The sequence below is a fragment of the Marinobacterium marinum genome (assembly GCF_013868415.1).
In the GTDB taxonomy this organism is placed as follows: Bacteria; Pseudomonadota; Gammaproteobacteria; order Pseudomonadales; family Balneatricaceae; genus Marinobacterium; species Marinobacterium marinum.
Genome location: NZ_JACEMT010000052.1, coordinates 115,344 through 227,404, shown reverse-complemented (window position 1 = coordinate 227,404; position 112,061 = coordinate 115,344). Strand labels below are relative to the sequence as shown.

112 protein-coding genes and 4 tRNA genes (2 of these 116 cut by a window edge) are annotated in these 112,061 nt (G+C 57.6%); 58 read left to right on the top strand and 58 right to left on the bottom strand.

What is annotated here, in order from left to right; all coding sequences use genetic code 11:
- Positions 1-301, top strand: partial view of a molybdopterin-synthase adenylyltransferase MoeB gene (moeB, locus tag H1S06_RS12600; RefSeq protein WP_181740733.1) — the final stretch only. 467 nt of this gene lie to the left of the window's left edge; only the last 301 of its 768 coding nucleotides appear in the window; its start codon lies beyond the left edge, outside the window; the stop codon is at positions 299-301.
- On the top strand, positions 291-710 hold the full coding sequence (locus tag H1S06_RS12595) for a CoA-binding protein (protein ID WP_181740731.1): 420 nt from the start codon (positions 291-293) through the stop codon (positions 708-710). The genes moeB and H1S06_RS12595 overlap by 11 nt, the downstream gene beginning before the upstream one ends.
- Here H1S06_RS12595 and H1S06_RS12590 read toward each other — a convergent pair whose 3' ends face one another.
- From H1S06_RS12590 to H1S06_RS12575, 4 genes are read right to left on the bottom strand one after another with little or no spacing between them, the layout of a single operon-like run.
- Positions 711-1,331, bottom strand: coding sequence for an ankyrin repeat domain-containing protein (locus tag H1S06_RS12590; RefSeq protein WP_181740729.1), 621 nt, complete (start codon positions 1,329-1,331; stop codon positions 711-713).
- A gap of 24 nt (positions 1,332-1,355) precedes the next feature.
- Complete coding sequence (locus tag H1S06_RS12585; RefSeq protein ID WP_181740727.1) at positions 1,356-2,312, bottom strand: AEC family transporter; 957 nt, start codon at positions 2,310-2,312, stop codon at positions 1,356-1,358.
- 21 nt (positions 2,313-2,333) lie between these two features.
- Positions 2,334-2,864 carry a SixA phosphatase family protein gene (locus H1S06_RS12580; RefSeq protein ID WP_181740725.1) on the bottom strand — a complete coding sequence of 177 codons (531 nt, stop codon included), beginning with the start codon at positions 2,862-2,864 and terminating at the stop codon, positions 2,334-2,336.
- A complete protein-coding gene (locus H1S06_RS12575; RefSeq protein WP_181740723.1) occupies positions 2,861-3,757 on the bottom strand; it encodes a DMT family transporter in 897 nt (298 codons plus the stop codon). Before H1S06_RS12575 ends, H1S06_RS12580 begins: the two co-directional genes overlap by 4 nt.
- Before the next feature lie 327 nt (positions 3,758-4,084).
- On the opposite strand from H1S06_RS12575, the gene H1S06_RS12570 reads away from it, so the two are divergent.
- A complete protein-coding gene (locus H1S06_RS12570) occupies positions 4,085-5,038 on the top strand; it encodes an AEC family transporter (protein WP_181740721.1) in 954 nt (317 codons plus the stop codon).
- 85 nt (positions 5,039-5,123) lie between these two features.
- Here H1S06_RS12570 and H1S06_RS12565 read toward each other — a convergent pair whose 3' ends face one another.
- The 7 genes from H1S06_RS12565 to H1S06_RS12535 all read right to left on the bottom strand — a co-directional run bounded on the left by H1S06_RS12565 (position 5,124) and on the right by H1S06_RS12535 (position 12,381).
- Positions 5,124-5,930, bottom strand: a complete 807-nt coding sequence (locus H1S06_RS12565) for an META domain-containing protein (protein ID WP_181740719.1) — start codon at positions 5,928-5,930, stop codon at positions 5,124-5,126.
- Positions 5,931-6,039: 109 nt separating this feature from the next.
- Positions 6,040-7,533, bottom strand: coding sequence for an MFS transporter (locus H1S06_RS12560; protein WP_181740717.1), 1,494 nt, complete (start codon positions 7,531-7,533; stop codon positions 6,040-6,042).
- A 12-nt stretch (positions 7,534-7,545) separates the two neighbouring features.
- On the bottom strand, positions 7,546-8,247 hold the full coding sequence (locus tag H1S06_RS12555; protein WP_181740715.1) for an ABC transporter ATP-binding protein: 702 nt from the start codon (positions 8,245-8,247) through the stop codon (positions 7,546-7,548).
- Complete coding sequence (gene livG, locus H1S06_RS12550; protein WP_181740713.1) at positions 8,247-9,014, bottom strand: high-affinity branched-chain amino acid ABC transporter ATP-binding protein LivG; 768 nt, start codon at positions 9,012-9,014, stop codon at positions 8,247-8,249. Before livG ends, H1S06_RS12555 begins: the two co-directional genes overlap by 1 nt.
- Positions 9,011-10,267, bottom strand: coding sequence for a high-affinity branched-chain amino acid ABC transporter permease LivM (locus H1S06_RS12545; protein WP_181740711.1), 1,257 nt, complete (start codon positions 10,265-10,267; stop codon positions 9,011-9,013). The genes livG and H1S06_RS12545 overlap by 4 nt, the downstream gene beginning before the upstream one ends.
- 12 nt (positions 10,268-10,279) lie before the next feature.
- Positions 10,280-11,206 (bottom strand): high-affinity branched-chain amino acid ABC transporter permease LivH, encoded by a 927-nt coding sequence (gene livH, locus H1S06_RS12540; RefSeq protein ID WP_181740709.1) that lies wholly within the window; start codon positions 11,204-11,206, stop codon positions 10,280-10,282.
- 53 nt (positions 11,207-11,259) lie between these two features.
- Complete coding sequence (locus tag H1S06_RS12535) at positions 11,260-12,381, bottom strand: high-affinity branched-chain amino acid ABC transporter substrate-binding protein (protein WP_181740707.1); 1,122 nt, start codon at positions 12,379-12,381, stop codon at positions 11,260-11,262.
- A gap of 179 nt (positions 12,382-12,560) precedes the next feature.
- Between H1S06_RS12535 and H1S06_RS12530 the strand changes: the two genes are divergently transcribed.
- The 5 genes from H1S06_RS12530 to H1S06_RS12510 all read left to right on the top strand — a co-directional run bounded on the left by H1S06_RS12530 (position 12,561) and on the right by H1S06_RS12510 (position 19,371).
- Entirely contained in the window at positions 12,561-13,130 is a 570-nt protein-coding gene (locus H1S06_RS12530; protein ID WP_181740706.1) for a hypothetical protein, read from the top strand.
- A gap of 21 nt (positions 13,131-13,151) precedes the next feature.
- On the top strand, positions 13,152-13,502 hold the full coding sequence (locus tag H1S06_RS12525) for a putative quinol monooxygenase (RefSeq protein ID WP_181740704.1): 351 nt from the start codon (positions 13,152-13,154) through the stop codon (positions 13,500-13,502).
- Positions 13,503-14,067: 565 nt separating this feature from the next.
- Complete coding sequence (locus H1S06_RS12520; protein WP_181740702.1) at positions 14,068-14,658, top strand: CBS domain-containing protein; 591 nt, start codon at positions 14,068-14,070, stop codon at positions 14,656-14,658.
- A 104-nt stretch (positions 14,659-14,762) separates the two neighbouring features.
- Positions 14,763-18,377 carry a pyruvate:ferredoxin (flavodoxin) oxidoreductase gene (gene nifJ / locus H1S06_RS12515; protein WP_255483068.1) on the top strand — a complete coding sequence of 1,205 codons (3,615 nt, stop codon included), beginning with the start codon at positions 14,763-14,765 and terminating at the stop codon, positions 18,375-18,377.
- The gene (locus H1S06_RS12510; RefSeq protein WP_181740700.1) at positions 18,370-19,371 is read left to right on the top strand and encodes a dihydroorotate dehydrogenase-like protein; all 1,002 of its coding nucleotides are present in this window, start codon (positions 18,370-18,372) and stop codon (positions 19,369-19,371) included. Before nifJ ends, H1S06_RS12510 begins: the two co-directional genes overlap by 8 nt.
- Positions 19,372-19,392: 21 nt before the next feature.
- On the opposite strand, the gene H1S06_RS12505 is transcribed toward H1S06_RS12510, so the two are convergent.
- Positions 19,393-20,304, bottom strand: coding sequence for a MurR/RpiR family transcriptional regulator (locus H1S06_RS12505; RefSeq protein WP_181740698.1), 912 nt, complete (start codon positions 20,302-20,304; stop codon positions 19,393-19,395).
- A 179-nt stretch (positions 20,305-20,483) separates the two neighbouring features.
- Here H1S06_RS12505 and H1S06_RS12500 point away from each other — a divergent pair, with 179 nt between their 5' ends.
- Positions 20,484-21,749 (top strand): pyridoxal phosphate-dependent aminotransferase, encoded by a 1,266-nt coding sequence (locus H1S06_RS12500; protein WP_181740696.1) that lies wholly within the window; start codon positions 20,484-20,486, stop codon positions 21,747-21,749.
- A gap of 12 nt (positions 21,750-21,761) precedes the next feature.
- Here H1S06_RS12500 and H1S06_RS12495 read toward each other — a convergent pair whose 3' ends face one another.
- Both H1S06_RS12495 and H1S06_RS12490 read right to left on the bottom strand, forming a co-directional pair.
- On the bottom strand, positions 21,762-24,152 hold the full coding sequence (locus tag H1S06_RS12495; protein WP_181740694.1) for a Lon protease family protein: 2,391 nt from the start codon (positions 24,150-24,152) through the stop codon (positions 21,762-21,764).
- Between the two features lie 24 nt (positions 24,153-24,176).
- Entirely contained in the window at positions 24,177-25,427 is a 1,251-nt protein-coding gene (locus H1S06_RS12490) for an MgtC/SapB family protein (protein ID WP_181740692.1), read from the bottom strand.
- A 341-nt stretch (positions 25,428-25,768) separates the two neighbouring features.
- Between H1S06_RS12490 and H1S06_RS12485 the strand changes: the two genes are divergently transcribed.
- From H1S06_RS12485 to H1S06_RS12475, 3 genes are all read left to right on the top strand, one after another.
- Entirely contained in the window at positions 25,769-26,914 is a 1,146-nt protein-coding gene (locus H1S06_RS12485; RefSeq protein ID WP_181740690.1) for a hypothetical protein, read from the top strand.
- A gap of 41 nt (positions 26,915-26,955) precedes the next feature.
- Positions 26,956-27,366 carry a hypothetical protein gene (locus H1S06_RS12480; RefSeq protein WP_181740688.1) on the top strand — a complete coding sequence of 137 codons (411 nt, stop codon included), beginning with the start codon at positions 26,956-26,958 and terminating at the stop codon, positions 27,364-27,366.
- Between the two features lie 70 nt (positions 27,367-27,436).
- Positions 27,437-29,101 carry a metallophosphoesterase family protein gene (locus H1S06_RS12475; RefSeq protein WP_181740686.1) on the top strand — a complete coding sequence of 555 codons (1,665 nt, stop codon included), beginning with the start codon at positions 27,437-27,439 and terminating at the stop codon, positions 29,099-29,101.
- 60 nt (positions 29,102-29,161) lie between these two features.
- Here the strand turns inward: H1S06_RS12475 and H1S06_RS12470 are convergent, their stop codons facing one another.
- Positions 29,162-30,676: an acetyl-CoA hydrolase/transferase family protein gene (locus H1S06_RS12470; protein ID WP_181740684.1), complete on the bottom strand. Its 1,515-nt coding sequence runs from the start codon at positions 30,674-30,676 to the stop codon at positions 29,162-29,164.
- Positions 30,677-31,011: 335 nt separating this feature from the next.
- Positions 31,012-32,397 (bottom strand): DEAD/DEAH box helicase, encoded by a 1,386-nt coding sequence (locus H1S06_RS12465; RefSeq protein WP_181740682.1) that lies wholly within the window; start codon positions 32,395-32,397, stop codon positions 31,012-31,014.
- Between the two features lie 247 nt (positions 32,398-32,644).
- Here H1S06_RS12465 and H1S06_RS12460 point away from each other — a divergent pair, with 247 nt between their 5' ends.
- From H1S06_RS12460 to H1S06_RS12430, 7 genes are all read left to right on the top strand, one after another.
- A complete protein-coding gene (locus H1S06_RS12460; protein ID WP_328515346.1) occupies positions 32,645-33,130 on the top strand; it encodes an NlpC/P60 family protein in 486 nt (161 codons plus the stop codon).
- A gap of 458 nt (positions 33,131-33,588) precedes the next feature.
- Positions 33,589-34,560, top strand: coding sequence for an ABC transporter substrate-binding protein (locus H1S06_RS12455; RefSeq protein WP_220183867.1), 972 nt, complete (start codon positions 33,589-33,591; stop codon positions 34,558-34,560).
- A complete protein-coding gene (locus H1S06_RS12450; protein WP_181740678.1) occupies positions 34,557-37,331 on the top strand; it encodes a bifunctional diguanylate cyclase/phosphodiesterase in 2,775 nt (924 codons plus the stop codon). The genes H1S06_RS12455 and H1S06_RS12450 overlap by 4 nt, the downstream gene beginning before the upstream one ends.
- Before the next feature lie 100 nt (positions 37,332-37,431).
- Positions 37,432-37,519: transfer RNA gene (locus H1S06_RS12445), tRNA-Ser, on the top strand.
- Positions 37,520-37,543: 24 nt separating this feature from the next.
- Positions 37,544-37,619 (top strand) — tRNA-Asn (locus tag H1S06_RS12440).
- 44 nt (positions 37,620-37,663) lie between these two features.
- A tRNA-Lys gene (locus H1S06_RS12435) sits at positions 37,664-37,739 on the top strand.
- A 15-nt stretch (positions 37,740-37,754) separates the two neighbouring features.
- Positions 37,755-37,830, top strand: a tRNA-Lys gene (locus H1S06_RS12430).
- Positions 37,831-37,962: 132 nt separating this feature from the next.
- Here H1S06_RS12430 and greB read toward each other — a convergent pair.
- On the bottom strand, positions 37,963-38,460 hold the full coding sequence (gene greB, locus H1S06_RS12425; protein WP_181740675.1) for a transcription elongation factor GreB: 498 nt from the start codon (positions 38,458-38,460) through the stop codon (positions 37,963-37,965).
- A 276-nt stretch (positions 38,461-38,736) separates the two neighbouring features.
- On the opposite strand from greB, the gene H1S06_RS12420 reads away from it, so the two are divergent.
- On the top strand, positions 38,737-39,162 hold the full coding sequence (locus tag H1S06_RS12420) for a hypothetical protein (protein WP_181740673.1): 426 nt from the start codon (positions 38,737-38,739) through the stop codon (positions 39,160-39,162).
- Positions 39,163-39,218: 56 nt separating this feature from the next.
- Positions 39,219-40,136 carry a DMT family transporter gene (locus H1S06_RS12415; protein WP_181740671.1) on the top strand — a complete coding sequence of 306 codons (918 nt, stop codon included), beginning with the start codon at positions 39,219-39,221 and terminating at the stop codon, positions 40,134-40,136.
- On the opposite strand, the gene H1S06_RS12410 is transcribed toward H1S06_RS12415, so the two are convergent.
- From H1S06_RS12410 to H1S06_RS12370, 9 genes are all read right to left on the bottom strand, one after another.
- Positions 40,101-41,075 (bottom strand): zinc transporter ZntB, encoded by a 975-nt coding sequence (locus H1S06_RS12410; protein ID WP_181740669.1) that lies wholly within the window; start codon positions 41,073-41,075, stop codon positions 40,101-40,103. The genes H1S06_RS12415 and H1S06_RS12410 overlap by 36 nt on opposite strands.
- Positions 41,076-41,085: 10 nt before the next feature.
- Positions 41,086-41,475: a hypothetical protein gene (locus H1S06_RS12405; RefSeq protein ID WP_181740667.1), complete on the bottom strand. Its 390-nt coding sequence runs from the start codon at positions 41,473-41,475 to the stop codon at positions 41,086-41,088.
- Complete coding sequence (locus H1S06_RS12400) at positions 41,444-41,740, bottom strand: hypothetical protein (RefSeq protein ID WP_181740665.1); 297 nt, start codon at positions 41,738-41,740, stop codon at positions 41,444-41,446. Before H1S06_RS12400 ends, H1S06_RS12405 begins: the two co-directional genes overlap by 32 nt.
- Positions 41,731-42,576, bottom strand: a complete 846-nt coding sequence (locus H1S06_RS12395) for a putative RNA methyltransferase (RefSeq protein ID WP_181740663.1) — start codon at positions 42,574-42,576, stop codon at positions 41,731-41,733. The genes H1S06_RS12400 and H1S06_RS12395 overlap by 10 nt, the downstream gene beginning before the upstream one ends.
- On the bottom strand, positions 42,573-43,715 hold the full coding sequence (gene dapE / locus H1S06_RS12390) for a succinyl-diaminopimelate desuccinylase (protein WP_181740661.1): 1,143 nt from the start codon (positions 43,713-43,715) through the stop codon (positions 42,573-42,575). The genes H1S06_RS12395 and dapE overlap by 4 nt, the downstream gene beginning before the upstream one ends.
- An 81-nt stretch (positions 43,716-43,796) precedes the next feature.
- Positions 43,797-44,828: a 2,3,4,5-tetrahydropyridine-2,6-dicarboxylate N-succinyltransferase gene (gene dapD, locus H1S06_RS12385; protein WP_181740659.1), complete on the bottom strand. Its 1,032-nt coding sequence runs from the start codon at positions 44,826-44,828 to the stop codon at positions 43,797-43,799.
- A gap of 53 nt (positions 44,829-44,881) precedes the next feature.
- Complete coding sequence (locus H1S06_RS12380) at positions 44,882-45,232, bottom strand: ArsC family reductase (RefSeq protein WP_328515345.1); 351 nt, start codon at positions 45,230-45,232, stop codon at positions 44,882-44,884.
- A 10-nt stretch (positions 45,233-45,242) separates the two neighbouring features.
- Complete coding sequence (dapC, locus tag H1S06_RS12375) at positions 45,243-46,439, bottom strand: succinyldiaminopimelate transaminase (RefSeq protein WP_181740655.1); 1,197 nt, start codon at positions 46,437-46,439, stop codon at positions 45,243-45,245.
- A gap of 75 nt (positions 46,440-46,514) precedes the next feature.
- On the bottom strand, positions 46,515-47,891 hold the full coding sequence (locus H1S06_RS12370; RefSeq protein WP_181740653.1) for a class II fumarate hydratase: 1,377 nt from the start codon (positions 47,889-47,891) through the stop codon (positions 46,515-46,517).
- A gap of 196 nt (positions 47,892-48,087) precedes the next feature.
- Here H1S06_RS12370 and H1S06_RS12365 point away from each other — a divergent pair, with 196 nt between their 5' ends.
- Complete coding sequence (locus tag H1S06_RS12365; RefSeq protein WP_181740651.1) at positions 48,088-49,089, top strand: hypothetical protein; 1,002 nt, start codon at positions 48,088-48,090, stop codon at positions 49,087-49,089.
- A 45-nt stretch (positions 49,090-49,134) separates the two neighbouring features.
- Here H1S06_RS12365 and H1S06_RS12360 read toward each other — a convergent pair whose 3' ends face one another.
- Complete coding sequence (locus H1S06_RS12360; protein ID WP_181740649.1) at positions 49,135-49,827, bottom strand: hypothetical protein; 693 nt, start codon at positions 49,825-49,827, stop codon at positions 49,135-49,137.
- 116 nt (positions 49,828-49,943) lie between these two features.
- On the opposite strand from H1S06_RS12360, the gene pdxH reads away from it, so the two are divergent.
- A complete protein-coding gene (gene pdxH, locus H1S06_RS12355) occupies positions 49,944-50,591 on the top strand; it encodes a pyridoxamine 5'-phosphate oxidase (RefSeq protein ID WP_181740647.1) in 648 nt (215 codons plus the stop codon).
- Between the two features lie 49 nt (positions 50,592-50,640).
- Here the strand turns inward: pdxH and H1S06_RS12350 are convergent, their stop codons facing one another.
- The 3 genes from H1S06_RS12350 to H1S06_RS12340 are packed head-to-tail and all read right to left on the bottom strand — an operon-like array spanning position 50,641 to position 52,621.
- Positions 50,641-51,012, bottom strand: a complete 372-nt coding sequence (locus H1S06_RS12350) for a hypothetical protein (RefSeq protein ID WP_181740645.1) — start codon at positions 51,010-51,012, stop codon at positions 50,641-50,643.
- Positions 51,012-51,818, bottom strand: coding sequence for a flagellar motor protein MotB (locus H1S06_RS12345; RefSeq protein WP_181740643.1), 807 nt, complete (start codon positions 51,816-51,818; stop codon positions 51,012-51,014). Before H1S06_RS12345 ends, H1S06_RS12350 begins: the two co-directional genes overlap by 1 nt.
- Positions 51,815-52,621: a motility protein A gene (locus H1S06_RS12340; protein ID WP_181740641.1), complete on the bottom strand. Its 807-nt coding sequence runs from the start codon at positions 52,619-52,621 to the stop codon at positions 51,815-51,817. Before H1S06_RS12340 ends, H1S06_RS12345 begins: the two co-directional genes overlap by 4 nt.
- 73 nt (positions 52,622-52,694) lie before the next feature.
- Here H1S06_RS12340 and H1S06_RS12335 point away from each other — a divergent pair, with 73 nt between their 5' ends.
- Positions 52,695-53,561 carry a DUF72 domain-containing protein gene (locus tag H1S06_RS12335; protein ID WP_181740638.1) on the top strand — a complete coding sequence of 289 codons (867 nt, stop codon included), beginning with the start codon at positions 52,695-52,697 and terminating at the stop codon, positions 53,559-53,561.
- Between the two features lies 1 nt (position 53,562).
- Here H1S06_RS12335 and apaG read toward each other — a convergent pair whose 3' ends face one another.
- The 5 genes from apaG to lptD are packed head-to-tail and all read right to left on the bottom strand — an operon-like array spanning position 53,563 to position 59,978.
- Entirely contained in the window at positions 53,563-53,949 is a 387-nt protein-coding gene (gene apaG, locus H1S06_RS12330; protein ID WP_181740636.1) for a Co2+/Mg2+ efflux protein ApaG, read from the bottom strand.
- Between the two features lie 22 nt (positions 53,950-53,971).
- Positions 53,972-54,799, bottom strand: coding sequence for a 16S rRNA (adenine(1518)-N(6)/adenine(1519)-N(6))-dimethyltransferase RsmA (gene rsmA, locus H1S06_RS12325; RefSeq protein WP_181740634.1), 828 nt, complete (start codon positions 54,797-54,799; stop codon positions 53,972-53,974).
- A gap of 4 nt (positions 54,800-54,803) precedes the next feature.
- Entirely contained in the window at positions 54,804-55,796 is a 993-nt protein-coding gene (pdxA, locus tag H1S06_RS12320) for a 4-hydroxythreonine-4-phosphate dehydrogenase PdxA (RefSeq protein ID WP_181740632.1), read from the bottom strand.
- Between the two features lie 2 nt (positions 55,797-55,798).
- Positions 55,799-57,088 (bottom strand): peptidylprolyl isomerase, encoded by a 1,290-nt coding sequence (locus tag H1S06_RS12315; protein ID WP_181740630.1) that lies wholly within the window; start codon positions 57,086-57,088, stop codon positions 55,799-55,801.
- The gene (gene lptD, locus H1S06_RS12310; RefSeq protein ID WP_181740628.1) at positions 57,075-59,978 is read right to left on the bottom strand and encodes an LPS-assembly protein LptD; all 2,904 of its coding nucleotides are present in this window, start codon (positions 59,976-59,978) and stop codon (positions 57,075-57,077) included. Before lptD ends, H1S06_RS12315 begins: the two co-directional genes overlap by 14 nt.
- A gap of 118 nt (positions 59,979-60,096) precedes the next feature.
- Between lptD and H1S06_RS12305 the strand changes: the two genes are divergently transcribed.
- Genes H1S06_RS12305 through djlA form a run of 3 tightly spaced genes read left to right on the top strand, consistent with a single transcriptional unit; the run spans position 60,097 to position 62,639 of the window.
- On the top strand, positions 60,097-61,128 hold the full coding sequence (locus tag H1S06_RS12305; RefSeq protein WP_181740626.1) for an aminoglycoside phosphotransferase family protein: 1,032 nt from the start codon (positions 60,097-60,099) through the stop codon (positions 61,126-61,128).
- A complete protein-coding gene (gene murU, locus H1S06_RS12300; RefSeq protein WP_181740624.1) occupies positions 61,128-61,814 on the top strand; it encodes an N-acetylmuramate alpha-1-phosphate uridylyltransferase MurU in 687 nt (228 codons plus the stop codon). The genes H1S06_RS12305 and murU overlap by 1 nt, the downstream gene beginning before the upstream one ends.
- Positions 61,815-61,823: 9 nt before the next feature.
- Positions 61,824-62,639: a co-chaperone DjlA gene (gene djlA, locus H1S06_RS12295; protein ID WP_181740623.1), complete on the top strand. Its 816-nt coding sequence runs from the start codon at positions 61,824-61,826 to the stop codon at positions 62,637-62,639.
- A gap of 6 nt (positions 62,640-62,645) precedes the next feature.
- Here djlA and H1S06_RS12290 read toward each other — a convergent pair whose 3' ends face one another.
- On the bottom strand, positions 62,646-63,638 hold the full coding sequence (locus H1S06_RS12290) for a DUF3530 family protein (protein WP_181740621.1): 993 nt from the start codon (positions 63,636-63,638) through the stop codon (positions 62,646-62,648).
- Between the two features lie 110 nt (positions 63,639-63,748).
- Here H1S06_RS12290 and rpe point away from each other — a divergent pair, with 110 nt between their 5' ends.
- Both rpe and H1S06_RS12280 read left to right on the top strand, forming a co-directional pair.
- The gene (gene rpe / locus H1S06_RS12285; protein WP_181740619.1) at positions 63,749-64,423 is read left to right on the top strand and encodes a ribulose-phosphate 3-epimerase; all 675 of its coding nucleotides are present in this window, start codon (positions 63,749-63,751) and stop codon (positions 64,421-64,423) included.
- Positions 64,423-65,118, top strand: coding sequence for a phosphoglycolate phosphatase (locus H1S06_RS12280; RefSeq protein ID WP_181740617.1), 696 nt, complete (start codon positions 64,423-64,425; stop codon positions 65,116-65,118). The genes rpe and H1S06_RS12280 overlap by 1 nt, the downstream gene beginning before the upstream one ends.
- Positions 65,119-65,379: 261 nt before the next feature.
- On the opposite strand, the gene gatB is transcribed toward H1S06_RS12280, so the two are convergent.
- Genes gatB through gatC form a run of 3 tightly spaced genes read right to left on the bottom strand, consistent with a single transcriptional unit; the run spans position 65,380 to position 68,609 of the window.
- A complete protein-coding gene (gene gatB / locus H1S06_RS12275) occupies positions 65,380-66,834 on the bottom strand; it encodes an Asp-tRNA(Asn)/Glu-tRNA(Gln) amidotransferase subunit GatB (protein ID WP_181740615.1) in 1,455 nt (484 codons plus the stop codon).
- A 2-nt stretch (positions 66,835-66,836) separates the two neighbouring features.
- Positions 66,837-68,294, bottom strand: a complete 1,458-nt coding sequence (gatA, locus tag H1S06_RS12270; RefSeq protein ID WP_181740612.1) for an Asp-tRNA(Asn)/Glu-tRNA(Gln) amidotransferase subunit GatA — start codon at positions 68,292-68,294, stop codon at positions 66,837-66,839.
- Positions 68,295-68,321: 27 nt separating this feature from the next.
- Positions 68,322-68,609: an Asp-tRNA(Asn)/Glu-tRNA(Gln) amidotransferase subunit GatC gene (gene gatC / locus H1S06_RS12265; RefSeq protein ID WP_181740609.1), complete on the bottom strand. Its 288-nt coding sequence runs from the start codon at positions 68,607-68,609 to the stop codon at positions 68,322-68,324.
- A gap of 198 nt (positions 68,610-68,807) precedes the next feature.
- On the opposite strand from gatC, the gene H1S06_RS12260 reads away from it, so the two are divergent.
- The 6 genes from H1S06_RS12260 (at position 68,808) to H1S06_RS12235 (ending at position 76,970) form a co-directional block, all read left to right on the top strand.
- The gene (locus H1S06_RS12260) at positions 68,808-69,845 is read left to right on the top strand and encodes a rod shape-determining protein (RefSeq protein ID WP_181740607.1); all 1,038 of its coding nucleotides are present in this window, start codon (positions 68,808-68,810) and stop codon (positions 69,843-69,845) included.
- Between the two features lie 87 nt (positions 69,846-69,932).
- Complete coding sequence (mreC, locus tag H1S06_RS12255; protein WP_255483062.1) at positions 69,933-70,751, top strand: rod shape-determining protein MreC; 819 nt, start codon at positions 69,933-69,935, stop codon at positions 70,749-70,751.
- Entirely contained in the window at positions 70,744-71,232 is a 489-nt protein-coding gene (gene mreD / locus H1S06_RS12250) for a rod shape-determining protein MreD (RefSeq protein WP_181740605.1), read from the top strand. Before mreC ends, mreD begins: the two co-directional genes overlap by 8 nt.
- A gap of 5 nt (positions 71,233-71,237) precedes the next feature.
- The gene (locus H1S06_RS12245; RefSeq protein ID WP_181740603.1) at positions 71,238-71,816 is read left to right on the top strand and encodes a Maf family protein; all 579 of its coding nucleotides are present in this window, start codon (positions 71,238-71,240) and stop codon (positions 71,814-71,816) included.
- Between the two features lie 33 nt (positions 71,817-71,849).
- Positions 71,850-73,319, top strand: a complete 1,470-nt coding sequence (gene rng, locus H1S06_RS12240; RefSeq protein ID WP_181740601.1) for a ribonuclease G — start codon at positions 71,850-71,852, stop codon at positions 73,317-73,319.
- 12 nt (positions 73,320-73,331) lie between these two features.
- Positions 73,332-76,970 (top strand): YhdP family phospholipid transporter, encoded by a 3,639-nt coding sequence (locus H1S06_RS12235; RefSeq protein ID WP_181740599.1) that lies wholly within the window; start codon positions 73,332-73,334, stop codon positions 76,968-76,970.
- On the opposite strand, the gene yjgA is transcribed toward H1S06_RS12235, so the two are convergent.
- From yjgA to H1S06_RS12175, 12 genes are all read right to left on the bottom strand, one after another.
- Positions 76,962-77,480, bottom strand: coding sequence for a ribosome biogenesis factor YjgA (gene yjgA, locus H1S06_RS12230; protein ID WP_181740597.1), 519 nt, complete (start codon positions 77,478-77,480; stop codon positions 76,962-76,964). The two genes, H1S06_RS12235 and yjgA, sit on opposite strands and share 9 nt — an antisense overlap.
- 12 nt (positions 77,481-77,492) lie before the next feature.
- Positions 77,493-78,842: a magnesium transporter gene (mgtE, locus tag H1S06_RS12225; RefSeq protein ID WP_181740595.1), complete on the bottom strand. Its 1,350-nt coding sequence runs from the start codon at positions 78,840-78,842 to the stop codon at positions 77,493-77,495.
- Between the two features lie 67 nt (positions 78,843-78,909).
- Positions 78,910-79,179: an HPr family phosphocarrier protein gene (locus H1S06_RS12220; RefSeq protein ID WP_181740593.1), complete on the bottom strand. Its 270-nt coding sequence runs from the start codon at positions 79,177-79,179 to the stop codon at positions 78,910-78,912.
- Entirely contained in the window at positions 79,172-80,056 is an 885-nt protein-coding gene (gene rapZ / locus H1S06_RS12215) for an RNase adapter RapZ (RefSeq protein ID WP_181740591.1), read from the bottom strand. The genes H1S06_RS12220 and rapZ overlap by 8 nt, the downstream gene beginning before the upstream one ends.
- 1 nt (position 80,057) lies before the next feature.
- Complete coding sequence (locus H1S06_RS12210; RefSeq protein ID WP_181740589.1) at positions 80,058-80,519, bottom strand: PTS sugar transporter subunit IIA; 462 nt, start codon at positions 80,517-80,519, stop codon at positions 80,058-80,060.
- A gap of 21 nt (positions 80,520-80,540) precedes the next feature.
- A complete protein-coding gene (gene hpf, locus H1S06_RS12205) occupies positions 80,541-80,831 on the bottom strand; it encodes a ribosome hibernation promoting factor (protein WP_181740587.1) in 291 nt (96 codons plus the stop codon).
- A gap of 52 nt (positions 80,832-80,883) precedes the next feature.
- Positions 80,884-82,392 (bottom strand): RNA polymerase factor sigma-54, encoded by a 1,509-nt coding sequence (locus tag H1S06_RS12200; RefSeq protein WP_181740585.1) that lies wholly within the window; start codon positions 82,390-82,392, stop codon positions 80,884-80,886.
- 49 nt (positions 82,393-82,441) lie between these two features.
- Complete coding sequence (gene lptB, locus H1S06_RS12195) at positions 82,442-83,179, bottom strand: LPS export ABC transporter ATP-binding protein (RefSeq protein ID WP_181740583.1); 738 nt, start codon at positions 83,177-83,179, stop codon at positions 82,442-82,444.
- Positions 83,179-83,685, bottom strand: a complete 507-nt coding sequence (gene lptA, locus H1S06_RS12190) for a lipopolysaccharide transport periplasmic protein LptA (protein WP_181740581.1) — start codon at positions 83,683-83,685, stop codon at positions 83,179-83,181. Before lptA ends, lptB begins: the two co-directional genes overlap by 1 nt.
- Entirely contained in the window at positions 83,675-84,238 is a 564-nt protein-coding gene (gene lptC, locus H1S06_RS12185; protein ID WP_181740579.1) for an LPS export ABC transporter periplasmic protein LptC, read from the bottom strand. The genes lptA and lptC overlap by 11 nt, the downstream gene beginning before the upstream one ends.
- Positions 84,232-84,777, bottom strand: a complete 546-nt coding sequence (locus tag H1S06_RS12180; RefSeq protein ID WP_181740577.1) for a KdsC family phosphatase — start codon at positions 84,775-84,777, stop codon at positions 84,232-84,234. The genes lptC and H1S06_RS12180 overlap by 7 nt, the downstream gene beginning before the upstream one ends.
- Complete coding sequence (locus H1S06_RS12175; RefSeq protein WP_181740575.1) at positions 84,777-85,748, bottom strand: KpsF/GutQ family sugar-phosphate isomerase; 972 nt, start codon at positions 85,746-85,748, stop codon at positions 84,777-84,779. Before H1S06_RS12175 ends, H1S06_RS12180 begins: the two co-directional genes overlap by 1 nt.
- A 190-nt stretch (positions 85,749-85,938) precedes the next feature.
- On the opposite strand from H1S06_RS12175, the gene H1S06_RS12170 reads away from it, so the two are divergent.
- The 9 genes from H1S06_RS12170 (at position 85,939) to hisD (ending at position 92,511) form a co-directional block, all read left to right on the top strand.
- A complete protein-coding gene (locus H1S06_RS12170) occupies positions 85,939-86,748 on the top strand; it encodes an ATP-binding cassette domain-containing protein (RefSeq protein ID WP_181740573.1) in 810 nt (269 codons plus the stop codon).
- Between the two features lie 2 nt (positions 86,749-86,750).
- Positions 86,751-87,533 (top strand): lipid asymmetry maintenance ABC transporter permease subunit MlaE, encoded by a 783-nt coding sequence (mlaE, locus tag H1S06_RS12165; RefSeq protein WP_181740571.1) that lies wholly within the window; start codon positions 86,751-86,753, stop codon positions 87,531-87,533.
- 2 nt (positions 87,534-87,535) lie between these two features.
- The gene (gene mlaD / locus H1S06_RS12160) at positions 87,536-87,994 is read left to right on the top strand and encodes an outer membrane lipid asymmetry maintenance protein MlaD (RefSeq protein WP_181740569.1); all 459 of its coding nucleotides are present in this window, start codon (positions 87,536-87,538) and stop codon (positions 87,992-87,994) included.
- A gap of 1 nt (position 87,995) precedes the next feature.
- Positions 87,996-88,655 (top strand): MlaC/ttg2D family ABC transporter substrate-binding protein, encoded by a 660-nt coding sequence (locus H1S06_RS12155; protein WP_181740567.1) that lies wholly within the window; start codon positions 87,996-87,998, stop codon positions 88,653-88,655.
- A complete protein-coding gene (locus tag H1S06_RS12150; protein ID WP_181740565.1) occupies positions 88,636-88,941 on the top strand; it encodes an STAS domain-containing protein in 306 nt (101 codons plus the stop codon). The genes H1S06_RS12155 and H1S06_RS12150 overlap by 20 nt, the downstream gene beginning before the upstream one ends.
- A 71-nt stretch (positions 88,942-89,012) precedes the next feature.
- Positions 89,013-89,252, top strand: coding sequence for a BolA family protein (locus H1S06_RS12145; RefSeq protein WP_181740563.1), 240 nt, complete (start codon positions 89,013-89,015; stop codon positions 89,250-89,252).
- 19 nt (positions 89,253-89,271) lie between these two features.
- Complete coding sequence (gene murA / locus H1S06_RS12140; protein ID WP_181740561.1) at positions 89,272-90,534, top strand: UDP-N-acetylglucosamine 1-carboxyvinyltransferase; 1,263 nt, start codon at positions 89,272-89,274, stop codon at positions 90,532-90,534.
- Between the two features lie 16 nt (positions 90,535-90,550).
- A complete protein-coding gene (hisG, locus tag H1S06_RS12135; RefSeq protein ID WP_181740559.1) occupies positions 90,551-91,201 on the top strand; it encodes an ATP phosphoribosyltransferase in 651 nt (216 codons plus the stop codon).
- Positions 91,198-92,511, top strand: coding sequence for a histidinol dehydrogenase (gene hisD / locus H1S06_RS12130; protein ID WP_181740557.1), 1,314 nt, complete (start codon positions 91,198-91,200; stop codon positions 92,509-92,511). Before hisG ends, hisD begins: the two co-directional genes overlap by 4 nt.
- A 75-nt stretch (positions 92,512-92,586) precedes the next feature.
- On the opposite strand, the gene H1S06_RS12125 is transcribed toward hisD, so the two are convergent.
- The gene (locus tag H1S06_RS12125) at positions 92,587-93,726 is read right to left on the bottom strand and encodes a Do family serine endopeptidase (RefSeq protein WP_181740555.1); all 1,140 of its coding nucleotides are present in this window, start codon (positions 93,724-93,726) and stop codon (positions 92,587-92,589) included.
- 81 nt (positions 93,727-93,807) lie between these two features.
- Here H1S06_RS12125 and H1S06_RS12120 point away from each other — a divergent pair, with 81 nt between their 5' ends.
- Positions 93,808-94,569: a Nif3-like dinuclear metal center hexameric protein gene (locus tag H1S06_RS12120; protein WP_181740553.1), complete on the top strand. Its 762-nt coding sequence runs from the start codon at positions 93,808-93,810 to the stop codon at positions 94,567-94,569.
- Between the two features lie 57 nt (positions 94,570-94,626).
- On the opposite strand, the gene H1S06_RS12115 is transcribed toward H1S06_RS12120, so the two are convergent.
- The 3 genes from H1S06_RS12115 to H1S06_RS12105 all read right to left on the bottom strand — a co-directional run bounded on the left by H1S06_RS12115 (position 94,627) and on the right by H1S06_RS12105 (position 97,031).
- Complete coding sequence (locus H1S06_RS12115; protein ID WP_181740551.1) at positions 94,627-95,175, bottom strand: YhcB family protein; 549 nt, start codon at positions 95,173-95,175, stop codon at positions 94,627-94,629.
- 141 nt (positions 95,176-95,316) lie between these two features.
- On the bottom strand, positions 95,317-96,123 hold the full coding sequence (ppk2, locus tag H1S06_RS12110; protein ID WP_181740548.1) for a polyphosphate kinase 2: 807 nt from the start codon (positions 96,121-96,123) through the stop codon (positions 95,317-95,319).
- Positions 96,120-97,031, bottom strand: a complete 912-nt coding sequence (locus tag H1S06_RS12105; RefSeq protein WP_181740546.1) for a ketopantoate reductase family protein — start codon at positions 97,029-97,031, stop codon at positions 96,120-96,122. The genes ppk2 and H1S06_RS12105 overlap by 4 nt, the downstream gene beginning before the upstream one ends.
- A gap of 77 nt (positions 97,032-97,108) precedes the next feature.
- Between H1S06_RS12105 and H1S06_RS12100 the strand changes: the two genes are divergently transcribed.
- Entirely contained in the window at positions 97,109-97,591 is a 483-nt protein-coding gene (locus H1S06_RS12100) for a YajQ family cyclic di-GMP-binding protein (RefSeq protein WP_181740544.1), read from the top strand.
- A gap of 43 nt (positions 97,592-97,634) precedes the next feature.
- Here the strand turns inward: H1S06_RS12100 and H1S06_RS12095 are convergent, their stop codons facing one another.
- From H1S06_RS12095 to H1S06_RS12085, 3 genes are all read right to left on the bottom strand, one after another.
- A complete protein-coding gene (locus H1S06_RS12095; protein ID WP_181740542.1) occupies positions 97,635-97,850 on the bottom strand; it encodes a PA4570 family protein in 216 nt (71 codons plus the stop codon).
- A gap of 87 nt (positions 97,851-97,937) precedes the next feature.
- The gene (locus H1S06_RS12090) at positions 97,938-99,272 is read right to left on the bottom strand and encodes an AmpG family muropeptide MFS transporter (RefSeq protein WP_181740540.1); all 1,335 of its coding nucleotides are present in this window, start codon (positions 99,270-99,272) and stop codon (positions 97,938-97,940) included.
- A gap of 120 nt (positions 99,273-99,392) precedes the next feature.
- A complete protein-coding gene (locus tag H1S06_RS12085; RefSeq protein WP_181740538.1) occupies positions 99,393-100,154 on the bottom strand; it encodes an SDR family oxidoreductase in 762 nt (253 codons plus the stop codon).
- A 294-nt stretch (positions 100,155-100,448) separates the two neighbouring features.
- Here H1S06_RS12085 and H1S06_RS12080 point away from each other — a divergent pair, with 294 nt between their 5' ends.
- From H1S06_RS12080 to H1S06_RS12025, 12 genes are all read left to right on the top strand, one after another.
- Positions 100,449-100,922, top strand: a complete 474-nt coding sequence (locus tag H1S06_RS12080) for an FxsA family protein (protein WP_181740930.1) — start codon at positions 100,449-100,451, stop codon at positions 100,920-100,922.
- 205 nt (positions 100,923-101,127) lie between these two features.
- A complete protein-coding gene (locus tag H1S06_RS12075) occupies positions 101,128-101,421 on the top strand; it encodes a co-chaperone GroES (RefSeq protein ID WP_181740536.1) in 294 nt (97 codons plus the stop codon).
- Between the two features lie 78 nt (positions 101,422-101,499).
- Positions 101,500-103,149, top strand: coding sequence for a chaperonin GroEL (gene groL / locus H1S06_RS12070; RefSeq protein WP_181740534.1), 1,650 nt, complete (start codon positions 101,500-101,502; stop codon positions 103,147-103,149).
- A gap of 111 nt (positions 103,150-103,260) precedes the next feature.
- On the top strand, positions 103,261-104,118 hold the full coding sequence (locus H1S06_RS12065) for a hypothetical protein (RefSeq protein WP_181740532.1): 858 nt from the start codon (positions 103,261-103,263) through the stop codon (positions 104,116-104,118).
- Positions 104,119-104,138: 20 nt separating this feature from the next.
- Complete coding sequence (locus H1S06_RS12060; protein ID WP_181740530.1) at positions 104,139-104,753, top strand: glutathione S-transferase family protein; 615 nt, start codon at positions 104,139-104,141, stop codon at positions 104,751-104,753.
- A 35-nt stretch (positions 104,754-104,788) separates the two neighbouring features.
- Positions 104,789-105,346: an RNA 2',3'-cyclic phosphodiesterase gene (thpR, locus tag H1S06_RS12055; protein WP_181740528.1), complete on the top strand. Its 558-nt coding sequence runs from the start codon at positions 104,789-104,791 to the stop codon at positions 105,344-105,346.
- A gap of 45 nt (positions 105,347-105,391) precedes the next feature.
- Positions 105,392-106,753: a prephenate-dependent tRNA uridine(34) hydroxylase TrhP gene (trhP, locus tag H1S06_RS12050; protein ID WP_181740526.1), complete on the top strand. Its 1,362-nt coding sequence runs from the start codon at positions 105,392-105,394 to the stop codon at positions 106,751-106,753.
- A 64-nt stretch (positions 106,754-106,817) separates the two neighbouring features.
- Positions 106,818-107,714 (top strand): prenyltransferase, encoded by an 897-nt coding sequence (locus H1S06_RS12045; RefSeq protein WP_181740524.1) that lies wholly within the window; start codon positions 106,818-106,820, stop codon positions 107,712-107,714.
- Between the two features lie 134 nt (positions 107,715-107,848).
- A complete protein-coding gene (locus H1S06_RS12040) occupies positions 107,849-109,357 on the top strand; it encodes a fumarate hydratase (protein ID WP_181740522.1) in 1,509 nt (502 codons plus the stop codon).
- A gap of 166 nt (positions 109,358-109,523) precedes the next feature.
- Complete coding sequence (locus H1S06_RS12035) at positions 109,524-110,321, top strand: siderophore ferric iron reductase (protein ID WP_181740520.1); 798 nt, start codon at positions 109,524-109,526, stop codon at positions 110,319-110,321.
- A 95-nt stretch (positions 110,322-110,416) separates the two neighbouring features.
- Positions 110,417-111,184, top strand: coding sequence for a DUF3450 domain-containing protein (locus tag H1S06_RS12030; RefSeq protein ID WP_181740518.1), 768 nt, complete (start codon positions 110,417-110,419; stop codon positions 111,182-111,184).
- Positions 111,181-112,061 carry the 5' portion of a MotA/TolQ/ExbB proton channel family protein gene (locus tag H1S06_RS12025; protein ID WP_181740516.1) on the top strand. 466 nt of this gene lie beyond the right edge of the window, so only the first 881 of its 1,347 coding nucleotides appear in the window; its start codon is at positions 111,181-111,183; its stop codon lies beyond the right edge, outside the window. The genes H1S06_RS12030 and H1S06_RS12025 overlap by 4 nt, the downstream gene beginning before the upstream one ends.

Here is a 112,061-nt window from a genome sequence, read left to right as displayed (position 1 = left end):
TGGACAGATCAGTGTCTATGATCCACGCCAGCCCGATTCACCCTGCTATCAGTGTCTGTATGGCAGGGATACGGATGACGAGGCGTTGACCTGTAGTGAATCCGGAGTTTTTCCGCCGTTGGTGGGTGTGATTGGCAGTATGCAGGCAATGGAAGCGCTGAAGCTTCTGGCCGGTGTGGGGCAGTCACTGACGGGCCGTCTATTGCTGTTGGACGGCAAACGCATGCAATGGCGCAGCATGAAGCTGCGTCCCGATCCCGAATGTCCGATTTGTAAAGGAAACACGCAACATGCAGGATAAAAAAATCAAAGCACTGCTCGAGCGTAGTCACCGTATTGCCCTGGTAGGGGCCAGTGCCAAGCCGCACCGGGCCAGTTACCAGGTGATGTCGTATCTGCTGAACAGTGGCTACGAGGTGGTCCCGGTTAACCCGTCACTGGCCGGCCAGCAGCTGCTGGGCCAGCCGGTCGTTGCCTCTCTGGCCGAGATTGAGGGCGATGTGGATATGGTGGATATCTTTCGCAACTCGGTTGATGCCGGGTATGTGGTGGACGAAGCGATTGCAGTAGGGGCCCGGTCGGTCTGGATGCAGCTGGGGGTTATCAACGAAGACGCGGCCGAGCGTGCCGAAGCGGCCGGGCTGGACGTGGTCATGGATCGCTGCCCGGCGATTGAAATTCCGCGCCTTGGGGTGAGCCTGAACGGCTGATCAGCGCCCCAGCATCATTTTTTGAATACGCAGGTCATCCAGTACACGCCTGAGCCGGGTGGCCAGCGTATTGTCCTCCAGTTCATCCAGCCAATCGGTTTCACAGCGAGCACCAGACTGCAGCAGAAACTGCAGTAAGGCCGGGTCGCCGTGCGGCAGCGCACGCTGAAACAGTGTCATATTGTTGGCATCGAGCCGATCGATATCGGCACCCTGTTGCAGCAGACGGCTCAGATGCAGCATCAACCGATCAGGTGGGCAGTGTTCAACGCACAGGTGCAGCAGAGGAGTGCCCTGATAAAGCAGGTTCGGATCTTCTCCGGCCTGCAGTAACAGGGTGACATAAGGCAGGCTGTCAGTTTGCCGGAGCGCGAGACAGATCAGCGGAGTGCCACCGGCGGCTGTTGGCAGGGGGCGTCCTGCCTTCTTCAGCAGCTGTTCCAGGATGGCGGGGGCATCGGCCAGTATGGCCCGTTCCAGGGCGTGATGACCCTCCTTTCCCGGTGCTTGAAGTTGCTCGGCTTCCAGTTTTGCCAGAAGGCTGACTGCCTTATCCAGATCGTTGCGATCGATGGCCGTGAGCAGGCGTTCATAGCGGCTGGTAAACAGGGTGTTTAGCATGAGTATTATCCTCGAACCGGGCGGTCAGATCATGCCGATCAGGCGCAGCAGGTAGATCCCGGCGCTGAGCGTGAGTACAGATCCCAGCGTCGTCGTCAGCACGATATTGGCGGCCAGCTGTGCGTTACCGCCCATGGCGCGAGCCATGACGAAACTGGCGGCGGCGGTGGGGCAACCGAACAGAACCATCAGGATGGCCAGTTCTTCCCCATCAAAGCCATACAGCCAGGCTCCGAACGTGAGTATCACCGGCAGAATCACCAGTTTGAGTGCGGTGGCCCAGAACGCCATGGCCGAGGTGTCATGCAGGCTTTTCAGGTTCAAGGACGCACCAATGGTCAGCAGTGCCAGTGGCAGTGTCAGGTTGGCGAAGTAGGTGCCGGTTTTGGTCACCAGCTCCGGCAGTTGAATACCGAACCAGGAAATCGGCAGGGCAAACAGGACCGCCAGAATCAACGGGTTTTTCAATATTTCCAGCAGGGTGGCGCTAAGCTTCATGCTTTCGCTACGCTGCATGGGAATGCTCAAGCACAAGATTGACAGAATGTTGAAGAGTGGAATGACCAGTGCCAGCAACAGCGAGGCCTGCGCCAGGCCTGCGTCGCCGAACAGGTTGAAGCTGACCGCCAGGCCAATGATGCCATAGTTGCTGCGAAAGGCGCCCTGAACAAAGACGCCGATATCTTCGGGTGCCTTGATCCAGCGAGCGGCGAGCCACCAGATCAGGCCGAAGGTGATCAGAATGCCGGTCATGACATAGCCCAGTTGTCTGGGGTTGAACACGGCATGAAAGTCCATGCGGGCGATGGACATGAAGACCAGTGCCGGCAGGGTAATGATGAAGACCAGTTTGGAGCCGGTGGCGACAAAGGCATCATCGATCAGTTGACTGCGGCGCAGCAGGTAGCCCAGGAACAGAATGAAAAAAATCGGGGCCACAATATTGGCGGTGTAGCCAAGCGTTTGCAGGTAGAGATTCAAGGCGGGGCTCTCCGGCTTCGGTTAAGAGGATGCGAGGGTATCGCGTTCAGGGGCTAGGGGGCGGTGCAGTTTCGGGTAGTCGAACCAGACAGTCCTCGCACAGCCCGGTGCAAGATCGCGCCAATATGTCAGGGGCAGTTCAAGTTGAATGATCGCTGCCGTCGGCAGCCGATCGGGAGCCTGTTGGCACAGCCAATGCGCCAAAAGCAGCAGGCCGGGGTTGTGACCGACCAGCATCAGATGCTGATGCTCATTCGACTGTTGTCGAAGCAATGCCTCCAGTACGGAAACATCGGCCTCGTAGATTCTGTCGGTGCCGCAGACGGCGCGATCTGTCAGTCTGAAAGTGTCAATCAGAGCCGAAGCCGTGAGATGCGTGCGCAGGGCCGTGCTGTGGATAAGTTGGTCCGGTGCGGGACCATGCGCCAGCATGCGGGCACACATCAGAGGCAGGTCATGGCGACCGCGCGGATTCAGCGGTCGGTCAAAATCATCCAGGAAAGGGTCGTCCCAGCTGGATTTGGCATGACGAATCAGCGTCAGCGTCTTCATGACTGTTCTCCACGAGCGGGCATCGGTTGCAGGCGATGGCCCCAGAAGAACAGCCCCAGTCCGGTGATGACCAGCAGGCAGCCTTGCCACAGGCCTGTCGTCAAGGGTTCATCGTTGAGCCAGTGGCCCAGCATCAGGGCAAAGACCGGTGTGATCAGAGTGACCAGTGCAACAGTGCTGGGCGGCAGGTGACGCAGGACATGGAAGTAGCAGACAAACCCCAGCAGAGAGCCGAACAGTGCCAAGTACAGAATAGCCCAGAAGGAGCGACTGCCGATGTCGACGTCCAGCGGCGCGGCGCCCAGTACCCACCAGGTCAGGGCAAAGCCCGGTAACGACCAGAGCAGAGCGCCCACCGTGTGCGCCAGAGGATGAACCTGGGCACCGCTGCGCTTGACCATGACCGCACTGAGGCTGAACAGGGTGACGGCCAACAGTAGCAGAAGCAGGCCGCCCAGACTGTCTTCGCCCAGTGCGATATCATCGGTAAAGATGACGGCCAGGCCGCTGAAAGCGAGCAGGCAGGCGGCCCAGCGATAGGCACGAAAGCGGGGTTCATCCAGTAACCACTGGCCAAGGACGGCCGACAGAATAGGGGCCAGCCCGAACATGATAGAGATCAGTCCGGAAGGGACGGAACGTGATGCAATGTAGGTACAACACATGGCGCCGAAGACGCCGATAGAGGCGTAGGCATAGGTCATTTGGGCATGGCGCCCCAGTGGCAGCCGAATACGCATCAGGCGTAGCAGTATCAGGCCCAGAACCGCTGCGATGGCCATACGCAACCCGCCCGCCAGTACCGGGTCTACGGACTCGCTGCTCCAGGCAATGGTAAGAGGTGTGGTGGACCAGATCAGCACCACCGCGAGGTATGAAAAAGGTACCGACATTTGCAACTCCGTGTCAGTGGCTGCCGCCGCTACAACGACAAAAGCCGCAGAACGAGGCTGCGGCCTTGAAAACAAACAGGGTGGATCATCGGTTGGCAGTCCCTGAAACGTCACGCGCTTCGGCAGGCGTTCACCGGCACGAGTGGCTGGGCACATGGGGCTGCATAACGACCCTTGAAGAAGAAGTATGATCATCCGGCATCCACTGGTTGTCGTCAACCGTGAATAAAATGAAACAGAGAGTTGAGAAAATATCGCCACAGGGCGTTGTGGGGAATGACACAATAGCCGCCTTTCCACCCTGCCTACGGAGATAAACGAACCCCTATGTTGGATATATTGCTACTGACCTCGCCGGTTTTCATTTTGATGGCCATCGGTTATTTGGCGGTCAGGGCGGAGTGGGTCAAAGCATCGGCACTACCTTCTTTGGGCAGCTATGTCATCAAGCTGGCCTTGCCAGCCTTGCTGTTTCAGTCTCTGGCCTCGCGTCCGTTGAGCGAATCCCTGAATATGGGGTACCTCAGTGCGTACGGGTTGGGGTCACTGGTCCTGTTGCTGGGTGCCTTTGTCTTCAGTTGGCGCGGCCGTGGGCTGGACCTTTGGCCATCGGCCTTTCAGGGGCTGGGGTCGACGCTGGCCAATAGCGCCTTTATCGGCCTGGCGGTTGCGGGAGGGCTGTTCGGCAGCGCGGCTGCAGTGGCGGTGGCGTTGAGCATGCTGGTGGATCTGCTGTTACTGATTCCACTGGGGTTGATGCTGGCCGATCTGTTTGGCGGCAAGGGCACGGCGCTGAAAAATCTGCTACTGATGTTCAAGCGAACCATGACCAACCCGTTGGTACTGGCGATCATTGCCGGCGGGCTGGTCTCGCTGACCGAAGTTCAGGTGCCGAATGCGCTGGACCAGGTGGTCGGCATGCTGGGGCAGTCGGCGTCGGCGGTGGCTCTGTTCGTGATTGGTGGCAGTCTGGTAAGCACATCCGTCAAGGGACAGCTGGTGGATATCACTCAGATGACGCTGTTCAAGCTGCTGCTGCACCCGGCGGCGGTGGCGCTTTGTGTCTGGATACTGCCGCCGTTCGATCCGATCATGCAGGCGACGGCAATTCTGATGGCTGCCATGCCGATGGCCAGCGTTCTGGCTCTGATCAGCCAGCGTTACGGTCAATCGGATGTGTGTTCGCCCGCCTCCGTGGTGGCCACCGGCCTGTCCTTTCTCAGTATCAACCTGGTGCTCTGGCTGTTGGATGTGGCCGGTTTGCTGTCACTGTCGTCCTGAGGGCTGTGTCCTGCATTGAGATGGCAATAAAAAAACCCTCGGCAGAGGGTTTTTTACAGGGGTGTTCAGCGCTCGAGCGATGGGTCTACTTCAGATACACCGCTTTGAAAGTCGCCTGGATGTTCTGTTCCGGGTTGCTCAGCTTGAGTTGTTCACCGTCGATGGACCAGTTAACCTGGTTTTGCAGCAGCTGCAGGAACGAGCGCTCGTATTCCAGGCCCGGGATGCAGGCGCGCAGAGTGCCGGCGATCGGACCGAAGCTTAATTGCTTGCCTTCCTGCTTGAACTCGCCCATGAACTGGTTGCATCCCGCAAAGCCCTGTACCCGGTTGTCCTGTTTGAGAATCAGGTGGGCTTCGCGCTGTCCTTTCGTTGCTTCGATGGCCGTGCCATTCAGGCTGGTCAGTTTCCAGTAGGTGTTCTGCAGTGGAGCCTTGGCGCTGTCATCCATTTGGGGGGCAGCGGCACGATCGTTGACACGCACCATGATCAGCATCAGGTCCGTATCCTTTTCACCGGCCAGCACTCGGTATTGAGTATCCGTGATGAACATCAGGCTGTCGTCATGCGTGATACGTGCGCTGACGGTGTAGGTATGTCCCGGCTGCAGCTTGCTGGCCGGAACCTTGAAACTGAAGGGGTAAGGCGGTGTGGCGATATCATCGCGAACAATCTTGTCCAGCAAGATCGCCGGAGCATCGGCGCGGGACACATCCTGCAGGCTGACTTCCAAGCGACTGTTGCTGGGCAGCAGCATACGTTCCCGGTACAGAGCATCGCCGGAGACTTCAAGGTCGGGTTGTGGGCTACTGAGGGTGCTGCAGCCTCCCAGCAGAGCCGTGGCGGCGAAAATGGACGTGACGTAGTGCAGGCGTGGGCGGGCAGTAAGCATGGAGGGCTCTCCTTGAAAGTTGACGGGAGATTCGACCCTCACCGATGGCGAGGGTTCCGCATCTCCCTGTTTCCGATTATCAGGAAAACAGCCGGAATCGCAAACCCGGTTATTGATGGTTGCGGGGCGGTGTTGACGGCTCTTCGCTTGTGACGGTCTCGGCAGGTGTCTCCGGAGGCTCTGGCGTTGCGTCCGACACCCTGTCGGGTGCGGCTTCAGGTGCAGGCGCAGCGCTGTCGTCTTCTGTCGCTGCGGTGTCCACCTGGTCTGTTGCTGCCTCGGAGGCTTCGGAACCTTCCATCAGTTCGCCTTCATCTCCGCTTTCAGTCTCGTCCGGCTCCGCATGAAACAGCTCCTCGATTGGCGTATCCACGAACTCTTCGTTACGCGGGTCGATCTCGGGGATGGGATGTACATCCGGGATGGCCGGGATGAAATGCTCCTGGGCTTCCACTGGCAGGGGCGGTACACGGTATTGACGATACAGGGTGTAGCCGGCCATCAACGCCAGCGCGGCGGCCAGCATTTGAAACAGGGCCCCGGGGCCGTAATAGCTCATCAGAGCCGAACTGGCCAGCGGGCCGATGACACTGCCGATGCCATAGCTGAGCAGCAGTCCGGAGCTGGCTGCAATGATATGGCTGCTGTCCATCATGTCATTGGTGATGGCGACACCGATGGAATAGACCGTAGAGGCCAGTCCCATACAGATGCAGAGTGCAATCAGACGCAACGTGAAATCCTGCTCGATGACCAGGGTATTGGCGGCGCTGGCTCCGCCAGCCAGGACCAGAATGATCAGCAGAACATAGCTGCGCTTGGCCCGGTCACAGATCCAGCCAATTGGCCAGGCCAGCAGCATGGCGGTCAAAATTGAGGCGAACATATACAGTGAGATTTGATCGTTCTTCAGCCCGGTCATGCTGGCAAACAGGGGCACCAGCGAGTAGAAAGAGCCCAGAAAAATCCCGCCGGTAAAGGCCGCCGTGACGCCCAGTGGAGCCATCTGAATCAGCTGTCGCAGGGACATGCGTTCGGTGGTTTCGGGGATCTCCGGTGACTTCATGCGCGACAGCGACAGCGGAATGATACCGGCGATAATGAGGAGCGCGGCCAGTGAAAACAGGGCGTAATTGATGGGGTTGCCGCCACCAATCAGCAGCTGTCCCAGCGATGTGGCCGAGTAGGCGGCGATCTGGTAAAGCGAGAAAATCTTGGAGCGGTTGGCATTGGTTGCCACTGCACTGAACCAGCTCTCGATGGTAATGAACAGGGCAGCGATGCTCAGGCCGCCAATGCCGCGCAGAATTCCCCAGTGCCACACGTTGTAGGTCATCGGGTAGATCAGGGCAGCCATGGCAGCAATGGCGGCAAACACGGCAAAGGCTCGAATATGTCCGACCCGGCGGACAACCCGATCGGCGTAAAGCGAGCCGACCACGAAGCCGGCCGAGTAACACACCATCACCATACCGATGGTGGAAGGATCTATGCCGAGCAGACTAAAACGCAGGCCCAGCAGGGTAATCAGGAAAGAGTTGCCGATAATCAGCAATGACAGGCTGGCAAAGAGAGCCAGCAGCGAGATGACTAGGAGGCGCATTCGAATTGTCCATTAACCGCCGAGGTAAGCTTTGCGAACATTGTCATCGTTGAGCAGGGCATCGCCACTGCCACTCATCACGATGCTGCCATTCTCCAGCACGTAGCCTCGATCTGCAATCCTTAATGCCTGGTGTGCATTCTGTTCGACCAGAAAAATGGTGACGCCCTCTTCACGCAACCGTTCGATGATCTCGAAAATCTGCTGAATGACCAGTGGTGCCAGCCCCAACGAGGGCTCATCCAGCAGCAATAAGCGCGGCTGGCTCATCAGTGCGCGGCCGATGGCCAGCATTTGCTGCTCGCCGCCGGACATGGTTCCGCCCCGTTGGTTGAAGCGTTCTTTCAGGCGCGGGAACAGGGTCAGTACATGGTCGAGTTGCGCGGCGGCTTCGTTCCGGCTGCGGAAAAAACTGCCCATGAGCAGATTTTCCTCGACGGTCATGGCTGAAAAAATATGGCGACCCTCGGGCACCACGGCCAGGCCCTGGCGCATGATGTCAGAGGTTTTCATCTGCTGAATAGGGCGGCCGTCAAATACGATATGCCCGCTTTGGGCACGGGGCGTACCGCAAATGGTCATCATCAGGGTGGTTTTGCCTGCGCCGTTGGCACCGATCAACGTCAGTATTTCGCCCCGATTGATCTCCAGGGAAACATGGTGCAGGGCCTGGATCTTGCCGTAGAAGGTTGAAACATTGTCCAGCTTAAGCATCAGCTTTCTCCCAGATAGGCTTTGATCACGGCGGGATTGGCGCGTATCTGATCGGGGGGGCCGTCAGCCAGCGGAGCCCCCTGATTGATCACGGTGATATGGTCCGAAATACCCATCACCAGTCCCATGTCATGCTCGATCAAGAGAACGGCAATGTCCTGTTCGTCACGCAGGCGCATGATCAGTTGGTCCAGTTCAGCGGTCTCTCTGGGGTTCAGCCCGGCCGCTGGCTCGTCCAGCATCAGCAGGCCGGGCTCAGTGACCATGCAGCGGGCAATTTCCAGTCGGCGTTGCTGACCATAGGACAGATTACCGGCTTCACGGTTGGCAAAGTCCAGCAGGTCGACCTGCTGGAGCCAGTGTGCGGCACGATCCATGGCCTCTCGCTGGCGACGTCGATAGGACGGCGTTTTGAGCAGACCGGCGAAGTAATTGGTGTTGAGGTGGCGATGCTGGGCAACCAGCAGATTTTCAATCACGGTCATGCTGGCAAACAGACGTACATGCTGGAAGGTACGTACCAGGCCCAGCAGTGAAATACGATGGCCGCTCATGCGATGAATGGCCTTGCCTCGGTAACGGATAGTACCGTCGGTTGGTGTATAGAAGCCGCTGATACAGTTAAATACCGTTGTCTTGCCGGCCCCGTTGGGACCGATGACCGAGTGAATCTGCCGTGGCTTGACCTGCAGGTTGACGCCATCGACCGCCAGCAGTCCGCCAAAGCGCATCACCAGATTCGATACATCCAATAGATTGTCACTCATGAGGTCTTCAGCTCCAGGTGAGGGCGTTTCATCGGCAGCAGTCCCTGGGGGCGCCACAGCATCATCAGAACCATCACGCCGCCAAACATGAGCATGCGGTATTCCTGAAATTCACGCGCCAGTTCCGGTAGTATTGTCATGGCGATGGCCGCACAAATCACACCCATCTGTGAGCCCATACCGCCCAGTACAACGATGGCCAGAATGATGGCTGATTCGATGAAGGTGAACGATTCGGGACTGATAAACCCCTGTCGGGCGGCAAAAAAGCAGCCTGCAAAACCGGCGAAGGACGCGCCGAGCGTAAAGGCCGAAAGCTTTATAACCGTAGGGTTCAGGCCCAGCGAACGGCAAGCGATTTCATCCTCCCGCAACGCTTCCCAGGCACGGCCCAACGGCATGCGCTGGATACGGTTAATGATGTAGATGGTCAGCAACACCAGCAGTACCGCGACCAGATAGAGGAATATCACCTTGTGGCCGCTGCTGTAGTCGATATCGAAAAACTCGTGGAACGTCTGGCTGCCTTCGCTGGCGCGGCGGCTGAACTCCAGCCCGAACAGACTGGGCTTGTCGATACCGCCGATGCCGTTGGGGCCCCCGGTCAATGACGTCCAGTTGTTCAGTAGAATGCGGATGATTTCACCGAAGCCGAGCGTTACGATCGCCAGGTAGTCGCCGCGCAGGCGCAGGACCGGGAAACCGAGCAGACAGCCGAAAACGGCGGCCAGTAAACCGGCGAGAGGCAGGCTCATCCAGAAGGACAGCCCGTAATACTCCGACAGCAGGGCGTAGGTATAGGCACCGACCGCATAGAAGGCGACATAGCCCAGATCCAGCAGCCCGGCAAAGCCAACGACGATATTGAGACCCAGTCCGAGCATCACGTAAATCAGGGTCAGAGTGGCCAGATCAACGGCACCGCGAGACACCATGAAAGGCCAGACGAGCAGACCTGACACCACCAGAGCGATCAGCCAGGGTTTCAAGCGATGCAATAGCATCTCATTCGGCAGCAGGCCGGTAATATCCGCTGTGGGCAGGCGTTGTCGAAGCCGTTGCAGCGGCTGCTGCAACAGTTGCACCAGAAAAACGCCGATTACGGCAAAGGCGATCCAGCCCCAGGTTTCGGCATCCGCGCCGACAACGGTCAGGCTGGCGCCTTCCTGTTCCAGACGGATGCCGACCACCAGACAGGTCAGTAAAAAGGTGACGCCCGCCGCAAACAGGGCGGGAAAGATTGCTCTGTGCATGACGGAATCTCCTTACACCTTCTCCACTTCGGGCTTGCCCAGCAACCCGGTGGGACGGAACAGCAGAATCAGGACCAGCAGACTGAAAGCCACCACATCCTTGTATTCGGACGGGAAAAAAGCGGCCGTCATGGCCTCGGTGATACCCAGAATGAGGCCGCCGAGCATGGCGCCGGGAATGGAACCGATGCCGCCGAGTACCGCTGCCGTGAAAGCTTTCAAACCGGCCATGAAGCCGATATAGGGGTTGATGGTGCCGTAATAGAGACCCAGCATGACGCCGGCGATGGCGGCCAGTGCCGCACCGATGACAAAGGTCAGTGCAATAATACGGTTGGTATCAATGCCGAGCAGGTTGGCCATTTTCAGATCCTGGGCACAGGCACGGCAGGCGCGACCCAGGCGGGAGCGAGAAATGAACAGCGCCAGAGCGGTCATGGAAGCCAGGGTGACCCCCCAGATGATCAGCTGCATCCAGGACAGACTGACTTCGAAGACATCGGGGTCGCCAAACTCGATGCCGCCCGAGATCAGGGCCGGCATGGCCAGGTCGCGTGAGCCCTGGGCCAGGCGGATGTAATTCTGCAGGAAAATGGACATCCCGATGGCAGTAATCAGCGGGATGAGCCTTGGCCCGCCGCGCAGTGGTCGGTAGGCAACCCGCTCGATCGCATAGCCGTAAGTGGATGAAATGATAATAGCGGTCATCAGGGCCAGCAGTAATACGACTGGCAGGGAACTGACTCCCATGGTGAACAGACCGATGATGGTGATGAAGGCGGTATAGGTGCCGATCATGTAGACCTCGCCATGGGCGAAGTTGATCATGCCGATAATGCCGTAGACCATGGTGTAACCGATGGCGATCAGTGCATAGGTCGAACCAATGGTCAGCCCGTTGATCAATTGCTGGAGTACATAGAGGCTGGTTTCAGTCATCGAATGAACCCTCGGACAGAGGGCTCTCCCCCTGGGGGAGAGCCGGGTGATGGCTATTGACTAACCGGAGTTTTGCTGCCGTCGGTATGGAGGGTATAGATTTCGAAGGTCGGTTCGGTCAGGTCGCCCTTTTTATCGAAGCCGATTTCGCCAATGGTGGTGTTGAAGCGGTTGGCACGCAGATAATCGGCCAGATCGTAGGGATCGGTTTTGCCCGTGGCACCCATGGCTTCGGTCATGACCTGAATGGCGGTGTAGGCCGGGAACACGAACGGTCCGGAAGGGTCCTCATCACGTTCCTTGAAGGCTTCGACCAGAGCCATGTTTTCCGGGCTTTGGTCGAAGCTTTTGGGAGCCGTTGCCAGAACACCTTCCATTGCTTTGCCGGCAATGGCGATCAGATCAGAGTTCACGACACCCTCTGGACCCATAAAGCGGGTATCCAGGCCTTTTTCCCGCGACTGGCGCAGAATCAGCCCCAGCTCCGGGTGGTAGCCGCCGTAATAGACGAAATCGACATTGTTGCGCTTGAGCTTGGCAATCAGGGCGGAAAAGTCCTTGTCACCGGGCGTGACGCCTTCAAACATGACGGTATCAGTACCCGACTCGGCCAGCAGGTCGCGGACCGTGGTGGCAAGCCCCTCGCCGTATTGCTGTTTGTCGTGGATGACCGCGAGGCGCTGAGGTTTGATGTTGCGCTGGATATACTCGGCCGCCAGTGTGCCCTGCAGGTTGTCGAGGCCGATGGTGCGGAAGATCAGCTGGTAGCCCTTCTCGGTAATGCCCGGAGACGTGGATGCGGCCGTGATCATCATGACCCCTTCCTCTTCGTAAATATCGGAAGCGGGTTCGGTGGAGCTGGAGCAGAGGTGGCCGATGACATGGCGGATATCATCGTTGACAATTCGGTTGGCAACCGCAACGGCCTGCTTGGGATCACAGGCATCATCATAGATGACGCCTTCCAAAGTCATGCCGTTGATGCCGCCAGCGGCGTTTATCCTGTCGATGGCCATCATGGCACCGATCTTTTGCATGTCGCCGTATTGTGCGACGGGACCTGTGACCGGTCCGGCAATGCCGATTTTCAGTGTATCGGCTTGGGCATTCAGGGCCGCGATCAGCGTGCCCGTGGCGATCAGGGTGTTACCGAAGAGTCCGTGTTTCAGTTTCATGCGGATCCCCTTATGGGTTAGTCATCACGCGGTACCGTGTCGGCACCGGTTTATTATTTTTTTAGTACGACTATCGGTTTGATTATTACACAGTTTTTCCTCTTCCGAGAAGAGGCTTCATGCGCCTTGCCTGCTTCTGATAGACTGCGCCGCAACTGGCCATTGAGAGGGCGTCTATCGTGATCCGAACAAAAACCGTGAATGTACTGCTGGTGCTGTGCATGCTGTTGTCGCCGCTGTCGCTGACGGCCGCGACGCCGGACAGTCTTCAGGTCGAGGCGTATATAGCCTCCCTGGAAGATGTTCGACAGCTGAGCGAGCAGTTGCAGGCCTCCGGCGCGGAAGCCCTTCTGGCGCGAGAGGTGATGCCACGTGCAGGAGAGGCTTTTGATCCGCACCGGCGTGCCGTGATAGCGCTGGAGCGGGAGCACCCTGATCTGTATACGCAATTGATTCGTATAGTACGACAGCGGGGCTTTGCCGATACGGCCACCTGGGCCGCCGTCGGTGATCGAATCGTGCTGGCTTATGGTGTCATCAAGGCCGAATCGGAAAGCCCTGAAATATTTCAGCTGGCCCTGGAAGCCCGGGGCATGAACCCGCAGCTGTTGCTGTTTTTGCCTCCCGCGGAGCAGGAGCTGGTGCAGCAGGCCCTGTTGATTGCCGAGGCCCTGTCGCAGGCACCGGTATCCGACAGGGAGCAGGTGAAGCCCTATATTGCCCAGCTGGACCGGGCCTTTTCGCAATAATCCCGCCACAAGGAGTTGATGATGTCATCACTGGTTTACTGTACTGCCCAATTCAAACCGAAACCGGGCAAGGAACGTGAGTTGTTCAAGGTGTTGCAGTCGCTGGAACCCAATGCGCATCGGGAAGATGCCTGTGTTCAGTACACGGTTACCCGACATGTCAGCAGTCCTTTTGCCGAGGGCAGCAGTTTTCCGCTGGTGTTCCATGAAATCTGGAGTGATATGGAAAGCTTCGAGGCACACTGCCAGCGCAAGGAAATTGCCGAGTTTTTCGAGCGTTACTGCAAGGCGGAAGATGGGCTGGCCGAAGACTGGAATGTGTGCATTTACACCGATGAACCGGAAGATTTCGATGCCCCGCAACTAGGCTGATCGCCAGGTCGCCCATCCGGGTACGAAACAGGCGGAGTCTCTTGTGCTCGACCAGAGTCGGGCGGAGGGCTCCGCCTTTTTGTTGTCATCGTCACACGTTGACAGGCAAGGGATCAGGGCTATTCTGAATGGGCATCTTTCCGTGTATCGAGGTCGATTCTTTGCGATCTGCAAGTGTATCCGATGTGTGTGCCGACACGAGCGTGCTGTTGTCCGAGCGGGTGAGCTTGTCACCGGTTGTTGTGCTGCTGGCTCTGTTGATATGCATGAATGCTGGTGCTGGTGCTGGCGGTGCCGGTCTTTCGGCTCCGAGCGGTTATGCCTGGGAGAGCCAGGTCGCCGATCCGACGCTTGCCGCGCCACCGGTTCCGGCTCCCCTTCTGTTGTCTGCCGTGATATCGCAGTCAGCAAGGGCGCCATCATTCGCCTGCACGGCCCTCGACGGCTGCCCGAAAACCATACCGCTTTATGTGCGGCCTCCGCTTCGTGCGCCGCCTTTCGCCTGAATGACTCATCTTTGCAAGGCCTTACCGAACAGCGCCTCCTGTGCGCAAGGAGTATTCAGATGAAAAACTACCATGAGTTTAAAACAGTTGGATTGGATGCTTACACACACCTGGCCGAGGGGCGGGGACGCGAAGTGACCAGTCTCGATTCACCCGCCGAACAAGTCATGACCGATTTTCGTCAGGTGCAGCCCTTGACCATGAGTTTGACGGAAAGCATCAGTGATGCCACTCAGGCGATGCGCAAGGTGCATGTACGTTCGGTGATCGTGACGGACAGCAATGCTCACTTCAGGGGCATCCTGACCGTGCTCGACCTGGAAAGTCGCAAGGTGCTGAGCCAGGCGACGAGCCTGGGGGTGAAACGTGAGGATCTGAGTATCAAGGATGTCATGATCAGCCGTGAAAAGTTGCGGGGTGTTCCCCTGGCGGCATTGCAGCAAGGCAGTATCGGCGATCTGCTCAAAACCCTCCAGCATGAAGGCAGCCAGCATATGCTGGTTGTGGAGCCCGGCTCGCAGGAGATCTGTGGCATCATTTCGGCCAGCGAGATCGCACGTCGACTGCAAGTGCCGGTCGAAATCAATCTGCAGGCCACCAGTTTTCGCGATCTGGTGGATGCGCTGTTTGGACGGGGTGAGGCGATTTAGCATCAGATGTTGCTCCGGTGCCCGACCGGTTGGCCCAAATCAAGCGCCGGAGCAGCGGGATCTGCCATACTGAAGTCTCCAACGGGTGCTTACAGGAGCAGGGTATGGTCAGGACCGAGATGCGCATGATGGACGGTAACGAGGCGGCTGCGCTTATCGCCCATCAACTGAATGACGTGATTGCCATTTACCCGATTACGCCTGCCTCGGTCATGGGCGAACTGGCGGACAGCTGGAGTAACCGAGGGCGTGCCAACCTGTGGGGAACGGTGCCGCAGGTGATTGAGTTGCAGAGTGAAGCCGGCGCGGCCGGTGCGGTACACGGAGCCCTGCAGGCCGGTGCCAAGACCTGTACCTTCACCGCGTCGCAGGGGCTGCTGCTGAAAATTCCCAACATGTTCAAGATTGCCGGCGAGTTGACGCCGACGGTTTTCCATGTTGCGGCACGTTCGGTGGCGACGCATGCCCTGTCGATTTTCTGTGACCACAGTGATGTTATGGCCGCACGTATGACCGGTTTTGCGTTGCTGGCATCCGCGACGGCCCAGGAAGTGATGGATCTTGCCTGCATTGCCGAAATGGCAACGTTGGAAGGTCGAGTACCCGTACTGCACTTCTTTGACGGCTTTCGGACCAGTCACGAAATCAGCCCGGTCGAGGTGATCAGTGCCGAGCAGTTGCAGAACCTGATCAACCCACGTCTGGTTCAGGCCTGTCGCGAGCGTGCGCTGTCACCGGAGCGGCCGTTTATCCGAGGAACGTCACAGAATCCTGATCTGTTTTTCCAGTCGCGAGAAGCCGTTAACCCCTTTTACGAGGCCTTCCCGGCCATTGTTCAAAATGCCATGGATCGCTTTGCCGATGTAACAGGGCGTCAATATCGTTTGTACGACTATCACGGTGCCGAAGATGCCGATCGGGTCATTGTCGTGATGGGGTCGGCGGCATCCTGTGTACAGGAGACGGTGGATCATCTGAATGCTCATGGAGATAAAACCGGAGTTCTGAAAGTGCGCCTGTTCCGTCCCTTTGCTGCCGAACAGGTGCTGGCGGCGCTGCCGGACAGTGTCAGAGCCATCGCCGTGCTGGATCGTACCAAGGAGCCCGGTGCCGACGGCGAGCCTTTGTTCAAGGATATGGTCACTGCCGTGTTCGCAGCCTGCAGTGATGGGCGTTGGCCAGGAGAGCGCCTGCCGCGCATTTTGGGCGGGCGTTTCGGCCTCTCCTCCAAGGAGTTTACACCGGGGATGGTGAAGGCGGTATTCGATCGACTGTGCCAGTCCGGCGGCAAGCCTCAGTTCACGGTCGGCATTGAGGATGACGTCACTCATCTCAGCCTGCCCTGGGACGAGCATTTTCGTACCGACGCTGCCGGACGTCAGGTGCAGGCGGTGTTTTATGGGCTGGGGTCGGATGGTACGGTGTCCGCCAACAAAAATAGCATCAAGATCATCGGCGAAGCGGCGGGGCTGTATGCGCAGGGGCACTTTGTCTATGACTCGAAAAAGTCCGGGGCCGTTACCGTTTCTCATCTGCGTTTTGGTCCTGCTCCCATTCTGTCCAGCTATGAAATTCAACAGGGCGAAGCCGACTTTATCGGCTGTCATCAGCCTCTTTTTCTGCAGCGTTATCCGATGCTGGACAAGGCCGCCGAGGGCGCTCGGCTTCTGGTCAATACCGACCTGGAAGGTATGGCTTTCTGGCAGAGCCTGCCGGGCCCGGTACAGCGCGCCATCATCGACAAAAAACTGAAAGTATCGCTGGTGGATGCCTATCGGGTGGCAGCCGAAGCCGGGCTGGGCAAACGCATCAACACGATTATGCAGACCTGTTTCTTTGCGCTGACGGACATTCTGCCGCAGCAGGAGGCCATTGCTCGGATCAAGTCCGCGGTGGAATCCAGTTACGGTCGCCGCAGCCGTCGTATTGCCGACATGAACCTGACAGCAATCGATAATGCGCTTGCTCACCTGATCGCGTTCGACGTGCCGGCACGGGCCGACAGTTTGATCCCCTTGCACCAGGTCCAGGCGGAGGGCGCCGACGCATTTGTGCAGCAGGTCACCACAGAGCTGATTGCCGGTCGTGGGGATGGGGTTCCGGTGAGCCGCGTTCCCGTAGATGGCACCTGGCCCAGTGGGACTGCAGCGTACGAAAAGCGGGATCTGGCGAGAGTACTGCCGCAGTGGGAGGCCGACCTGTGCACACACTGCGGCAAGTGTGTTTTCGTCTGTCCGCATTCGGTTATCCGTTCCAAGGCTTTTCCGGCAGAACAGATGCAGCAGGCGCCGACCGGTTTCAAGGCCGTGCCGATCAAGGGAGCCAAGGATTTTCCCGAGCATACGTTGATCAGCTACCAGATCGCTCCGGACGACTGTACCGGCTGTACGCTCTGTGCCGAAATCTGTCCGATCCACGACAAAACCAACCAAAGCCGCAAGGCCTTGAACATGGTGCCCAAGCAGAGCATTTTGGATCGAGAACGCAGCAACTGGGCGTTTTTTAGCCAATTGCCGGACTTTGATCGTACCGCGCTCAAGGTCAACACCATGAAAGGCTCGATGTTGATGCAGCCGCTGTTCGAATTCAGTGGCGCCTGCTTAGGCTGTGGTGAAACGCCATATATCCGCCTGCTCAGCCAGTTGTTTGGCGATCGCATGCTGGTGGCCAATGCGACCGGATGCTCATCCATCTATGGTGGCAACCTGCCAACCACGCCCTGGACGTTGAATGCGGAGGGGCGGGGCCCGGCATGGAACAACTCTCTGTTTGAAGATAATGCCGAGTTTGGTCTGGGCATGCGGGCCGCGCTTGATAAGCAGGTGGAGTTTGCGCAGGAACTGCTGCAGTCATTGAGTCATCAGCTGGATGCGCACCTGGTCGCGGAGGTGCTGGCGGCTGACCAGAGTGATGAAGCGGGTATCAAGGCGCAGCGTGAGCGCATACTGAGACTCCGAGAACGCCTGCTGCATCTGGACGATCCCCGTGCGGCAACCCTGCATATGCTGGCCGACAAGCTGTGTCGGCACAGCGTCTGGATTCTGGGCGGTGATGGCTGGGCCTACGATATCGGTTATGGCGGCTTGGATCATGTGCTGGCGTCCGGGCGTAATGTGAACATTCTGGTACTGGATACCGAGGTCTATTCCAACACCGGGGGGCAGACATCCAAGGCAACTCCAAGAGGTGCGGTGGCCAAGTTCTCGGCCGGGGGCAAGCCGATGGGCAAGAAGGACCTGGCGCGCATTGCCATGGATTACGAACATGTCTACGTGGCACATGTGGCCTATGCGGCCAAGGACATGCAAACTTTGAACGCCTTTCGGGAAGCGGAAAGCTGGGACGGCCCGTCCCTGATTATTGCCTATTCGCCCTGTATTGCCCATGGGTTTGACCTTGCCGATAACCACGAGCATCAACGTCTGGCCGTGGCATCGGGGCACTGGCCTCTGTTGCGTTATGACCCGCGTCGTGCAGAGCAGGGACAGAACCCGCTCAAACTGGATTCCAAGCCGCCCTCGGTACCCTACGAGGCGTTTGCGCGTACAGAAGCCCGCTTCAGTATGTTGAAGCGTTCAAATCCTGACGCGGCAGACGCTTTTCTGGCGCAGGCGCAGCGGGATGTGAATGCACGTTACCATCGTTATGAACAACTGGCCGGGTTGAGTTGGGAGTTGGCCGGTGACGCCGAAAGTGAACGGGAGAGTAAAAGTGAGTGAGCGTTTACAGACTCGATACCTTGGCCTGGAGCTGGATAATCCGCTGGTGCCTTCGGCTTCTCCGTTAACGGCAACGCTGGCTGGTGCCCTGCGCCTGGAGGATGCCGGTGCCGGGGCTATTGTGATGCACAGCCTGTTTGAAGAAGAGTGCTCGCGGGATCATGAGCTGTTGCATCACTTTTTGTATGAGCAGCAGATCGGGCACGGTGAGGCAGATGACTACCTGCCGGTGCCTGACAGTTTCCGTACGGCCGAAGAGCATTACCTGGAGCGGTTGACTGACATGAAGGCGCGCTTGCACATTCCGGTCATCGCCAGTCTGAATGGGACCAGTTCCAGCGGTTGGACGGAATATGCACGCCAGCTTGCGGACGCCGGGGCCGATGGACTGGAGTTGAATGTATACCATATAGCCGCTTCGGCACGAGAGAGTGGAGCGGAAGTCGAGCAGCGCTATAGGGATATCCTGGCGGCGGTGCGACAGGCCGTACCGAATTTGCCTTTGGCGTTGAAGCTGGGCTCGCAGTTCTCCAGCCCTGTGCATCTGGTCACGCAGCTGCAGGCCCTGGGTGCGGATGCGGTGGTGTTGTTCAATCGCTTTCTGGAACCGACTCTGGATCTGGGGAGCCTGACAATACGCCCACAGTTGAAGCTGTCCAGCTCGAACGAACTGAACGAGCGCCTGCGCTGGGCGGCCATTATGCGGGCGCAGGTGGGGCTGGATATTGCAATTACCGGCGGTGTTCATTCAGCGGAGGATGTGATCAAAACCCAGCTGGTGGGAGCCCAGGTAGCACAGCTTGCGAGTGTGTTGCTGCAGCGGGGTGAAAGTGTTTTGACTGGCATGAAAGCTGCCATGCTGAACTGGCTGGACGACAATGAATATGATTCATTGGCCCAGTTGCGTGGCAGTGTGTGCCATGCCAATGCGGCGGACCCTGCCGGTTGGGAACGAGCCAACTATCTGGATACGCTGGATTTGTGGCAACCCTGATCCAGTCTGATACTGCAGTCGCTAGAATTCGTCGTTCAGGCGGTTAATCAATTCCTCGCGGCGGCTCAGGCGCTCAACGGTTTGGTGGCCCAGCAGGCGAGCGGTGTGCAGCAGTAGCGTTTCGGCCAGGAATTGGGTGGCGATCATGCTGTTGGTATAAAGCGCACTGTTGTTGTGGCTGATCAGACTGCACTCGGCCAGTTGAGCCAGCGGAGAGTGATGGCTGTCGGTCAGGGTCAGTAGAGGCAGCTGCAACTGATTGGCCACCTGAGCCAGCATGACCGAATCGCGGCTGTAGGGTTCGGAGCCGAACATGACCAGCAGGTCCCGTGAACCAAGTTCGGCCAGAGCCTGGGCCTGTCCTTCTCCTGCCGCACCAACCACGCTGACCTGTTCCCGGATCAGTCCCAGCATGTAGCTGAACATGACCGCCAATCCGTAGGACTGGCGCCGCCCGGAAATACGGACGCGACGTGCTCGTGCCAGCAACTGGGCCGCCTGACGCAGATCATCCTGGGACAGGCGGTTGGCGGATTGGGCCAGATTATCCAGTTGTGTTTCCAGGTGTTGCTTGATGCGTCTCTCGGCGGACAGTTCCTCGTTCGGATTGATCAGAGCGGTGGCCTGGGCACTGTAGTAGCGGCCGGGTTCGGCCAGGGCGTGTCGGAACAGCCCCTGAAACTGTACGAATCCCTTGAATCCCAGCAGCTTGGCCAGGCGGGTCAGGGACGCCGGGCTGATGGCGGTGGCTCGGGCCAGCTCGGTGATGCTGTGGGTGGCTACCAGCCTGGGGTCATCCAGCATGGCACAGAGTGCATTCAACAGGCGCTTGCCCATTGGTAATTCCAGTTCGCCCCGTTTGAGCAGGGAAGGCAGTTTGCGCAGCTCGGCCAGGGATGTCGGCGGGAATCGAACAGCGGAATCGGGTTTCAAAATATTTTTATCCTTTTACAGGTTGTTTTTTAATGAATTGATATTAAATGGTTTTTTTTGATGTCCGAAAAATTGTTCGGATATTTCGAAAAAAAATTTCCAAAGCATGTGTTTAAATTGAAAGGGTTTCCAGTTGATTCATAGTAGTGCATATGGATTGAATACAGGAACCCTTGGTCATGTCTATTGATGCTTATCTTCGTCCGATCAATCATTCCGAAACGCTGTTGATCAACGAGCGTTCGAGCCGATTGGCGGTAGATCGAAAGATCCACCGCTTCGGATTTGGTCAGTCACCTTTTCCAGTGCCTGCGGGAGTCGTGGCGGCCCTGCAGCGCCATGCGTCTGAAAAGGCCTACCTTCCGGTACAGGGGCTGGCGGAGCTGCGGGCGGCCGTAGCCGATTTTCATCGTTGCCAGGATGGTGTGGACTGGCAGCCGGAGCGGGTATTGATTGGTCCCGGCAGCAAACTTCTGATCTATGCCGTCATGGCGGCATTTACGCGTGCGGAAGTCCTGCTGGTATCGCCCAGCTGGGTGTCCTATGAGCCTCAGGCGCACCTGGCCGGTCATCGGGTCTCGCGTTTACAGGCATGTGCCGAGGACGACTGGCGGCTGACGCCGGCAATGCTGGAACGCTTTTGCCGGACCCGGGCCAATCCCGAGTGGCCGTTGTTGTTGGTGCTGAACTATCCGGGTAATCCCAGTGGCACAACATACAGCGAAGATCAGCTGCAGGCGTTGGCGGAGGTGATGCGCCGTTATCAGGTACTGGTGATCAGTGACGAAATTTATGGAGTATTGCATCATCAGGGTGCGCATCGCTCACTGGCGCGCTATTACCCGGAAGGTACGTTGGTAACCGGTGGGCTGTCGAAATGGTGTGGTGCCGGTGGTTGGCGGCTGGGGGTGTTGCAGCTGCCGGAGTCACTGGTGCATAACCTGCTGCCTCGCTTGCTGGGGGTGGCATCGGAAACCTGGTCCTGCGTGGCGGCACCGGTCCAGCAGGCGGCTATCGAAGCCTATCGTTTCGGCCCCGAGGTGGCGCATTATGTACAGCGGGAACGGCAGGTGCTGGCCACGCTTGGACAGGCGGCTGCGGCACGGCTGAATGAGGCAGGAGTGACAACGGCTGCGCCGGAAGGCGGATTCTACCTGTTCCCCGATTTCGCTCCCTGGCGCGAAAGCCTGGCGCGAGTGGGAATCCAGACATCGGATCAGCTGTGTCGGCGCCTGCTGGAGGAGGCCGGTGTGGCATTGCTGCCGGGATCGGCCTTTGGCATGCCCGACAGCGAGCTGGTAGCCCGCCTGTCCTACGTGGACTTTGACGGGGCGGCGGCCCTGAGTGCCGAGGCTCAGGCATTGCCGGAGATTTTTCAGCCGGTGATGGATGGACTGAGTGCCCTTTTGAACTGGCTGCGAACACAGACCCGCAGTGTCGCCTGAGTGGCGGTGACGTTAATGGTCGTTCGGCGTTGCCAGTTTCCGCGCCTGCTCTACCCATTCCGACAACTGCAGCTGTACCAGGCCGTTGACGGTGGAGGGCGGGTAGCGGCCGTCCTTATCGGCCTGTCCTGCAGCACGGTCAAACAGCAGGCCGATGAGCTGGTCCAGTGATGTGACGGCATGGATAGCGAACTGTCCGCGTCGGCAGGCCTCGACCACCGAATGGTCGAGTACCAGGTGCGCTTCGTTTGCAGCAGGGATGATCACGCCCTGGTGGCCGGTCAGGCCGCGTGCCTGGCAGAGTTCGAAAAAGCCTTCGATCTTTTCGTTGATACTGCCGATGGCCTGAATTTCGCCCTGCTGATTGATTGAGCCGGTAACTGCAAAATCCTGCCTTAACGGCAGGCCGCTGATGGCGGACAGGAGAACGCAGAGTTCAATGGCTGAAGCGCTGTCGCCGTCAACGGGGCCATAGGATTGCTCGAATACCAGGCTTGCATTCAGCGCCAGAGGGCGGTCACGTGCATAGCGCGCGCCGATACAGGCGCCCAGAATCATGACCCCCTTGGTGTGCAGGGGGCCTCCCAGCTTGGTTTCGCGCTCGATATCCAGCATTTGACCCTTTCCCATGCGTGCGGTGGCTGAGATGCGGCCCGGTTTGCCGAAACGCTGGTCGCCCAGTTGAAAGACCGACAGTCCATTGGCCTGTCCGATCACGGCACCGTCGGTGGTGATCATCAGGGTGCCGCGTTCTATCTGCTCCTGCAGCAACTCGGAGAACTGGCTACTGCGGTAGCGTTGCTGGGCAATGGTCTTGTCCACGTGGCTGCGGGATACCATGGAAGCTCCCTGGCGCAGGGCCCAGTAGCTGGATTCACGTAGCAGGTCGAGCAGCTGGCCGCGGTTAAGAGACAGCTTCTGACTGTCATCGACCTGGCGTGAGCTGTGCTCGATAACGGCTTCCAGTGCACTGCGGTCAAAGTGAGCCAGGCCCTCTTCGTGCGCCAGCGTGGCGATCAGACCCAGAAAGTTTTCCAGATTTTCCCGGTTGCGGTTAAAGCTTTCGGCAAAGTCTGCATACACTTTGAACAGGGTGGTAAATTCGGGATCATATTGCTTGAGCAGGTAGTACAGTCGGCGGTCGCCGATCAGTATGACGCGCAGGTCCAGCGGAACCGGAGCCGGCTCCAATGAGCGGGTACCGGTGATACCGTATATTTTTTCCAGTGGTTCCAGACGTATTTCCCGGTTGCGCAGTGCGCGCTTCAGACCTTCCCAGGCGAAGGGGAAGGTCAGCAACTTCTGGGCATCGACCACCAGGTAGCCGCCATTGGCCCGGTGCAGGGCGCCGGGCTGAATCAGGCTGAAGTCGGTGGTGAGTGTGCCGAAGTGGGCTTCGTATTCGATGCGGCCGATCAGGTTTTGATAGCTGGGGATGTCCTCGTAGACCACGGGGGAGCCGCCATTATGAGTGTGGCTGACCAGCATGTTGATCTGATAGCGCCGGAACTTGGCGGAACGCGCCCGCTTGTGCAGAGGGGCGCGCTCTTCTTCTTCCGAAGGAAAAAAGTCGTCCACATTCTCGATCAGGTCCTGGTGAATGGTGTCGAGAAAAGCGAGGACGTCGGCATGGGCACCATAGCGCTGGCGCAGGTTGTTCAGTGCAGGGTCAATGACACCACGGGTGGTTTCCTGCTCGAGCTCTCGAATCCGAGCCTGATGTTCCTGATGAATGTTCGGTATTTCATGGATCAGTTCGGTCAACTCTTCATTGAGCGTATCGATATTGCGCTTGATGCGGGCGCGTTCGTCTTCGGGCAGCTGTTTGAACGTATCAGGGGTCATCAGTTTGCCGTCTCGAAGCGGTCCCAACGTGTAGCCGCCCGGTGTACGCATCAGGGTAATGCCGAGCTCCTGGGCCTTCGATCCCAAAGCCTTGAAGCCCATCTGCTCACGCTGCTGGAATTCGTCGTTCAGAGCTTGCAGCTGGTTACGGTATTCATCGTTCTTGAACTGGGCGGGAACCTGTACCAGCAGGATTTCGATCAGCCGGCGCAAGTCCTCGTGCAGGCGCTGACCGGTACCCTGCGGCAGCATCAGAGTACGGGGCTGGTTAGGGCGGTCAAAATTGTGAATGTAGCAGTATTCATCGGGCATTTCGCCGCTGGCGGCTTCGGCACTGATGATACGCGCTACCAGTTCGCGCTTGCCGATTCCGGTGGAGCCACTGACAAACAGGTTGTAGCTCGCATGGTCCATACCGATGGCAAACTGGATGGCATCGACCGCACGAGTCTGCCCCAGCGCCGAGTGATCGGGTGTGATGTCGAGAGTTGAGGTAATACCGAAGGCCGACAGGTCACAACCGTGGCGCAACTGTTCCGGAGTTAACAGTGTTTCCATGATGTATCCCTTTGACGATGAGGCTCAAGTCAGACTTAAGGTTAGCAGGGCCAGCAAAATAGCTAAGGCCAATCCTGTCCACAGAGGGCGGCACAGGCTCCAGTGACCGGCAAACAGGGCCAGTGCTCCCTTGATCAACGTGTTGGTAATGGCAGCCAGGGTGATGCCGGTAACAGCCGTGTCGGCGGTGATGCTGTCTTGAGCCATGCGGGCCAGAGTCAGCGTGATGGCATCGACATCGGTCAGACCGGCAACGATGGCGACCAGCCAGAGGCCCTGCTCCCCCATTTTGGCCTGAATGCCGTGTGCAATGAGCATGATCAGGATCAGCAAGGCGCCAAACTGGAGTGCCGGCAGTAATTGGAAAGGGCGGGTTGCGAGTTGGGCGGTATCGATGCGCCCGAAGGGTTCCTTGTGCCGCCAGCACCAGAAGGCACTGGCGGCGCAACCCAATGTCATGGCCAGCATGGGCGGCCAAAGTGCAGCCAGCAGGCCGGGGTTGATGACGGCGACTTCCAGCAGGATTCGCGGGTACATGATGGCTGCAGCAAGCAGAATACCACTGGCGAGCAGGCGCGGCAGTGGCAGTTGGGTATTCATTCGGGCCAGACTCAGGGTCAGTGCGGTGCTGGACGCCAGCCCGCCAAGCAGGCTGGTAATCAGCACGCCTTTGTCGGGGCCGGTCAGGCGCATGGCAAAATAGGCGGTGAGGCTGATACCCGCCATCAGCACTACCAGCAACCAGATTTCATACGGATTCAGAGCGTTCCAGGGGCCATAGGAACGGTTGGGCAACACCGGCAGGAGGACAGCTGAAATCAGTGCCAGTTGCAGGATGCCTCTGATTTCCGAGTCGCTCAGATGCTCCAGGATACGATGCAGCGTCTGTTTGAAATGCAGGATTACGGTTGTCATGACGGCGATGGCAACGGCCAGGTTGAGATCGCCCAGCAGCGTAATGCTACCGAGCAGATAGGTCACAACACCGGCCATGACGGTGGTTAGCCCGAAGTCGTGGTCTTCGCTGGAATCGAGCCAGTGTGCCAGTCCCAGCAGCAGGGTGATACCCAAGCCAATGGCAATGCCGATGCCGGGACCCAGCAAGGGGTGAAGGACGCCGGTCAGTGCGCCGGCGACTGCCAGCAAGCCGAAGGTGCGGATGCCGGCAATGCGTCCGCCCACCCGGCTGTTGCGTTCATGCCAGCCTCGCTGTAGTCCGATCAGCATTCCCAGCGCGAGAGCGATTAAGACGCGCAGCAGTTGCGAATGATCCATAACGCCTCCGACCACCTCGGCTGTACCAGTATAAGTTCAGCCTAACAGATTACGGCAGGGGTGTGTGTGAAGAGGTGATGTTGAATTAATACATAAGTATGAAACGCGTCAGAAAACAAACGATTGTTTTAAATATTTATCGTCAATGTTGCCTTTAAATTTCATTTTTAAGTTTTGATAATGAAGTCTTAGCTTCTATAATGGGCATATTAATTGTCATAAAACGGTCATTTTTATTCGGTTAATTTGAATCTATTCAATTCGCTCGAAATTTGATCTTTTTCCTCTTGTTTGGTTGTAGTAGACGAGCTGCATCCTGTTTTTAAGCCAGGGCCTGTATTATGGAGTCATTGAGGAATTTAACCCTTTTCTGTGTAGGGTTATCCGGGGCTGAAAAGGAAAAGCTGCTTTCCGTGCTGGTGCTGGCGGAGATTCGGTTGCGTTCTGTTTGGGCATTGCAGGAACAGCCGGAGGGGGCTGACGCTTACCTGTGCAAGGCAAACGACAAGGTGACTGAACACCCCGGTGTGCTGATTCGCTACCGTGCTCCAGACTCCGAGCAGAATCCAACGACAGAGGAAGGAGTGTTCCAGCTGGGTATTGATGCCAGTGGCGTTCCCATGTTTTCCGAGCTGGTAGCAGTATTGAATCAGGCCGATGCCTGGTTGGCTGCTCGGCCTGAAAAGCCGGAGCCGGTCGAGCCTGTTCGAGTAGAAAATGATCAGTCCAGAGATGAAATTCCGAGCCTTGCGGAGACGGAAAACACTGCAGTGGCTGTTCGGAGTGTCGAAGAGATTCCGACGCTGGAGCCGGTATCAGAGCCGATCGTGATTCCTGATTTGCCGGACGAAATCATGGATAGCATGATGTCGGAATTCATGGAGACCAGTCGCAAGATCCCCTTTTTGGACCTAATAGCCGAGTATGTTCAGGATTTGAGGGTTGAATATCCCTACCATAAAATCCTCCTCCAGTCTGGAGAGGTTATACTGTTTGACCTTGATCAAGGAAAGTTTTATTCAACAGTAGAAATACAAAACTTTCTGGATCGAAAGGGTGATAATAAGACGTCTTATATATCCGCATTGGATCGGCAGGAGTTTTTGGCGGAGTTGAATAAGCAGGATTATTTCGAACGGCCTTTTTCAAATCTAAGATGGTTTTTGGCGCTTTTTTCGAATGTGGGTAGTCTGGATATCGATATTGATAACCAGGCCTTTATCCTGACCGGATGGCCGTCAACTGACTTGCCGGGGTTGAACAGGGCTCATTTGAAATTGTCGGCTTTCATGCTTGCCAAAAAGGCGAGTATTGCTGAAATTTCGGCCGAGACCGGCTTTGATGTCGCTCTTATCCAATCGTTTGTCGAAGCCTGTCATCATGAGGGGCTTATTCAGGCAAACAGGGAGCCGGAAGAAAAGAGTTATAGCGTACCACAAAAAAACAAAGGTTTTTGGGGTGGGGTGCTGCGTAAAATCAAATGGTAGCACTTGTGAATATAAGCCAAAACGGTTGAATCGGAAATACTATGTCTAAGCTGGATGACCTGCTGCAAAATATTGTTAATGATGTTGACGGTGCACTGGGGTGCGCTGTTGTCGATCTGGAAAGTGGATTGCTGTTGTCGGTCGCACATAATGTGCCTTACTTCACCTCCTCTTATCTGGAAGCGGTAGCAGCGGCTGCGGTTGATATGATGCGCGGACGCAACGTGCGTGCGGTCGAGTCCCTGCTGTCCAACCAGCGCGGCCAGCCGGTACGTCATATGATCCAGGAAGTACAGATGAGTACGGAAAGGACGTATCACTTCATGGCGGTGGTGCCCGAAAAACCCAATTCGCTGGTGGTATTGATCACCAGTCGCAATACCAACCTGGGTATGGGCTGGGCAGCCGTACGAACCAATCTTCCCAAGATTGCCGAGTTCTGCCCCTCCTGACAGGAGATGTCGTTTGAACACAAGAGCAGCCGGGATGGCTGCTCTTTTTTGTTTCAGGTGAGCCAAGCTGATGTTGAAGAAAAAACTGAAAATCGTGGGTGCGCTCAGGGAAACCGAGGGGTTTGGTCCTCAGCAGATCCGCAGTACGATTCTGAAAGGCGTCAAGGCGCTTTCGCTCAACAGTGACTTTACCGGACGTCCCAAAACACATATTTATGCCAGTGACCACGAGGTGGTCAAGATCCGGCGGGATCTCAGGTTGACGGCACGGCAAGCGATTCCCTGGCTGGACAAAGTGATGGAAAAGGAGCGTCGGCTGGGGGTGCACCACCCCAGCAAAACCTGGTTCTACATCTATCAGGAAAAAGGGGGCGAAGGGCTCCTTGATGAAGAAGTTCTGATTGGCAATATCACGCCTCGATTACGGCCGTTGCACAAACGGCTGGAACCGGTGCCGGCCGATGAGCAGGCCCGGTCCGAAAATGGTCGGATTCTCGCGGACATGTTCGAAATGTACCTGCAGACCGCCCGAACGTTCGGAATCAAGCTGGATGAAGGGCTGTCCAACTTTGCCCTGGATTCTGAAGGGCAGCTGTACTACGTGGATGACGAGCTGTATTCCTGGGACAAGTTTATTTCCTTTTCCATGATGTTGGGCGTCATGGTGCGTCGGCTGGATTGGCTGGATCGGGACTTTGCGCGCGTGCTGGCGCAGGGGCTTGGGGAACAGCTGGATCGTGTGTTTGGTGATCTGAACTATCGTGCCAGCGTTGCTTATCAGTTGCGTTCGGCGTTCATGCCGGCCGGCAAGAAACGGGATATTGCCAACCTCATGTGTGCCGTGCTGACGAGCCAGGCAACGGGGGAAGTCTGGGCAGAGAGTACGGAAGATGCCCGGCTCGGGCCGGCTCGAGCGATGTCGGAGGCTTCGGCTCCGTCCGAGCCTGCCGCGGAGGTGGCCGGGATAGCTGTCTCGGGTGGGCTTCCTGACCCTGAAGCGCCTCTGGCGGTATTGGCGGATGTACATGCCAATCTGCCGGCACTGGAGGTCGTACTGGATTGGCTGGAGCGGGAGGGCATACGTCAAGGGGTCGTCCTGGGTGATCTGGTGGGGTATGGACCGGATGCCGTTGCGGTTGTAGACCGGTTCAGGGATTCCGGGTTTCAGATTATCAAGGGCAACCATGATCACTCGGTAGCTCTGGGGATATTTGAGCGAGGTCTGTCCAAAAATGCGAGACAGGTTGCCGAGTGGACCCATACCGCACTTTCGGATGAGCAGCGTGAATGGCTCAAGCAACTGCCGCCGGTGCTGGATACCGAGCAGTGGATGGCGGTACATGGCGCCCCCCTGGATCCGGAGTTTTTCTATGGTTATGTCTATGAAATGACCTACAGGGATAATCTGGACAAGCTGGTTCAGTTGCAGCGTCGTCTCTGCTTCCATGGGCACTCTCATATGCCGGGCCTCTATGGGCGTGATGCTGCCGGGCAGGATCGACATCGTGTCGGGGAACAGGTTGCGCTGGATGAGTTCGAGTATTGCCTGGTGTGCCCGGGGTCAGTAGGACAATCACGCAACGGCGTTCCCATGGCCCAGTTTGCCATTTATGAGCCGGCGGAAGACAGGATCAGCTTTAAAGCTCTGGCCTATGATTTTGAGCCGGTGGTACAGCGGATGAAAGCGGAAGGGTTTCCGGCGGATCTGTATCGGCGTCTGGCCAAAGGAGTTTAGCCCGCACAAAAAAAAGGCGCCCAGAGGGCGCCCAAGGGCTTAGAGCATCAGGAAAAAAGGTTACATGTGCCCGGTTTCTTCGTAGCGGCGGTGCCAGCTCAGTGCTTCTTCAAGCAGGTGAGGCGTGTGCATGCCGCGACCGGAGTGCAGGGCGCGTTCGTAGTAATCGATCAGCGCCGGGCGGAAGTCTGGGTGCGCACAGTTGTTGATGATTTCATGTGCACGCTGACGTGGAGACAGGCCACGCAGGTCGGCCAGACCTTGTTCGGTTACGATGATCTTGACATCATGTTCAGTGTGGTCGACATGAGAGACCATTGGCACGATGGCTGAAATGGCACCATCTTTCGCGGTAGATGGCGATACGAAGATCGACAGATAGCCGTTACGGGCGAAATCGCCGGAGCCGCCGATGCCGTTCATCATTCGTGTACCCATAATGTGGGTAGAGTTGACGTTACCGTACAGGTCGCACTCGATCAGGCCGTTCATGGCGATAACGCCCAGACGGCGCGCCAGTTCAGGATGGTTGGAGATGTCCTGTTGGCGCAGAATGATCTTGTCGCGGTAGAAGTCGATATTGTCGTCGAACTCTTTGATGCCATCCGGACTCAGCGAGAAAGCGGTTGCGGAAGCGACCTTCAGGGTGCCGGACTTGAGCATCTTCAGCATGCCGTCCTGAATCACCTCGGTGAACGCGGTCAGGTCCTTGTAGGGGCCGGCGTCCAGGCCTTCAAGTACGGCGTTGGGAATGTTGCCTACGCCGGACTGGATCGGCAGCAGTTCCTTCGGCAGACGACCCATTTCGATTTCCCTGTTGAAGAAATCGAGGATGTGGCCGGCAATGCGCTTGGATGTGTCGTCGCTGGGCTTGAACGGCGAGTTGCGGTCAGGCGCGGCAGTTTCCACAACGGCAATGACTTTCTCCGGCGGGCACACCATGTACTGCTCACCGATGCGGTCGGCCGGATCGGTCAGCATGATCGGCTTGCGGTTCGGCGGCAGGGCGGTCCCGTAATAGACGTCGTGCATCCCTTCCAGCTTGGCATTCTGTTTGGAGTTGACTTCCAGAATGATCTTGTCGGCCTGTTCGATCCAGGTCTTGTTGTTGCCGATGGAAGAGGACGGAATCAGGGAACCGTCTTCACGAATGCCAGCCACTTCAATCAGGGCGATATCCATCTTGCCGAGGAAGCCGGACCAGGCGTACTGGGACACCTCGGAAAGGTGGTAATCGACGTAATCCATGGTGCCGTTGTTGATACGGTTGCGGCAGATGGGATCACTCTGAAACGGCAGACGCATTTCAATGCCGTCGACTTCGGCGAGCACGCCGTCAAGTTCCGGTGCGGTAGACGCGCCAGTCCAGACACTGATTCTGAACGGTGTGCTGTTTTCCGCATTCAGGCGACGGATACGTTCAGCCAGAGCGCCCGGCACAGCCTTGGGATAACCGGCACCGGTAAAACCGCTCATGCCAACCTTGGCGCCCGCCGGAATCAATTCGGCGGCTTCCTCGGCACTCATGATGCGCTGACTGAGTACCGGACAAAGGATTCGTGAAGTATCAGACATATTCAATCTCATGTCATATTGTTGACAATCTTGAGCCCGCAGACGGATGTCTGTTTTTTGCACAAGAGTGAAGGGGTGCCATTCTATCAGCGATTGGGCGTGTTTTAAGCGCTTAAAGATCGGGGATAATAGTTCTTTAGTCTAGGTTTGGCAAAATATTGTAGACATTGTTGTGATTTTGCATAAACTAAGTTGCGTTCTGCGCAACCTAATGGGGCTCGCCTCACAGGTGCGGCCGTTTATTGAACAACTGTTGCCAAGTCCTGTCGCGAAGAGATGCCACCAATAAAAACGGACCTTGTTTCAGGTCCGTTCTAGAGGGAGCGCGTTGGAACTCAGGTTTTGTCGGCAGGCTTACGTCGCATCATCGGCATGGAACCATCGCCCAAGCTGCTACGGTTGTCTGCAGCCGGAGTGCGGCTCGCTCCATCACTGCGGCGTTGCCCCACCTGCTTGCGATCGCGCTGGCGTACCTTGGTGTTGCCCTTGCCTGCACTTTTGCGGTCTACCTTCTTCTTTCTGCTTCCGGCGGCCTTGCCGGAAGTTTTCACCTTTTTGGGGCCCTTATAGCTGCCCTCTACGCCCTTGATGGAACGGCGTTCGAATTCCAGACGAAGGTAGCGCTCGATACTGGCCATCAGGTTCCATTCGTTGTGAGCAATCAGGCAGATGGCCAGGCCGTCTCGCTCCTGGCGCCCGGTACGGCCGACTCGATGCAGATGCTCATCGCCCTTGCGGGCCATATCGAAATTGATGACCAGATCCAGGCCTTCGATATCCAGCCCGCGTGCGGCCACATCCGTCGCGACCAGAATATTGATCTTGCCGGCACGCATCAGTCCCATGACGTGTTTGCGCTCATCCTGGCTCATTTCGCCATGCAGGACACCGGAACGGCGGTTTTGCCGCTGCAGGCTGTTGGCCAGCCACTGAGCCTTGTCACGCGTGTTGGTGAAGATAATGGCCTTTTCATACTCTTCATGAGCCAGCAGCCACTCGACCAGGCGTTCCTTATGCTTGTCGTCATCGGCCAGGATGATCTGCTGGCGGATATTATTCTGGGCGTTCTGGGGTGTATTGAGCAGCAGTTCTTTGGGATCGCGGAGCACGTCCGGCAGTAGCGCACGAACGCCCCTGTGGGTCAGGGTGGCGGAAAATACCATGGATTGGCGCTCGGCTCGGCATACATTGATGATGGCCATGACTTCGTCTCTGAAGCCCATGTCCAGCATTCGGTCCGCTTCGTCCAGTACCAGAAATTCCAGATCGTCCAGGTCCAGCGTCTGGCGCTCCAGGTGTTCGGCCAGTCGGCCGGGAGTCGCAACCAGTATTTCGGGATTTTTGCGGATTTCCGCGGCCTGTTCCTTAAAGCCGGTGCCTCCGCACACGGTCATGGTCGTGATACGGGTAAAGCCGGCAATATCCTTTATTGCCTGACAGACCTGTTCGGCCAGCTCTCGGGTCGGGGTCAGGATCAGTCCGCGAGTGCCGGTGTTGGGCGCACGCAGCTCCAGAAAGTGCTGCAGCATCGGCAGGACGAAGGCCAGCGTTTTACCGCTTCCTGTTTCGGCCCCGACAATCAGGTCATGGCCGGCCAGAGCTTCGGGCAGTGCCGCCTGTTGAACGGGGGTGGGGCGGGTAAAGCCCATTTTGTCGATCGCCTTGAGCAGGCGTTCATGCAGCATCAGTTCAGCAAACACGTTGGTTTCTCGCATGGTCATGTGTGTACGCATCCTAGCAAATTATGGCGTGGCTGAGGATGGAAAGTGAACCGGACAGATAAACTCCCTGCTGCTGCGGCATGGCCTGTGCTGTACCGGGGTTGTCCAAGTGCTTGTCCACAGAATCTGTGGATATTATGAAAGCAGGTGTGTTTCCATGGGGCTTCAGGCTGGCAGATCGGTCAGGGCTGCCTCAAGGTGGTCACCCAAGGTTGGTTGGGTACAGCAAAACAAGGGAGCACAAACCGTGAAAATTCGTACTCGATTCATGTCTGTGTGGGGGCTGTTACTGGGGCTGTTGCTGGTCGGCTGTTCGAGCTCACCCCCGGTAGTAAAGTCGGGGTCTCAGTCTAATGACCCCGTACGCAATCGTTTGCTGCTGGTGTATGCGACTTGGGAAGGGGTGCCGTACCGACTGGGTGGCAATGACCAGAGAGGCGTGGATTGTTCCGGATTTATTCAACAGGTTTTTCTGCAGGTGAACGGACTGGCGCTGCCACGAACGACCGCACAGCAGGTACGACAGGGGCAGCGGATAAAGCGGCAGCACCTGCAGCCGGCCGACCTGGTATTTTTCAAGACCGGATGGCGGCAGCGACATGCCGGCATCTATCTGGGCAACGGCGAGTTCATGCACGCATCGACCAGTCGTGGTGTCATGATTTCAAGGCTGGACAATCCCTATTGGCAAGATGTCTGGTGGACGGGGCGACGGTTGACGTCGGATGAATGATCATCCACAGGGAGTAGTGGGCTTGTGCAATGCGAATAAAAATGTGGACAAGGGGCTTGATTATTGTTTTTCTTACCGTGTCTGGCTGGTAAATGGCCAGTTAATCGGGGTTGACAAATCGGCGCTTATTTAAATTGTCACATACTCGATCAAGAAATGTACTCTTTTTTATAATCCTTTTAAATCAATATCTTAGGATTTATTTGTATTATTTTTCCAAAAGTTATCCCGTTGTTTATGCACAGAATGTGTGGGCAAAAATCGGGGGCTTTTCAACAGGTTGTCGTGTCAGCGCTGCCTGTGAACGAAATTGTGCATAAGGCCTGTTCTCATCGGGCTGTAGAGGAGATAAACGGGCGTTTCTGGCAGGATCCTGGATGAAATTTATTGATCTGCGCTAGGGTTTCCGGGGGACTCCATAGGATAGAATGTCGCCGTTTAACGTCAAGGAGAACCCGTTGTTGCGGATATTTCCCGTGTGGCTCAGGCTTGTCTGTATCCTGTTTCTACTGCTGGCCCAGCTGGGCTGTCTGCCCTCTCGCCCGCTTTCCTTGACGTTGGGCACCAATCTGTGGCCCGGCTATGAGCCTCTGTATCTTGCGCGTGAGCGCGGGCTGCTGTCGGCAGACCGGGTACTGCTTATTGAGCTGTTATCAGCCAGCGAAGTGATGCGAGCCTTTCGCAATGGTGCTATTGATGCAGCAGCACTGACTCTGGACGAGGTCATCATGCTCAGGGCGGCGGGCTTTCGCCCGGTTATTGTGCAAATCGCTGATATATCCGCCGGTGCGGATGTCATTATGGCCCGGCCGGGCATGACAAAAATGGCCGATCTTCGGGGCCACAGGGTCGGGGTAGAAGCAACGGCTCTGGGAGCCTACCTGCTGTCGCGCGCGTTGAAGCTGCACAACATGAAGCCTGAGGATATCGAAGTGGTCAGGCTGGAAGTCAACGAGCACCGTGACGCCTTTCTACGGGGAGAGGTGGATGCCGTGGTGACCTTTGACCCGGTACGACAGCAGCTGCTTGAAGCGGGCGCTGTGCAGGTGTTTGATTCCAGTATGCTTCCGGGTGAAATCGTGGATGTATTAGTGGTGCGTGAAGCACTGCTGGATAGTCATGATGACGCGATACAGCATCTGATACATGCCTGGCAGGCCAGTCTGGAGCTGGTTCGGCAGCAGCCCCATGCCAGCGCGAGCCTGATGGCCAGGCGCCTGAAGCTGACGCCGGATGACATTATGGCCAGCTATCAATATCTGGAGATGCCCGGCTGGCAGCGCAGTCGCGAATTGATGGGCCAAGGCGAGGCCAGGTCCCGGCTGCAGCAGCAGGCCGAGCGGTTGGCTGACAGCATGTACCAGCATCATCTGATTGACGAGCTTCCGAACCTGGAGGGGCTGATTTACAGTCGCTATCCTGACGCATGAATATTATCAACAGCTTTCCGCTGAGGCGTGTTATACCGGCTACCATACTGGCCTTTGCACTACTGGTGCTGGTGCTGGCTTTTGCAGTGATCAAGCCTTTCGTCGGCGAGTTGCTGTATCAGGATCAGGCGTCGGGACTCAAGGCAACGTTGAATCGTCTGCAGGGCACCACGGAGTATTTTCTGGGCAAGGGTGACCTTGAGGGGGTGCAGCGGGAAATTGCAGCAACCAGTGCTAACAGTGAGGTTAAAAGCCTGTTGCTGGTCGATGCCGGTGGACGGGTTGTGGCGTCCAGTCGCCTGGCCCATGTAGGCGAACTGCTTCAGACCATACCCATTCATTCCGGCATGGACCTGATCGAACAGGTCAAGCACAGCTGGAAGCCTGCATACCGACACCAGCAGCTGGGCGAGAACACGATTTACGGTGTGGCTCCCTATCTCTACCCTGACCCGGACAACCGACTGCGTGAGCGCAAGGGACTGGTCATTCTTGAAGTGGATATCGACCGCACGCTCAGTCAGCTTTATCACCGTTTGGACATGCTGTTCCTGTGGACCAGCCTAGTGGTGGTGGTGCTGGCGGCACTGGCTTGGCTACTGGTGGACCGTGCCGTCAGCAGGCGTCTGTGGCGCATTACCGAAACCGTACGTGAACTGGCGGCGGACAATCTCGGTTCACGTACGCGGCTCAAGGGACGGGATGAGTTGAGTCTGATCGGTCAGATACTGGACCAGATGGCGGATCGGCTGGAACAAAATCGTTCTCAGCTGTTGCGGGCCAATCGACAGATGGAAAACATTCTGCGTTTCATACCGGCCATGGTGTATATCAAGGATCGTAACGGTCATTACCGGTTGGTGAATGAGCGTTTCATCGAGGTGCTGGGTGAGCCGACCGAGACAGGCACCAGTGTGTTTGATGTCTTGCCCGAGCCCTATGCCAGTGAAATTGAGCACCATGACCGTCAAGTGTTGGAAAGTCGCGAGGCGCGGCAATTTCATATTAACTTTCCGGTGCGTGGCGAGATGCACAACTGGTTCATGGTTAAATTTCCGCTGGTGAATGAAGAGGGCAAGCTGTACGCAATCTGCACGGTGGCAACGGATGTGACCGAGCAGGAGCGCAACGAAAACCTGGCACGACTTGCGCAGCGGATCTTCGAGCATACGACTGAAGGGATCATGGTGACGGATGCCGACAACAGGATCGTGGATGTTAACCACTCGCTGATGGAAATGACCGGGTTCAGCCGGGATCAGTTACTGGGCCAGTCGCCTTCCCTGCAGCGATCGGGCAAACAGAATGACAGTTTTTATGCACAAATGTGGCAAGCGATTTATCGGCAGGGCAAGTGGAGTGGTGAGTTGATCAACCGGCGTGCCGACGGTCAGTTGTATCCGGCCCGCCTGTCGATCAGCACCATTGTGAACCGGCACGGTGAGCTGGATGGCTACTTTTGCATTTTCAGGGATATAACCGAAGAAAAACAGTCAGAGCGTGACCTGCACCGGCTGGCTTATCACGATACCCTGACGGGTCTCTACAACCGTACCGAATTCATGCGAGTCGTCTCCGATGCCCTGGATCATGGCGAACGATATGGTAACCGGTTTGGTCTGCTGTTTATTGATCTGGACCTGTTCAAAGAGGTCAATGACCGCTTTGGCCACGCGTCGGGTGACAAGCTGTTGTGTGAAGTTGCCCGGCGCCTGAGTGACTGCCTGCGCGATACTGATCGGGCCTTCAGGCTGGGGGGGGATGAGTTCACCGTACTTTTGCCGAAGGTGAATGATGATGCCGACCTGGTCACGGTGGCCGACAAGTTGATCAAACGCTTGGCGACGCCCTTCATCATCGAGGGGCAGCACATTCATATCGGCTGCAGTATCGGTATGGTGAGTTATCCGCGCGATGGTGTAGACCGGGATACGCTGTTGGGGCATGCCGATGCCGCCATGTATTTTGCCAAGGAGCAGGGGCGAGGGCGGCATGCGTTTTTTGATCCCCGTATCAATGCCCGCAACCAGCGCATCATGAAGATCAAAACGGGGTTGAGCCAGGCGCTGGAGCGACAGGAGCTGAGCCTGGTTTATCAGCCGAAGGTGCGACCGGATACCGGCGAGGTGACCGGCTATGAGGCGTTGATGCGATGGCGTAGCGCTGAGATGGGCGAAGTTTCGCCGGCGGAGTTTATCCCGATTGCCGAAACCGGTCAGCTGCTGGGCGAGATGACCGAGTGGTTGCTGCACCAGGTGGCCCAGGATATGGCTGCGCCCGCGCTGCAAGGCAAGCAGATTGGTATCAATTTGTCTGCGCGGCAGTTTCAGACCGGCTACTGGGTGGACGCGCTGAAAACGATTATTCGGCAGTACCGGCTGCGGCCGGAGCAGATCTGTCTTGAGGTGACAGAAAGTGCGCTGGTGGAAAACTTTCAGACAGCGGCAATCCAATTGATGGAAATGCAGGCGTTGGGCGTCAGGGTGGCGATTGACGATTTTGGCACCGGTTATTCGTCGCTGGAGTATCTCAAGCGGTTGCCGATCGATTATCTTAAAATCGATCGTTCGTTTGTGCGGGATATCGAAACGGATGCCGATGATCGTGTCATTGTCGAGACCATCGTTGTGCTGGCGCACTCATTGGAACTGCAGGTGATCGCCGAGGGGGTTGAAACCCAGGCTCAGGCCGATTTCCTGCAAGCGAGAGGCTGCGATGAGTTGCAGGGGTATTTGTATTCCAGACCCCTGCCGCTGTCTGAAATTGGTTAACAACAGTTAAAATACTAACCAAAACGGCAGTTTATGCAGTTTTTTTTAGAAAAGGTGTTGACAGAAAAATCGAAGGCGGTAGAATCTGCGCCCATCCTTTGGAGGGGTGGCTGAGTGGTCGAAAGCACCGGTCTTGAAAACCGACGAGTCGAGAGGCTCCCAGGGTTCGAATCCCTGCCCCTCCGCCATTAAAGGATGATGATTTGAGCAGTTCCTCGATAGCTCAGTTGGTAGAGCAGTAGACTGTTAATCTATTGGTCGCTGGTTCGAGTCCAGCTCGAGGAGCCAAATCATGAAGACCTTGCCTGTTCGGCATGGTCGCTGCAAAGAGCGGGTCGTTAGCTCAGTTGGTAGAGCAGTTGGCTTTTAACCAATTGGTCATAGGTTCGAGTCCTATACGACCCACCACTCTTCGCAACCGGAGGGTCGTTAGCTCAGTTGGTAGAGCAGTTGGCTTTTAACCAATTGGTCATAGGTTCGAGTCCTATACGACCCACCATTTCCGGTTACCTTTCCCGTCTTATCGCTTTCCATAGCATATTCAAGCTGTCTGTTATCCTGATCAGGTTTAAGTTTTCTGCCGGGGATGACTGCGGATTTTTCGCTTGGCGTGTGCCGGTTTGGCTGACCATCAGTATTCTATGGCCAGCACCTCCAGCCAGAGTTCGTCCTGCTCCGGTCGTTCGATCACGATTTCGTCGCCAACCTGCTTTTTCAGCATTTGGCGTGACAGCGGCGCATCAATGCTGATGTGTCCCTTGGACGGATCGATCTCGTCGGAACCGACAATTCGATAGCAGCGTTTATGTTCGTCTTCATCGATCAGTGTGACGCGGGCGCCGAAAAATATACGGCTGGTGTCGTCGGGAATGCGGTCGACCACCTTGATGTGCTCCAGTCGCTTGGACAGATAGCGTACGCGGCGATCAATTTCGCGCAACTGCTTCTTGCCATAGATATACTCGGCATTCTCCGAACGATCGCCCTGGGCCGCCGCTTCCTTGACGGCCTGCGTCACTTCCGGGCGTTTCACTTTCCACAGGTATTTCAGTTCTTCGGTCAGCCGGTCATAGCCCTCCTGGGTGATATAGGGTGAGCTTTTCGGTTGTGGCGGTCGCCAGCGTCCCATGTCTTTACGTCTCCCATGACTGCAGATTTTGAGTACAACGATACAAAGGCGTCTGATGATATCAGGTCCGGCGCTGGTTGTATGACCGGGTTGGCGGATGTCGCCTTGGATGAATCATATGAGAGGTGGGTGCTGAAGGCCCTACTGCTGCGTCTGGGCGTGCTGAGGTCCCGGGTGGAATGGACGGAGTTGCTGCGGGATGAAGTATTGGTTGGAGAAAGAAAAATATAAAGAATTACAGTCAGTTGCCGATACCCTCGTCGTGGAGGAAGGAACATGCAGACTGACAGGATACAAGACCGGATCGAAACCTATACGGCGTCGCTGCCTCAGGCCGTGCAAGCGCCCAATGGGGCGCAGTTTGCGTTTCTGCTCAGCCTGATCGCCTCCAATCAGGAAATGTCCCGACCGGCACCTGTCTCGGTGCCGGGTGAGGGGTTTGAGCTGCCTGAAATTGCTCCGGCGTACCCTGATCCGGTCCAGTTGCATACGCCGGAAGTGGTTGACCGGCTGAATCACTCCATCAATGACCCCATTCCCGGTGATTACGCCTTCATGGTCAGTCGTCTGGATATACAATCACGAACACCGCGCGCTCAGGCTTTGGCGCATGACCGTTTCGAGCAGGTGGCGCTGTATGCGGCCAGTGATCTGGCCGATCGTATTGTGTCCGCGCGACAGAGTATCAGCGTCGAGGCCTGACAGGTGCCTTCAAATATGCTTTCCTAGGCGTTTTCTTCTTCGGTCTGGGAATTCATATGTCGGAAAAATCACAGTCCAGAGCGATCCTGTTGGCGCTTATGGCCGTATTAATGTGGTCGACGGTTGCCACTGCCTTCAAATTGTCGCTTCAGCATATGAGCCCCCTGCAACTGTTGGGATGGGCTGGACTAGGCTCGTCCGTGGTGCTGGCGCTGGGCGTAAGCTGGCAAAAGGGATGGCATGAGCTGAGCTGTGAGTGGCGGCGGCGTCCGTTGTTTTACCTGGCTCTGGGCGCATTGAATCCGGCGTTTTATTACCTGGTTCTGTTCCGGGCCTATGATCTGCTGCCCGCGCAGCAGGCCCAGGCACTGAATTACACCTGGGCGCTGACGCTGGCTCTGTTGGCAGTACCTTTATTGAAGCAGCGGCTGCAGCGGGTCGATATTATGGCAATGTTGCTGGGCTATGGCGGTGCGCTGGTGATTGCGACCAAGGGCAATCTGCTGGCGCTGGAATTCGACAGCCTGACCGGTGTCTTGCTGGCGCTGTTCAGCACGCTGTTATGGGCGCTGTACTGGATTCTCAATACTCGTGCCGAGGGCAGTCCGGCCGTAACTTTACTGCTGTGCTTTCTGTGCGGGACACCGATGGTCTGGTTGTTGATGGCCTGGCAGGGAGAGCTGCAGTTACCGGCCTGGCAGGGGCTGCTGGGGGCGGCCTATGTCGGGCTGTTCGAGATGGGGTTGACGTTTATGCTGTGGCTGGGAGCCTTGCGTGCGGCAACCCATGTGAGCCGTATATCCAATCTGATTTTTCTGTCGCCTTTCCTGTCGCTGATATTCATCCATTTCCTGCTGCATGAGCCTATTGCACCGGCAACCTTCGTGGGACTGGGGCTTATCGTGACGGCGGTTGTATGGCAGCAGCACGCCGCACGCTCAGAGCCAATGACGGCGGCGGAACAACCAGAATAAACCGCCTACCAGGGCGACCAGGCTGCCCAGAAACAGCAGAAAGGCATATTCGTTTTCGGCACCGGGTATGCCGCCGACGTTCACGCCCAGCAAGCCGGTGAGGAAGCCCAGTGGCAGGAATATGGCGGAAATGATCGACAGGACATACATGCGCTGGTTGAGTTGCTCACCCTGTTGGCTGGCGAGCTCTTCCTGTGCCATGGCGGCTCGTTCACGGATGGTGTCCAGGTCCTCGATATGACGCAGCAGAGCATCGCTGACTTCGCGCAACTCCAGTTTCATATCGACCGGCAGCCAGCTCAGGCGTTCGCCCAGCATCTGGGTGAAGGCATCGCGCTGGGGGGCAAAGTAGCGTCTCAGACTCACGGTCTGGCGGCGCAGATTGCGTACTGACTGGCGTATCTCGTTACCGGGTTGTGTCAGCAGGTCCAGTTCCAGGTCGGACAGCTGCTCCTCCAGCTCCTCAACGGTATCGCCCATGCGCTCGACCAGCAGGCCGCTAAGCTGGACTATCAGGTCGGCGCTGGTGCTCGGCCCCTGTCCCCGTGTGAAGCGTTCGAGCAGCATGCTGACCGAAACCAGTCGGCGTTTGCGAGTGGAGATGACCAGACGAGCGCCGGCGCAGAGACGGATGGATACCATGTCCTCCGGGTTGGCGCCGGGATTGGTATTGACGCCACGCAGGAAGAGCAACAGGTATTCATCCAGCACTGCTGCGCGGGGGCGGGTATTCTCGGCCAGCAGCGCTTCAGTGGCCAGTTCGGGCAGGCCGCTCTCCTGCTCCAACCAATGGCGGGTCGAGTCGAGAGTGTAATCCAGGTGTAGCCAGAGGATACCGGTATCGGGTTGCCAGGCCGCCAGCTCTGTAGCGTTCATCTGGCGAGCACTGCCCTGACCATCCAGCAGCAGTGCGTGCAGGTATTCCGGTGCTGAAGTCATCCTCAGGTTCCTATTCGGTGCGCCAGTTGATTTTTTCGACGCCGTCCCCTTCAACTTTCCACCACTCGTCCGGGTCATCGCCGTCCTGCCAACCGGAGACGATGCAGCGTACCTGTGTATCCAATGCGGCAGCCGCTTCTTTGGCGCAGTCCAGATCCTGTAACCAGGGCGTTGCCTGGGAGCGGAACCAGACGCTGACCCAGGCCTTGCCCACGGCTTTTTCGTGAATCATGACCGGTATGCGGGTGCCGTCCAGAGTGGCGTTGAAGGCATGGCTTCCGCCGCCGCTGTGCTGCGGCTGCAGGCCTTCGCAGCGTGCCTGCAGCCAGGCGAGGATCTGATCCATGGAACGGCCTTTGATGTAAATTTCAATGTCGGGGTGGCGGGTTTCGTTGCTCATCGTCGTTGTCCAGAAGGTGCCAGATGCGTAAAAGGCTCAGGCTCAGATAGCCCAACAGGGCGAGTATGCTGCCGGCTACCATCAGGATCAAGCCGGCAAGAGCGAGAAGTTCGGCTTTGAGACCGGAAGAAAGGCCGTACTGTGCCATCATGATACCGCCCAGACCGCTGAAAAACAGAAAAGCGCCGCTGAGCAAGGTGCGCAGGTTGCCGCGAGGGTCCTGCGCACGCTGGCGGAGACGGGCCTTGATCGCGTCTACGCGCATGTTTCCAGCGAGCGCTTGCGAAACAGGGCCAGACGAAAGTCGGCCTGTTCCTGCAGTTGTTGACAGGCCTGAAGGCGGGCGCGTGCGTCGGCGTTGAGGCGCTGGCCATGCGGTGTCATGGCCAGCAGGTCCTGAATCGCTTCGGCACTGTCCAGGTTGAATTCGAAGGTCAGGCTCTGTTCTGTTACCGCTTCGAACCCTGGCGCCAGCTGTGCGGCCGGGTCAAAGCCGGATGTGGCACGCACGTCGGTATAGATCAGCTGACGCAGTGCCAGCAGGTGGTCCGGGCCGGGGTAAACCACCAGCAACAGTCCACCGGGCTTGAGTACTCGAGCCGTCGGCTCCGGCATCAGGCGACTGAAAATCAGAGTGGCGGCATCCATCGATGCAGGTGCCAGAGGGATATCGGCACCGGTGGCGACCAGCCAGGTGATAGCTCTGTTGCGTCGGCAAGCCGCCTTGACTGCATCCTTGGAAATATCCAGTCCGATTGTGTGGCAGTCCAGCTGGCGTTGCAAACGATCGGTATACCAGCCTTCACCGCAACCCAGATCAAGCAGGTTGGCCGCAGTGCGTGTAGGCAAATACCGTTCCAGCAGAGCGCCAACGGCCTGGCACAGCGGGGTATAGTGCCCCGCTTCCAGAAAGCGTTGGCGTGCCTGTACCATTGCGGCGTTGTCGCCCGGTGCCTTGCTGCGCTTTTTCTGCGCCAGTAGCAGGTTCCAGTAGCCCTGCCGGGCGCGATCGAAGCTGTGGCCATTGAGACAGCTCAGGGTTTTATCCACAGCCCGCATCGGTTCGCGACAGACCGGGCAGATCAGCCGAGGGGTACTCATGCGTCGACCAGCAGCCGAGCCAGAATATTCTCGTACAGCGCCGAAAGGTCATCCAGGTCGCTGGCACGGACGCGCTCATTGATCTTGTGGATGGTGGCGTTGACCGGTCCCAGTTCCACTACCTGAGCCCCGGTGGGTGCGATGAAGCGACCGTCGGAGGTCCCTCCGGAAGTGGACAACTCGGTGTCATATCCCATGATGGTCTTGATTGCTTCGCGGCTGGCATCCACCAGGTCGCCGGCAGGGGTCAGGAAAGGATTGCCGGACAGGATCCAGTCGATATCCCATTCCAGACCATGCTTGTCGAGAATGTCGCGTACACGTACTTTCAGTTCATCGGCCGTGACTTCGGTCGAGAAACGGAAATTGAAAGCGATGTCCACTTCGCCGGGGACTACGTTAGTGGCACCTGTGCCTGCATGGATATTGGAAATCTGGAAACTGGTCGGCGGGAAAAAGTCGTTGCCTGCGTCCCAGACAGTGGCGGACAGTTCGGCCAGGGCGGGGGCTGCTTCATGAATCGGGTTGCGCACCAGGTGCGGGTAGGCGACATGGCCCTGAATGCCACGTACCTTCAGGGTGCCGCTGAGTGAGCCGCGGCGGCCATTCTTGATGATGTCGCCGACTTTTTCGGTGCTGGAAGGTTCACCTACGATACACCAATCGATTTTTTCGTTGCGTGCTTCCAGATGATCGATGACACGAGTCGTGCCGTTGATGAAGGGGCCTTCCTCGTCGCTGGTGATCAGCAGGGCGATAGAGCCCTTGTGGGTCGGGTGGTGTTCGACAAAGCGCTCCACTGCGGTCACGAAAGCGGCCAGACTGCCCTTCATATCGGCAGCGCCGCGGCCACACAAATAACCTTCCTCGATTCTGGGTTCGAAGGGCGGAAATTGCCATTGCTCTTCCGGGCCGGTCGGTACCACATCGGTATGACCTGCGAAGCAGAACACCGGACCGGTGTCGCCACGGCGGGCCCAGAAATTAGTGACTTCAGCGAACGGCAGGCGTTCGATCTTGAAGCCCAGAGCCTCGAGTCGGCTGATCATCAGTTCCTGGCAACCGGCATCTTCGGGGGTAACCGAGGGGCGGCCGATCAGGTCGCTGGCCAGTTCAAGAGTTGGCGAAAGCTGTGTCATGCGAGGTGTCCTGCGTTGCATAAGGATAAAGCCCCGCAGGCCGTCAGGCGTGCGGGGCGGGGAAGGGCATGCTGCGAGTGCTTAGTTGTGCTTGTGCAGCTCGGCGTTCAGCTCGATGGCGCTCTTGTTGGTCTTGACCTCGATACGGCCGTTCTGGGAGTTGCGGCGGAACAGCAGGTCCGGCTTGCCGGCCAGCTCTCCGGCCTTGATGATGCCGACTTCGTTATTCTGGTCATCCAGCAGGGTGACTTTGGAACCGCCTGTCACGTACAGACCCGCTTCGATGGTGCAGCGATCGCCCAGTGGCAGGCCCAGGCCGGCGTTGGCACCCAGCAGGCAGTTTTCACCGACCGAAATTACCACGTTGTTGCCACCGGACAGGGTGCCCATGGTGGAAGCGCCACCACCGATATCGGAACCGTTGCCAACGACGACGCCGGCAGAAATGCGGCCTTCTACCATGCTGACGCCCAGAGTGCCGGCATTGAAGTTGATAAAGCCTTCGTGCATCACGGTAGTACCTTCGCCCACGTGTGCGCCCAGGCGGATACGGGAAGCGTCACCGATGCGGATACCGGCAGGCACCGCGTAATTGGCCATTTTCGGGAATTTGTCCACGGACTGCACGTCCAGTACTCGGCCCTGGGCACGGGCGGACAGCTGACGGCGCGGCAGGTCTTCCAGTGCTACGGCGCCTTCGTTGGTCCAGGCGACGTTCGGCAGCAGCGGGAACATGCCGCTCAGATCGATGCCGTGCGGCTGGACCAGGCGGTGTGACAGCAGAGACAGCTTCAGGTAAACCTCGGCAGTGGTTTGTGGTGCGGCGTCCGTTTCCAGAATGCAGAGCACCAGCGGCTGCCGGGTGCCTTCCAGAATCTCAACCACTTCGGCCTGCTCTTCTGCACCGACGGACAGAAATGCGGTTTCCAGTGCTTTCAACTGGCTTGCGTTCAGTTCGATGGTCTGGTTGCCACCGGCATAGCCGATCTGTTCGGTCAGGGCCGCAATCAATGCATCGTCCGCGTTCAGCAGAGGAGCATTGTAGTACACCTCCAGCCAGTCACCGGCAGAAGACTTGGTACCCACTCCCAGACCCAATGCGAAATTCGCCATCGTTTACTCCGTTGTTCAAAATTGCAAAAAATAGAATGTTTAACTGTTCGTTTTCAGCGTTGCCAAAGGGCTGCGTACTGTTCAGCCTTGAAGCCGACCTCGATATGTCCGTCCGCCATTTCCAGCACCGGGCGCTTGATCAGCGTTGGCTGTTCGACCAGCAGTGCCTTCAGGGCAGTCTCGTCGGTGGTGGACTTGATTTCATCTGTCAGCTGACGCCAGGTGGTACCGCGCTTGTTCAGGACCTTGTCCAGTCCGGCAGCAGCACACCAGCGGTCAACCTGCTCGGCGGTCAGGCCCTGTTTGCGGAAATCGTGGAAGTCGAAGGCGATGGATTCGGCTTCCAGCCATTTGCGTGCCTTGCGTACGGTGTCGCAATTGCTGATGCCGTAAAGGGTTGTCACAAACAGCTCCTTACAGAGATTCAATGTAGTGTCGAATGCGCTCGGCGGCTTCGACACATTCGGATACGGTTGCCACCAGGGCCATACGCACATAACCCTCACCCGGGTTGACGCCGTCGATCTCACGGGCCAGATAGCGTCCGGGCAGTACGGTCAGGTTCTGTTGCTCGAACAGGCCCTTGGCAAATTCGTCATCGGCGATGGGGGTCTTGGCCCAGAGGTAGAAGCTGGCATCGGATTGCTTGACCTCCATCACCGGCTGCAGCACGCGCAGGACAGCTTCGAACTTGTGGCGGTACTGGCTGCGGTTTTCCAGGACATGGCCTTCTTCATTCCAGGCCGCGATGGACGCCAGCTGGTGCTGAATCGGCATTGAGCAGCCGTGGTAGGTGCGGTACAGCAGGAAGGGCTCGAGCAGGGCGGCATCACCGGCAATAAAGCCCGAGCGCATGCCCGGCAGGTTGGAGCGCTTGGACAGGCTGTGGAACACGATGCAACGCGCAAAGTCCTGACGTCCCAGCTCGGCGCAGGCCTGCAGCAGTCCTGCCGGCTTGTTATGTTCGTCGGGATACAGCTCAGAATAGCATTCGTCGGAGCAGATGATGAAGTCATGCTCGTCAGCCAGCGCGATCAGTTGCTTCAGTGTGTCGATATCGTGCACCGCGCCGGTCGGATTGCCGGGTGAGCAGACAAACAACAACTGGCAGCGCTGCCATACTTCGGTCGGAATGGCATCGTAGTCGGGGATGAAGCCATTGTCGGCCAGGCAGTTCAGGTAATAGGGCTCGGCTCCGGCCAGGTAGGCAGCGCCTTCGTAGATCTGATAGAACGGGTTGGGCGTCAGCACCAGCGCATCCGGCTTGCGCTCGACGGCGGCCTGGGTGAAGGCGAAAATCGCTTCACGTGTCCCGTTTACCGGCAGCACATTGCGTTCGGAATCGACACTGCCGGCGGCCAGTTCGAAACGGCGTTCACACCAGCCGGCAATAGCCTGGCGCAGTTCAGGCATGCCTTTGGTTGTCGGATAGTTCGACAGGGCGCTCAAGTTATCGGCCATGACCTCCAGCACAAACGGTGGCGCGGGGTGCTTGGGTTCGCCGATGCCGAGCGAAATATGCTCAAGATGGCTCGGTGGCTGGACGCCGGCCTTGAGCACGGCCAGCTTTTCAAACGGATAGGGCTGGAGTCTGTCGAGATCGCTGTTCATGCAATTTTCCTGTCATCCCCTGTAAAAAGCAGGGTTTTCGGTCACATTCAGGGGCAAAAGTATAGCGGATGGCGGCTATTCGGCGCCAGTGAGCAACCGAGGGTTCAGCAAACGTTCGACCTCCGTGCGCGGCAGGTCGGTCTGTTCGACCACAACATCGATAATGGGGCGTCCTTCCGTATAGGCCTGCTTGGCCAGTGCGGCGGCGCGGTCATAGCCCAGCACGGAATTCAGCGCGGTCACCAGAACCGGGTTACGCGCCAGGGTTTTATCGATCTTCGTTCGGTTGACGGTAAAACCGCTGATGGCCTTGTCGGCCAGGCTGGTGGCTGAATTGGCGATCAGTTGTTCGCTCTGCAACAGGTTATAGCCGATCAGGGGCAGCATGGTATTGAGCTGGAAGTTGCCATGCTGGGCGCACAGAGTGATGCTGGTGTCATTGCCGCAGACCTGTGCTGCCGCCATCATCACGGCCTCCGAAATGACGGGGTTTACCTTGCCGGGCATGATCGAGGAGCCCGGCTGGAGGACCGGCAGGGCAATTTCCCCGAGGCCGGCGAGGGGGCCGGAGTTCATCCAGCGCAGGTCATTGGCGATTTTCATCAGCATGGTCGCGCAGGTTTTCAGTTGGCCCGAAAGCTCAACCGCAGTGTCCTGAGCAGCCTGGGCGCTGAAATGATTGCTGGCAGGCAGCAGGGTCAATCCGGTCAGAGCCCCCATGTGGCGGCAGAACAGGCGTGAAAAGGTATCCGGTGCATTCACCCCGGTGCCCACCGCCGTACCGCCCTGTGCCACTTGTGACAAGCGTGGGCGTATGTTTTCCAGGCGGGTGATACAGTCCTGTACCTGCTGCAGCCAGCCGGACATCTCCTGGTCCATGCGAATCGGCATGGCGTCCATCAAATGGGTACGTCCGGTCTTGACGACATGTGTCAGGGTGGAGCGCTTACGCATCAGGGCTCCGGCCAGATGATGCAGTGCCGGCAGCAGTTGGGTTTCCAGTAACTGTAGCGCACTGACATGGATACAGGTCGGGATGACATCATTGGAGCTTTGGCTCATGTTGATGTGATCGTTGGGGTGCAGCTGAATGCGGGTACTTTTTTGCACGAGGCTGGCCAGAACCTCGTTCATGTTCATATTGCTGCTGGTTCCCGAACCGGTCTGGAACACGTCAACCGGGAATTGCGCCTTGTGGCGGCCGGTTGCAACCTGATTGGCAGCGGTGACAATCGCTTCTGCCTGTTCTTTTGACAGCAGCCCCAGTTCGGCGTTGGCGCGGGCGCAGGCCGCCTTGACCTGGGCGAGGGTCTTGATGAACTGATGCGGCAGCGACAGATCGCTGATCTGAAAGTTATCCACAGCGCGCTGAGTTTGGGCGCCATAGAGCGCACCGGCCGGGACCTCCACGGGGCCCAGACTGTCGCGTTCCGTACGTGTGTTCCGGCTCATTGCTTTCTTCCTGTACAGGTTACAATCGGGGGAAGGCTACCCCTTGAATAGATCCATAGAACGGATAAAAGTTCAAGCGGGAATGTCTGGAGTGTATTTGAAAGGCAACATTTTTGTCGATTATCTGCCCGGACGGAACTGGTATAGACTGACGGCCCGTCCACAGCGTTTTGGTCTGAGTTAAACAGGAAATACCATGAGCATATTGACCCGTTGGCCCCGTAATCAGCTTTGTTTATCGATAGAAGAACGGCAGCATGCGGTTCAGGCTGTAGAACAGGCCTTTGCGGCGACGCTGGAATCGTTGAAAGTGGATATCGGTCTGAAGGAGATGTTCGAGGAAATTTATGTGCCGCTGGCAGCCTGGATACTGGCACGCAAGCGGCAGCTGGGAACGCCTCTGGTGCTGGGAATCAATGGTGCTCAGGGGGCGGGCAAGTCGACGTTGTTCAATCTGCTGGAAGTCATTTTGGGAGAGGGGTTCGGTTTGCGGGTCGTCGGTTTTTCGATTGACGATCTGTACAAGACCCGTGCCGATCGCGAGGCCATGGCCGAGGCGATTCACCCCCTGTTTGTGACTCGTGGCGTACCGGGCACGCATGATGTTCAGCTGGGTATCGATATTATCGACAGCCTCTGCGCCGATGACCCGGAACGGATCACCAAAATACCGGTATTCGACAAGTCGATCGATGACCGTTGTCCCGATTTTGTCTGGCAGGAATGGATCGGCGGTGCCGATCTGATTGTCTTTGAAGGCTGGTGCGTTGGTGCCCAGGCTCAGCCGGACGAGTCTCTGGATGAAGCCGTGAACCAGCTGGAAGGAGACGAAGACCCGGACGGGATCTGGCGCCGCTATGTCAATGAGCAGCTTAAGGGGCCCTATCGAGAGCTTTTTTCACGCCTGGACCTGTTGCTGATGCTGTGTGTGCCCAGCATGGATGCGGTGTATGAATGGCGCTCACTGCAGGAAAAAAAGCTGGCCGAGCGTGTGCAGTACATCTACGACACTCAGCAGCCTACCGACCATTTGCGGATCATGAATGAAAACGAGATCCAACGCTTTATTCAGCATTACGAACGCTTGACGCGGGCCATGCTGGAGCAAATGCCCAAGCAGGCCGATGTTACTCTGTTCCTCAATGAAAACCACAAGATCAATGACATCCGGATACTCAGGCCTCTGCGCGATTGCTGATGTGCCGGCTCGAGCCTGCCGCAGGCTCCTGTTTGCTGCCGGTGGCTAGATCGGCAGCAGGGTGGTTGAAGCGATGCCGTGGACAACGGTGTTGACGGCGCGGTTGGTGGCGTCCGACACGATACGCGACATCATGTCCTGGTGAGCGATCAGTTTGCCGAGCAGGCGTTCAAAGCTCAGGTTCTCCGGGCTGTTGGCCAACAGAAAGGGGCTACCGTCGGGCTGGCGGTAGGTATTCAGGCGCCAGGCGACGATTTCCAGGTTGCGCGCCGAGTTGTACAGTTTCTGCTGGTCCATATCATTGAGCATGAAAAATTCGTCTCGGTAACTGTAGGACGCATGCAGCATGCCGGTGATACCGACCATCAGCGCAAAGACGCGGTCACCCTGAAAGTTCGGATCAAAGGCCAGAGGGATGGCCTTTTCGGCATACCGATTGCCAAGCTCGGGGTGAGTAATCAAACGTGGCGAGCCCAGCAGTAATTCCAGGCGGTGTTCGAGGGTCATGCCGGGGACCTTGGCCAGCTCGCGAGGGTTGCGCTTGTACAGTTTGATGGCAAGCTTGCGGGCGAGCTTGTTGACCGTTTCGACATGCAGATCGGCTACCATGTCGATTTCGGATTTGGCCAGATTTTTCAGTTGGAACGGGCGTGGTTTTCCGCTACCGCTACAGCCACCAAGCAGCAGAGAGAGTACGGCGATCGCCACGACAGTGCGGCTGGTTCGGGTACTGGCCATCGGGTTTGGCTCCATGTGTGGACAGGGCTGAAAATGCTCCATGCATGATCGGGGGCAGTATAACCCCTGGACGATGGTTTATAGTAATGGCCCGCGTCATCTGACTGGAGAACATTATGAGTGAAACCCCTGAAATCAGTGCCTTGCGTCGTGAATATGTTGCGGCAGGCTTGCACCGTCGCGATATGGCCGCAGACCCGCTGGCGCAGTTCCATGGCTGGATGCAAGGCGCGCTGGAAGCCCACCCCGATGACGCCACATCCATGACGTTGGCAACCGCCGATGCTGCAGGTTGGCCCGCAGCCCGCATTGTATTGCTGAAACACTTCGATCATGACGGTTTTTGCTGGTTTACCGATTTTCGCAGCGAAAAAGGCCAACACCTGCAGCAGAACCCCAAGGCCGAGTTGATGTTCTACTGGCGTGGCCTGGAGCGACAGGTGCGCATCAGGGGGCAAGTGGAGCAGTTGCCCCATGCGGATGGCGAGACCTATTTTCATCAGCGACCGCACGGCAGTCAATTAAGCGCTGCGGCTTCGGTGCAGAGCCATGCCGTCGATCACCGCGAGACGCTGGAGCAACGTGTGCAGACGCTGGGGCAGCGTTATGCGGGGCAGCAGGTCCCCTGTCCCGAAACCTGGGGAGGATACCGTCTGATTCCGCACCAGATCGAGTTCTGGCAGGGACGGGAAAATCGGTTGCATGACCGCTTTCGCTATACGCGGGTCGAAGGCCAGTGGCAGCTGGAGCGCCTGCAGCCTTGAGGTTTACTGTCTGACCTGCTGGCGGAGCAGCAGGTCAGGTTGGACCGGGTTATACCTTGCGATACTTGTTGCGAATGGTTTCAGCTTGATACCAGCTGATGAATTCCGACAGCAGGCGCTGTTCCCGCACTGACAGGCCGGAGAAATTGGCGCACCAGAGGGCACCGCTTTTGCGTACCAGTTGCAGCGTGCAATCCAGCTGATGCACGCGGGTTCCGATTCTGAATTTAAGCTGCCCCGGGTAGTATTGCAGTGTCAGCTGGGTTTCGGTAAAGAAAGCCAGGCCGGTTGTGGAAAAATTGTCGACCCGTACAGGGTCACCACCGAGGCGCACGATCAACGGTGTTGTATTGTCGACCTGAAGTCGGTAGGCACGCCGTCCACTGTCGGCACAGTCAGGTATGTGAATCCGCGGTTTCATTATTCCAATGCTCGTTTTTCCAGCACAAATTCGATACGTCGATTAATGGCACGGTTGACGTCCGATGTATTGGGCACCAGCGGTAGCGATGAGCCGTAGCCGGTTGCGGTCAGGCGCCTGGGGTTGATGCCGGCATCCACCATGTAGCGTAGCACGGTTGTTGCACGTACCGCCGATAGTTCCCAGTTGGACGGGAATTGTGGAGTACTGATCGGCAAATCGTCCGTGTGTCCCTGAATTTCCAGTTTGTAATGGGGGTTCTGTTGCAGGGTTTCCAGCAATGCATCCAGCATTGGCAGCATGGCATGGTTGAATGTAGACGAGCCGGAAGTGAACAACAGTCCCCCTTTGACCCGGAGCGACAACTTGCCGTCCTTGGGTGCTCCTATCTCTACGGCCTCTTGCATCTGCATTTGCGCCAGTGCGTTGTCCAGGTCCCGCCCCAAACGTTCCCAATCCAGCTGCAGCGCCTGAGCGCGACGGGCCTGTTCGGATATTTCGTCTTCGCTGTCGTTTTGCTCAGGAGCATGTTTGGGGGGCTCGAGCAGGGTATCACGGATGGTATCGGGCAACTGAGGCGGCGCGGTGTATTCCAGAGGAATCAGGCTGTTCGGGGCGCCGGAAACAGCACGCTGGAAGGCGCTCTGGAATGAGCGTACCGCTTCTGAAAAACGCTCCTTCTCAACGCTGGAAATGGAAAACAGCAACACGAAAAAAACCAGCAGCAGCGTCATCAGGTCGGCATAGGTCACCAGCCAGCCAGGTGTCCCCGGCTCTTCGGTCAACTCGCGACGTCGGCTGTTCATGTACGTTCCTTGCCAGGAACGGCGGACGCGGGCTGTTTGCCGCGACCTACCTTCATCGGCTTGCGCTGGGCTTCCGGGAGGTAAGAAGACAGCTGCTCGTAGACATGCATGTAATGGTCGTTGGTCAGGATGCTGATGCAGCCTTCGCGGATAATTTCCAGATTGGTGACTTCGGCCAGGGTGCGGGCATGCAGCTTGCCGGCGATCGGCAGGAAAACCATGGTGGCCAGCAGTGAGCCGTAAAAGGTGGTGAGCAGTGCCACTGCCATGGCGGGACCAATGGTATCGGGGTTGGACAGCTGGCTCAGCATCTGAATCAGGCCGATCAGAGTGCCCAGCATACCGAACGCCGGTGCGTAGGCGGCCATTTTGCGAAATACATCCTGTACCGTGTGATGACGTGCAATCAGTGAATCGATTTCGTTCTGCAGGGTGTTGCGAATGACCTGTTCGGAAGCGGCTTCGGACAGCAGGTTGCAGGCACGTTTAAGCATGTGCGAATCACTTTCCACATCCCCCAGTTTGAGTAATCCGTGGCGATGCGACACCCGGCTGAGTTCCAGCATGGTATCAATCATTTCCTGAGGGTTGGTGTTGTCACGGGTAAAGACGATCCAGGCCGCCTTGAAGGCGTTGAGAACATCCTTGAATTGAACGGTGAGCAGGGTGGCGGCAATCGTACCGCCGGCGACGATCATCAGTCCGGGCACATTAAGGAAAACATCGGCATTGCCGCCCAGAAAAATAGCACTGATGATCAGGGCAAGACCTGAGATAATACCGAGAAGTGATGCGAAATCCATGTGCTTGAGTACCCTGTAATCAGTCAAAAGCGGACTGCTGGAAACGAGAGCCGAGTATAACAACAGCAAGACAATGACGTCAGACTACTTTATCGGACTGCCACAATGGAAGCATCCAGAGTGGAATAACACCCTGCTGCAAGACCCGGATCAGGGGGCTCTGGAACAGTATGCGGCCAGCTTTAATTCGGTGGAGGGCAATACCACCTTCTATGGCTTGCCAAGTGTGGTCAGCGTGCGTCGCTGGCTGGAGGAAACCCCTCCCGATTTCCGTTTTTGTTTCAAATTTCCCCAGAGTATCAGCCATCAGGGGGCTCTGCGGCACGAGAGTGAAGATCTGTCCGCTTTTCTGGAGCGCTTGCAGCCACTGGCACCGAAGCTTGGCATGCTGTGTCTGCAGCTGCCCGCCCGTTTCGGCCCTGAACAGTTGCCGGAGCTGATGCGTTTCCTTGGTACCCTGCCAGCCGGGGTGCGTTATGCGGTGGAGGTGCGGCATCCGGCATTCTTTCAGCGTGGAGAAGCCGAACAACGCCTGAACGAGGTGTTGCAGGCTTTTGGGGTGAACCGGATCAGTTTCGATACGCGGGCGCTGTTTGCCAACCCGCCGTCCGACCCGATTACGCGAGAGGCGTTGGAGCAGAAACCACGTCTGCCGTTGCGGGTACTGGCAACGGGTGATGCACCCATGCTGAGGTTTATTTCGCCGTTGAATCGACAGCAGGGCGAACGCTGGCTGCTACCCTGGGTGGATCAGGTGTTGCGCTGGATCGGAGAGGGTAAAACGCCCTTTGTCTTCATGCACACGCCCAGCAATGGTGAAGCGCCGGAACTGGCACGCTGGTTTGCCCGGCAATTGCAACAGCGCCGGCCGACACTGGCATCGGGGTTTCAGGACTGGGCCGGGCGAGAGCGGTTGCGTCGTCAGCCCGGCCTGTTCTGAATCAGTGCAGGGCGTTGGGCAGGGCCAGTGTGAATGGGGGAATCAGGGCATTGAAGGGAGAACCATCGGCGGCCTCCATGCCGTAGAGTCCCTGCATGCTGCCCACCTCCGTGGCCAGGACGGTGCCGCTGGTGTATTCGTAGGTCTGGCCCGGTTCGATTACAGGCTTCTCACCGACAACCCCTTCACCTTCCACCTCTTGCACGTGTTCGTTGCCATCGGTGATGCGCCATTTGCGGTGCAGCAGTTGCACGCTGTCGGCATTGTTGTTGGTGATGCTGATCTGATAGGAGAATACGAAACGGTGTGCCTCCGGCTCGGACTGGTCCGGCAGATAGGCGGTGGCGACATGGATCGTGATATGGCGGCTGTAATCGGTGGCATCCATCAGTTCGGAATTATCCTCGTTTTTATTCGGATGAAGGTGGCGTGTCGACCGTATCGCTCAGGGCGTCGCTGATCGCCACGAATTCGGCCAGAGTCAGGCGCTCGGGGCGCAGGCCCGGGTCAATCCCCAGCGTTTCCAGCTGCTCGGCGCTGATCAGCTGCTTGAGGTTGTTGCGCAGTGTCTTGCGGCGTTGACCGAATGCGGTGCGGACCACATTTTGCAACTGTTTCACATCCTTGGCCGGAACAGGAGGTTCGGCGTAGGGCACCAGGCGCACAATGGCGGAGTCTACCTTGGGGGCCGGTGAGAAGGCTCCCGGCGGGACGATGAACAGCGGCTCGACGCGACAATAGTACTGCGCCATGATGCCGAGGCGGCCGTAGTGGTTGTCACCGGGGCCTGCAGCCAGGCGGTCGACGACTTCCTTCTGCAGCATGAAATGCATGTCCTCGATCAGGCCATTAAAGCTCAACAGATGGAAGATCAGCGGGGTTGAGATATTGTAGGGCAGGTTGCCGACAATGCGCAGGGCACGGGCGTCCTGTTGCAAACCGGAAAAGTCGAACTTCAGCGCATCCGCTTCATGAATTCTGAAGGTGTCGGCATAGCGGAAAAACTGGGTTCGCAGGACCGGGATCAGGTCACGGTCCAGCTCTACTACATCCAGTTCACCCTTGCAGGCGTCCAGCAGTTCCTCGGTCAGGGCACCAAGCCCCGGGCCGATCTCGACCAGGTGCTGCTCCGGTTGGGGGTTAATGGCGCGAATAATGCGACCAATGACACCCTGGTCATGCAGGAAGTTCTGGCCAAAGCGCTTGCGCGCCCTATGGCCCAGGTGTTTCTTACTCATCGGGTCAATTACCTGATTGGTGGCGCGCCATGTCCAGCGCGAACTGAACGGCTGTTAGCAGACTGCCGGCATCGGCCTGACCGGTACCGGCGAGGTCCAGGGCCGTGCCGTGATCAACAGACGTGCGAATGATCGGCAGCCCCAGGGTGATATTGGCAGCGCGGCCGAAGCCCTTGTATTTCAGTACCGGCAGTCCCTGGTCATGATACATGGCCAGCACCGCATCGGCGTTGCGCAGATGGTGCTCGGTAAACAGGGTATCGGCCGGGAGTGGGCCGACCAGTCGGGCACCGCGGGTGCGGAACTGGTCAAGAACCGGGGTGATGGTGTCAATTTCCTCGCGGCCCATGTGTCCACCTTCTCCGGCATGAGGATTGAGACCGGCGACAAGAATGCAGGGGTTGTCGATGCCGAAGGAGCGCGTCAGATCCTGCAGCAGGACTTCGATGACCTCTTCCAGCAATGGGCGGGTGATGGCGGCAGGTACCTGTGCCAGTGGCAAGTGGGTGGTCGCGAGCGCCACCTTGAGCCCCTCGGTTGCCAGCATCATCACGACCTTGCGGCTGGCGGTCATCTCTTCAAGAAATTCGGTATGGCCGCTGAACGGAATGCCCGCGTCGTTGATGACGCCCTTGTGTACCGGTGCGGTCACCAGTGCGTCAAAAGTGCCGGCAAGGCAACCCTGAGTAGCGGTGGTCAGAGTCTCCAGTACATAGGCCGCGTTGGCAGGATCAAGTCGACCGACTTCACTTGGTGCGTGTAGGCTCACCGGTTGGTAATACAGGCTGCCCGGCGGTGCCGGAGTGGCCGCTGCTGCGACGTCCAGCGGCAGCAGTTGCAAGGGCAGTCCCAGCAGTTCGGCGCGGGCCTGCAGCAGAGCGGGGTCCGCAACGGCAACCAGCTGGCATGCCTGTTCCTGCTGAGCCAGCTGAATGCAGAGTTCCGGGCCAACTCCGGCCGGTTCACCTGGGGTTATGGCAATACGAGGGCAGCTCACGATCAATTTTTACGCTCGATATAGGCTTGTGAACGAATCTCACGCAACCAGTTGCCCAGCTCTTCATTGAACTTGCGCTGGCGGATACTGTTGCGGGCCTGAGATTCGAGCATCTCTTCTCCCAGATCCTGGGTACGGTAGTCCTGCACCTGCAGGATGTGCCAGCCGAAACGGGACTCGAAAGGCTCGCTGATTTCGCCTTTGCCGGAGCGGTTCATGACCTGCTCGAATTCAGGCACCATTTGACCGTCCTGGGTCCAGCCCAGATCACCGCCCTGAGAGCCGCTGGCCGGGTCGTCGCTGTAACGGCGGGCCAGATCATCGAAGGGCTGGCCTTCACGCAGTCGTTGGTACAGGTTATTGATAAGACGACGGGTCTGATCGTCATTGCGGATTTCATTCGGGGTCAGCAGGATGTGACGGACCTTGGTCTGTTCAACCAGCTGCACCTTGCCACCGCGTTTGTCTTCAACCAGCAGCAGGTGGAAACCTCCCGGGGTGCGTACCGGGCGGCTATATTCGCCTGGCGACAGTTTGTTGATTGCGTTGGCCAGGGTTTCCGGCAATTCGGTTTCACGGCGCCAGCCCAGCTCGCCGCCCTGCAGAGCGTTGGGAGCGTTGGAGATAGCGATGGCCAGTTCTGCAAAGGAAGTTCCCTGCTCCAACTGGGCGTGGGCATCCTTTGCTTTCTCTTCAGCCTTGCGAATCATTTCGGGTGTAGCGTTTTCCGGCAGAGCAAAAAGGATATTGCGGAGCTGGTATTCGGCCTGTACCTGTTGTTGCCCCAGTTCAGACTCGAGGAAACTCTGAATTTCCTGCTCGGATACGCTGATACGGCGATTAACACTGCTCTGCTGTACCTGGGTCAGCAGGATTTCGCGGCGGATCTGTTCGCGTGCCTGGGCATAATTCTGGCCTTCGGCGATAAGTGCTTCACGAAACTGGGCCAGCGTCATGTTGTTCTGGGCAGCGATGCGGTTCATGGCCTCGTTGAGCTGCAGGTCAGGTACCCGGATGCCCTGACGTTCGGCCAGCTGCAACTGGATGTTTTCAAGGATCAACCGGTCCAGCACCTGTTGGCGGAGCACGTCCTCGGGAGGAAGGCGGGTTTCCTCGCGCGCCGTGATTTGCTGGCGCACCAGCGTCAAGCGTTGCTCCAGTTCGCTCTCCAGTACGATGTCTTCATTGACGACCGCGGCGATACGGTCCAGTACTTCGGCCTGCAGTGAGGCCAGGGGCGTTGCCAGTAATACCAGTGCCAGCAGTGGCTGTCTGAGTTTAGAAAGCGCCATTGTCATCCTCGTCATATCCGGTAATTTCTTCCAGGAATTCGCGTCCCTGACCCTGTCCGAAGGCGCCCAGACCGCGCAACACGAACTGCAGGAAGACGCCATTGTCCGTCTCAAATTCTTCCACGTTGCCATCCGGGTCTACCACCCAGCTGCGGCCGCTCAGGCGCAGTTTCCAGCAGCAGCTGGAGTATTCGATACCAAGCAGGGTTTCCAGGTTTTCATTGTTGTCCAGATCCTGTTGCCAGCGGCCATAACCGGTCCAGCTGTTGCTTAACGGCCAGCGGAAGGCCAGGTCCATCTGTTGGTGCGCCGAGCTGTTTGCGGGATCGTCGTTGTATTTTTCCAGGTTGTCACGATAGCTCAGGTAGAGCAGTCGCTTGTCGCCCGGCAAATAGCTCAGTTTATAGTTGTGCTCCAGAAATTCGTAGGTATCCCGGTCAACTTCGCCATTATGAGTGAGGCGCAGGTTGCGGGTGAAGTTCCAGTTGGCCAGCGTGGCCAGGTTGGAGCTGTTATCGGTACCGCCGTTATTGCGATCGCCGGGGCGACCGGCGTATTCACGGTCGGCAAAGTAGTGCGCCTGGGCAACGCCCAGACGGAGCTTTTCAATGCCCTGATCCGAGTAGACCGCACTGGACAGGCCCAGCGTAGCCTGCTGGGTATCGGCGACACGGTCATTGCCACTCCAGCCGGTTTCATGGAACAGGTTGTAGTAGGTGAAGTCGAGCAAAGAGGAATCGAACAGGGGGATATCCTGCAGGTCGTCCGAATTCACGTCCGCATGCAGCAGCATCAGGCGCGGTTCCAGCGTCTGGATGTACTGGCCGTCGGCCAGATCGAATTCGCGTTCCAGTACCAGTCCGGAGTCGATGCTGACGATGCCGGCGCTGGCAGAGTAACCGCCGTCCAGCGAATTGTCGCGCTCGTTTTCGAGGTCGTATTCCGAATGCCAGAGCGTGGCCGATGGGCGGATATAGCCCCAGGGGCGTTCAAAGGCGGCGCTCAGGCGCGGACTCAGGTGGACACGGTCGCCCACAGTGGCATCGGCCTTGCCCTTGGGCGCGTAAATACTGTCCAGATCCCGATCAAAACGCGTATATTCGGCGACATAGCTGAAATCCAAGGCGCCGGCTAAACCCGGTTGAGTACCGCTCAGTGTCAGTTGAGGCACTTTCTCGTAAGGTGTCGAGCCATCGATGGTCTGATAGCTATGGGTCATCAACGACAGGTTCCAGCCGGGCTGCAGGTAGCGCAGTTCAAAGATCTGGTTGAGGTGGTCGTTGCGGCGGACTTCAAGGTCCGTGCCCAGGTTCTCGAAGTAGTCATCGTCGCTGACTCGGGTGAAATCGATACGGCTGTGGAGGTTGTCCATTGGCATGCCGTTGTGCTTGAAGCCAAACAGCCAACGGTCGTCGCCGTATTTGTCATCACCGGACAGCCAGGCGTTGCTGAGCGTGTTGTGCGACCAGTGGTTCATGTAGCGGAATTCGTTTTCCAGCAACAGGCCACGCTCGCCGATGTGGCGCAGTGTCAGGGTGTCGTCGTAGTTTTCCGCCAGATTGAAATAGTAGGGGATGGCAATATCTATGCCGTTGCTCTCGGAATAGCCCAGGCTTGGGAACAGGAAACCGGACTGGCGGCGATCATCGATCGGGAATGACAGGTAGGGTGTATACAAAACGGGTACGCCGGCGACATCAAAGGTTGCATGGCGCGCGACGCCACGGCCGTTTTCCGGGTTCAGTTCAATGTTGCTGGCCGCAATCTGCCAGGCATTGCTGCCGGGGGCGCAGAAAGTAATGGCCCCTTTGGACAGTTCGACCCGGCGGTCGCCGTAGCGCGTGATCTGTTCGGCCTGTCCTCGCATGTGTTCCTGGTGCATCACATATTGAGCATTGTGGAACAGGGTCTTGCCACTGAGCATATCGGCATCGGCCTGCTCACTGGTGAGCAGGAGGCCTCTCTCGCGATAGCGCACTTCCCCGAACAGGCGTGCAACACTGGATTGCTGGTCGTATTCACCACGCACACTGCTGATCAGGCGGCCGCCACGCTGCAGCTGGATACCGCCTTCCAGTTGGGTCAGGCCACCAAGTTCGGTAGACGAATTCAGGGCATTGACATAGACCGGTTGTTGGTCGAACGGCCGGTCGTCATCAAGGAAGGCGAAGTCGGGTTCAACGTAATGTCCGATACAAGCCCCCGTGGCTTCCCCGGGGGCGTAGGGGTACCAGTCCAGCGCTGCGGCGGTTGCCGGAACCAGAGGTCCCAAGGCGGCCTGCCGGGTGACCGGAGCCGTGCCCGGTACTTCCTTGCAATCCCAATCATCGCCACCGGCCGTACAACTCCATTCAGGTGCGCCGGCGGTGGCAACGGCCTGCCCCTGTGCGCGTGTATCCGGGGCTGAGGCGGGCGCGTTGTCATGGTTGCATTCCCAGCTGTCGCCTTCTGCGACACAATCCCAGGCCGCCTTGTCCGCTGAGGGGACCGAAGCCGTGGCAGACCGAGCGGCAGGTTGAGGTCGGGACGTAAAGTTCTCTGGCCAGTCGATAGGTTCGGGGGCGCCGTTTGTCGTAATGACTTCCGTAACGGGAGCGGTAGCTGTTACAGCAGCGGGTTCGGCAACGGCTTCCACTCGGCCGGCCGGGGACGCTTCGGCGGTCTGCTCGGCTGCACTGGTGTCGGACTCCGTGGTGTCGTTGCTGATCGGCGGTGTTGGCCCTGAGGGCTGCGCCAGGTGTTCATTGACTTCACAGTCCCACTCGCCACTGGGCGTAAGGTTGCAGCTCCACAGGCGGTCCGGGTTGGTTTGGGCATGCAGTGTCTGGGCACTGATCGCAGCGGCGACCGCCAGTGTCAGTTTAAATGCAGCACGGGTGTTAAAGGGCATCAGATCGCTATCCAGTTGCGGTCGAAGGCTGGTTTCACGCCAGCTCTCAAGTCGAGTACCATATCGAGCCATGCATGATAAAGCATTCACAACTTCAAGTGCTAGAGGACAGGAGCGAATGGGGCAGAGGCTGAAGCAGCTTTCACAGTGGGTACAGCAGCAGGCGAAAGATCAGGAAATGCAGGTGGCTGCCGAACTGGAGCCGGTTTCCGGTGATGCCAGTTTTCGTCGCTATTTCCGCGCACGGGGTGACGAGGGGAGCTGGATTGCGGTAGATGCCCCCCCCGAACATGAGGATTGCGAGCCCTTTATTGCCGTAGCCCAGGGCTGGCTGGCTCAGGGCGTTCCGGTGCCACGCGTAATTGCCAGTGATCTTGAACAGGGCTTTATGCTGCTGGAAGACTTCGGTGACTCGCTGCTGCTGCCAGCGCTGGAGAGCGCAACCGTTGAGACGCATTACACGCAGGCACTGGAGGTATTGCGGCAGGTTCAGCGTACCACCAACCCTCAGTTGCCTCCCTATGACAGGGTAATGCTGGCGCGGGAAATGGCACTCTTTCCTGAATGGTTTCTGACCCGCCTGCTGGGGCTGGAGTTGTCCGAGGAGGAATACACGCTGCTCGGTCTGGTGGCCAAATTGCTGATTGAGTCGGCGCTGGCGCAGCCGCAGGTCAGTGTGCATCGTGACTATCACTCGCGCAATTTGATGCTGTGCGAACAGGGACTGGGCGTGATCGACTTTCAGGATGCGGTGAAAGGTCCGGTGACCTATGATCTGGTGTCTTTGCTGCGTGACTGTTACGTGGACTGGCCGGATGAGCAGGTGCGTTTCTGGGTCGAAGCCTTTCGCCAGCGTCTGTTGCAGGATGGTGTTGAAGTGGGCGAGTCGGGCCTGTTTCAGCAGCAGTTCGACTTGATGGGCATGCAGCGTCATCTGAAGGTGTTGGGTATATTCAGTCGTCTCTGGCTGCGAGACGGTAAGGAAGGATACCTGGATGACCTGCCTCGTACGCTATCCTATCTGTATCGAGCCTCGGCGCGCTACGAGGAGCTTGATACCTTTACCCGCTGGCTGGAAAAGCGTGTCATTCCGGCTTTTGAGGCACATCCGCGTTTCAGTGGGCAGTCGCTCGCACACTGGTGGGCATGATGAAAGCGATGATTTTGGCGGCCGGGCTGGGTACACGGATGCGACCGCTGACATTAACCACCCCCAAGCCTCTGCTTGAAGCGGGGGGCAAAAAGCTGATCGAATATCATATCGAGCGCCTGGTCGCGGCCGGAATCGCGGACATCGTGATCAACCATGCCTGGCTGGGGGAGCAGATTGAAAGCTATCTTGGCAGTGGTGAACGCTATGGTGCTCGGCTCCGTTACTCGGCCGAGACCGAACCTCTGGAAACCGGAGGTGGCATTCGCAAGGCTCTACCTCTGCTGTGCGATGAGGGCGATGAAGCCTTTCTGGTGTTGAACGGGGATCTGTTCAGTACTCAGGCATTGACACCGCTGGTGGCGATACGACCGCCGGCAGGAGGCGCTCATCTGGTGCTGGTTGATAACCCGGCCTGGCATGCGGATGGCGACTTTGCCTTGTCATGCGATGGGCGGGTTTCCGAGGCAGGAGACGACCGTCTGACCTTCAGCGGTATCAGTATTCTGACCCCTGGGCTCTTTGCCGGTATCGAGGATTCCGCTTTTGCTTTGGCTCCCCTGCTGCGTCAAGCCATGGCTCGCGGGTTGGTCAGCGGTTCCCGGCATGAAGGATACTGGGAAGATGTAGGTACACCTGATCGTCTGCGGGCACTGGACCAGCGCCTGCGGTCGGACGTGTTCTGAGGAGAGTCTATGCAGGACCTGATTACACAACTGAAACAGTATCGTACCGGCCTGTTGATCGGGGGGCTGATCGGCCTGTTGACCGGTGGTCCCATCGGTTTACTGCTGGGTGGTACGGTGGGCTTTCTGGCGCAGCGTGGATTGAGTCGCAAGCTCAAGGACTACAACCCTCAGCAACTGTTCTTTCGCGCTACCTTTTGTGCCATGGGCAAGCTGGCCAAGGCCGACGGCCGTGTCAGTGAGTCAGAAATTGCCTTTGCTCGTGAGGTCATGACGCGGATGGGACTGACCGAAGCGCGCCGGCATGAGGCGATCGCTTGCTTTAACGAAGGCAAGGCGGAAGACTTCGATATCACGGAAGTGCTGCGGCCTTTGGCGATTCTGCTGCGTAACCGTGCGGCCGTGAAGCTGATGTTTGTCGAGATTCAGCTGCAGGCCGCGATGGTGGATGGTGACGTGAGTCCGGCCGAACAGGCGGTGCTGCAGCAGATGTTTGCCCAGCTGCAGTTTACGCCGCAGGAGATCGAACTGCTGATGTCGAGGATGCGAGCCGAAGATGCTTTTCGGCGTCATTCCTGGGAGTCGCATCAGCAGGGGGGCAGCCAGCCAGAGCTGCTGGCTGATGCATATGGAGTGTTGGGTGTTGCGCCTGAGGCCAGTGATGCCGAGGTGAAAAAAGCTTGGCGCAGGCTGATGAGTCAGCATCACCCGGACAAGCTGATCGCCAAGGGCCTGCCGGAAGATATGGTGCAGCTGGCCAAGGAAAAAACCCAGGAAATACAGGCTGCCTATGATCGCGTTAAAGCGGCGCGAGGCATGCGCTGATTCTGTCTATTCAAGCCGTTGACCTGGCGGCATCTGGGTCAGGGGAGGAATCGTATCCGGGGTGGAAGTGAGCGCTTCCTCCGCTGTGCTCTGGAGCAGAATACGTTCCAGCATCCCGCGAACCTGTTTGACCAGCCAGGGCATCTCGGCCTGCCAGCCTCGGAAGACACCGGGCACGCGGCCTTGGTGGTAAGCATTCAGGCCCATGCGTGCGGCCTGTAGACGCCGCTGGCCTGCATTTGGCTCTGCCTCGGGGTAGCCCGGCAAGGGAGCATGGTACAGGTCCAGGATGGTGTGTCGAGACAGGGGGGCGAACAGATTCGCCAGTGCAGTCGGCGATTGCTGCAGTGGTTGCGGGTCGATCAATACCAGTGTGACTTCCTCACCCTTTTCGAGGGCCAGTGTTGCGGCCGAAGTCGCACTTTGCCCAATTGCGAGGATGATCTGTTGCTGTGCTTCGCTGCGCTGCGCCAGTTCCTGCCAGGCCAGCGTCAGGCGCTGGCGCAGCTGTTCGGAGTGAGTCACCGATGGCGGGGCGCTCTTCTCCTCAGGGGGCGGCGCTGTCACTGAACTGGTCTCCAGCCTCTCTTCAGAGGGAAGAGTCTCGACTTCAGCCGTGCTGGAAAGTGCTGTTTGGATGGTGCGCGTCCGTGGTGGAAGTGCTTCCGATGGCAGCGGCAGGGGTTCCAGTGTCAGCACCGACCAGCCGTGCTCCGGCAGGTAGCGTGTCAGGGCTCGAGTCTGCCCCAGCCAGCCTCCGGCTGCACCGGGGTCGGGCAGGATCAGCAGCGCTCCATGGGGCTCGGGCATCATGGCGGGTCGGTACAGCAGGATAAAACGGTCGTCGTCGGACTCTAGCGTCAGCAATTCATGGCTGCTGTCCAACTGTTGCAAAAGCTGTTGTTCCGGGTTGCCGGAGCTTGTGCTCTGACGTACGGGTTCCGTTGCCAGGCAGGGGCTGCTCAGGGCGCAGAGGATAAACGGGGCAAATTTCAACATATCGGAATTATCGATCCTTCGTTCTCGCCCCGCAAGTGCCGGGGAGGGCATTAATCCTGCCGGTGGCTTGAGGTACAATGGCGTGATTACTAATCAGTCAATGAGTTCCCATGGCCGACTTCAAGATTGCTCCTTCTATTCTCTCTGCCGATTTCGCTCGCTTGGGTGAAGAGGTTGAAAACGTGCTGGCTGCCGGTGCGGATATTGTTCACTTCGATGTGATGGACAACCACTATGTACCCAATCTGACGATTGGTCCGATGGTGTGCAAGGCGTTGCGTGACTATGGTGTTACGGCACCGATTGACGCCCACCTGATGGTCAAGCCTGTTGATCGCATGATTGGCGAATTCATCAAGGCCGGGGCCTCCTATATTACTTTCCATCCCGAAGCATCCGAGCATATCGATCGGTCATTGCAGATGATTCGTGATGGTGGCTGTCAGTCGGGTCTGGTCTTCAATCCGGCCACGCCGCTGCATTATCTGGATCATGTCATGGACAAGGTGGATATGATTCTGCTGATGTCGGTCAACCCCGGTTTTGGCGGGCAGAAGTTCATTCCCTCTACGCTGGATAAGCTGCGCCTGGTGCGTGAACGCATCGATGCCAGTGGTCGTGATATTCGTCTGGAAGTGGATGGGGGAGTGGGGATCGGCAATATCGCGGAAATTGCCGCGGCCGGTGCCGATACTTTTGTGGCGGGGTCTGCCATCTTCAATACCGATGACTACGCCGCCACGATTGCACAGATGCGTGCCGAGCTGGCCAAGGTTGCCTGCTGATGCGTGCCTTGTTCAAGGGTGAATTGCCTCAGCGGGTTATGTTTGACCTGGATGGCACTCTTGTTGACAGCGCTCTGGATCTGACGGCGGCTGTGGATAACATGCTGCAAGCACTGGGGCGCGAGGCAGCGGGTGAATGCAAGGTACGCCAGTGGGTCGGCAATGGTGCTCAGGTGCTGGTCAAGCGGGCTCTCAGTGGTGAGATGCACCCGGCTGAAGATGCCGTGGAGCCTGAGTTGTTCCAGGCTGCATTCGAGGTCTTTCTGTCGGCATATACACAGAGTAATGGACGTTACGCCAAACTTTACCCCGGTGTGGAAGCATTGCTGCTACACCTGCAACAGGCGGGTGTCCCCATGGCGGTTATCACCAATAAGCCGATGGCGTTTACCACTCCGTTGCTGCAGGCACTGAAGATCGATCACTATTTTGATCAGGTGCTTGGGGGAGATAGCCTGCCGGTGAAAAAGCCTGATCCGCTGCCGTTGCTGACGGTGCTGGAAACCGCCGGCTGTACACCTGAACAGGCGCTGATGGTGGGGGATTCACGCAATGATGTGGCGGCGGCACGAGCAGCAGGGTGTCCGGTTGCTTGCGTCAGTTATGGCTACAACCACGGCGAAGCCGTGGCCAACTGCTCACCGGATCGGGTTGTGGATAACCTTGTTGAATTGATGGCGCCGGCAATATCCTGACTGATCGTGTATGCCGGCGGCGTACAACGAAGACCAATTCTGGGCAGGCTCTGATTCAAAGGGCCTGTTCACGGCTTGTCAGTGCCAGAGTCTTTCCTGCGCACCTGAACGGCAGGAGCATGCCTGTCGGTGAAAGGATACTGACCAGGTAAAAGGCATTGTCCCATGCCAGTGCAGCTCAAGGAATGGAAAAGGGCATGAGCATGAAAAAAGCCGGTCCCTGTAGGGGGACCGGCTTGTGGATTGCCAGAATCAGACTGCTCAGTCGCAGAGCGCGTCCAGCTTCTGCTTCAGAATGCCGGTGACAGCGCCCGGGTTGGCCTTGCCGCCAGTGGCTTTCATGACCTGCCCCATGAAGAAGCCCAGCATCTTGCCGCGCTTCTCCGGTTCGGCCGCCTTGTACTGCTCGACCTGCTTGTCGGCGCTGGCGATGACTTCATCGACGATTTTCTCGATGGCACCGGTGTCGGTGACCTGCTTGAGACCTTCGGCTTCGATGATTTCGTCAGCGTTGCCGCCCTTGTTCCACATCAGTTCAAACACCTTCTTGGCGATATTGCCGGAGATGGTGTTGTCCTTGATGCGGACCAGCAGGCCGCCGAGCTGTTCGGCAGAGACCGGGCTGTCCTTGATATCGGTGTCGTTCTGGTTGAGGAACTTGGCCAGCTCGCCCATCACCCAGTTGGCGGACAGTTTGGCATCGCCCGAAAGCTTGACTGCCTGCTCGTAGTAGTCCGCCTGTGGGCGGTAGGCGGACAGGACGCCGGCATCGTATTCGGACAGGCTGTACTCGCTGATGAAACGCTCGCGACGGGCATCCGGCAGTTCCGGCAGGGTTTCACGGATCGCTTCGATGTAGCTGTCATCGATAATGACCGGCAGCAGGTCCGGGCAGGGGAAGTAACGGTAGTCGTTGGCTTCTTCCTTGGAGCGCATGCTGCGGGTTTCGTTTTTGTCCGGATCGTACAGGCGGGTTTCCTGCACCACGGTACCGCCGTCTTCGATCAGGTCGATCTGACGCGCCACTTCGGTGTCGATGGCGCGTTCGATGAAGCGGAAAGAGTTGATGTTCTTCAACTCGGTACGAGTGCCCAGCTCTTCCTGGCCCTTTGGACGGATGGATACGTTGCAGTCACAGCGCATGGAACCTTCGGCCATGTTGCCGTCGCAGATGCCCAGTGTCGTCACGATGGCGTGGATCTTGCGCGCGTAGGCGGCTGCTTCCTTGGAAGAGCGCATATCCGGCTCGGATACGATCTCAACCAGCGGAGTGCCGGCACGGTTCAGGTCGATGCCGGACATGCCGTGGAAGTCTTCGTGCAGGGATTTGCCTGCATCTTCTTCCAGGTGTGCGTGATGCAGGCCTACGCGACGCTGCACGCCGTCATCGGTTTCGATATCGACGAAGCCCGGGCCAACGATCGGCTCAGCCAGCTGAGTGGTCTGGTAGCCCTTGGGCAGGTCCGGGTAGAAATAGTTTTTGCGCTCGAACACGGAGCGCTTGCCGATCTCGGCGTTCACCGCCAGACCGAACATCACTGCCATGCGCAGGGCGTTCTCGTTGAATACCGGCAGGGTGCCCGGTAGTGCCAGATCAACGGCGCAGGCCTGGGTGTTCGGCTCGGCACCGAACGCCGTGCTGGCACCGGAGAAAATCTTGGTTTTGGTCGACAGCTGGACGTGAATCTCCAGGCCGATAACGACTTCCCATTCCATGCTTACACCTCCGCTCCGGCCGGGATCTGTTTATGCCAGTCAGTTGCCTGCTGGAACTGGTGCGCCACGTTAAGCAGCTTCGACTCGGCAAAATAGTTGCCGATAATCTGCAGGCCGACCGGCAGGCCGTTGGTCTGGCCGCAAGGCACGGAAATGCCCGGCAGACCCGCCAGGTTCAGCGACAGGGTGAAGATATCTTCCATGTACATGGAGACCGGGTCGCTGCTTTTTTCGCCCAATTTGAACGCGGGCTGCGGCGTGGTCGGACCCATGATGACATCGACGTCGTTCAGCACATTGACGAAATCCTGCTGAATCATGCGACGGATCTGCTGGGCCTTGTTGTAGTAAGCGTCGTAGTAACCGGCGGACAGGGCGTAGGTGCCGATCATGATGCGGCGCTTGACCTCGGCACCGAAGCCTTCGCCACGGCTGCGCTTGTACAGGTCTTCCAGATCCACCGGGTTGTCACAACGGTAGCCGTAGCGTACGCCGTCGAAACGGGACAGGTTGGAAGAGGCTTCGGCCGGGGCCAGGATATAGTAGGCCGGGATGCACAGTTCGGTATTGGGCAGGCTGACCTCTTTCACGGTCGCACCCAGCTTCTCGAACTCGGCCACAGCATTGCGAACCTGCTCGGCAACACCGGCATCCAGAGCGGCAGAAAAGTACTCTTTCGGCAGGCCGATTTTCAGTCCGGCCAGCGGCTGGTTCAGCTCGGCGGTGTAGTCTTCCATGTCGCGCTCGGCGCTGGTGGAATCCATGGGGTCGAAGCCAGCCATGGCATTCAGAATCATGCCGCAGTCTTCAGCGGTTTGCGCCATGGGGCCCGCCTGATCGAGAGAGGAGGCGAAGGCGATCATGCCGTAGCGGGACACACGACCATAGGTCGGTTTCAGGCCGGTGATACCGCAGAGTGCCGCTGGCTGGCGGATGGAACCACCGGTATCGGAGCCGGTGGCCGCCGGCGTCAGGCGCGCTGCCACCGCTGCAGCTGAACCGCCTGAAGAGCCGCCGGGTACGCAGTCGGTGTTCCAGGGGTTGCGAGCCGGGCCGTAGAAGCTGCTCTCGTTGGAGGAGCCCATGGCGAATTCGTCCATATTCAGTTTGCCCAGCGTGACAGTGCCTGCATTTTTCAGGCGGCTGACGATGGTCGCATCGTAGGGGGAAACGAAGTTGTCCAGCATTTTTGAGGCGCTGGAGGTACGTACACCCCGAGTGCAGAACAGATCCTTGTGCGCGATTGGCAGACCGCAGAGAGCACCGCCGTTACCGGTTGCGCGGGCTTCGTCGGCAGCTTGTGCCTGGGCCAGGGCCTGTTCTTCTGTAATCGTGATGAACGAGTTGTAGCGGCTGTCCAGCGTGTTAATACGTTGCAGGTAAGCCTGAGTCAGTTCGGTGCTGCTGAAATCGCCGCGCTCCAGCCCTTGGGCGAGCTCGGCCAGTGTCTTGTCAAACATGTCGATGTCCTTGAACCTGAAGGCGGATTATTCGATGACCTTGGGAACCAGGAAGAGACCTTCCTCGGTGGCGGGAGCGACGGACAACAGGGCTTCGCGCTGGTCGGGTTCGGTAACCTCGTCGGCGCGCAAGCGTTGTACGGCATCCAGCGGGTGGGCCAGCGGCTCGACGCCTTCGGTGTTGGTGGCCTGCATCTGATCCACCAGGTTCAGTATGCTGTTCAGTGAATCACCATAGCTGTCGACATCGGCGGCGTCGATTTGCAGGCGCGCCAAGTGAGCTATTTGTTCCACATCGGATCGGTCCAGTGACATAGGTCCGCTTCTCGCTTTGATCAGTCTTTGCTTAAGGAGCCCTTAATGCTCAAGGCCCCGCCGCAATTGAATTTGGATGGAATGAATGAGGCATACGATAGCATGTTTGAACCTTGCTCAAAATCCCTGCCGTTGTTAGAGTTGTGAGTCTTTCAGACTAGCGGCCGCTCAGGCTAATCTCAGGGTACCCACAATAACATGTTGAAGAAATTTCGAGGTCTGTTTTCAAGTGACCTGTCCATTGATCTGGGCACCGCCAACACATTGATCTACGTACGCGACAAGGATGTTGTTCTGGATGAGCCTTCGGTTGTGGCCATTCGTGTGAACGGCAACCAGAAGTCGGTTGCGGCAGTCGGTACTGATGCCAAGCGCATGCTCGGGCGAACGCCCGGTAACATCACTGCGATTCGGCCGATGAAAGACGGCGTAATCGCCGACTTTCATGTCACCGAGAAAATGCTGCAGTATTTTATCAGCAAGGTACATGACAACAGCTTCATGACACCCAGTCCCCGTGTGCTGGTCTGTGTTCCCTGCAAGTCAACGCAGGTCGAGCGTCGGGCTATCAAGGAGTCGGCAATCGGGGCCGGTGCCCGTGAAGTATATCTGATTGACGAACCCATGGCCGCCGCGATCGGCGCCGGATTGCCGGTGGAAGAAGCCAGTGGTTCCATGGTGGTGGATATCGGCGGAGGGACGACTGAAATCGCCGTGATCTCCCTGAATGGTATTGTCTATGCCGAGTCGGTACGGGTGGGCGGCGACCGCTTTGACGAAGCAATCGTGACCTATGTTCGTCGCAATTACGGCAGTCTGATCGGGGATTCGACCTCCGAGCGTATCAAGCAGGAAATCGGTACGGCGTATCCATCCAGTGAAATACTGGAGATCGATGTGCGTGGTCGCAACCTGGCAGAGGGAATTCCGCGCAGCTTTACGTTGAACAGCAACGAAATTCTGGAAGCGCTGCAGGAACCGTTGTCAGCGATTGTACAGTCGGTCAAGAGTGCGCTTGAGCAGTGCCCCCCCGAACTGGCGGCGGATATTGCCGAGCACGGTATCGTCCTGACCGGTGGTGGTGCCCTGTTGCGCAACATCGACCGTCTGGTCAGTGAAGAAACCGGCTTGCCGGTGATTGTGGCGGAAGACCCGTTGACCTGCGTAGCGCGTGGTGGCGGGAAAGCGCTGGAAATGCTCGATAAGCACACTTTTGAAATACTGACCAGCGAGTGATGGCCGGCGGGTATTGTGACAGCCTGCAGTCTGTGGTGCGGGAGGTGACATATTAATCCGATCTTCCGCGGAGGCGCGCCACGACGCTTGTTTGTTCTGCTGATTCTGTTGGCGAGCCTGTTGATGGTCGTCGATTTGAACTGGCCGAAAATGAAAGAGGGGCGCGCCTGGCTTGCTCTGCTGGTTACGCCGCTGCAATGGGTTGTGGATATCCCGGCTCGAGTAGCGGACGGTCTTTCTGATGTGGTGGTGGATCGTGCCAGACTGGTGCGTGAAAACGAGACATTAAGATCCGAAGCCATGGTGCTGGAACGCAAGGTTCAGCAGATGGCGGCGCTGACTGCCGAGAATATTCGCCTGCGTGACCTGCTGGGGGGCAGCGAGCGCCTGGAGCTGGATACACGGCTGGTTGAATTGATCGGAGTGAATCCCGACCCCTTTCAACATGAAGTCATTCTCAATCGTGGCTCCGAGGATGGCGTCTTTACCGGGCAGCCGGTATTGGATGCCGGCGGTGTCATGGGGCAGGTGGTTTCTCTGGCGCACTATACCAACCGTGCCATGCTGGTGACGGATGCCCGGTCAGCGATCCCGGTTGAAGTAAACCGCAACGGTTTCCGGGCCATCGTATTGGGCAAGGGCGTACTGGATGAGCTGGAGCTGGATCATGTGCCGGATACAGCGGATATTCGAGAAGGCGATCTGCTGGTGACGTCCGGACTGGGCGGGCGCTTCCCGCGTGGATATCCGGTGGCGCGGGTGAAGAAGGTTATTCGTGATCCCGGACGCCCCTTTACGCTGGTCAAGGCAGAACCGGCAGCACGACTGGACCGCAGCCGTCATCTATTGCTGGTGGACTACCGTCCGGAACCGGTCGAAACGGTGCAAGAGGTGGTGGATGAGTGAGCGTCACGGTGGTGGTGGTCTGATCATCTTTGCGACGTTTCTGGTGGGGATGGTATTGAGTCAGTTGCCGCTGCCGGACATGCTGGTTTGGGCTCGACCCGAATGGATTGTGCTGATCCTGATTTATTGGGTCATGGCATTGCCACATCGTATCGGACTGGGCAGTGCCTTTATGCTGGGCGTACTGATGGATGTGGTGCGAGGCAGTGTGCTGGGACTGAGCGCCCTGTCGTTGACGCTGATCGCTTTCTTTGTCCTGGTCCTGTACAAGCGCCTGCGCATGTTCCCGCTTTGGCAGCAGTCGCTGATGGTGCTGGTGCTGGTTGGCATCAATCAACTGCTGTTTCACTGGATGCAGAGCATTACCGGCACCACCGGTGATTCCCTGCTGTTCCTGCTGCCCTCGCTGGTCAGTGCCCTGGTGTGGCCCTGGCTTTATCTGTTGCTGCGTGCCGTGCGGCATACTTTTTATATTCAATGAGTGTCATGCCTGAACTGATTCTTGCCTCCGCGTCACCGCGCCGTCGCGAGTTACTGGCCCAAATCGGTGTAGACTTCCGTTGTTGTGCCGTGGATATCGATGAAAGTGTGCATCCGGGAGAGGCGGCAGAGGACTACGTGGAGCGGCTGGCGCGAGAAAAGGCGGAAGCCTGCCAGCGTCTGTATCCGGAAGCCGTGGTGTTGGGTTCGGATACCAGTGTGGTTGTGGCTGGTCGCATTCTGGGCAAACCGGTCGATGAGGAGGATGCCGTGCGCATGTTGATGATGCTGTCGGGACGGCGGCATCAGGTCATGACGGCGGTGGCGGTTGTGGCCGGGCGGCAGTGCAGCGTCGAGACCGTGGTCACCGAAGTCGCTTTTGTCGAACTGGACGAGGCCCGCTGTCGAGCCTACTGGCGCACGGGAGAGCCTTGTGACAAGGCGGGCGCTTACGGCATTCAGGGACTGGGGGCTGTGTTGGTACAGGAAATCCGGGGCAGTTACTCGGCTGTGGTAGGATTACCCTTGATGCAGACGGCAACCTTGTTACAACGGTACGAGGTCCCGGTCTGGCAGCAGTCATGAATCAATAATAACAGCTGATCGAGGGCATAAAGGATGGGTGAGGAGATCCTGATCAACTTCACGCCGATGGAAACGCGCGTGGCAGTGATCGAAAATGGTATGCCTCAGGAAATTTATGTGGAGCGTGCCAAGCGTCGCGGTATTGTCGGCAATATTTATCTGGGTAAGGTGGTACGCGTTCTGCCCGGCATGCAGGCCGCGTTTGTGGACATCGGCCTGGAGCGGGCGGCGTTTATTCATGTCGATGAAGTGATTGACCAGGGGCTGACGACCGAGCAGCGCAATGCCACGTCCATTGCTCAGGTGCTGCGTGAAGGGCAGTCCCTGCTGGTGCAGGTCACCAAGGATCCGATTGGCACCAAGGGTGCACGCCTGACCACTCATATTTCCATACCGTCTCGTTATCTGGTCCTGATGCCGGGCAGCAGTCATGTGGGTGTATCCCAGCGGATTGAGGATCCCCAGGAACGTGATCGTCTGCGGGGGCAGATGCTGGAGTTGATGCAGGACGAGTCCAGCCCCTCCGAGTGGGGGGTCATTTTGCGTACGGTGGCCGAAGGCGTCTCCGAGATCGAGCTTGCCGCCGATCTGCAATTTCTGCGTCGCCTGTGGGATTCAATCGGACAGCAGATCAAGCAGGTCAAGGCGCCAGCCATTGTGTATGAAGACCTGCCGCTGAACATGCGCGCCCTGCGGGATATGGCGCATACCGGAGTCGAGCGCATCCGTATCGACTCTCGTGAAACCTTCCAGCGCGCCAAGGAGTTTGTACGGGCCCTGGTACCGGAAATCGAGAGCACGCTTGAATACTATCCGGGCGAGCGTCCAATCTTTGACATGTTCAATGTTGAAGAGGAGATGCAAAAGGCGCTGGGACGCAAAGTCGAGCTGAAATCCGGTGGCTACCTGATTTTCGATCAGACCGAAGCGATGACAACGGTGGACGTAAATACCGGTGCGTTCGTTGGCCACCGCAACCTGGAAGAGACCATCTTCAAAACCAACCTGGAAGCCGCTACTGCTATTGGCCGTCAGTTACGGTTGCGTAACCTGGGGGGGATCATCATCATCGATTTCATCGACATGGAAGATCCGGACCACCAGCGTCAGGTTCTGCGCACACTGGAGCGTGTGCTGGAAAAGGATCATGCCAAGTGCAAGGTGACCGGCGTTTCCGAGCTGGGGCTGGTTGAAATGACCCGCAAGCGTACCCGAGAGAGTCTGGAGCAGGTGCTATGCGAACCTTGTAATCATTGTAACGGTCGGGGCTCACTGAAAACGCCAGAAACGGTCTGCTACGAAATTTTCCGTGAAATCCTGCGCCAGCATCGTGCCTATGATACCGAAACCTATCTTGTACTGGCGGCCCAGTCGGTAGTGGATCACCTGCTGGAAGACGCCTCCGATTATGTGGCCGAACTGGAAGACTTTATCGGCAAAACCGTACGCTTTCAGATTGAACCGCTGTATACGCCAGAGCAGTTTGATGTTGTGCTGCGTTAGACAGGCAGAGGCATGCGCCGTCATTTGAGTCGGGCCTGGTGGCTCGGGATTATTGTTCTGCTATTGCTGGCCTTGTTGCTGGCGGCGGCCCGTCTCGGCCTGCAGACGATTGACCGCTGGCGCCCCGAATTACAGGGCGTGCTCAGCGAAGCACTGGGTGCTCCGGTTGAGATCGGGCGATTACAGGGGCAGTGGCATTATGCTCTTCCGGTCTTGAGTGCCCATAACATTGCTATCAGTACCCGTTCGGAAGACGGTGTCGAAGGACACCTCAGGCTGCGGCAGTTGACGCTGGAGCTGGACCCCATCGCCTCCCTGTTGTCGGGGGCATTGATCTTTCATCGCTTTGAAGCGAGTGGTGCCGCCATACGCTGGAACCAGCGCGGCGGTGCCTGGCTGCATCGTCCGGGCGCTGCGCCGGGAGCCGAAGCGTCGGGAGGCGTATCGGCCAGTGCCTGGGAGCGCCTGGCCGCAGTATTGTTACAACAGCCCTATGCCGTTATCCGTGATGCCGAACTGACACTGGTTCCGGAGTCCGGACAAAGTCTGGTGATCACCCCCGCTGATCTGGAACTGGAAAACTCGCCTGCAGAACATCGCCTTAGCGGCCTGTTCCGTATGCCTCTGCTGGGCGAGGCGGCGGAAATGAAGTTTATGGTGGAAACCGACTCCATCCAGCAGCAAGCGCTGGATGCCCGGTATCGCCTGTTTCTGGAACTGGAGCATTTGGGGCCGGAGCTGTTCCGACTGTTTGGCCGGCAGCTGGGAATCGAGCAGCTTGATGTCAGTACGCGGATCTGGGCTGAGCTGGAACAGCGCAAGCTGCTGCATGCCAAGGCCGAGGTGAGCCTTGCGCAACTGGACCTGGCCGCAGCGGGCGTACCTTATCCCCGCTCGGGGCGTTTCGATGCCAGTCTGCAGCCGAAAGGCGAGGAGTATCAGTTGCAGATCAGCCGGTTGCAGCTGGAGCATGAGCAGGCCCGGCTTGACTTGCCGCTGGTGATGGCGCAGGGGCCGTTGTCCTTGCCTCCAGAGCATTGGCAACTGGGGGTAGCCGAGCTGGATCTGGGCCGTTTATCGAGCTGGCTGCGTCAGGCTCCGGGCATGCCTGAATCGGCTGCCCTGTTGCTGGATGAGCTGCGGCCAGAGGGACAGTTGCGCCCATTGACGATCCACAAGCCCGAAGGAAGCGGCTGGCAAGATATGCGTTTGGCGGCGGACCTTGAAGAGGTGAGGGTATCGGCCTGGGCCGGTGCGCCGATGCTGGCGGGTATTAACGGCCGCCTGGAAACCGGCCTGAAGCAGGGACGAGTCGACCTGATCAGTGAAGACTTTGCCATGCATTTCCCCGAGCTGTTTCCCGACACCTGGCGTTATCCCGAAGCCCGAGGGCGCGTGACCTGGCAGCTGAGTGACCAGGGGGTGCATGTCGCCAGTGAGCGTTTACAGCTGAAGGATCGTCATGTGCAGGCAGCGGGGCGCTTCAGCATGGATCTTCCGTTTGATCGGCGGCGCCAGAGTGAGCTGGTACTGTTGATCGGCATGACTGACAGTGATGGTTCTCAGGCATCCATCTATACCCCGGCAAAAGAGGTTGGGGTGGAATTGCAGCAGTGGCTGGCACAGGCAATACAGGGTGGGCGGCTGCGCCAGGGCGGTTTTTTGTTGCGGACCGGGACCCGTAATAACGGCGCGCCACGCTCACCGGTTGCACAGCTGTTCTTTGATGTCGAAGACGGAAAACTGGCGTACCAGCCGGGTTGGCCTGCTGTTGAACAGGCTGATCTGTTTGTGCTGGTGCGTGATAACGGTGTCGCCATCAATATCAATCAGGCCCGTCTGCTGAACAGCGAGGTCGTTTCAGGGTGGGCGTACTTGCCGCCGAATGGGCGCACATTACAGGTGGAAACCCTTCTGAAGGGGCCGCTGGGGGACCTGGATCAGGTGTTGAAGCAGACTCCGCTGGCGGATGTGTTGGGATCATCGATACAGGACTGGTCGCTGTTGGACGGACGGGCCGAGAGCCGGCTCGGGCTGCAGATTCCGTTGCAGGACAAACCGCCACAGGTGGCGTTGTCCGTTTCTCTGCAGCAGGGGCAGTTGGCAGGTCAGGCCGGCGCTCTGCAGATCAGTGATATTGAAGGTCGATTGCACTACAGCAGCGAGCAGGGGCTGACGGCCGACCGGTTGCAGGGACGCTTCCTCGGACAGCCGGTCAGCGCCCGTATTACGAATGAGCGGGCACATTATCGGATTCACCTGCAGGGGCGTTCCGAGATGCAGCAGCTGCAGAGCTGGCTGGCGCTGCCGGTGCTGTCTCATGCTCGCGGTGTAACGCCCTGGCAGGCCGTTGTGGATATTTGCGAGCGGGTCGACTGCCCTCGGTTGGATGTGACAACGGCCCTGGAAGGGATCGCGCTGGATCTGCCGGGAATACTGGCCAAACGAGCCGAGCAGTCGGCACCGATGGAGCTGGCCCTGTCTCTGGTACCTGAAGTGAGCCTTGATCGGCTTGATCTGCAGTTGCCTGCCGACGGTATTGCCCCCCTGCAGATCAGGGCGCGACAGGCAGCCGAAGCGCCTCTGACAATTGGACTGGAGCATCCGCAGTTGAGTGGCGAGGTGCGGCTGGCAACAGCGGAGCAACCGGCCGGGTTGAATTTGACGCATATCCAGCTGGAAGCCCTGATGCCGGATACTGATGCTGATGCGGCTGAGGTGCCGAAAACGGAACAGGGGGCTGCTGGCAGCTCGGTTGTTGATTATGTCAGTGATCAGTTACCGGCGCTGGATGTGCGTATCGACGACTTATGGTTTGCCCACAAGCCGTTGGGCGAGTGGCGGTTTGCCTTGCGCCCGGAACCCGGACGAGTGCGCATTGTCGGTCTGGAAGCCTATCCCGAACAACTGGTCCTCAGTGGCGAAGCTGAATGGGTTCAGGGCGAGGCGGGTAATACGGCGATCAGTGTGAATATGGCAGGGGACAATCTTGGGCGTTTTCTCAAAAGCTGGGGCCATGACCGAATTATGGAAACGGGACAGGCCGAGGCGATGCTGCAGTTGCAGTGGCCAGGGGCGCCCTGGCTGTTTGACTGGTCGCGGCTGCATGGCGAGCTGAAATTTGCCACGACGAACACGCGTCTGATTGAAACCGCCGACAGTACCAACCTGTTGCGTGTATTCGGGATTCTGAATTTCAACTCTGTGGCCCGTCGTTTGCGCCTGGATTTCAGCGACTTGCTGAGAAAGGGGGTCAGCTTTGATCGTATCAGTGGTCATTACCGTATAGAAAACGGGCTGGCGACGACGCTGGAACCGCTGCGGATGGAAGGTCCGTCAGCCAACATGACCTTGACGGGGCAGGTTGACCTGGCCGCTCAGCAGCTCGATAACACGGTCGAAGTGGCGCTGCCCATTAGCGGCAATGCGCCGCTGGCCGCGATTCTGCTGGGTGCACCTCAGGTAGCGGGTGCCGTGTTTGTAATAGACCGCCTGATCGGTGACAAGCTGGAGCGTTTCAGCACACTCAAGTATCGACTGACCGGACATTGGGATGATCCGGAGCTGGAGCTGCAGGCGGGCAATGATCGTGACGGGGGCGGGGCGCCGATGGTGCCCGAGGGCACGACCGACTGGCCCGGGTTAAACTGAATAGAGTTCCCTGATATAGCGGAACAGTTTGCGTGCCTGTGTGGGCGGTTGCTCGCGCTGGCGTTCACGCTGGGCATTGCGTACCAGTTGACGCAGGTGCTGGATATCGGCATTTGGATGCTGGTCGATAAAGGCCTGTAGAGCGCTGTTGTCGCCTTCCAGCAAGCGGTCACGCCAGCGTTCCATTTCATGAAACTGCTGGTTGTAGATTGCCGAAGCGGAATCGAAGTGGTCCGCCACCTCGCGGATGGCATCGGCATCGGCAGTACGCATTAGCTTGCCGATATACTGCAGGTGACGGCGCTTGGCACCGTTGGCCTTGATGCGGCCATATTCTTCCAGTGCAAGACGCAACTGGCCGTCGATTGGCAGCTTTTCCTGTTGATCCGGGCGTAGCTCGGCGATGCGTTTGCCCAGCTGCTGCAGATCGTCGGCATCACGCTTGAGGCGCGACTTGCTGAGTGGCAGATCATCCGTTTCGTCGGAAGGGTGAGGGTCAAAGTGGGTCATATTCAATGTCCATCAAGCAAAAAACAGCGTTGCCAGACCCAGAAAGGCAAAAAATCCGACAACATCAGTAATGGTGGTCAGCAGGACACTGCCTGCCAGGGCCGGGTCTATACCAATTGATTTTAGAGCCATTGGCAGCAGGGTGCCAGCCATGGCACCGGCAACGAGGTTGATTACGATCGCCAGCGCAATCACGATGCCGACGGTAATATCCTGGAACCAGAGCACGGCAACCAGGGCGACAACCAGGGCCCAGAGCAAGCCGTTCAGGGTGCCGACAACCAGCTCGCGGTTGAACAGCCAACTGATGTTTGATCGTTCGACATGTCCCAGGGCCTGGCCTCGAATGACCAGCGTCAGGGTCTGGCTGCCGGCGATTCCCCCCATGGACGCCACGATCGGCATCAGGACGGCGAGAGCTACAACCTTGTCGATGGTCTCCTCGAACAGCCCGATCACGGCGGAAGCGATAAAGGCAGTGATCAGATTGATGCCCAGCCATACGGCACGCCGTCGGGTGGTTTTCATGATGGGGGCAAAGGTATCCTCGTCCTCGTCCAGACCGGCCATGCTCATCAGCGAATGGTCGGCATCCTCACGGATAACATCGACCACGTCATCGATGGTGATACGGCCCAGCAGCTTGCCCACGCCATCGGTCACCGGGGCCGAAAGAAGGTCCAGCTGTTCGAACAGGCGGGTGACCTCTTCATCGGGTGTGTCGGCGGCAATGGCTTCGATATCGGTATTCATGATCTCCCGAACAAGAACGTCGGGGTCGGTGGTCAACAGGCGTGTCAGTGGCAGTACGCCGATGTAGGAGCCCTTGCGGCTGATCACAAACAGGGTGTCGGTCGTTTCCGGTATTTCCTTGTGTCGGCGCAGGTAGCGCAGCACGGTTTCGACCGTGATATCCGGGCGGATAGTGACCGTATCGGTGTTCATCAGGCCGCCCGCCGTATCTTCCGGGTAGGACAGCACCTGCTCGACGCGTTCGCGGTTGTCCTGATCCATGATCTGTAGCAGCTCTTTCATGACCCGCTCGGGCAGCTGCTGCAGGATATCGGCCATATCGTCCGTTTCGAGGGATTCCGTGATCGCCAATACCTCGACCGCTTCCATGCGGCTCAGAATCTCGGCCTGAGCATCATCACCCAGATACTGAAGGACCTCGCCTTCCAGATCCTTGTTCAGCAGGTTCCACAGAATCTGACGTTCCCGAGGGGGTGTTTTTTCCAGCAGATGTGCCACTTCAACCGGACGCAGGCCCTTGTTCAGCATGAAGCGGAGCTGCTGCAGCTCGCCGACTTCCAGAGCAGCGCTGAGGGTTTCCAGATTGGAGGGCGTTTCGGGCTGGCTCATCGGCAGTTCTCACTCAGGAGCAGTACGGCAGTGGGATAAAACGGGAATCTGGTGGAGCCGAAATCGTTTACTCGGGTTCGTCGAACCGGTTGTTGATCAGGTACTCCAGTGCATCCAACGCGTCCTGTTCGTCATCGCCGTGCGCGCTGAGTTGCAGTTCGGTTCCCTTACTGGCCGCCAGCATCATGACGGACATGATGCTTTTGCCATCGATCTCGCGGTTATCGCGGGTGATACGGATGTCGGACTGAAACTGGCTGGCCGTGGTCACCAGCTTGGCGGCGGCGCGAGCATGCAGTCCCAGTTTGTTGATAATGGTCAGTCGCTTTTCAATCATGTTGGTGTCCCGCGGCAGGCTGACTCAGTTCACGGTGTAGCACCTGAACATTATCCATATGCGCGCGGAAATAACCAGCCAGTTGCTCGGCTACGTAGACAGAACGGTGTTGCCCACCCGTGCAACCGATGCCGATTGTGATGTAGCTGCGATTGTTGGCCTTGAAGCGAGGCAGCCACTTGTGCACGAATTCTCGAATATCGGTTACCATTTCGGCCACGTCATCGGCCTGGGACAGAAAATCGATGACTTCCCGGTCCCGGCCGGTGAAGCGGCGCAGTTCGGGAACCCAGTAAGGGTTAGGCAGGGAGCGCACATCAAAGGTGAAGTCGACATCCAGCGGAACGCCGTGCTTGAAACCGAAGGATTCGAACTGCAGGGACAGCGTTTGCTCGCTGCGCCCGGCGACGCGCAGCTTGACCTCGTCGCGCAGTTCGTAAAGCGACAGGCGCGTGGTGTCGATGCGAAGGTCGGCCAGATTGGCGATAGGCTCCAGCAATTCCCGTTCGGTACGGATGGCCTGCTGCAGGCTTTGATCGCTGTCGGTCAGAGGATGACGGCGTCGGGTCGCATTGTAGCGTCGCAGCAGTGTTGCATCCCCGGCATCAAGAAACAGGGTTTCCGTGATCAGGCCGGGCTGCTGCCGCAGTTGCTGCATGACGTCCGGGAAACGGAGCAGGTTGCTGGGCAGGTTGCGGGCGTCAATACTGACGGCAATGGCCGGGGCCGGGCGTGATTCGGCGAGCATCAGGCGAATCAACTCCGGCAAAAGTAATGCGGGCAGGTTGTCGATGCAGTAGAAACCGACATCTTCAAGTGCCTGCAGGGCGGTACTTTTGCCCGAGCCGGAGCGGCCGCTGAGAACGACCAGGCGCATGTTATCGCTCCTGACACAGGCGTTGAACGCGGGCAAGCAGGCTCTCGGAGTCCTCGCAGGCACGTAACGCTTCGCGTGTTTCAGAGTGGTTAAACAGTTCTGCCAGGCCTGCCAGAGTCTGGAGGTGTTCATCGGCACCCTGTTCGGGGACCAGCAACAGGCAGACAAGGTCTACGGGGCGGTTGTCGATGGCGTCGAAGTCGATCGGGGAGGCCAGCGTCATGAGCATGCCGACGGCCCGCTCAACCCCAGCCATTCGACAGTGCGGGATGGCGACGCCTTCACCGATACCGGTGCTGCCAAGGCGTTCGCGATTAATAAGGCCGCTGAAGATATCCTCAGCGGCCGGGCCATCCAATTGTTCCGCGATTGTTTGACTGGCGAGTTCGAGGACTCGCTTCTTGCTGACCACATCCGCATGGCAGAGAGTGAGGGACGGGGTCAGCAGTTCTGATAGTTGCATGTCGTGACGTGCTGCTACCGGTTATTTATGGGATTTCAGTTTTTCTTTGTGCTTGATGATCTGGCGATCCAGTTTGTCGACCATACCATCAATTGCGGCATACATGTCATCATGCTCGTGGGTCGCGAACACCTCACCACCTGCCAGGTGGATGGTGGCTTCAGCGGCGCGGCGCTGCTTTTCAACACTGAGGGTGACCTGAGCATTAGTGATGTTATCGAAGTGGCGTTCCAGACGGTCAAACTTGGTGCGTACGTACTCGTCCAAAGCGCCTGTCAGTTCGACGTGATGGCCAGTGATGTTGATCTGCATGGTTTTTCTCCTCGTCATGGACACGTTCTTTCCGTGTGCCTTTGTACTTCCATTAAACCAGACGCTTGCGCTCATTAGAAGGCGGAATGTTCATTGCTTCACGATATTTTGCAACGGTGCGCCTGGCGACATTGATTCCCTGTTCTTTTAACAGCTGAGCAATCCTGTTGTCACTGAGTGGTTTGGCAATATTTTCATTGTTGACCAGTTTCTTGATCAGGGCCCTGATTGCGGTGGAAGAGGCGGCGCCACCGTCGGCAGTACCGACGTGACTGGAGAAAAAATACTTGAGTTCGAAAATGCCGCGCGGAGTGTGCATGTACTTCTGTGTGGTTACCCGTGAAATAGTGGATTCATGCATGCCTACGGCTTCGGCAATATCATGCAGAATCATCGGTTTCATGCCTTCTTCGCCTTCCTCGAAGAAATCGATCTGGCGTGCGACGATCTCGGTGGCGACCTTGAGAAGGGTTTCATTGCGGCTGAGCAGGCTTTTCAGAAACCAGCGGGCTTCCTGCAGGTGGTTCTTCAGGTAGGTGTTATCGGCACTGTTGTCGGCGCGACGAATCAGGTCGGCGTACTGTGTATTGATCCGTAGTCGTGGGGATGCCTCTGCGTTCAGGGTGACACTCCACTGTCCCTGATGTTTGCGTACCATGACATCCGGGATAACGTACTCCGGTGGTTCGGAGCTGATCAGGGTGCCGGGCCTGGGGTTGAGGCTTTGAATCAGGCCGATGATCTGTTGCAGGCTTTCCTCGCGCAAACGGAGGCGGCGCATCAGGGTGCGGTAGTCATGGCTGCCGAGCAGGTTCAGATGGTCGCGTACCAGACGGAGGGTATCCTGCAGTAGCGGGGTGTCCTCCGGCAGCTGGCGCAGTTGCAGCTGCAGGCACTCGCTGAGGTCACGGGCGCCGATGCCTGCCGGGTCGAACTGCTGCACGCGGCGCAGAACCGCCTCGACCTCGTCGAGGTCAATATCGGCGAACAGCTCGGGCTCGCTTTGGTGAAAGTGCTCCAGTACTTCGTCGGTTGTGGTGCGCAGGTAACCATCGGCATCCACCGCATCGATCAGCGCGAGGGCCACCATGCGGTCACAGTCGTTCATGGGGGTCAGGTTCAGCTGCCACAGCAGGTGGTCCTGCAGGTCCTCTTCCATGCTGTCGTTGTCACCGGGCTCCCAATCGCTGTCGCGGTCGGGTCCCGGTGAGCTTTGGTGCTGAAAGGTATCATCCCACTGGCTGTCGGTGGCCAGTTCGGTGGGGATCTGTTCGTTCCAGGTCTCTTCGCTGGTGCTGTCGTCCCAGTCCCGTTCGTCATCGGAGGCTGGCTGTTCATCGGCCGTGACGCTGTCGTGTTCGGCAGTATCGCTGTTTTTGTCGGGCTCGCTGTCCGAGATCTCCTGCTCCTCATCCATTTCAAGCAGGGGGTTGCTGTCCAGTGCTTCCTGAATTTCCTGTTGCAGGTCCAGAGTCGACAGCTGCAGCAGGCGGATTGCCTGCTGCAGCTGCGGCGTCATAGTCAGCTGCTGGCCGATTTTTAGTTGTAACGACTGCTTCATATGTAAACTGCCGAATTAACCGAAGAGAAAATTGACCGGGAGAATTTGCTCAAAGGGAGAACTGTTCGCCCAGATACGCGCGGCGAACCTGTTCGTTATTCAGAATTTCCTGTGGGGTGCCCTGAGCCAGGATGCCGCCTTCACTGACGATATAGGCTTGTTCACAGATATCAAGCGTTTCGCGTACGTTGTGGTCGGTGATCAGAATGCCGATGTTGCGTGACTGCAGGTGGCGAATAGTCTGTTTGATGTCACTGACCGAAATGGGGTCAACGCCCGCGAAGGGTTCGTCCAGCAGGATAAAATCAGGCTCGGTCGCCAGGGCGCGTGCGATTTCAACACGTCGGCGCTCACCTCCTGACAGGGCCATACCCAGACTGTCACGCAAATGAGTGATGTGGAACTCTTCCAGCAGCTCTTCCAGCAGCTCCCTGCGCTGGATCGCGCTGAGTTCCTTGCGTGTTTCCAGGATAGCCATCAGGTTGTCGTGCACGCTGAGTTTGCGGAAAATGGAGGCTTCCTGGGGCAGGTAGCCAATACCCTGCCGGGCTCTTTCATGCATGGGCAAGCGGGTGACATCGTCCTGGTCGATGCGAATCTGGCCGTGATCGGCATTGATCAGGCCGACAATCATGTAGAAGCAGGTGGTTTTGCCGGCCCCATTGGGGCCTAACAGGCCGATGATCTGGCCACTGCTCATCTCCAGCGAAACATCGCGCACCACCTGACGGCCCTTGTAGCTTTTTGCCAGGTGTAGTGCCTGTAGGTGTTTGACCTGGGCGGACATCAGTTGCCTCCGCTTTTCGGCTGGATAACCATCTGCACGCGCTGGCCAGAATCCTTGTCGCTGCCATATGCGTTCACCAGCGATTTTTCCATGTTATAGACGATACGTTCACCAGTGAAGGTGTCACGCTCCTGATCGACGCGGGCAGACTCGGTAATCGTGACTTCCTGTTGGGCGACACGGTAGTCCATGCGTTTGCCGTAGGCCTTGGTCAAGGGCTGTTCCTGACTGGGTTTCTGCTGGAACTGTGCGGGGCTGCCGGTGGAAATAATGCGCTGGACGCCGGCATCGTTGCGGTGCAACTCAACCCGAGCGCCACGAATCACCATGGTGCCCTGAACGATTTCAACATTGCCGGTATATACGGTGACACCGGTCAGTTCGTTCATGCTGGCATGGTCGGCGCTGATGCGAATCGGCTGCTCACGATCTTCGGGCAGGGCCTGAGCCAGGGAGGGCAGGGCCAGAAGGGCGATCAAAAATACAGGTCGAAGCTTATTGTACATGGTATTCACCCTTCACGTTCGAGAGCAGTTCTATCCGTTGTTGGTCAAAAAACAGGTCCATGCCGACGGCTGAAGTTGTGTCCGTGCCGCGCAACATTTGCACCGGATCGTCGGTGTGCGCATAGTCGCGAGGAGGGTACAAAGTCATGCGGTCGGTTGTCATCAGGGCCCCAGGGCCCGCGGTCGGATTATCATGAAGCTGAACATTGCCTGCAAGCAGGATCTGTTCCTGAGAGTCGGGCAGGGTGCCCTCGTCGGCATTCAGAAGATAGAATCCGCCATCGCCGCGAGGCATCTGCACCTCTGGAGTGCTCAGGTGCATTTCTTCCCGGGCCGGGTAATGCCGCATCAGTGGCGTCGTCAGAACCTGGCCGATACTGCCATCATCCTGCCAGCGGGTAATTTCGGCGTTGCGGATAAAAAAATCCACCTGTTCAACCGGGCCGGCAGCAGAGGAGGGTTCACTCTGATCGGGTGTGACCAGCCCCCACCACAGAAGAGGGGCGGCAATCAGTACAGCGGCAATCAGTAGGCGTTGGCGCTGACTCAGCATCCACGATACTCCGCATATATGGTGTCCAGTTTGCCTTGGGCCGCGAGAATCAGTTCACAAAACTCGCGAGCGGCTCCCTGACCGCCGGCGGCACCCGTGACCCAGTCGGCTTCCTTGCGTACCAGGGGGTGTCCGTTGGGTACGCTGGCCCCGAAGGCGCTGGCCCGGATGGCAGAAAGGTCGGGCAGATCATCGCCGATATAGGCGGTTTCGGCAGCGCCATGGCCATTCTGGGACCAGAGTTCTTCCAGTGCCACCAGTTTGTCCTCACGCCCCTGGCGCAGGTAGGTGATGCCCAAGGCCTCGGCTCGGTGCTCGACCTGGGGCGAGCGACGACCGGTGATGATGGCGGTTTCGATGCCGCAACGCTGCAGCAGCTTGATCCCCAGGCCATCCAGGGTGTGGAAGCTCTTGATCTCGCGACCGTCGGCCAGAAAGTGCAGGTGACCATCAGTGAGGATGCCGTCCACGTCGAAAACGGCCAGGCGAATATTGGTCAGCGCGGTGCGCAGTTTGGGAGAGAGGCTGTCGAGGTGCATCAAATCACTCCTGCCTTGAGCATGTCATGCATATTGAGAGCGCCCACGGGGCGGTTCTGTTCATCAACGACCAGCAGCGCATTGATCTTGCATTTCTGCATCAGGCTCAGTGCCTCGGCGGCCAGCATGCCTGGTCGAATGCTGGTACCGCCGGCGGTCATGACGTCCTTTATCAAGGTAGTGGCCAGGTCGACACCCTGATCCAGAGTACGGCGCAGGTCGCCATCAGTGAATACACCCAGCAAGCGTTGCTGATGGTCGGTGACGGCGGTCATGCCCAGATGCTTGCGCGTCACTTCCAGCAGCGCTTCGCGTACAGGCGTGTTGGATTGAACGACCGGGATGTCGGTGCCGGTGTGCATAATGTCATCCACCTTGAGCAGCAATCGCCGCCCCAGGCTGCCTCCGGGGTGCGAAAATGCAAAGTCCTCACTGCTGAAACCGCGAGCCTCCAGCAGTGCGATGGCCAGCGCATCCCCCAGCACCAGTTGAGAGGTCGTGCTGGACGTCGGTGCCAGACCCAGTGGGCAGGCTTCACGGTCAACCGGAATGTGCAGGTTGGTGTCGGCGCTGCGTGCCAGAGTAGAGCCGGCATTGGCGGTCATGCTGATGAGCGGAGCACCCATGCGCTTGATCAGAGGCAGGATCGTGACGACTTCGGCGGTTTCACCCGAGTTGGACAGGGCCAGGACAACATCGTCACCGGTAAACATGCCCAGGTCCCCATGGCTGGCTTCGCCGGGGTGGACAAAAAAGGCAGGCGTACCGGTACTGGCCAGGGTGGCTGCAATCTTGTTGCCCACATGGCCCGACTTGCCCATGCCGGTAACAATGACGCGCCCTTTGCAGTTGAACATCGTTGTGCACGCCTGATTGAAGCTTTGGTCCAGGTGGTTGAGCAATTCCTGGACGGCTTCCAGTTCCAGCCGGATGGTCTGGCGCCCTGAATTCAGATAGTCGGTGGCTGTCATGGGGTCTGATCTCTGCCTTTAAACGCAATTGCAAAACGCTATTCTACCTCAGAGCCCGGATGAGCACGAACCCCGCAATATCGGTTTAGATTCACGTTTGCATGTGAGAGTGGTATATTTTGTCGTCAATTTCAGGCCGGTGCACATGTGGACCGGCAATATGAAGAAAGGAAGCAGGAGTTTCAGGTCAATGAAGCCTGAGCACGATAGCATTATCGATATTCGCGGACTGAGTTTCTTGCGCGGCGAACGTGCAATCTTCGATTCCGTGGATATCCGCATTCCCCGCGGCAAGGTGACCGCGATCATGGGACCGTCCGGCACCGGCAAGACCACACTGCTGAAGCTGATCGGCGGTCAGTTACGCCCTGATGGCGGCCAGATCCTGTTGGACGGTATGGATATTCCCCGCTTGGGGCGTCGCGAGCTGTTTGAAGCGCGTGAGCGGATGGGGATGCTGTTTCAGAGCGGCGCCCTGTTTACCGACATGAGCGTGTTCGAAAATGTGGCGTTTCCGCTGCGGGTGCATACGGAACTGCCCGAGGACATGATCCGGGACGTGGTGTTGATGAAGCTGCATGCCGTTGGCCTGCGGGGAGCACGGGACTTGATGCCCAGCGAACTGTCGGGCGGCATGGCACGCCGTGTTGCCTTGGCGCGGGCAATCGTGTTGGACCCGGATATCGTCATGTACGATGAGCCCTTTACCGGTCAGGACCCGATTGCCATGGGAGTTCTGGTGAACCTGATTCGTCGACTGAACCAGGCGCTGGGACATACCAGTATTATCGTGTCCCACGACATCAATGAAACGCTGGGCATCGCGGATTACATTTACCTGTTGTCGGACAGCCGGGTGATTGCTCAGGGAACACCGGAAGAGCTGGCTCAGGTCGACTCTGAACAGGTGCGCCAGTTCATGCAGGGATTGCCCGACGGCCCTGTGCCTTTCCATTTCAAAGCGCCTGATTACCGTCAGGATCTGTTACAGGAATACTGATTATGTTGGATGTCCTGCAAAGGCTGGGACGGGGAGCTCTCTCGCGCCTGGCCAGGGTGGGTCGCGCCGGGCAGATACTGCTGCAGTCGCTGCTGGCGACCCCTCAGCCGCTGATTATGGTGCCGCTGGTATTGAAGCAGATCTACTTTGTAGGCGTGCTGTCGCTGGTGATCATCGTTGTGTCCGGTGGTTTCATCGGCATGGTGCTGGGGCTGCAGGGCTATACCATCCTGGTGGATTACGGCTCCGAACAGGCGGTCGGGCAGATGGTGGCGCTCAGTCTGGTGCGGGAGCTGGCGCCGGTAGTGGCAGCCCTGCTGTTTGCCGGTCGTGCCGGTTCGGCTCTGACCGCCGAGATTGGCCTGATGAAAGCCACCGAGCAGTTGGCCAGTCTGGAAATGATCGGTGTGGACCCCTTGCGCCGCATTGTGGCTCCCCGTTTGTGGGCGGGTTTTATCTGTATGCCGATTCTGGCGATCATCTTCGCAGTGGTCGGCATCTGGGGCGGCTCTTTGGTCGCGGTTGACTGGCTGGGCATTTACGAAGGTTCTTTCTGGGCCAATATGCAGCAGTCGGTCGATTTTTACGACGATGTCCTCAACGGCATCATTAAAGCGGTCTGTTTCGGGATAGTAGTGACCTGGATAGCCGTATTTGAGGGATATGATTGTATCCCGACTTCCGAGGGAATCAGTCAGGCGACGACCCGTACTGTAGTGTACTCATCGCTGGCGGTGCTGGGACTGGATTTCATCCTGACAGCATTGATGTTTGGAGAACTGTAAACATGCGTATGCGAACCGTTGAAATAGGCGTAGGGGCATTCATGCTGGCGGGTATTCTGGCGCTGGTTGTGCTGGCCCTGAATGTCAGCGGACTCAAGCTGTCGGAACAGGCCGGAAGCTATAAAGTGTATGCCCGCTTCGATAACATCGGAGGCTTGAGGCCGCGTGCCAAGGTGGCCATGTCCGGCGTGCAGATCGGCCAGGTCAAGTCGATTCGGATCGATAAAAATCTGTTGATGGCTGAAGTTGAAATGGAAATTTTCAACGATGTGGACTATCTGACCGTTGACAGTTCTGCCAGTATCCTCACGTCGGGGCTGCTGGGCGAGCAGTATATAGGGGTGGTTCCGGGAGCGGAGGACGATGTGCTGGAAGAAGGTGCCTTTATTCAGGACACTCAGTCGGCACTGGTTCTGGAAGAACTGATCGGTAAATTCCTGTTCAACAAGGTAAGCGAGTAACATGATGAAACAATGGATAAGCGCTGTGCTGGTAGCCGCCACTTTGTGGGTGAATCCGGCCGTTGCCGAAGCCAGCTGGCAGGAAGCCAGTGAAGTGGTTGATGCGGCGACACGGGACATGCTGGCCCTGATGGATCGTGAGGAGCTGACCAAGGCCAAAAACACCGAATTGCTGATGCAAGAGGTTGAAACCATCATCGCACCGGTGGTGGATTTTCCGTACATCGCCAAAAGTGTCATGGGCAAATACTACCGTCGGGCGTCCGAAGCCGAGCAGGAGCGTTTTGCTCAGGTCTTCAAGACCACGCTGCTGCGTACATATGCCAAGTCGATTGCGGGTTTCGAACTGAAAAAATACCGCATTCAGGCTCCGGCCGGCGAAAGCCCGGAACCGGAAAAGCAGGTTGTCAGTGTGGAAGTGCAGGCCAAAAACGGCGAACTGTATACACTGGTGTACTACATGCTGAAGCAGGAGCAGCGCTGGACGCTGGTGAACGTGATGGTTGATGGTATCAACCTGCGCATTACCTTCCGTAATCAGTTCTCGGACCTGTATCAGCAGAGTGGCAGTGTTGGCGCCACGATTGAAGCCTGGGCGAGCAAAATGCAGGATATGAGCCTTGAAGATGCGAGCAGTGGCAATGGCCGTAGCAAAGGTTGAGACAGCGTCGAAGGAGCGGGTAAGAATCAGTGGCGATCTGACGTTCGCCACTGTCCTGAGTATACGTGCACCGCTGCTGAAACAGTTGCAGGCATGCGGACCCCGGTGCCTTCTGGATCTTTCCGGCGTGGAACGGGTGGACAGTTCGGCACTGTCTCTGTGGCTGGTGTGCCAACGCCAGGCGCAACGCCTGGGGCAGGAGTTGGTGCTGGAGGGCGTCCCCGCCGATTTTGATGCCATTGCCGGCCTTGTCGGACTGGCAGCCGAGTTGCCCAGAGGCAGCTGATCGCCTTTTGTCCCGTGTTTCGGTATGATTTCGCCATTATTCTGAGTACACGTTAGGCAGGGGAGTCCCGCATGCAGGCTGAAGAAGTCAAACAGGTCCTGGAGCAGCAGCTGGAAGGCTGCACTGCATATACTGAAGGTGAAGGCTGTGATTTCAGTGTTACGGTGGTAGGTGAGGTGTTTGCCGGCCTGAGCCCCGTGAAGAAGCAGCAGCTGGTTTACGGTTGCCTGAGCGAGCAGATTGCCAGTGGCGCCATCCATGCGGTCACGATCAAAACCTACACCCCGGAGCAGTGGGCTGCGCTGAGCTGAAGCCACACAGGAAACCCTGATGGACAAACTGATTATTGAAGGTGGCGCCTGCCTGAACGGTGAAGTTCGCATTTCCGGTGCCAAAAACTCGGCCCTGCCGATTCTGGCCGCGACACTGCTGGCGGACGAGCCCGTTACGATCTGCAACCTGCCTCATCTGCACGATATTACGACCATGCTGGAGCTGTTGCGCCGCATGGGGGTTGAGCTGGTCATTGATGAAAAACTAAGTGTCGAGTTCGACGCGACCACTATTACAGACCTGTGTGCGCCGTACGAGCTGGTCAAGACCATGCGTGCCTCCATTCTGGTCTTGGGACCACTGCTGGCCCATTTCGGACGTGCCGAAGTGTCGCTGCCTGGCGGTTGCGCCATCGGCAGCCGTCCGGTTGATCAGCATATTCGTGGCCTGGAAGCGATGGGCGCCGATATCAAGGTCGAAAACGGCTATATTCGTGCCAGTGTTGACGGCCGATTGAAGGGGGCCCGTGTCTTTTTCGATATGGTAACGGTGACCGGTACCGAAAATATCCTGATGGCGGCTGCTCTGGCCGAGGGCGAGACCATCATTGAAAATGCCGCTCGTGAACCGGAAATCGTTGACCTGGCCAACTGCCTGAATGCCATGGGCGCCGATGTTCGCGGAGCGGGTACCGATACCATCCGTGTACATGGTGTCGAGTCTTTGAAGGGCTGCCGCTATTCGGTGCTGCCGGACCGAATTGAAACCGGCACCTTTCTGGTCGCGGCAGCCGCGACCGGTGGCAGAGTCAAATGCAAGAACACCCGACCGGATATCCTGGATGCGGTTCTGCAAAAACTGCAAGAGGCGGGGGCCGATATCGAGACCGGCGAAGACTGGATCAGTCTGGATATGCATGGTCAGCGGCCCAAGGCGGTCAGTGTAACGACTGCGCCTTACCCGGCGTTTCCAACCGACATGCAGGCACAGTTCGCGGCACTGGATGCGGTGGCGATCGGGGTGGGCAAAATCCGTGAAACGGTATTTGAAAACCGCTTCATGCACATGCAGGAAATGATTCGCATGGGTGCGAATATTTCCATTGAAGGCAATACCGCAGTCATTGAAGGTGTTGCTCGATTGCAGGGGGCGCCGGTAATGGCGACTGACCTGCGTGCGTCTGCCAGTCTGGTCATAGCGGCCTTGGTGGCCGACGGGGAAACCGAGATCGATCGTATCTACCATATCGATCGCGGCTATGAATGTATCGAAGAAAAACTGCAGCTGCTGGGTGCGCGGATTCGTCGTGTTCCTGGCTAAGTGAGCGAAGAGGTCCATGAAACAACAGCTGACCATTGCCCTGTCCAAGGGGCGTATCCTGAAGGAAACGCTGCCATTGCTGGCGGCCGCCGATATTGTGCCCGCTGAAGATATCTTCAGCAGCCGCAAATTGATCTTCGATACCAATCATGACCATATCAAGCTGGTGGTAATTCGTGCCACCGATGTGCCGACCTACGTGGAGTATGGTGGTGCCGATATGGGGGTGGCGGGCAAGGATGTGCTGATGGAACATGGCGGAGCCGGGCTGTATGAGCCGCTGGACTTGGAAATTGCCAAGTGTCGGCTGATGGTCGCCGGTATGAGGGACGCCGTTCCGGTTGAAGGTCGCATGAAGGTAGCGACAAAATTCGTCAACCTGACACGCGAGTATTTCGCGCGTCAGGGCTGTCAGGTCGATATCATCAAGCTGTATGGTGCGATGGAGCTGGCCCCGATCATGGGGCTGGCGGATCGCATTGTCGACATCGTCGATACCGGCAATACTCTCAGAGCCAACGGACTGGAGCCGATGCAGCATATTGCTGATATCAGCTCTCGGTTGGTGGTGGGGCAGCCATCAATGAAAATGAAACATGCACTGATTCAGCCGATTTTGGACCAGTTGCAGTTGGCGATTGATGTGCGCCGGGAGGCAGAAGCATGAGTAGTGTTTCCATCAAGCGTTTGGACGCCACTCAGGCCGATTTCGAGCAGCAGCTGGAACAGTTGCTGGCCTGGGAAAGTGTTTCCGACGACAAGGTTAACGGCATCGTTAATGAAGTCATCGCGCGGGTGCGTACGGAAGGCGATGCGGCGCTGGTGGAATACACCAACCGTTTCGACCGTACCTCTGCAACCGGCATTCAGGATCTGGAACTGGGTCAGCAGCGTCTGCAGCAGGCACTGGATGGACTGCCGGCCGAGCAGCGTGATGCGCTGGAAACAGCGGCACAACGGGTGCGCGCCTACCATGAGCGTCAGAAGGGTGAGTCCTGGCGTTATACGGAAACTGACGGCACCATGCTGGGACAGCAGATTACGCCCATGGACCGTGTTGGCATCTATGTGCCGGGCGGCAAGGCATCCTATCCGTCTTCGGTGCTGATGAACGCGCTGCCGGCGCATGTTGCCGGTGTGAAAGAGATCATCATGGTCGTACCGACACCGGAAGGCGTGGTGAATGAGCTGGTGCTGGCAGCTGCCGCTTTGGCCGGTGTGGATCGTGTCTTCACGCTGGGCGGTGCTCAGGCGGTTGCTGCGCTGGCGTACGGTACCGAGACCGTGCCCAAGGTGGATAAAATCGTCGGCCCCGGCAATATTTTTGTGGCGACTGCCAAGCGTGCCGTCTTCGGTACAGTGGGAATCGACATGATCGCGGGCCCGTCAGAAATTCTGGTGGTATGCGACGGTCAGACGGATCCGGACTGGGTGGCGATGGACCTGTTTTCCCAGGCCGAGCACGATGAAGATGCTCAGTCCATTCTGGTTTGCCCGGATGCTGATTATATCGATCAGGTGGAAGCCAGCATCAACCGCTTGTTGCCGACAATGGAGCGCCAGGAAATCATCCGTATTTCACTGGAGAACCGCGCAGCGCTGATCAAGGTTGCCGATCTGGAGCAGGCTGCGGAAGTCGGCAATCGCATAGCGCCCGAGCACCTGGAGCTATCGGTGGCCGATCCTGAGGCGCTGTTGCCGCACATTCGTCACGCTGGAGCCATTTTTATGGGGCGTTATACCGCCGAGGCGTTGGGGGATTACTGCGCAGGCCCGAACCACGTTCTGCCGACATCGGGCACGGCGCGTTTTTCGTCGCCTTTGGGTGTCTATGATTTCCAGAAGCGTTCTTCGCTGATCATGTTTTCGGCGGATGGCGCCTCGGAAATGGGTAAGGTGGCTTCAGTCCTGGCGCGTGGTGAAAGCCTGACGGCTCACGCCCGTTCGGCCGAATATCGTATCAAAGACAAGGCCTGATACCGGGACTCTTGTTGCAAAGCCGCGACCGGAGGGTCGCGGCTTTTTTGTGTCAGGGAGTTGTTGTTTGGCGGCCTATTCGCGTGTCCGGGGGCGTTCGCTGATGGTGGCGCTCAGGCTCATTTCGTGACCATTGCGAAGAATGCCGAGTTCCACCTTGTCGCCGGGCTTGAAGCGAGCAATATGGTTCAGTGCCGTGCGACTGCCGGTAACCGGCTGGCCATTCATTTGCAGAAGCACGTCACCCGGTTGCAGGCCTGCCTGATGGGCAGGACCGTTGCGGAAAATACCGGCGATAATCAGTCCCGTACGGCCCTCCATATCGAAGGATTCGGCCAGCTGCGGTGTCAGTTCCTGTATCTCGATTCCCAGCCATCCCCGGATAACCCGTCCGTGGCTGATCAGATCCTGCATGACCTGCCGAGTCAGTGTCGACGGGATTGCGAAGCCGATTCCCTGGGAACCGCCGGACCTGGAAAAAATGGCCGTATTGATACCGATCAGGTTTCCACGTGCATCGATCAAGGCACCACCCGAGTTGCCCGGGTTGATGGCGGCATCGGTTTGAATGAAATCCTCATAGGTGCTCAGTCCCAGGCGATTGCGTCCGGTGGCACTGATGATACCCATAGTGACAGTCTGGCCCACGCCGAAAGGATTGCCGATGGCCAGTGCGACATCACCGATACGCAGATCCTCGTTGGCCAGGGTGATGCTGGGCAGGTTGTCCAGCTTGACCTTGAGTACGGCCAGGTCGGTTTCAGGATCCAGTCCGACCACTTCGGCCTGGGCTTCGCGACCATCGCGCAGGGCAACAATGATACTGTCTGCTCCACTGATGACATGGTTGTTGGTAACCACATACCCTTGTTCGTTCAGGATCACGCCCGAGCCCAGGCTGGATTCTATACGTTCGCGTTGTGGCAGTTGCTCGGTATTGAAGAACTTGCGAAAAAAAGGATCGTTCAGCAGGGGACTGACGGGCTGGCGTACCAGCGTGCGGGTATAGATATTGACCACTGCCGGTGCCGCACGGTCGACGGCATCGGCGTAGGAGACCGGGCCGATGTTCTGAATGCCGGGAGTGGCGGCAGCTTCGCGGATTTCCACAGTCGTGACCGGAGGTGTCAATAGCTGTGGATAAAACTGCAGCACGAGAAGGGCGGCCAGAATGCCGGTTACAACAGGCCAGATCAGGTAAGAGACTTTACGCATCGACTTGCTTGCACCTGTAAATCATTTCAGTATGCCTCATTATACGTTTATGGACTTATGTTGAACAACGCGGGAGATTTCATGTCTGTTTCGATCAAACAAGTGGTGGAGTATTGCGACCAATTGCTGGAAGCTGGACGTTTCAGAGATTACTGCCCAAACGGCTTGCAGGTGGAAGGAAGACCGCAGGTACAGCGCGTGGTGACCGGTGTGACCGCCTGCCAGGCGCTGCTGGATGCAGCGCTGGCCTGGGACGCGGATCTGGTACTGGTACACCATGGCTATTTCTGGAAAGGGGAGCCTGCCCCCGTGACCGGTATCAAACGCAAGCGATTGCATACGCTGTTGAGCGCTGACCTGAATATGGTGGCTTATCACCTGCCGCTGGATGCTCATGCAGTACTGGGCAACAATGCGCAACTGGCCCGGCGGTTGGGAATTACGCTGGAGGGGCCGCTGGAGCGGGGGCAGGATCCGGCGGTTGGCAATATCGGTCGATTGTCCGCGCCGTTAACACTGGCAGAGTTTGCTGAACGCGTCGAGCAGGTGCTGGGGCGGACGCCGCAAGTCATTGCCGGTGGCGATCATCACATTGAACGGGTGGCGTTGTGTACGGGAGCTGCCGAACGGATGATTGACCTGGCGCTTGATCAGCGTGCGGATCTGTATCTGAGCGGGGAGATTTCTGAGCCGGTGGTGCATACGGCACGGGAAGCCGGCATTCATTACTGCGGAGCAGGACATCATGCGACTGAACGCTATGGTGTTCAGGCGCTGGGAGAACATCTGGCGGAGCGCTTCGGGCTGGAGCACCGCTTTATCGATATCGACAACCCGGTATGACAGGGCTGTAGGCAGGAAGGCCCACAGCCCTGACGGGGTCAAAAAGACCTGGCTGAATCAGGCCTTTTTGTTCAGTGTTTCGGAAGGGTCGTCTTCGCCGTAAGCAGTGGCGTCACCGGCACCGGCCGGACGTGTGACGGTTTCTTCTTCGTCCTTGCGATCAAATCCGTATTCTTCGGACAGAGTACCGGCTTCGTTCGGTTTCTTCGGTGCGTAGTCACGCGGCGGTTCGGGCTGCTCGCTCTGCGTGGTGTCGACCTCAGCGTTGTCCACGTCACGGGTCTCGCTGCTCAGGCTCGGGCGCAGCTCGTGCTGCAGAGCGGCGGATGCAGGCAGGCCAGGACACAGGTTTTCCGCGCTGCCGGCCAGGTGCTGATGAACCTTGCGGTACTGGTCGGTCAGACCGTTGACCAGTTCGGCTGTTTGTTCAAAATGGTCACTGACCTTGCGCTTGTAGCTTTCCAGTTCGGAGCGGGTGTTGTCCAGTTCATCAATCAACTCCTGGTCCCGGCCGCCACGGTTGCCAGCACGGCCAAGCAGAAAGCCGATCAGGGCACCAATGCCCAGGGCAACCAGAGTTACAATCCAGATATTCGTTTGTTCCACGTATCTATCCTCGATCACATCAATCTGTCCACAGGGGGCATCTTAAAGCAAAGCGGCCCTGAAACCCATGCGGTAGAGCATTATCGTTGGCACGATTTCGTTGTCCATTGTCGTTTGGTCGAGTGAAGAGCTGCGCACCGGCTAACGCTGGCGCTTGTTTTGCAGGTTGATGTGGGCCGGCTGCACGATCAAGGGATCGGGTTCCAGGTCCAGGTCCTCATTGGCCTCGGGGTAGGGCAGTTGGCTGAGGATGTAGCGCATGGCATTGAGGCGTGCGCGCTTTTTGTCATCCGACTTGATGATGGCCCAGGGAGCGTCGGCGGTGTCGGTATGGAAAAACATGGCTTCCTTGGCTTCCGTGTAGGCATCCCAGCGGTCCAGCGACGCCAGATCGATCGGTGACAGCTTCCAGTGTTTGAGCGGGTCGGTTCGACGTGACTGGAAACGCTGGAACTGCTCTTCACGACCGACCTCGAACCAGAGCTTGAACAGGCGAATGCCGCTGCGGACAAACATGCGTTCCAGCTCGGGGGTTTCACGCATGAACTCGAGGTACTCCGATGGTGTGCAGAAGTCCATGACCCGTTCGACACCGGCCCGGTTGTACCAGGAGCGGTCAAACAGAATAATCTCACCGGCAGAGGGTAGATGCTTGATATAGCGTTGAAAATACCACTGGGCCCGCTCGAGTTCGGTGGGTTTCTCCAATGCGATCACCCGCGCCCCTCGAGGGTTCAAGTGCTCCATGAAGCGTTTGATGGTACCGCCCTTGCCGGCGGCATCGCGGCCTTCGAAAATGATCAGAATCTTTTGGCCTGACTCGCGGACCCAGCGTTGTACCTTGAGCAGTTCGATCTGCAACAGGCGCTTTTCGTCTTCATACACGTCGCGCTTGAGCTTCTTGTCGTAAGGGTAGGGGGCGTCCGGGGCGGTATCAGTGTTGTTCATTTGGCAGAATCCTGTGGGCTGAGTGCCCGTATTGCATGTAAAAGAGAGTGGTTGGCCGGGACATCGATATTCAGGCGTTCGGCTTCCCTGCACAGGTAACCGGTGATCTGTTCGATTTCGCTGCGACGCCCGTGACGGATGTCCTGCAACATGGAAGAAAAGTTATCGCAGGTAGCCTGAGCGACGGCGTTGGCTCGTACGGCCAGTGATTCGGGAAACAGTTCGATGCCGTTAGCTGTTGCCACCTGTTCGACTTCACGGCAGACATGCTGCATCAGTTCGGTGCGCGCAGGGTCTTCCTGCAGTTCGCCGTTGCGGCAGTCGTACAGGGCTGTTAATGGGTTGATGGCGCAATTGATGGCGAGTTTGCGCCACAAGTGTGGTCGTATTTCGGTGCAGGGATGTAAGGGGATGTCCAGCTGCTCCCAGCCCGCAGGTAGCAGGGATGTTTCGGCTGTCAAGGGACCGATGTGGGTGTCGCCCAGACTGACGCAGTGCACTTGGTGGCGCTGTTCCAGCCAAGCCGCGGCAGTTGTCGTGGCGGCCCAGAGAGTATGCGTATACTGCCGTTCCAGCAGTTGCTGTTGTTGCCCCATGCCGTTCTGCAGCAGTACCAGCTCGGTTCCGGCTCGCAAGCGAGGCTGTAGGGCTTCGATGGCACTCAGGGTATCATAGGCCTTGGTTGCGACCAGCAGGTGTTCGATCGGCGTGTCGGCATCCGGGGTTTCCAGCAGGCAGGGAACGTGCTGCCAATGCCCGCTTCTATTGATTTCCAGCCCGCAGTCACTGGGCCAGTGGTCAAGAGTGGTACGGTTGCGCACAATCAGGCTGACGCTGTGGCCCGCCCGGGTCAAAAAGTCGGCCCAGAGGCTGCCGATGGCACCTGCACCAAGGATATGCCAATGCATGGAGGCTCCGTCGCAAATACTGTGATCTTATCCCTGTTGTGGCAGGGAATGAAACCGATATTAACAGGAGAGGTACCATGCCTTCATTCGACGTCGTATCCGAGCTGGATATGCACGAAGTCAGTAATGCAGTCGATCAGGCGAATCGGGAGCTGCAAAGCCGCTATGATTTCAAGGGGGTCAAAGCTTCGTTCGAGCAGGACGGGGAAAGTATCACGCTGGAAGCCGAGGCGGACTTTCAGTTGCAGCAAATGCTGGAGATGCTGAAGGCGAAACTGGTCAGCCGCAAGATCGATATTAAGTGTATGGAAGTCAAGGATGCGGATATCGGCGGTGTACGAGCCAAGCAAAGCGTGTTGTTGCGTCAGGGCCTGGATCAGGCGATGTGTAAAAAGGTTGGCAAGGCTATCAAGGATGCCAAGCTGAAGGTACAGACCCAGATTCAGGGTGACAAGGTTCGCGTGACGGGCAAAAAGCGGGATGACTTGCAGCAGGCGATTGCGCTGCTGCGCGAGGCCGATATCGAACTGCCTTTGCAGTACAACAACTTCCGCGATTGATGAGCCGCGGGCGCTGCCCGAACCGGGAGCGCCCGGGACGGTTTCAGTCCTGGCAGCAGAGCAGAAACAGTTCCCGTGCCAGCGCCTGCTGTTCGCTTTCGCTGGGGCGGCGAAAATCTTCGGCCATCAGCCCGCCCTTGTTCAGCAGGCGGTGTAACTGGGCGCCCTGCCATTCCAATAGCGTCATGCCACTGTTTTTGTCGCTGATGCTAAGCTTCGGGTTGGGGCGTTCCAGCCAAGCGTTGATTTGAAAGGTCATGCGAGTCCCTCCTACACGATGATTTGACCAGACTATAGCGGGCCTGCATGACTCTGTAAATGATAATGGTTATTATTTATATATTTATTAGGGGGCGTTTTTTTCCCCGAGGGCGTTGAAGCGGTCCCGCAGCATCCATAGCATGATCAGCGAAGGCAGTACCATCAGCGCGGTCACGACAAAGAAACGTTCCCAGCTACCCAGCCAGTCCACCGTATAACCGCTCAATCCGGCCAGAGAGGTTCGACTCAGGTTGCCCAACGAAGCCAGCAGCGCATACTGGGTGGCGCTAAAGGCGCGTCCGGTCAACATGGTCAGGAAGGACACAAAGGCAACAGTGGAAAAGGCGGTGGTGAAATTGTCGATGACCAGGGTCAGCAGCAGTAGCCACTCGACAGGGCCGGCAACAGCGATGATGGCAAACATCAGATTGCTGGCCGCCATGGCGCTACCACCCAGCAGCAGGCCTTTGACGACGCCAAAACGGGTGTTGAATGCACTGCCGAGCAGGGTAAAGCTGACCGTCAGAAACCAGCCGAACAGTTTGGTATATTCGCCAATCTGCTCGTTACTGAAGCCGACCTCCTTGTAGAACACGACCGACATGCGGCCAAGGAAGGCTTCGCCAATCTTGAACAGGAAAATGAAAGACATCAGCATCAGCGCAACCTTGATGCCGTTTTTGCGAAAAAACTCGGCAAAGGGCTCAATCACGGTTACGGCAAGCCAGGTCAGCCAGTGCCTGCTGTGCAGTTTTTCGCTGTATCGATGTTCCGCCGTGTCCTGCAGTTGCTCCCGTGCCGTGCGGGGTTCGCGCACCAGCAGCGTGAACACCATCAACAGCAGTATAACGCCGGCCATGAGCAGGTAGATATTGCTCCAGCCCAGGCTGTCGGCCTGAGAAAAGGCCAAGTAGCCGGGCCAGGAGTAACCGGTCCACCAGCCGATAATGGCAATGGCAGCAGCGGGAGGAAGGGAAGCTTTCTCATGTGGAGCAAACTGGTCGATACGGAAAGCATCTACCGCGATATCCTGAGTGGCGGAGCTGGCCGCGATCCCGAAGGCGAAGAGTCCGGCCATTAACAGGTGAGAGCCGGGGTTGACCGTTGCCAGCAGCAGCGTAAACACCAGCATCATCATTTGTGTGGCCAGAATCCAGCTGCGTCTTTGGCCCAGGCGGCCCAATAACGGCAAGTGCACACGGTCGACCAGGGGAGCCCAAAGGAAATTGATGGCATATACCGTGGCGACACTGCCCAGAAGACCGACTTCGGCACGGGCGATACCGGCATCGGTCAGCCAGCCGCTGAGAATACTGCCGGTCAGCAGGAAGGGAAAGCCACTGGAACAGCCCATGAGAAAAATCCACAGTAGGCGGATATCCCGGTAGTGGGCGAAGGTTTCCTTCCAGGCATGAGGCATTGTCGGCACGTCCCTACAGGTGAAAAGGCGGCCAGTATATCAAAGCGAACCGACCGTCTGCTGAATTGCATCGAGCACACGGCAGTCGCTGCAGGGGCACGACTGCCGTGCAAATCAAAACTAGATGCGCAGGGCGCCATCCACTTCGATGCAGCGACCGTTGACGTAGTCGTTTTCAAAGATGAACGAGACGGTTTTGGCGATCTCTTCCGGTTTGCCCAGGCGCTTGGCGGGGATACCGGCCGCAATCTTCTCGCGCGCCTCTTCTTTCATGCTCATGACCATCTCGGTCCCGATGTAACCGGGGGCAATGGATGCGGCACGAATACCGTAACGGGCCAGTTCCTTGGACCAGGTGACGGCCATGGCCTGAACGCCGGCCTTGGTCGCCGTGTAGTTGGTCTGCCCCATGTTGCCGGAGCGTGAAACGGATGAAATGTTGATGATGCAGCCCTCGGAGCCGGTTTCGATCATTTTGGCAGCGGCTTCGCGAGCGCAGAGGAAAGTACCGGTCAGGTTAACGCTGATGACCTGATTCCACTGCTCCATCGACATTTTACTGATGACCTGGCCATCTTTTGCTTTCAGGAACAGGCCGTCACGGGTGATGCCGGCATTGTTGACCAGCCCGTTGATGGTGCTGAAATCACGGGTGATATCGGAGAACAGTTGCTCAACCTCGGCTTCTTCGGCGACGTTGGTGATGTAGGTACGTGCCTCTACACCCAGCTCCATGCACAGGCCTGCTGTTTCATCCAGATCTTCCTGGTTCAGATCGACCAGCGCCAGCTTGGCACCCTTGCCGGCCAGCTCGAGCGCCATGGCACGGCCCAAGCCGCGACCACCACCGGTTACCACGATGACTTTATCTTTGAGTTCCATTGAGAGTTACCTCGGCTAAGTAGGATTTTTCTTATTGTGCAGTGCAATATGCTGCATCGCAACAATTTATTTTGACTCCGGATAAAAGTCCATACTTGTCGCAATCTTTTCACTTTATAGGTATAAAATCGATCCTCCCGCAGATGCGTTAAAAGTGTTATTAAATATTTACTTCATTGATATATATGCACTTTTATGGTTTTTGACGGTGTTGCATGAATTGACTTGGTTGAACCGATTAAAAGTGGAAGAATCCAATATGGAGAATCCATGTACATCAAGCCGAGAAAATTTATGCGCTTTCTGTTTCTGTTGTTCATCATTGTTCCGATTATTGAAATCACCGTCTTGATTCAAGTAGGGCAGGCAATAGGTGCCTGGTATACCGTAGGTCTGGTGCTGCTGTCGGCATTTATCGGTGTCAATATGCTGCGGCATCAGGGGCTGTCCACGCTGGCTCGCGCCCAGCAGCGGATGGGGCAGGGCGAGGTACCCGGTCAGGAAATGGTTGAAGGTATCGTGCTGGCCGTTGGGGGCGCCCTGCTGGTAACGCCGGGGTTCGTAACCGACGTGGTCGGGTTCAGCTGTCTGGTCCCGGCCGTGCGCCGTGGTGTTGTGAAAGCTTTGCTGGGCCGTTTCACGCTGGTGGCTGCCAGCCACAGCAGCACCCATGCCTTCCATCAGGAGTACCGTTCAGTGGATGCCCGACATGATGTTCCACGGCGCGACGGTGACGTAATTGACGGCGAATTCGAACGCCGTGACTAAGAAAAACCCTCCTTGCTATTGAAAACCGGCCCTAAGCCCCCACCATCCTTCTTACAGCGGTGGTGGGACTGCAAAAAAAAATCAGATCGGGGATTGAAAACCCGTTGTAGTCCCCCCATCTAAGATGCAAACCGATTTCGGATGCTTCGGTGTCCGCATTCATAACAACATCGCACTGGATCCTAGCTATCAGGAGAACAACCAGATGAATATTCGTCCACTTCACGACCGTGTTGTAGTTCGTCGCAGCGAAGAAGAAACCACTACAGCCGGCGGTATTGTTCTGCCGGGTTCTGCAGCTGAAAAGCCCAACCGTGGCGAAGTCGTGGCAGTCGGCCCGGGTCGTACTCTGAACAACGGTGATGTTCAGGCACTGTCCGTCAGCGTGGGTGATAAGGTCCTCTTCGGCCAGTATGCCGGTTCCAACACCGTCAAAATCGACGGCGACGAACTGCTGATCATGCAGGAAAGTGAAATCTACGGCGTCCTGGAAGACTGATTAATCAGCTTCGCGTCGCATTAATCGTTAACTTTTTAACTCGATTTATTTCGATACTGATTACAGGACTAGCAAAAAATGGCTGCTAAAGACGTACGTTTTGGTGATGATGCTCGTCAGCGCATGCTGCAGGGCGTAAATACCCTGGCTGATGCTGTTAAAACCACGCTGGGTCCGAAAGGCCGTAATGTGGTACTGGACAAGGCTTTTGGTGCTCCGACCGTAACCAAGGACGGTGTATCCGTTGCCAAGGAAATTGAACTGAAAGACAAGTTCGAAAACATGGGTGCACAGATGGTCAAGGAAGTTGCTTCCAAGGCCAACGACGTGGCCGGTGATGGCACCACGACTGCAACAGTTCTGGCTCAGGCGATCGTTAACGAAGGCCTGAAGTCCGTTGCGGCCGGCATGAACCCGATGGATCTGAAGCGCGGTATCGACAAGGCTGCTGCTGCCGTTGTTACACAGCTGGCCGAAATGTCCGTTCCCTGTGAAGACTCCAAGGCGATCGCTCAGGTTGGCACCATCTCTGCCAACTCTGACGTAGCGGTTGGCAACATCATCGCTGAAGCGATGGAAAAGGTCGGTAAAGACGGCGTTATCACTGTTGAAGAAGGTTCCGGCTTCGACAACGAACTGGATGTGGTAGAAGGCATGCAGTTCGATCGCGGCTACCTGTCTCCGTACTTCATCAATAACCAGGACAGCATGACCTGCGAGCTGGAAGACCCGTTCATCCTGTTGGTCGACAAGAAGATCTCCAACATCCGTGAATTGCTGCCGGCACTGGAGCAGGTTGCCAAGGCATCCCGCCCGTTGCTTATCATCGCTGAAGACGTTGAAGGCGAAGCCCTGGCGACTCTGGTGGTGAACAACATGCGCGGTATCGTCAAAGTATCTGCCGTGAAGGCGCCGGGCTTCGGTGACCGTCGCAAGGCGATGCTGCAGGATATCGCCATCATCAGCGGTGGTCAGGTAATCTCCGAAGAGATCGGCCTGAGCCTGGATACCGTGACGCTGGAACAGCTGGGTACTGCCAAGCGCGTTAACATCACCAAGGAAAACACCGTGATTGTTGACGGTGCCGGTGCTAAGGCTGATATCGATGGTCGCGTACAGCAGATCCGTGCCCAGATCGAAGAAACCTCTTCCGACTACGACCGCGAAAAGCTGCAGGAACGTGTTGCCAAGCTGGCGGGCGGTGTTGCCGTGATCAAGATCGGTGCTGCGACCGAAGTCGAAATGAAAGAGAAGAAAGCCCGCGTTGATGATGCTCTGCATGCCACTCGCGCGGCTGTTGAAGAAGGTGTAGTACCGGGTGGTGGTGTTGCCCTGATCCGCGCACTGACCAATGTTGAAGGCCTGGAAGGTGATAACCACGACCAGACTATCGGTATCCAGCTGGCGCTGCGCGCCATGGAAGCGCCGCTGCGTCAGATCGTCGGTAACGCCGGTGGCGAAGGCTCCGTGGTTGTGAACAAGGTGCGTGCCGGTGAAGGTGCATTCGGCTTCAATGCCGGTACCGAAGAGTACGGCGACATGATGGAAATGGGTATTATCGACCCGGCCAAGGTAACCCGTTCTGCACTGCAGGCGGCGGCTTCCATCGCTGGCCTGATGATCACCACCGAAGCCATGATCGCTGACCACCCGGATGAAAATGCTGGTGCTGGCATGCCGGATATGGGCGGCATGGGCGGTATGGGCGGCATGGGCGGCATGATGTGATGCGACGTCCGCACGTCTGATTGATACCAAGCCCCGCGGTTGCGGGGCTTTTTCGTTTTTGGCAAACCTGCTAGGGTTTAGCATTTGTTGGTCACTAAAGATTGAATCCTGATGAGTGAACGCAAGGAACCGGGACTGGACCCGGCGGGGCTTGAGTCCCTGGTTGTTGATACAGATACACGGCCTGGTGATCGTATGCCGCAGCGAGGTAATGAAGCTGGCAGGAGCGGTGGCAACCTGCTGGTGACGACTCTGCTGCTGTTACTGGCTGCAGGCGGTGGCTATCTGGGCTTTGCCCAGGTAGAGCAACAGGAGCGCCTGAACGGGTTACAGAGCGATCTGGCCCAGGCGCAGGCACGGGTGGAAACGCTGGAAGGTCTGCTGGAAGTGACCAGTGACAGCGCTGAGCAGTCCGGGCAAACCTTGCTGCAGCGTCAGCAGGAGATGGATGCTCGAGCCAAGGAGCGTTTTACCCACTTCGATGCTGAGATTGCCAAACTCTGGACGATCGCCTATCAGCGCAACAAGCCTCAGCTGGAACAGCAGGTGGAGCAGCTGAAGAAACTGTCGGATCGGATGCAGGAAGCCGAAACAGCATTGGCCGGGGTACGTCAGGATGCAGATAAGGCTGCTGATGCCCTGGCTCAGGTCGGCACCCTCAAGGCCGAGCAGCAAGCGCAGGGCAAAGCTTTGCAGGCACGACTGGCGGCTGCCGAAAAACAGTTGGGTACTCTGGAGCAGGGGCTGCAGCGCGAAAGCGAAGGACGACTCAAGGTTCAAAAACAGCTGACTGAGCAGTTGGCCGGCGTTTCCGGCGGGTCGGATGCCACCGCAGCGTTGGCGCAGCGGATTCGACAGAACGAGCAGGCGATAGCGGCGATCGACGGAACACGGCGTCAGCTGAGTCAGGACCTGCTGCGTATTCGGCAGCAGTTGAACAACCTGCAATTGCGTGTAGAGCAGGGCTAATCTCTCCGGGAGACAACTTCATGATCAAGGTTTATGGTAGCGTGTTTTCGCGTGCCGGCATGGTAATGCTGGCGCTGGAAGAACTGGGGCTGGAGTACGATTCAGTGGATATGCTGCCGCGCAGCGAGCAGAGCCAATCCGAAGAATACCGGGCACTGAACCCAACCGGCAAGATACCAACTCTGGTTGACGGTGATCTGGTACTGTTCGAGACACAGGCGATTCTCTACTATCTGGCACGTCAGTATGGCGAGGGGCGTCTCTGGGCTGAAACTCCGGCGGGAGAGGCCGACATCCTGCGTTGGTCGCTGTATATCAGTAACCAGATGGAAGTCCCGGCACTGGATATGCTGATCCAGTTCAAGTTCAGTGACGGCCATCCGGATCAGGGTGTGCTGGATCGCGCAAGTGTCGAGCTGAATCGTTTCATGCCCTTGCTGGAACAGCAGTTGCAGGGACGAGAATGGATCAGTGGCGATCATTTCACCATTGCGGATATTCACGGAGCGATGGTCCTGAGCTGGCCCAAATTGGCCGGGTTTGATTATTCCGGTTATCCGGAAGTGCATCGCTGGATCAAGGCCGTGCTTTCACATCCGGCGCAGAAGCGCTTGATGGCCAAGGCTAAAGGATGAGATGCATGCCTGCTGTCTGACAGCAGGTTCCCGTTATGAAAAAAATCAGAACTTTTTTTGCGCTGCCGATACCGGAGCGAATCGCACGTCGTCTGTCGGACTGTGCCGATACCCTGTGCGGGTATGACCGAGGATTGGATGCCCAGTGGGTTGATTCATCGAATTATCACCTGACCCTCTGTTTTCTGGGCAATGTTACGCTGGAGCAGGTGACGGAGCTGGAACAGCTGACACGAGAGGCACTGGCGAAACAGTCCAGCTTTACCGTGCCGCTCAATCACTTGGGGTATTACAAGGTCAACCCCAAGCTGGGTGTGTTGGCGGCGCTGACCGGAGATCATGAGGCGCTTAATATCCTGCATGACTGTATGGTCAATATCGCCAAAAAAGCCGGAATTCGTTATGATGAGCGCGACTTCAAACCTCATGTCACCTTGGCGCGCCTGCCGGCCAGTAACTGCTTTGAAGTGCCTGAAAGTTGGCCCGAGCCTGGGCTGACCACACTGGCAGACTCGGTGGTGCTGTTTCAGAGTCGGTCGGGGAAACATGGTTCCATTTATACGCCCCTGTTTGAAGTTCACTTGCCTGCCTGAGATATTCGGTTTAGTGCCCTTTAATTTCAATACGTTACAGAGCTTATGCGAACACCAGAACTGCTGTCCCCGGCCGGGACGCTGAAAAACATGAAATATGCCTTCGCCTACGGGGCGGATGCGGTCTACGCGGGTCAGCCGCGTTACAGCCTGCGGGTACGCAACAACGATTTTACCCACGACAACCTGGCCGAAGGCATTCGGATAGCGCACGAACTGGGCAAGAAGTTTTTTGTGGCCAGTAATATCCTGCCGCATAATGCCAAGCTTAAAACGTATATGAAGGATCTGGACCCGGTGATCGCCATGGGGCCGGATGCCCTGATCATGTCCGATCCCGGTCTGATCATGATGGTCAAGGACAAGTATCCGGACCTGCCGATTCACCTGTCGGTACAGTCCAATACCATGAACTGGGCATCGGTGAAATTCTGGCACCGGGCCGGTATCGAGCGCATCATATTGTCGCGGGAGCTGTCGCTGGACGAGGTCGCCGAGATTCGTCAGCAGTGCCCCGAGATCGAGCTGGAGGTGTTTGTACATGGTTCCTTGTGCATCGCCTATTCCGGGCGCTGCCTGCTGTCCGGCTATATAAACCATCGCGATCCCAATCAGGGAACCTGTACCAACGCTTGTCGCTGGAAATACGACGCCCATGAGGCGCAGGAAGACGAGTCCGGTGATGTCGTGCCGGTGCAGTCGTTTGACCCGGCTGACGGAACGAACGGCGAGCAACCTGCCTTGGGCGAAGGCCGGCCCAGCGACAAGATCTTTCTGTTGCAGGAAGAGACGCGCCCGGGTGAATACATGCCGGCGTTCGAGGATGAGCATGGCACCTATATTATGAATTCCAAGGATCTGCGTGCCATTCAGCATGTGCATAAACTGGCCGAGATGGGTGTGGATTCGTTGAAGATCGAAGGTCGTACCAAGTCACATTACTATGTGGCCCGTACGGCTCAGGCTTACCGGCAGGCTATTGATGATGCGGTAGCGGGCAAGCCGTTTGACATGGGGCTGATGGATACGCTGGAGAACCTGGCCAATCGCGGCTATACCGAAGGCTTTTATCGTCGTCATGTGCATGATGAGTATCAGAATTATCAGACCGGCAGCTCTGTTGGCGTACATCAGCAGTTTGTGGGTGAAATCGTTGGTCATGACGTGCAAAAAGGGTTCATTGACATCGAAGTGAAAAACCGTTTCGAGCTGGGTGATACGCTTGAGCTAATGACTCCTGCCGGGAACAGACGATTCAAGTTACAGGAAATGCTGAACAAAAAGGGGCAGGCTGCGGAGGTTGCGCCAGGTTCCGGTCATCGGGTCAGTATTCCGGTGGATTTCGACACTGACATGACCTACGCATTGTTGATGCGAGATCTGCCCAACGCGCCGGAGCGAGGGTAGGATTGTTGCTGCACTCAAGAGGGAGCCTGGCTCCCTTTTTTTATGTCTAGTGGAGTCGTACAGGATGGATGCCGTCAAAACGCCATCATCGCCCGATTTGGGCAAATATGCCTTTGCCCGTGCCCTGCGCCCGTTTTCATTTCCGGTGGCGCTGGTGACCTGTCTGGTCGGGTTGATTCTTGGGGGGCTACAGGGCTCCGTCAATATCGCCGAAGCGCTGCTGGTGCTGGTAGGCGGCGTGCTGCTGCAGGCCGGGGTCAATCTGATTAATGACCATGCGGATATCGCTCAATTGCGCAGACAGCCTGACAGTATGCGGCTGATCGCGGCGGTGCAGCTCAATTTTCGTGCCGGATTGCTCTGTTTCCTGCTGGCGGCCGCAATCGGCTTTCATTTCGTGCTCCAGCAGGGAGCCGGGTTTTTGTGGCTCTGTGTGCTGGGACTGGCCGGAGCGCTTGGATATACCGTTAGTCCGGTCAATTACAAAAGCCGCGGACTGGGCGTCGTGCTGGTGTTCTGGCTGATGGGCGTGTTGATGATCGCAGGCAGTGCCGTGGCGGTGGGGGGGGCACTGACATTTGCACTGCTGTTGCAAACAGTTCCGGTCAGTGTGCTGGTGTCGCTGCTGTTGTTGAGCAATGAATTGAGAGATTACGAAAGCGATGCTCAGGAAGGTCTGAAAACGTTGACTGTACGCCTGGGCTATGCGCGGGGAGTAAGTCTTTACTTTGCTTTGCTGGCGTTTGCGTATGGATTGTTGCCGGTGTTGCTGTGGCTGGGTTTGCTGCCGGGGGCCTTATGGGTCCTGCCCAGTCTGCTGATGGCATTCAAGCCGGTTCGCTTGCTGAGGGCGCCTGCCGAGCGAAGAGCGCCGTTGACACCGGCGACTGCACGCCTGTTGCTGGTATTCGGACTGTTGTATTGCGTGGCCCTGTTGGCCCCCCGGGCATTGCCGCTCTAATACCAATACCTGAGAAGTTGCGGTGCCAAATTAATGTATAATGCGGCACCAGATCCTGTCAGCGGTCGGCTGTGCTCCATGCGAGCCAGTCCGGGCGCCGTGAACCCAAACCAAGCCAGATTGGAGAGTCGTCAATGAGCGTTATTCGCCAGGATGATTTCATCAACAGCGTTGCTGATGCGCTGCAGTTCATTTCCTACTACCACCCGATCGACTTTGTGCAGGGTGTGCATGAAGCCTATCTGAAAGAGGAAAACCCGGCGGCGAAAGACGCCATGGCGCAGATCCTGATCAACTCCCGTATGTGTGCCGAAGGCCAGCGTCCGATCTGTCAGGATACCGGTATAGTGACCGTGTTCCTGAAAGTCGGTATGAATGTTCAGTGGGATGCCAAAATGTCCGTGACCGATATGGTCAACGAAGGTGTGCGCCGTGCGTACATGAACCCGGACAACGTACTGCGCGCCTCCATTCTGGCAGACCCGGCCGGCAAGCGTCAGAACACCAAAGACAACACTCCGGCGGTGATCCACTATGAAATCGTCGAAGGCGATGAAGTGGAAGTGCACGTCGCCGCCAAAGGCGGTGGTTCCGAGAACAAATCCAAGATGGCGATGCTCAACCCGTCCGACAGCATTGTCGACTGGATCGTTAAAACCGTACCGACCATGGGGGCCGGCTGGTGTCCGCCGGGCATGCTGGGTATCGGTATCGGCGGTACCGCCGAGAAGGCCGCTGTCATGGCGAAAGAGTCTCTGATGGACCCGATCGACATCCACGAACTGCGCGAGCGCGGCCCGAAAAACCGTGTTGAAGAACTGCGTCTGGAAATCATGGATGCGGTCAACGCACTGGGTATCGGCGCTCAGGGTCTGGGCGGTCTGACCACTATCCTCGACGTCAAGATCATGGATTACCCGACTCACGCCGCGTCCTTGCCGGTGTGCATGATCCCGAACTGTGCCGCGACTCGTCACACGCACTTCACCCTGAACGGCAACGGCCCGGCCGTATTGACGCCGCCGAGCCTGGATGACTGGCCGGAAGTGACCTTCGAAGTGGGTGCCAACACCCGTCGCGTCAATCTGGACGAGATCACCCCGGAAGCGGTGAAAGAGTGGAAAGTCGGCGAAACCATCCTGCTCAACGGCAAGATGCTGACCGGTCGCGATGCTGCCCACAAGAAAATGGTGGAGATGCTGAACAACGGTGAAGAGCTGCCGGTGGACCTTAAAGGCCGCTTTATCTACTACGTAGGGCCGGTTGATCCGGTCCGTGACGAAGTGATGGGGCCGGCCGGTCCGACGACGGCGACCCGTATGGACAAGTTCACCCGTCAGATCCTGGAAAGCACCGGCCTGCTGGGCATGATCGGCAAGTCCGAGCGCGGTCCGGTGGCAATCGAAGCGATCAAGGACAGCGAAGCGGTCTACCTGATGGCGGTCGGCGGCGCGGCCTACCTGGTGTCCAAGGCGATCACGGACGCTAAGGTGCTGGCATTCCCGGAAATGGGCATGGAAGCGATCTACGAGTTCGAAGTGAAGGACATGCCGGTCACCGTGGCTGTTGATACTTCAGGTGAGTCTGTTCACACCACCGGTCCGGCCAAGTGGAAGGATATCATCGCGCACAAGGCTGTTTGATGCGGCGATGAACTGATACCTGGGCGGGCTGATGTCCTGCCCATCGGTCGCTTGAAAAACCCGATACTCGGCTGAGTACCGGGTTTTTTTGTGTTTGCGCATATGATTTCCAGTGTTCTAAATAATACGAATCATTCCCATTAGTGTAGGATGCAAGCCTGATCGCATGCTCATCCACCTGTCCTGGGGAGAAATCGTGATGCCGGTGTCCGCAAACGGTATTCAAGAGAGTCATCAATTGCTGATTGAGCGGTGTGCCCGGGTAATGCCGGGGCTCAGCGTGGAGGCTGGGGAGCCGGAAGACAGCATGCTGGTTGCCGGCAGGCGTAATCACTCGCTGCTCGATAATCTGGTGAGCAGTTTGCAGAGGCAGTACCCCGAGGCCGGGCGGCACTATTGGGGAGCCAGAGCCTGGGGGCTCAGCATCTGGCAGCCGGTGCTGCTTACGATTCTGGTAACAGAAACCCTGCAGCAGCGGGTGAACCTGGTTCACCTGGGGCAATGTGTTACGCAAAATTCCATTATCGGGATGCGTCTGGGGGCTCGGTTACTGTCGGCGGAGCAGGCATGTCGTCGGCAGGCGGCGGAGCATCTGCGTATGGTTTGTGACGAAGCGCTTGCCGAGTTGGGGCAGGTTATCAAGGTGAACCGGGTGTTGGCACAGCGCCTGTTGGGGGATCGCATAGTGTCCACTCTACTGCGTGTCCGCCCGCTGCTGGGTAATCGCAGTCATACGAGTGTACATCGGCTGGGGCTTGAATGGCTGGATGCTGCGGGCCTTGCCGGGGCAAGTGCATTGGGAGTGTTTGAGCTGCCCCATGGCGGGACTGAGTTGATGCTTGATCGCAAGGGTTGTTGCCAACACTATCGGCGTGCCGGTGGTGAGCCTTGCAAGACCTGTCCACGGCAACCCAGACACATTCGGGTAGAGCGTCTGCGAGCGGCGTGGCAAATGGGCGCGTAGCGACAGGCAGCGTGTCGAATCGTTCCGAGGATTTGCATGTGTTTCTGATATAAGGAATAATGCAAATCGTTATCATTTATTTAAACGGGTTGTTCATGGACCGGATACTCTTAAAAGCGGCCGTGCTGTCTGTACCGCTGCTTATGCCGTCTGTCGCGCTGTCCAGCACGCTGGAAAACAACCAGCAAGCACTGGAGCAGGCGCACAAACAGGGGGCTCAGGTACAACGCAATATCGATCGGCTGGATCAGCAAACACGCGATAATTATGCCGCCTACACCGCAGACCTGCGGCAGGCCGAATTGATGGAAGCGTATAACCAACAGCTGTCTCGTATGGTTGAAGATCAGGCGCGTGAGCTGGCTGATATCGAAGAACAGCTGGTGACGTTGGCTGAAACCGAGCAGGCAACCTTGCCACTGCTGGTGCGCATGCAGGACATGCTGGAGCAGTTTGTTGCCAATGATCTGCCGTTCCTGACCGAAGAGCGCGAGCAGCGGGTGGCACGCCTGGCCCGACTGATGGACCGTGCCGATATAAGTCTGGCGGAAAAATATCGCCAGATTCTGGAAGCCTATCAAATTGAAGCCGAATACGGGCGGACTTTGGAAGCCTGGACCGGTTCCCTGACACAGGGAGAGGTCAGTCGTGAAGTGACATTCCTGCGACTGGGGCGTGTGGCGTTGTATTACCAGACACTGGATGGTGAAGAGAGCGGGCGCTGGAACCGCGCCGGTGCGGATTGGGAAACGCTGGATGCCGAGTATGACTGGCCCATTCGCAAGGGGATCAGTATGGCACGTCAGCAGTCGGTTCCCGAGCTGCTTGAACTGCCGGTGGAATTGACAGGAGCAGCCTCATGAAAGGTGTCATGCGTTCAATAGCAGTCCTGATGCTGGTGCTGTGTGGATCGGTGCAGGCAAATGAATTACAGCAGCTGTTGCAGCAGGTCCGTTCGGAGATCGCCGAGGATAAGCGGGCTGATGGGGCACGTTTGGCTGAATTCCGTTCCGATCATGCCCGTCAACAGGCACTGCTGGCTGAGGCCAGGGCACGTTTGGCTGCAGCCGAAGCACGTCAGGCTGAACTCAAGGCTGCATTTCAGACCAATGAAGACGCACTGACCGAGCGAGGCGAGGCGTTGCGGATGCGCAGTGGTCAACTGGGTGAAGTCTTTGGGGTTGTCAAGCAGCAGGCGCAGGAGCTGCATGGTCTGGTTAACGATTCCATGATCACGGCCCAGTATCCTGATCGTGCCGAGCTGTTGGCGTTTGCTGACCGCAAGCGTATTCCGGCGCTTAGTGAGCTGGAAGGGCTCTGGTTCTTGCTGCAGCAGGAGATGACGGCGACCGGTGAAGTCGTGCGTTTTACGGCACCGGTGGTTCAGGCCAGTGGTGAGCGCCAGCAAGCGGAGGTGCTGCGTGTCGGGCCCTTTACGGCCTTGAGCGATCAGGGTCTCTACCTGAATTACGTTGAAGGTAACCTGCAGGTATTGCCGGTGCAACCGGATCGATCTGTACAGGCGCAGGCTTTTTCCTTTGTGCAGGGGCAGGATGAGAGCCTGGTCGTTGATCCCAGCCGCGGCAATCTGCTGGCGCTGCTGGCACAAACGCCCAATCTGCAGGAACGTATCGCCCAGGGCGGGCTGGTCGGCTACATCATCTTGGGGCTGGGCGGAATCGGTCTGCTGGTGGCTTTGTGGAAGCTGCTGACAACCTTGAAAACGGAGCTGAGTGTTCG

Bases quoted from the DNA above. Each gene is read 5' to 3' on its own strand.
- rapZ (WP_181740591.1), bottom strand. From the start codon at position 80,056: ATGCGCCTGGTCGTTCTCAGCGGCCGCTCCGGCTCGGGCAAAAGTACC.
- H1S06_RS12150 (WP_181740565.1), top strand. From the start codon at position 88,636: ATGGCCGTAGCAAAGGTTGAGACAGCGTCGAAGGAGCGGGTAAGAATC.
- H1S06_RS12365 (WP_181740651.1), top strand. From the start codon at position 48,088: ATGAGCATATTGACCCGTTGGCCCCGTAATCAGCTTTGTTTATCGATA.
- H1S06_RS12520 (WP_181740702.1), top strand. From the start codon at position 14,068: ATGAAAAACTACCATGAGTTTAAAACAGTTGGATTGGATGCTTACACA.
- mgtE (WP_181740595.1), bottom strand. From the start codon at position 78,842: ATGAGCCAGCCCGAAACGCCCTCCAATCTGGAAACCCTCAGCGCTGCT.
- H1S06_RS12485 (WP_181740690.1), top strand. From the start codon at position 25,769: ATGGAGTCATTGAGGAATTTAACCCTTTTCTGTGTAGGGTTATCCGGG.
- H1S06_RS12260 (WP_181740607.1), top strand. From the start codon at position 68,808: ATGTTGAAGAAATTTCGAGGTCTGTTTTCAAGTGACCTGTCCATTGAT.
- lptA (WP_181740581.1), bottom strand. From the start codon at position 83,685: ATGTACAATAAGCTTCGACCTGTATTTTTGATCGCCCTTCTGGCCCTG.
- H1S06_RS12120 (WP_181740553.1), top strand. From the start codon at position 93,808: ATGTCTGTTTCGATCAAACAAGTGGTGGAGTATTGCGACCAATTGCTG.
- nifJ (WP_255483068.1), top strand. From the start codon at position 14,763: ATGGTCAGGACCGAGATGCGCATGATGGACGGTAACGAGGCGGCTGCG.
- thpR (WP_181740528.1), top strand. From the start codon at position 104,789: ATGAAAAAAATCAGAACTTTTTTTGCGCTGCCGATACCGGAGCGAATC.
- greB (WP_181740675.1), bottom strand. From the start codon at position 38,460: ATGGGACGCTGGCGACCGCCACAACCGAAAAGCTCACCCTATATCACC.
- H1S06_RS12200 (WP_181740585.1), bottom strand. From the start codon at position 82,392: ATGAAGCAGTCGTTACAACTAAAAATCGGCCAGCAGCTGACTATGACG.
- H1S06_RS12095 (WP_181740542.1), bottom strand. From the start codon at position 97,850: ATGACCTTTCAAATCAACGCTTGGCTGGAACGCCCCAACCCGAAGCTT.
- H1S06_RS12245 (WP_181740603.1), top strand. From the start codon at position 71,238: ATGCCTGAACTGATTCTTGCCTCCGCGTCACCGCGCCGTCGCGAGTTA.
- H1S06_RS12180 (WP_181740577.1), bottom strand. From the start codon at position 84,777: ATGCACCTCGACAGCCTCTCTCCCAAACTGCGCACCGCGCTGACCAAT.
- H1S06_RS12500 (WP_181740696.1), top strand. From the start codon at position 20,484: ATGTCTATTGATGCTTATCTTCGTCCGATCAATCATTCCGAAACGCTG.
- gatB (WP_181740615.1), bottom strand. From the start codon at position 66,834: ATGGAATGGGAAGTCGTTATCGGCCTGGAGATTCACGTCCAGCTGTCG.
- ppk2 (WP_181740548.1), bottom strand. From the start codon at position 96,123: ATGAACAACACTGATACCGCCCCGGACGCCCCCTACCCTTACGACAAG.
- H1S06_RS12345 (WP_181740643.1), bottom strand. From the start codon at position 51,818: ATGAACAGCCGACGTCGCGAGTTGACCGAAGAGCCGGGGACACCTGGC.
- H1S06_RS12280 (WP_181740617.1), top strand. From the start codon at position 64,423: ATGCGTGCCTTGTTCAAGGGTGAATTGCCTCAGCGGGTTATGTTTGAC.
- lptB (WP_181740583.1), bottom strand. From the start codon at position 83,179: ATGTCCGCCCAGGTCAAACACCTACAGGCACTACACCTGGCAAAAAGC.
- H1S06_RS12305 (WP_181740626.1), top strand. From the start codon at position 60,097: ATGGGGCAGAGGCTGAAGCAGCTTTCACAGTGGGTACAGCAGCAGGCG.
- H1S06_RS12370 (WP_181740653.1), bottom strand. From the start codon at position 47,891: ATGAGCCGGAACACACGTACGGAACGCGACAGTCTGGGCCCCGTGGAG.
- livH (WP_181740709.1), bottom strand. From the start codon at position 11,206: ATGACTGAAACCAGCCTCTATGTACTCCAGCAATTGATCAACGGGCTG.
- mreD (WP_181740605.1), top strand. From the start codon at position 70,744: ATGAGTGAGCGTCACGGTGGTGGTGGTCTGATCATCTTTGCGACGTTT.
- H1S06_RS12100 (WP_181740544.1), top strand. From the start codon at position 97,109: ATGCCTTCATTCGACGTCGTATCCGAGCTGGATATGCACGAAGTCAGT.
- H1S06_RS12535 (WP_181740707.1), bottom strand. From the start codon at position 12,381: ATGAAACTGAAACACGGACTCTTCGGTAACACCCTGATCGCCACGGGC.
- H1S06_RS12525 (WP_181740704.1), top strand. From the start codon at position 13,152: ATGTCATCACTGGTTTACTGTACTGCCCAATTCAAACCGAAACCGGGC.
- trhP (WP_181740526.1), top strand. From the start codon at position 105,392: ATGCGAACACCAGAACTGCTGTCCCCGGCCGGGACGCTGAAAAACATG.
- H1S06_RS12545 (WP_181740711.1), bottom strand. From the start codon at position 10,267: ATGCACAGAGCAATCTTTCCCGCCCTGTTTGCGGCGGGCGTCACCTTT.
- groL (WP_181740534.1), top strand. From the start codon at position 101,500: ATGGCTGCTAAAGACGTACGTTTTGGTGATGATGCTCGTCAGCGCATG.
- livG (WP_181740713.1), bottom strand. From the start codon at position 9,014: ATGAGTGACAATCTATTGGATGTATCGAATCTGGTGATGCGCTTTGGC.
- H1S06_RS12395 (WP_181740663.1), bottom strand. From the start codon at position 42,576: ATGAGTACCCCTCGGCTGATCTGCCCGGTCTGTCGCGAACCGATGCGG.
- hisD (WP_181740557.1), top strand. From the start codon at position 91,198: ATGAGTAGTGTTTCCATCAAGCGTTTGGACGCCACTCAGGCCGATTTC.
- H1S06_RS12470 (WP_181740684.1), bottom strand. From the start codon at position 30,676: ATGTCTGATACTTCACGAATCCTTTGTCCGGTACTCAGTCAGCGCATC.
- lptD (WP_181740628.1), bottom strand. From the start codon at position 59,978: ATGCCCTTTAACACCCGTGCTGCATTTAAACTGACACTGGCGGTCGCC.
- djlA (WP_181740623.1), top strand. From the start codon at position 61,824: ATGCAGGACCTGATTACACAACTGAAACAGTATCGTACCGGCCTGTTG.
- mlaD (WP_181740569.1), top strand. From the start codon at position 87,536: ATGCGTATGCGAACCGTTGAAATAGGCGTAGGGGCATTCATGCTGGCG.
- dapE (WP_181740661.1), bottom strand. From the start codon at position 43,715: ATGACACAGCTTTCGCCAACTCTTGAACTGGCCAGCGACCTGATCGGC.
- H1S06_RS12290 (WP_181740621.1), bottom strand. From the start codon at position 63,638: ATGTTGAAATTTGCCCCGTTTATCCTCTGCGCCCTGAGCAGCCCCTGC.
- H1S06_RS12480 (WP_181740688.1), top strand. From the start codon at position 26,956: ATGTCTAAGCTGGATGACCTGCTGCAAAATATTGTTAATGATGTTGAC.
- lptC (WP_181740579.1), bottom strand. From the start codon at position 84,238: ATGCTGAGTCAGCGCCAACGCCTACTGATTGCCGCTGTACTGATTGCC.
- dapD (WP_181740659.1), bottom strand. From the start codon at position 44,828: ATGGCGAATTTCGCATTGGGTCTGGGAGTGGGTACCAAGTCTTCTGCC.
- H1S06_RS12450 (WP_181740678.1), top strand. From the start codon at position 34,557: ATGAATATTATCAACAGCTTTCCGCTGAGGCGTGTTATACCGGCTACC.
- murA (WP_181740561.1), top strand. From the start codon at position 89,272: ATGGACAAACTGATTATTGAAGGTGGCGCCTGCCTGAACGGTGAAGTT.
- H1S06_RS12060 (WP_181740530.1), top strand. From the start codon at position 104,139: ATGATCAAGGTTTATGGTAGCGTGTTTTCGCGTGCCGGCATGGTAATG.
- H1S06_RS12555 (WP_181740715.1), bottom strand. From the start codon at position 8,247: ATGCTTAAGCTGGACAATGTTTCAACCTTCTACGGCAAGATCCAGGCC.
- H1S06_RS12065 (WP_181740532.1), top strand. From the start codon at position 103,261: ATGAGTGAACGCAAGGAACCGGGACTGGACCCGGCGGGGCTTGAGTCC.
- mlaE (WP_181740571.1), top strand. From the start codon at position 86,751: ATGTTGGATGTCCTGCAAAGGCTGGGACGGGGAGCTCTCTCGCGCCTG.
- hpf (WP_181740587.1), bottom strand. From the start codon at position 80,831: ATGCAGATCAACATCACTGGCCATCACGTCGAACTGACAGGCGCTTTG.
- H1S06_RS12085 (WP_181740538.1), bottom strand. From the start codon at position 100,154: ATGGAACTCAAAGATAAAGTCATCGTGGTAACCGGTGGTGGTCGCGGC.
- H1S06_RS12590 (WP_181740729.1), bottom strand. From the start codon at position 1,331: ATGCTAAACACCCTGTTTACCAGCCGCTATGAACGCCTGCTCACGGCC.
- H1S06_RS12570 (WP_181740721.1), top strand. From the start codon at position 4,085: ATGTTGGATATATTGCTACTGACCTCGCCGGTTTTCATTTTGATGGCC.
- rpe (WP_181740619.1), top strand. From the start codon at position 63,749: ATGGCCGACTTCAAGATTGCTCCTTCTATTCTCTCTGCCGATTTCGCT.
- H1S06_RS12350 (WP_181740645.1), bottom strand. From the start codon at position 51,012: ATGAAACCGCGGATTCACATACCTGACTGTGCCGACAGTGGACGGCGT.
- H1S06_RS12490 (WP_181740692.1), bottom strand. From the start codon at position 25,427: ATGGATCATTCGCAACTGCTGCGCGTCTTAATCGCTCTCGCGCTGGGA.
- H1S06_RS12175 (WP_181740575.1), bottom strand. From the start codon at position 85,748: ATGACAGCCACCGACTATCTGAATTCAGGGCGCCAGACCATCCGGCTG.
- rng (WP_181740601.1), top strand. From the start codon at position 71,850: ATGGGTGAGGAGATCCTGATCAACTTCACGCCGATGGAAACGCGCGTG.
- murU (WP_181740624.1), top strand. From the start codon at position 61,128: ATGAAAGCGATGATTTTGGCGGCCGGGCTGGGTACACGGATGCGACCG.
- H1S06_RS12360 (WP_181740649.1), bottom strand. From the start codon at position 49,827: ATGGCCAGTACCCGAACCAGCCGCACTGTCGTGGCGATCGCCGTACTC.
- gatA (WP_181740612.1), bottom strand. From the start codon at position 68,294: ATGTTTGACAAGACACTGGCCGAGCTCGCCCAAGGGCTGGAGCGCGGC.
- H1S06_RS12340 (WP_181740641.1), bottom strand. From the start codon at position 52,621: ATGGATTTCGCATCACTTCTCGGTATTATCTCAGGTCTTGCCCTGATC.
- H1S06_RS12090 (WP_181740540.1), bottom strand. From the start codon at position 99,272: ATGCCTCATGCCTGGAAGGAAACCTTCGCCCACTACCGGGATATCCGC.
- H1S06_RS12415 (WP_181740671.1), top strand. From the start codon at position 39,219: ATGTCGGAAAAATCACAGTCCAGAGCGATCCTGTTGGCGCTTATGGCC.
- gatC (WP_181740609.1), bottom strand. From the start codon at position 68,609: ATGTCACTGGACCGATCCGATGTGGAACAAATAGCTCACTTGGCGCGC.
- H1S06_RS12235 (WP_181740599.1), top strand. From the start codon at position 73,332: ATGCGCCGTCATTTGAGTCGGGCCTGGTGGCTCGGGATTATTGTTCTG.
- H1S06_RS12030 (WP_181740518.1), top strand. From the start codon at position 110,417: ATGGACCGGATACTCTTAAAAGCGGCCGTGCTGTCTGTACCGCTGCTT.
- apaG (WP_181740636.1), bottom strand. From the start codon at position 53,949: ATGGATGCCACCGATTACAGCCGCCATATCACGATCCATGTCGCCACC.
- dapC (WP_181740655.1), bottom strand. From the start codon at position 46,439: ATGAACAGCGATCTCGACAGACTCCAGCCCTATCCGTTTGAAAAGCTG.
- H1S06_RS12410 (WP_181740669.1), bottom strand. From the start codon at position 41,075: ATGACTTCAGCACCGGAATACCTGCACGCACTGCTGCTGGATGGTCAG.
- H1S06_RS12580 (WP_181740725.1), bottom strand. From the start codon at position 2,864: ATGAAGACGCTGACGCTGATTCGTCATGCCAAATCCAGCTGGGACGAC.
- H1S06_RS12495 (WP_181740694.1), bottom strand. From the start codon at position 24,152: ATGGAAACACTGTTAACTCCGGAACAGTTGCGCCACGGTTGTGACCTG.
- H1S06_RS12565 (WP_181740719.1), bottom strand. From the start codon at position 5,930: ATGCTTACTGCCCGCCCACGCCTGCACTACGTCACGTCCATTTTCGCC.
- H1S06_RS12045 (WP_181740524.1), top strand. From the start codon at position 106,818: ATGGATGCCGTCAAAACGCCATCATCGCCCGATTTGGGCAAATATGCC.
- H1S06_RS12080 (WP_181740930.1), top strand. From the start codon at position 100,449: ATGCGCTTTCTGTTTCTGTTGTTCATCATTGTTCCGATTATTGAAATC.
- H1S06_RS12220 (WP_181740593.1), bottom strand. From the start codon at position 79,179: ATGATTGAAAAGCGACTGACCATTATCAACAAACTGGGACTGCATGCT.
- H1S06_RS12560 (WP_181740717.1), bottom strand. From the start codon at position 7,533: ATGCGCCTCCTAGTCATCTCGCTGCTGGCTCTCTTTGCCAGCCTGTCA.
- H1S06_RS12420 (WP_181740673.1), top strand. From the start codon at position 38,737: ATGCAGACTGACAGGATACAAGACCGGATCGAAACCTATACGGCGTCG.
- H1S06_RS12170 (WP_181740573.1), top strand. From the start codon at position 85,939: ATGAAGCCTGAGCACGATAGCATTATCGATATTCGCGGACTGAGTTTC.
- H1S06_RS12105 (WP_181740546.1), bottom strand. From the start codon at position 97,031: ATGCATTGGCATATCCTTGGTGCAGGTGCCATCGGCAGCCTCTGGGCC.
- H1S06_RS12400 (WP_181740665.1), bottom strand. From the start codon at position 41,740: ATGCGCGTAGACGCGATCAAGGCCCGTCTCCGCCAGCGTGCGCAGGAC.
- H1S06_RS12475 (WP_181740686.1), top strand. From the start codon at position 27,437: ATGTTGAAGAAAAAACTGAAAATCGTGGGTGCGCTCAGGGAAACCGAG.
- H1S06_RS12335 (WP_181740638.1), top strand. From the start codon at position 52,695: ATGACGTCAGACTACTTTATCGGACTGCCACAATGGAAGCATCCAGAG.
- H1S06_RS12210 (WP_181740589.1), bottom strand. From the start codon at position 80,519: ATGCAACTATCAGAACTGCTGACCCCGTCCCTCACTCTCTGCCATGCG.
- H1S06_RS12155 (WP_181740567.1), top strand. From the start codon at position 87,996: ATGATGAAACAATGGATAAGCGCTGTGCTGGTAGCCGCCACTTTGTGG.
- pdxH (WP_181740647.1), top strand. From the start codon at position 49,944: ATGAGTGAAACCCCTGAAATCAGTGCCTTGCGTCGTGAATATGTTGCG.
- H1S06_RS12575 (WP_181740723.1), bottom strand. From the start codon at position 3,757: ATGTCGGTACCTTTTTCATACCTCGCGGTGGTGCTGATCTGGTCCACC.
- rsmA (WP_181740634.1), bottom strand. From the start codon at position 54,799: ATGAGTAAGAAACACCTGGGCCATAGGGCGCGCAAGCGCTTTGGCCAG.
- H1S06_RS12595 (WP_181740731.1), top strand. From the start codon at position 291: ATGCAGGATAAAAAAATCAAAGCACTGCTCGAGCGTAGTCACCGTATT.
- H1S06_RS12075 (WP_181740536.1), top strand. From the start codon at position 101,128: ATGAATATTCGTCCACTTCACGACCGTGTTGTAGTTCGTCGCAGCGAA.
- yjgA (WP_181740597.1), bottom strand. From the start codon at position 77,480: ATGACCCACTTTGACCCTCACCCTTCCGACGAAACGGATGATCTGCCA.
- H1S06_RS12315 (WP_181740630.1), bottom strand. From the start codon at position 57,088: ATGGCGCTTTCTAAACTCAGACAGCCACTGCTGGCACTGGTATTACTG.
- H1S06_RS12405 (WP_181740667.1), bottom strand. From the start codon at position 41,475: ATGAGCAACGAAACCCGCCACCCCGACATTGAAATTTACATCAAAGGC.
- H1S06_RS12035 (WP_181740520.1), top strand. From the start codon at position 109,524: ATGCTCATCCACCTGTCCTGGGGAGAAATCGTGATGCCGGTGTCCGCA.
- H1S06_RS12465 (WP_181740682.1), bottom strand. From the start codon at position 32,397: ATGACCATGCGAGAAACCAACGTGTTTGCTGAACTGATGCTGCATGAA.
- H1S06_RS12125 (WP_181740555.1), bottom strand. From the start codon at position 93,726: ATGCGTAAAGTCTCTTACCTGATCTGGCCTGTTGTAACCGGCATTCTG.
- hisG (WP_181740559.1), top strand. From the start codon at position 90,551: ATGAAACAACAGCTGACCATTGCCCTGTCCAAGGGGCGTATCCTGAAG.
- H1S06_RS12040 (WP_181740522.1), top strand. From the start codon at position 107,849: ATGAGCGTTATTCGCCAGGATGATTTCATCAACAGCGTTGCTGATGCG.
- H1S06_RS12145 (WP_181740563.1), top strand. From the start codon at position 89,013: ATGCAGGCTGAAGAAGTCAAACAGGTCCTGGAGCAGCAGCTGGAAGGC.